Origin of the sequence: Bradyrhizobium erythrophlei (genome assembly GCF_900129505.1) — a bacterium.
Classification (GTDB): Bacteria; Pseudomonadota; Alphaproteobacteria; order Rhizobiales; family Xanthobacteraceae; genus Bradyrhizobium; species Bradyrhizobium erythrophlei_D.
The window spans coordinates 3,560,413-3,673,729 of record NZ_LT670818.1; the positions used below are offsets into that span (position 1 = coordinate 3,560,413).

Annotated in this window: 105 protein-coding genes, 1 tRNA gene and 1 pseudogene (2 of these 107 running past the window's edge); 54 read left to right on the forward strand and 53 right to left on the reverse strand. The window is 62.2% G+C overall.

What is annotated here, in order from left to right:
• The 4 genes from B5525_RS16415 to B5525_RS45355 form a co-directional block, all read left to right on the forward strand.
• On the forward strand, positions 1 to 903 hold the 3' portion of the coding sequence (locus B5525_RS16415) for an ABC transporter permease (protein WP_079566938.1). 24 nt of this gene lie to the left of the window's left edge; only the last 903 of its 927 coding nucleotides appear in the window; the start codon falls outside the window, past its left edge; its stop codon occupies positions 901 to 903.
• Positions 900 to 2,024: an ABC transporter permease gene (locus tag B5525_RS16420; protein WP_079566939.1), complete on the forward strand. Its 1,125-nt coding sequence runs from the start codon at positions 900 to 902 to the stop codon at positions 2,022 to 2,024. The genes B5525_RS16415 and B5525_RS16420 overlap by 4 nt, the downstream gene beginning before the upstream one ends.
• Before the next feature lie 33 nt (positions 2,025 to 2,057).
• Positions 2,058 to 3,044 (forward strand): ABC transporter substrate-binding protein, encoded by a 987-nt coding sequence (locus tag B5525_RS16425; protein WP_079566940.1) that lies wholly within the window; start codon positions 2,058 to 2,060, stop codon positions 3,042 to 3,044.
• A 145-nt stretch (positions 3,045 to 3,189) separates the two neighbouring features.
• Entirely contained in the window at positions 3,190 to 3,411 is a 222-nt protein-coding gene (locus B5525_RS45355; RefSeq protein ID WP_172899897.1) for a hypothetical protein, read from the forward strand.
• Between the two features lie 121 nt (positions 3,412 to 3,532).
• Here B5525_RS45355 and B5525_RS16435 read toward each other — a convergent pair whose 3' ends face one another.
• Positions 3,533 to 4,057 (reverse strand): AAA family ATPase, encoded by a 525-nt coding sequence (locus tag B5525_RS16435; protein WP_079566942.1) that lies wholly within the window; start codon positions 4,055 to 4,057, stop codon positions 3,533 to 3,535.
• 105 nt (positions 4,058 to 4,162) lie between these two features.
• The gene (locus B5525_RS16440; protein WP_079566943.1) at positions 4,163 to 5,146 is read right to left on the reverse strand and encodes a Bug family tripartite tricarboxylate transporter substrate binding protein; all 984 of its coding nucleotides are present in this window, start codon (positions 5,144 to 5,146) and stop codon (positions 4,163 to 4,165) included.
• Positions 5,147 to 5,413: 267 nt separating this feature from the next.
• Between B5525_RS16440 and B5525_RS16445 the strand changes: the two genes are divergently transcribed.
• From B5525_RS16445 to B5525_RS16480, 10 genes are all read left to right on the forward strand, one after another.
• Positions 5,414 to 7,237, forward strand: coding sequence for a long-chain-acyl-CoA synthetase (locus B5525_RS16445; protein WP_079566944.1), 1,824 nt, complete (start codon positions 5,414 to 5,416; stop codon positions 7,235 to 7,237).
• Positions 7,238 to 7,452: 215 nt separating this feature from the next.
• Positions 7,453 to 7,698 (forward strand): acyl carrier protein, encoded by a 246-nt coding sequence (locus B5525_RS16450; RefSeq protein ID WP_079566945.1) that lies wholly within the window; start codon positions 7,453 to 7,455, stop codon positions 7,696 to 7,698.
• Entirely contained in the window at positions 7,685 to 9,070 is a 1,386-nt protein-coding gene (locus tag B5525_RS16455) for a class I adenylate-forming enzyme family protein (protein ID WP_079566946.1), read from the forward strand. The genes B5525_RS16450 and B5525_RS16455 overlap by 14 nt, the downstream gene beginning before the upstream one ends.
• Positions 9,063 to 9,797, forward strand: a complete 735-nt coding sequence (locus B5525_RS16460) for an SDR family NAD(P)-dependent oxidoreductase (RefSeq protein WP_079566947.1) — start codon at positions 9,063 to 9,065, stop codon at positions 9,795 to 9,797. The genes B5525_RS16455 and B5525_RS16460 overlap by 8 nt, the downstream gene beginning before the upstream one ends.
• Before the next feature lie 123 nt (positions 9,798 to 9,920).
• Complete coding sequence (locus B5525_RS46330) at positions 9,921 to 10,070, forward strand: hypothetical protein (RefSeq protein WP_244567922.1); 150 nt, start codon at positions 9,921 to 9,923, stop codon at positions 10,068 to 10,070.
• A gap of 52 nt (positions 10,071 to 10,122) precedes the next feature.
• Positions 10,123 to 10,245, forward strand: coding sequence for a hypothetical protein (locus B5525_RS47825; protein ID WP_425305270.1), 123 nt, complete (start codon positions 10,123 to 10,125; stop codon positions 10,243 to 10,245).
• Positions 10,246 to 10,440: 195 nt separating this feature from the next.
• Positions 10,441 to 11,580 (forward strand): c-type cytochrome biogenesis protein CcmI, encoded by a 1,140-nt coding sequence (gene ccmI, locus B5525_RS16465; protein WP_079566948.1) that lies wholly within the window; start codon positions 10,441 to 10,443, stop codon positions 11,578 to 11,580.
• Positions 11,580 to 12,041: a cytochrome c maturation protein CcmE gene (gene ccmE / locus B5525_RS16470; RefSeq protein ID WP_079566949.1), complete on the forward strand. Its 462-nt coding sequence runs from the start codon at positions 11,580 to 11,582 to the stop codon at positions 12,039 to 12,041. The genes ccmI and ccmE overlap by 1 nt, the downstream gene beginning before the upstream one ends.
• Before the next feature lie 16 nt (positions 12,042 to 12,057).
• Positions 12,058 to 14,040 carry a heme lyase CcmF/NrfE family subunit gene (locus tag B5525_RS16475; RefSeq protein WP_079566950.1) on the forward strand — a complete coding sequence of 661 codons (1,983 nt, stop codon included), beginning with the start codon at positions 12,058 to 12,060 and terminating at the stop codon, positions 14,038 to 14,040.
• 75 nt (positions 14,041 to 14,115) lie between these two features.
• Complete coding sequence (locus B5525_RS16480) at positions 14,116 to 14,598, forward strand: cytochrome c-type biogenesis protein (protein ID WP_079566951.1); 483 nt, start codon at positions 14,116 to 14,118, stop codon at positions 14,596 to 14,598.
• A 151-nt stretch (positions 14,599 to 14,749) separates the two neighbouring features.
• Here B5525_RS16480 and B5525_RS16485 read toward each other — a convergent pair whose 3' ends face one another.
• Positions 14,750 to 15,121: a Crp/Fnr family transcriptional regulator gene (locus B5525_RS16485; protein ID WP_172899899.1), complete on the reverse strand. Its 372-nt coding sequence runs from the start codon at positions 15,119 to 15,121 to the stop codon at positions 14,750 to 14,752.
• Between the two features lie 376 nt (positions 15,122 to 15,497).
• On the opposite strand from B5525_RS16485, the gene B5525_RS16490 reads away from it, so the two are divergent.
• Positions 15,498 to 15,692 (forward strand): hypothetical protein, encoded by a 195-nt coding sequence (locus B5525_RS16490; RefSeq protein WP_079566953.1) that lies wholly within the window; start codon positions 15,498 to 15,500, stop codon positions 15,690 to 15,692.
• 37 nt (positions 15,693 to 15,729) lie between these two features.
• Here B5525_RS16490 and B5525_RS16495 read toward each other — a convergent pair whose 3' ends face one another.
• From B5525_RS16495 to B5525_RS16520, 6 genes are all read right to left on the reverse strand, one after another.
• Complete coding sequence (locus B5525_RS16495; RefSeq protein ID WP_079566954.1) at positions 15,730 to 15,927, reverse strand: hypothetical protein; 198 nt, start codon at positions 15,925 to 15,927, stop codon at positions 15,730 to 15,732.
• Between the two features lie 8 nt (positions 15,928 to 15,935).
• Positions 15,936 to 16,313 (reverse strand): hypothetical protein, encoded by a 378-nt coding sequence (locus tag B5525_RS16500; RefSeq protein WP_079566955.1) that lies wholly within the window; start codon positions 16,311 to 16,313, stop codon positions 15,936 to 15,938.
• Between the two features lie 117 nt (positions 16,314 to 16,430).
• Complete coding sequence (locus tag B5525_RS16505) at positions 16,431 to 17,234, reverse strand: RMD1 family protein (RefSeq protein WP_079566956.1); 804 nt, start codon at positions 17,232 to 17,234, stop codon at positions 16,431 to 16,433.
• Positions 17,235 to 17,387: 153 nt separating this feature from the next.
• Complete coding sequence (locus B5525_RS16510; RefSeq protein ID WP_079566957.1) at positions 17,388 to 19,652, reverse strand: xanthine dehydrogenase family protein molybdopterin-binding subunit; 2,265 nt, start codon at positions 19,650 to 19,652, stop codon at positions 17,388 to 17,390.
• On the reverse strand, positions 19,649 to 20,701 hold the full coding sequence (locus B5525_RS16515; RefSeq protein WP_079566958.1) for an FAD binding domain-containing protein: 1,053 nt from the start codon (positions 20,699 to 20,701) through the stop codon (positions 19,649 to 19,651). The genes B5525_RS16510 and B5525_RS16515 overlap by 4 nt, the downstream gene beginning before the upstream one ends.
• Entirely contained in the window at positions 20,698 to 21,195 is a 498-nt protein-coding gene (locus B5525_RS16520; protein ID WP_079566959.1) for a (2Fe-2S)-binding protein, read from the reverse strand. Before B5525_RS16520 ends, B5525_RS16515 begins: the two co-directional genes overlap by 4 nt.
• Between B5525_RS16520 and B5525_RS16525 the strand changes: the two genes are divergently transcribed.
• The 3 genes from B5525_RS16525 to B5525_RS16535 all read left to right on the forward strand — a co-directional run bounded on the left by B5525_RS16525 (position 21,194) and on the right by B5525_RS16535 (position 23,382).
• Complete coding sequence (locus tag B5525_RS16525) at positions 21,194 to 21,424, forward strand: hypothetical protein (RefSeq protein WP_154073263.1); 231 nt, start codon at positions 21,194 to 21,196, stop codon at positions 21,422 to 21,424. The genes B5525_RS16520 and B5525_RS16525 overlap by 2 nt on opposite strands.
• Before the next feature lie 15 nt (positions 21,425 to 21,439).
• A complete protein-coding gene (locus B5525_RS16530; RefSeq protein WP_079566961.1) occupies positions 21,440 to 22,120 on the forward strand; it encodes a TetR/AcrR family transcriptional regulator in 681 nt (226 codons plus the stop codon).
• Between the two features lie 107 nt (positions 22,121 to 22,227).
• On the forward strand, positions 22,228 to 23,382 hold the full coding sequence (locus tag B5525_RS16535; RefSeq protein ID WP_079573440.1) for a DUF3095 domain-containing protein: 1,155 nt from the start codon (positions 22,228 to 22,230) through the stop codon (positions 23,380 to 23,382).
• Positions 23,383 to 23,384: 2 nt separating this feature from the next.
• On the opposite strand, the gene B5525_RS16540 is transcribed toward B5525_RS16535, so the two are convergent.
• On the reverse strand, positions 23,385 to 23,828 hold the full coding sequence (locus B5525_RS16540) for a DUF2147 domain-containing protein (RefSeq protein WP_079566962.1): 444 nt from the start codon (positions 23,826 to 23,828) through the stop codon (positions 23,385 to 23,387).
• 143 nt (positions 23,829 to 23,971) lie between these two features.
• The gene (locus tag B5525_RS16545; protein ID WP_079566963.1) at positions 23,972 to 24,499 is read right to left on the reverse strand and encodes a GNAT family N-acetyltransferase; all 528 of its coding nucleotides are present in this window, start codon (positions 24,497 to 24,499) and stop codon (positions 23,972 to 23,974) included.
• A 299-nt stretch (positions 24,500 to 24,798) separates the two neighbouring features.
• Here B5525_RS16545 and B5525_RS16550 point away from each other — a divergent pair, with 299 nt between their 5' ends.
• From B5525_RS16550 to B5525_RS16605, 12 genes are all read left to right on the forward strand, one after another.
• The gene (locus B5525_RS16550; RefSeq protein ID WP_079566964.1) at positions 24,799 to 25,395 is read left to right on the forward strand and encodes a superoxide dismutase; all 597 of its coding nucleotides are present in this window, start codon (positions 24,799 to 24,801) and stop codon (positions 25,393 to 25,395) included.
• A gap of 149 nt (positions 25,396 to 25,544) precedes the next feature.
• Positions 25,545 to 25,919, forward strand: coding sequence for a fluoride efflux transporter CrcB (gene crcB / locus B5525_RS16555; protein WP_079566965.1), 375 nt, complete (start codon positions 25,545 to 25,547; stop codon positions 25,917 to 25,919).
• A gap of 173 nt (positions 25,920 to 26,092) precedes the next feature.
• Entirely contained in the window at positions 26,093 to 26,695 is a 603-nt protein-coding gene (locus B5525_RS16560; RefSeq protein ID WP_079566966.1) for a permease, read from the forward strand.
• On the forward strand, positions 26,692 to 27,192 hold the full coding sequence (locus tag B5525_RS16565) for a hypothetical protein (RefSeq protein WP_079566967.1): 501 nt from the start codon (positions 26,692 to 26,694) through the stop codon (positions 27,190 to 27,192). Before B5525_RS16560 ends, B5525_RS16565 begins: the two co-directional genes overlap by 4 nt.
• Before the next feature lie 68 nt (positions 27,193 to 27,260).
• Positions 27,261 to 27,452, forward strand: a complete 192-nt coding sequence (locus B5525_RS46335; protein ID WP_079566968.1) for a hypothetical protein — start codon at positions 27,261 to 27,263, stop codon at positions 27,450 to 27,452.
• Between the two features lie 2 nt (positions 27,453 to 27,454).
• Entirely contained in the window at positions 27,455 to 28,213 is a 759-nt protein-coding gene (locus tag B5525_RS16575; RefSeq protein WP_079566969.1) for a metal ABC transporter ATP-binding protein, read from the forward strand.
• The gene (locus tag B5525_RS16580; RefSeq protein WP_079566970.1) at positions 28,213 to 29,082 is read left to right on the forward strand and encodes a metal ABC transporter permease; all 870 of its coding nucleotides are present in this window, start codon (positions 28,213 to 28,215) and stop codon (positions 29,080 to 29,082) included. Before B5525_RS16575 ends, B5525_RS16580 begins: the two co-directional genes overlap by 1 nt.
• An 11-nt stretch (positions 29,083 to 29,093) precedes the next feature.
• Positions 29,094 to 29,969 carry a metal ABC transporter solute-binding protein, Zn/Mn family gene (locus B5525_RS16585; protein ID WP_079566971.1) on the forward strand — a complete coding sequence of 292 codons (876 nt, stop codon included), beginning with the start codon at positions 29,094 to 29,096 and terminating at the stop codon, positions 29,967 to 29,969.
• 58 nt (positions 29,970 to 30,027) lie between these two features.
• The gene (locus B5525_RS16590) at positions 30,028 to 31,062 is read left to right on the forward strand and encodes a CobW family GTP-binding protein (protein ID WP_079566972.1); all 1,035 of its coding nucleotides are present in this window, start codon (positions 30,028 to 30,030) and stop codon (positions 31,060 to 31,062) included.
• Positions 31,062 to 32,081, forward strand: coding sequence for a WD40 repeat domain-containing protein (locus B5525_RS16595; protein ID WP_079566973.1), 1,020 nt, complete (start codon positions 31,062 to 31,064; stop codon positions 32,079 to 32,081). Before B5525_RS16590 ends, B5525_RS16595 begins: the two co-directional genes overlap by 1 nt.
• 91 nt (positions 32,082 to 32,172) lie before the next feature.
• Positions 32,173 to 32,508, forward strand: a complete 336-nt coding sequence (locus B5525_RS16600; RefSeq protein WP_079566974.1) for a hypothetical protein — start codon at positions 32,173 to 32,175, stop codon at positions 32,506 to 32,508.
• Between the two features lie 302 nt (positions 32,509 to 32,810).
• Entirely contained in the window at positions 32,811 to 33,551 is a 741-nt protein-coding gene (locus tag B5525_RS16605; protein ID WP_079566975.1) for an acetoacetate decarboxylase, read from the forward strand.
• Between the two features lie 166 nt (positions 33,552 to 33,717).
• Here the strand turns inward: B5525_RS16605 and B5525_RS16610 are convergent, their stop codons facing one another.
• From B5525_RS16610 to B5525_RS16630, 6 genes are all read right to left on the reverse strand, one after another.
• The gene (locus B5525_RS16610; RefSeq protein ID WP_079566976.1) at positions 33,718 to 35,148 is read right to left on the reverse strand and encodes a homospermidine synthase; all 1,431 of its coding nucleotides are present in this window, start codon (positions 35,146 to 35,148) and stop codon (positions 33,718 to 33,720) included.
• A gap of 45 nt (positions 35,149 to 35,193) precedes the next feature.
• Entirely contained in the window at positions 35,194 to 35,583 is a 390-nt protein-coding gene (locus B5525_RS16615) for a RidA family protein (RefSeq protein WP_079566977.1), read from the reverse strand.
• Positions 35,584 to 35,648: 65 nt separating this feature from the next.
• Positions 35,649 to 35,816 (reverse strand): hypothetical protein, encoded by a 168-nt coding sequence (locus B5525_RS45360; RefSeq protein WP_172899900.1) that lies wholly within the window; start codon positions 35,814 to 35,816, stop codon positions 35,649 to 35,651.
• Between the two features lie 12 nt (positions 35,817 to 35,828).
• Positions 35,829 to 36,437 (reverse strand): GNAT family N-acetyltransferase, encoded by a 609-nt coding sequence (locus tag B5525_RS16620; protein WP_079566978.1) that lies wholly within the window; start codon positions 36,435 to 36,437, stop codon positions 35,829 to 35,831.
• 125 nt (positions 36,438 to 36,562) lie between these two features.
• Positions 36,563 to 37,705, reverse strand: coding sequence for a type III PLP-dependent enzyme (locus B5525_RS16625; RefSeq protein ID WP_079566979.1), 1,143 nt, complete (start codon positions 37,703 to 37,705; stop codon positions 36,563 to 36,565).
• Between the two features lie 672 nt (positions 37,706 to 38,377).
• Positions 38,378 to 38,638, reverse strand: a complete 261-nt coding sequence (locus tag B5525_RS16630; protein ID WP_079566980.1) for a hypothetical protein — start codon at positions 38,636 to 38,638, stop codon at positions 38,378 to 38,380.
• A 142-nt stretch (positions 38,639 to 38,780) separates the two neighbouring features.
• On the opposite strand from B5525_RS16630, the gene B5525_RS16635 reads away from it, so the two are divergent.
• The 3 genes from B5525_RS16635 (at position 38,781) to B5525_RS16645 (ending at position 41,837) form a co-directional block, all read left to right on the forward strand.
• Positions 38,781 to 40,871 (forward strand): M3 family metallopeptidase, encoded by a 2,091-nt coding sequence (locus B5525_RS16635; RefSeq protein WP_079566981.1) that lies wholly within the window; start codon positions 38,781 to 38,783, stop codon positions 40,869 to 40,871.
• A 1-nt stretch (position 40,872) separates the two neighbouring features.
• Complete coding sequence (locus B5525_RS16640; protein ID WP_425305271.1) at positions 40,873 to 41,520, forward strand: DUF1007 family protein; 648 nt, start codon at positions 40,873 to 40,875, stop codon at positions 41,518 to 41,520.
• Between the two features lie 65 nt (positions 41,521 to 41,585).
• Positions 41,586 to 41,837 carry a hypothetical protein gene (locus B5525_RS16645; RefSeq protein WP_079566983.1) on the forward strand — a complete coding sequence of 84 codons (252 nt, stop codon included), beginning with the start codon at positions 41,586 to 41,588 and terminating at the stop codon, positions 41,835 to 41,837.
• A gap of 71 nt (positions 41,838 to 41,908) precedes the next feature.
• On the opposite strand, the gene B5525_RS16650 is transcribed toward B5525_RS16645, so the two are convergent.
• Positions 41,909 to 42,307 carry an MAPEG family protein gene (locus tag B5525_RS16650; RefSeq protein WP_079566984.1) on the reverse strand — a complete coding sequence of 133 codons (399 nt, stop codon included), beginning with the start codon at positions 42,305 to 42,307 and terminating at the stop codon, positions 41,909 to 41,911.
• Between the two features lie 249 nt (positions 42,308 to 42,556).
• Between B5525_RS16650 and hemH the strand changes: the two genes are divergently transcribed.
• The 3 genes from hemH (at position 42,557) to B5525_RS16665 (ending at position 45,238) form a co-directional block, all read left to right on the forward strand.
• Positions 42,557 to 43,597 carry a ferrochelatase gene (gene hemH / locus B5525_RS16655; RefSeq protein ID WP_079566985.1) on the forward strand — a complete coding sequence of 347 codons (1,041 nt, stop codon included), beginning with the start codon at positions 42,557 to 42,559 and terminating at the stop codon, positions 43,595 to 43,597.
• Positions 43,598 to 43,776: 179 nt separating this feature from the next.
• Positions 43,777 to 44,775 carry an SPFH domain-containing protein gene (locus B5525_RS16660; protein WP_079566986.1) on the forward strand — a complete coding sequence of 333 codons (999 nt, stop codon included), beginning with the start codon at positions 43,777 to 43,779 and terminating at the stop codon, positions 44,773 to 44,775.
• 16 nt (positions 44,776 to 44,791) lie between these two features.
• A complete protein-coding gene (locus B5525_RS16665; protein WP_079566987.1) occupies positions 44,792 to 45,238 on the forward strand; it encodes an NfeD family protein in 447 nt (148 codons plus the stop codon).
• Between the two features lie 47 nt (positions 45,239 to 45,285).
• On the opposite strand, the pseudogene B5525_RS16670 reads toward B5525_RS16665, so the two are convergent.
• Positions 45,286 to 46,432 (reverse strand): annotated as a pseudogene (locus B5525_RS16670) (IS4 family transposase).
• Positions 46,433 to 46,585: 153 nt separating this feature from the next.
• On the reverse strand, positions 46,586 to 46,921 hold the full coding sequence (locus B5525_RS16675) for a winged helix-turn-helix transcriptional regulator (protein ID WP_079566988.1): 336 nt from the start codon (positions 46,919 to 46,921) through the stop codon (positions 46,586 to 46,588).
• Between the two features lie 93 nt (positions 46,922 to 47,014).
• Between B5525_RS16675 and B5525_RS16680 the strand changes: the two genes are divergently transcribed.
• Positions 47,015 to 47,563, forward strand: a complete 549-nt coding sequence (locus B5525_RS16680) for a carboxymuconolactone decarboxylase family protein (RefSeq protein WP_079566989.1) — start codon at positions 47,015 to 47,017, stop codon at positions 47,561 to 47,563.
• Between the two features lie 51 nt (positions 47,564 to 47,614).
• Here the strand turns inward: B5525_RS16680 and B5525_RS16685 are convergent, their stop codons facing one another.
• Positions 47,615 to 48,634 carry a KpsF/GutQ family sugar-phosphate isomerase gene (locus tag B5525_RS16685; protein ID WP_079566990.1) on the reverse strand — a complete coding sequence of 340 codons (1,020 nt, stop codon included), beginning with the start codon at positions 48,632 to 48,634 and terminating at the stop codon, positions 47,615 to 47,617.
• 198 nt (positions 48,635 to 48,832) lie between these two features.
• Between B5525_RS16685 and B5525_RS16690 the strand changes: the two genes are divergently transcribed.
• Positions 48,833 to 50,569, forward strand: a complete 1,737-nt coding sequence (locus B5525_RS16690) for an outer membrane beta-barrel protein (protein ID WP_079573442.1) — start codon at positions 48,833 to 48,835, stop codon at positions 50,567 to 50,569.
• Between the two features lie 125 nt (positions 50,570 to 50,694).
• On the opposite strand, the gene B5525_RS16695 is transcribed toward B5525_RS16690, so the two are convergent.
• The 3 genes from B5525_RS16695 to gltB all read right to left on the reverse strand — a co-directional run bounded on the left by B5525_RS16695 (position 50,695) and on the right by gltB (position 57,698).
• Positions 50,695 to 51,054 (reverse strand): endonuclease domain-containing protein, encoded by a 360-nt coding sequence (locus B5525_RS16695; protein ID WP_338075308.1) that lies wholly within the window; start codon positions 51,052 to 51,054, stop codon positions 50,695 to 50,697.
• A gap of 177 nt (positions 51,055 to 51,231) precedes the next feature.
• Positions 51,232 to 52,689, reverse strand: coding sequence for a glutamate synthase subunit beta (locus B5525_RS16700; protein ID WP_079566991.1), 1,458 nt, complete (start codon positions 52,687 to 52,689; stop codon positions 51,232 to 51,234).
• A 260-nt stretch (positions 52,690 to 52,949) separates the two neighbouring features.
• On the reverse strand, positions 52,950 to 57,698 hold the full coding sequence (gene gltB, locus B5525_RS16705; protein ID WP_079566992.1) for a glutamate synthase large subunit: 4,749 nt from the start codon (positions 57,696 to 57,698) through the stop codon (positions 52,950 to 52,952).
• Between the two features lie 459 nt (positions 57,699 to 58,157).
• Here gltB and B5525_RS16710 point away from each other — a divergent pair, with 459 nt between their 5' ends.
• Positions 58,158 to 58,865, forward strand: a complete 708-nt coding sequence (locus tag B5525_RS16710; RefSeq protein WP_079566993.1) for a hypothetical protein — start codon at positions 58,158 to 58,160, stop codon at positions 58,863 to 58,865.
• 111 nt (positions 58,866 to 58,976) lie between these two features.
• Here the strand turns inward: B5525_RS16710 and B5525_RS16715 are convergent, their stop codons facing one another.
• Entirely contained in the window at positions 58,977 to 59,453 is a 477-nt protein-coding gene (locus B5525_RS16715; RefSeq protein ID WP_079566994.1) for an Hsp20 family protein, read from the reverse strand.
• A gap of 226 nt (positions 59,454 to 59,679) precedes the next feature.
• Here B5525_RS16715 and B5525_RS16720 point away from each other — a divergent pair, with 226 nt between their 5' ends.
• Positions 59,680 to 60,627, forward strand: coding sequence for an alpha/beta fold hydrolase (locus B5525_RS16720; protein WP_079566995.1), 948 nt, complete (start codon positions 59,680 to 59,682; stop codon positions 60,625 to 60,627).
• Between the two features lie 137 nt (positions 60,628 to 60,764).
• Here B5525_RS16720 and B5525_RS16725 read toward each other — a convergent pair whose 3' ends face one another.
• Entirely contained in the window at positions 60,765 to 62,558 is a 1,794-nt protein-coding gene (locus B5525_RS16725) for an adenylate/guanylate cyclase domain-containing protein (protein WP_079566996.1), read from the reverse strand.
• Between the two features lie 184 nt (positions 62,559 to 62,742).
• Entirely contained in the window at positions 62,743 to 63,498 is a 756-nt protein-coding gene (locus B5525_RS16730) for a sulfite exporter TauE/SafE family protein (protein WP_079566997.1), read from the reverse strand.
• A 97-nt stretch (positions 63,499 to 63,595) separates the two neighbouring features.
• Here B5525_RS16730 and B5525_RS16735 point away from each other — a divergent pair, with 97 nt between their 5' ends.
• The gene (locus B5525_RS16735; RefSeq protein WP_079566998.1) at positions 63,596 to 64,486 is read left to right on the forward strand and encodes a LysR family transcriptional regulator; all 891 of its coding nucleotides are present in this window, start codon (positions 63,596 to 63,598) and stop codon (positions 64,484 to 64,486) included.
• A gap of 29 nt (positions 64,487 to 64,515) precedes the next feature.
• Here the strand turns inward: B5525_RS16735 and B5525_RS16740 are convergent, their stop codons facing one another.
• From B5525_RS16740 to B5525_RS16750, 3 genes are all read right to left on the reverse strand, one after another.
• Positions 64,516 to 65,484: a Bug family tripartite tricarboxylate transporter substrate binding protein gene (locus B5525_RS16740; protein WP_079573446.1), complete on the reverse strand. Its 969-nt coding sequence runs from the start codon at positions 65,482 to 65,484 to the stop codon at positions 64,516 to 64,518.
• Positions 65,485 to 65,635: 151 nt separating this feature from the next.
• Positions 65,636 to 66,418: a histidinol-phosphatase gene (gene hisN, locus B5525_RS16745; RefSeq protein ID WP_079566999.1), complete on the reverse strand. Its 783-nt coding sequence runs from the start codon at positions 66,416 to 66,418 to the stop codon at positions 65,636 to 65,638.
• A gap of 609 nt (positions 66,419 to 67,027) precedes the next feature.
• Positions 67,028 to 67,915, reverse strand: a complete 888-nt coding sequence (locus tag B5525_RS16750) for an N-formylglutamate amidohydrolase (RefSeq protein WP_079567000.1) — start codon at positions 67,913 to 67,915, stop codon at positions 67,028 to 67,030.
• Between the two features lie 302 nt (positions 67,916 to 68,217).
• Between B5525_RS16750 and cpdR the strand changes: the two genes are divergently transcribed.
• From cpdR to B5525_RS16770, 4 genes are all read left to right on the forward strand, one after another.
• On the forward strand, positions 68,218 to 68,577 hold the full coding sequence (gene cpdR / locus B5525_RS16755; protein ID WP_006610087.1) for a cell cycle two-component system response regulator CpdR: 360 nt from the start codon (positions 68,218 to 68,220) through the stop codon (positions 68,575 to 68,577).
• 81 nt (positions 68,578 to 68,658) lie between these two features.
• A tRNA-Val gene (locus B5525_RS16760) sits at positions 68,659 to 68,733 on the forward strand.
• Between the two features lie 220 nt (positions 68,734 to 68,953).
• On the forward strand, positions 68,954 to 69,832 hold the full coding sequence (locus B5525_RS16765) for a site-specific integrase (RefSeq protein ID WP_244567924.1): 879 nt from the start codon (positions 68,954 to 68,956) through the stop codon (positions 69,830 to 69,832).
• A 37-nt stretch (positions 69,833 to 69,869) separates the two neighbouring features.
• Positions 69,870 to 71,471 (forward strand): hypothetical protein, encoded by a 1,602-nt coding sequence (locus tag B5525_RS16770; RefSeq protein ID WP_079567002.1) that lies wholly within the window; start codon positions 69,870 to 69,872, stop codon positions 71,469 to 71,471.
• 281 nt (positions 71,472 to 71,752) lie between these two features.
• Here the strand turns inward: B5525_RS16770 and B5525_RS16775 are convergent, their stop codons facing one another.
• The 6 genes from B5525_RS16775 to B5525_RS16800 form a co-directional block, all read right to left on the reverse strand.
• Positions 71,753 to 72,934: a GIY-YIG nuclease family protein gene (locus B5525_RS16775; RefSeq protein ID WP_154073265.1), complete on the reverse strand. Its 1,182-nt coding sequence runs from the start codon at positions 72,932 to 72,934 to the stop codon at positions 71,753 to 71,755.
• Positions 72,927 to 74,978, reverse strand: coding sequence for a DEAD/DEAH box helicase (locus B5525_RS16780; RefSeq protein WP_079573448.1), 2,052 nt, complete (start codon positions 74,976 to 74,978; stop codon positions 72,927 to 72,929). The genes B5525_RS16775 and B5525_RS16780 overlap by 8 nt, the downstream gene beginning before the upstream one ends.
• A 94-nt stretch (positions 74,979 to 75,072) precedes the next feature.
• On the reverse strand, positions 75,073 to 75,357 hold the full coding sequence (locus B5525_RS16785) for a BrnT family toxin (RefSeq protein ID WP_079567004.1): 285 nt from the start codon (positions 75,355 to 75,357) through the stop codon (positions 75,073 to 75,075).
• 77 nt (positions 75,358 to 75,434) lie between these two features.
• Positions 75,435 to 78,188 carry a class I SAM-dependent DNA methyltransferase gene (locus B5525_RS16790; protein WP_079567005.1) on the reverse strand — a complete coding sequence of 918 codons (2,754 nt, stop codon included), beginning with the start codon at positions 78,186 to 78,188 and terminating at the stop codon, positions 75,435 to 75,437.
• A 183-nt stretch (positions 78,189 to 78,371) separates the two neighbouring features.
• Positions 78,372 to 79,250, reverse strand: coding sequence for a hypothetical protein (locus tag B5525_RS16795; RefSeq protein ID WP_079567006.1), 879 nt, complete (start codon positions 79,248 to 79,250; stop codon positions 78,372 to 78,374).
• 818 nt (positions 79,251 to 80,068) lie between these two features.
• The gene (locus B5525_RS16800) at positions 80,069 to 80,218 is read right to left on the reverse strand and encodes a helix-turn-helix domain-containing protein (protein WP_244567925.1); all 150 of its coding nucleotides are present in this window, start codon (positions 80,216 to 80,218) and stop codon (positions 80,069 to 80,071) included.
• 157 nt (positions 80,219 to 80,375) lie between these two features.
• Between B5525_RS16800 and B5525_RS47195 the strand changes: the two genes are divergently transcribed.
• The 3 genes from B5525_RS47195 to B5525_RS16810 all read left to right on the forward strand — a co-directional run bounded on the left by B5525_RS47195 (position 80,376) and on the right by B5525_RS16810 (position 82,293).
• Positions 80,376 to 80,510, forward strand: coding sequence for a hypothetical protein (locus B5525_RS47195; RefSeq protein ID WP_276328852.1), 135 nt, complete (start codon positions 80,376 to 80,378; stop codon positions 80,508 to 80,510).
• A 544-nt stretch (positions 80,511 to 81,054) separates the two neighbouring features.
• The gene (locus B5525_RS47830) at positions 81,055 to 81,636 is read left to right on the forward strand and encodes a M48 family metalloprotease (protein ID WP_079567008.1); all 582 of its coding nucleotides are present in this window, start codon (positions 81,055 to 81,057) and stop codon (positions 81,634 to 81,636) included.
• Positions 81,637 to 81,672: 36 nt separating this feature from the next.
• A complete protein-coding gene (locus B5525_RS16810; protein ID WP_154073266.1) occupies positions 81,673 to 82,293 on the forward strand; it encodes a hypothetical protein in 621 nt (206 codons plus the stop codon).
• A 398-nt stretch (positions 82,294 to 82,691) separates the two neighbouring features.
• Here B5525_RS16810 and B5525_RS16815 read toward each other — a convergent pair whose 3' ends face one another.
• The 5 genes from B5525_RS16815 to hydA all read right to left on the reverse strand — a co-directional run bounded on the left by B5525_RS16815 (position 82,692) and on the right by hydA (position 90,832).
• Positions 82,692 to 85,916: an adenylate/guanylate cyclase domain-containing protein gene (locus B5525_RS16815; RefSeq protein ID WP_079567010.1), complete on the reverse strand. Its 3,225-nt coding sequence runs from the start codon at positions 85,914 to 85,916 to the stop codon at positions 82,692 to 82,694.
• A 240-nt stretch (positions 85,917 to 86,156) separates the two neighbouring features.
• Complete coding sequence (locus tag B5525_RS16820) at positions 86,157 to 86,849, reverse strand: hypothetical protein (protein WP_079567011.1); 693 nt, start codon at positions 86,847 to 86,849, stop codon at positions 86,157 to 86,159.
• Between the two features lie 19 nt (positions 86,850 to 86,868).
• Positions 86,869 to 87,441 carry a hypothetical protein gene (locus B5525_RS43975; protein WP_154073267.1) on the reverse strand — a complete coding sequence of 191 codons (573 nt, stop codon included), beginning with the start codon at positions 87,439 to 87,441 and terminating at the stop codon, positions 86,869 to 86,871.
• A 1,066-nt stretch (positions 87,442 to 88,507) separates the two neighbouring features.
• Positions 88,508 to 88,861, reverse strand: a complete 354-nt coding sequence (locus B5525_RS16830; RefSeq protein ID WP_079567013.1) for an H-NS family nucleoid-associated regulatory protein — start codon at positions 88,859 to 88,861, stop codon at positions 88,508 to 88,510.
• Positions 88,862 to 89,374: 513 nt separating this feature from the next.
• Positions 89,375 to 90,832 (reverse strand): dihydropyrimidinase, encoded by a 1,458-nt coding sequence (gene hydA / locus B5525_RS16835; protein ID WP_079573450.1) that lies wholly within the window; start codon positions 90,830 to 90,832, stop codon positions 89,375 to 89,377.
• A 176-nt stretch (positions 90,833 to 91,008) separates the two neighbouring features.
• Between hydA and B5525_RS16840 the strand changes: the two genes are divergently transcribed.
• Positions 91,009 to 92,643 (forward strand): acetolactate synthase large subunit, encoded by a 1,635-nt coding sequence (locus tag B5525_RS16840; protein ID WP_079573452.1) that lies wholly within the window; start codon positions 91,009 to 91,011, stop codon positions 92,641 to 92,643.
• An 18-nt stretch (positions 92,644 to 92,661) separates the two neighbouring features.
• On the opposite strand, the gene B5525_RS16845 is transcribed toward B5525_RS16840, so the two are convergent.
• From B5525_RS16845 to B5525_RS16855, 3 genes are read right to left on the reverse strand one after another with little or no spacing between them, the layout of a single operon-like run.
• Positions 92,662 to 93,489, reverse strand: a complete 828-nt coding sequence (locus B5525_RS16845) for a carbohydrate ABC transporter permease (RefSeq protein WP_079567014.1) — start codon at positions 93,487 to 93,489, stop codon at positions 92,662 to 92,664.
• Positions 93,486 to 94,334: a carbohydrate ABC transporter permease gene (locus B5525_RS16850; protein WP_079567015.1), complete on the reverse strand. Its 849-nt coding sequence runs from the start codon at positions 94,332 to 94,334 to the stop codon at positions 93,486 to 93,488. Before B5525_RS16850 ends, B5525_RS16845 begins: the two co-directional genes overlap by 4 nt.
• A gap of 8 nt (positions 94,335 to 94,342) precedes the next feature.
• Positions 94,343 to 95,686 (reverse strand): ABC transporter substrate-binding protein, encoded by a 1,344-nt coding sequence (locus B5525_RS16855; protein ID WP_079567016.1) that lies wholly within the window; start codon positions 95,684 to 95,686, stop codon positions 94,343 to 94,345.
• Positions 95,687 to 95,763: 77 nt separating this feature from the next.
• Here B5525_RS16855 and B5525_RS16860 point away from each other — a divergent pair, with 77 nt between their 5' ends.
• Positions 95,764 to 96,819: a LacI family DNA-binding transcriptional regulator gene (locus B5525_RS16860; RefSeq protein WP_079567017.1), complete on the forward strand. Its 1,056-nt coding sequence runs from the start codon at positions 95,764 to 95,766 to the stop codon at positions 96,817 to 96,819.
• A 24-nt stretch (positions 96,820 to 96,843) separates the two neighbouring features.
• Positions 96,844 to 99,006: an ADP-ribosylglycohydrolase family protein gene (locus B5525_RS16865; protein WP_079567018.1), complete on the forward strand. Its 2,163-nt coding sequence runs from the start codon at positions 96,844 to 96,846 to the stop codon at positions 99,004 to 99,006.
• Here the strand turns inward: B5525_RS16865 and B5525_RS43980 are convergent.
• The 3 genes from B5525_RS43980 to B5525_RS16875 form a co-directional block, all read right to left on the reverse strand.
• On the reverse strand, positions 98,981 to 99,157 hold the full coding sequence (locus tag B5525_RS43980) for a hypothetical protein (protein ID WP_154073268.1): 177 nt from the start codon (positions 99,155 to 99,157) through the stop codon (positions 98,981 to 98,983). The two genes, B5525_RS16865 and B5525_RS43980, sit on opposite strands and share 26 nt — an antisense overlap.
• 55 nt (positions 99,158 to 99,212) lie before the next feature.
• Positions 99,213 to 99,740: an ester cyclase gene (locus B5525_RS16870; protein ID WP_079573454.1), complete on the reverse strand. Its 528-nt coding sequence runs from the start codon at positions 99,738 to 99,740 to the stop codon at positions 99,213 to 99,215.
• Between the two features lie 654 nt (positions 99,741 to 100,394).
• Positions 100,395 to 101,879: an MATE family efflux transporter gene (locus tag B5525_RS16875; protein WP_079567019.1), complete on the reverse strand. Its 1,485-nt coding sequence runs from the start codon at positions 101,877 to 101,879 to the stop codon at positions 100,395 to 100,397.
• Between the two features lie 143 nt (positions 101,880 to 102,022).
• Between B5525_RS16875 and B5525_RS16880 the strand changes: the two genes are divergently transcribed.
• A complete protein-coding gene (locus B5525_RS16880) occupies positions 102,023 to 102,604 on the forward strand; it encodes a TetR/AcrR family transcriptional regulator (RefSeq protein ID WP_079567020.1) in 582 nt (193 codons plus the stop codon).
• 24 nt (positions 102,605 to 102,628) lie between these two features.
• Here B5525_RS16880 and B5525_RS16885 read toward each other — a convergent pair whose 3' ends face one another.
• The 6 genes from B5525_RS16885 to B5525_RS16910 all read right to left on the reverse strand — a co-directional run bounded on the left by B5525_RS16885 (position 102,629) and on the right by B5525_RS16910 (position 110,825).
• Complete coding sequence (locus B5525_RS16885) at positions 102,629 to 103,594, reverse strand: alpha/beta hydrolase (RefSeq protein WP_244567926.1); 966 nt, start codon at positions 103,592 to 103,594, stop codon at positions 102,629 to 102,631.
• A 337-nt stretch (positions 103,595 to 103,931) separates the two neighbouring features.
• The gene (locus B5525_RS16890; protein WP_079567022.1) at positions 103,932 to 105,431 is read right to left on the reverse strand and encodes a sugar ABC transporter ATP-binding protein; all 1,500 of its coding nucleotides are present in this window, start codon (positions 105,429 to 105,431) and stop codon (positions 103,932 to 103,934) included.
• Positions 105,428 to 106,525: a hypothetical protein gene (locus B5525_RS16895; protein ID WP_079567023.1), complete on the reverse strand. Its 1,098-nt coding sequence runs from the start codon at positions 106,523 to 106,525 to the stop codon at positions 105,428 to 105,430. Before B5525_RS16895 ends, B5525_RS16890 begins: the two co-directional genes overlap by 4 nt.
• Complete coding sequence (locus B5525_RS16900; protein WP_079567024.1) at positions 106,522 to 108,642, reverse strand: ABC transporter permease; 2,121 nt, start codon at positions 108,640 to 108,642, stop codon at positions 106,522 to 106,524. The genes B5525_RS16895 and B5525_RS16900 overlap by 4 nt, the downstream gene beginning before the upstream one ends.
• 107 nt (positions 108,643 to 108,749) lie before the next feature.
• Positions 108,750 to 109,739 carry a substrate-binding domain-containing protein gene (locus tag B5525_RS16905; RefSeq protein ID WP_154073846.1) on the reverse strand — a complete coding sequence of 330 codons (990 nt, stop codon included), beginning with the start codon at positions 109,737 to 109,739 and terminating at the stop codon, positions 108,750 to 108,752.
• 114 nt (positions 109,740 to 109,853) lie between these two features.
• Positions 109,854 to 110,825: an ABC transporter permease gene (locus B5525_RS16910; RefSeq protein WP_079567026.1), complete on the reverse strand. Its 972-nt coding sequence runs from the start codon at positions 110,823 to 110,825 to the stop codon at positions 109,854 to 109,856.
• A 351-nt stretch (positions 110,826 to 111,176) separates the two neighbouring features.
• On the opposite strand from B5525_RS16910, the gene B5525_RS16915 reads away from it, so the two are divergent.
• Together B5525_RS16915 and B5525_RS16920 are read left to right on the forward strand one after the other, a co-directional pair.
• Positions 111,177 to 112,238, forward strand: a complete 1,062-nt coding sequence (locus B5525_RS16915; protein ID WP_079567027.1) for an amidohydrolase family protein — start codon at positions 111,177 to 111,179, stop codon at positions 112,236 to 112,238.
• A 17-nt stretch (positions 112,239 to 112,255) separates the two neighbouring features.
• On the forward strand, positions 112,256 to 113,317 hold the 5' portion of the coding sequence (locus B5525_RS16920) for an amidohydrolase family protein (RefSeq protein ID WP_079573456.1). Its footprint extends 45 nt past the window's final position; 1,062 of the gene's 1,107 nt are visible here — the first part of the coding sequence; it begins with the start codon at positions 112,256 to 112,258; its stop codon lies off the right edge, out of view.

Below are 113,317 nucleotides of genomic sequence, written 5' to 3' on the forward strand. Positions count from 1 at the left end.
CCGGTCTCGGGTGCCGGTGCATGGCGGCGCCATCCGCTGGTCGAGCGTTACGCACCCGTCGTCACAATCGTGCTGGCCCTGATCGCGATCTGGTACGTCGCCGCATTGCTGATGAACCTGTCGCTGGTGCGCGACGGCTTTGAGCGGGAGGAGGCGCCTTACACCGTCTCCGACCTGATCGCGGGCACGATGACGGCCGAGCGGCCGCGGCTGCCGGCACCGCACCAGGTGATCGCAGCCTTCGCCGATTCGGTGTTCGGCTATGCGCCCACCGCGCCACGCAGCCTCGTCTATCATTCCATGGTGACGCTGTCGGCGACGCTGCTTGGCTTCATGCTCGGCGCGGTGCTCGGCATCGCGCTCGCGCTGATGATCGTGCACAGCCGGGTATTGGAGAAGAGCCTGCTGCCATGGATCATCTGCTCGCAGATGGTGCCGATCCTGGCGCTGGCGCCGATCTTCGTCGTGGTGCTCGGCGCGATGGGGTTGCAGGGACTGCTGCCGAAGTCGATCATTTCGGCCTATCTGTGCTTCTTCCCGATCACGATCGGGATGGTGAAGGGCTTTACTGCGCCTGATCCGATGCAGCTTGATCTGATGCGGACCTGGTCGGCGACCTCGAGGCAGGTGCTATCCAAGCTGCGCTGGCCGTCGGCTGTCCCTTATCTCTTCGCCAGCCTCAAGGTCGCGATCTCGATTTCGCTGATCGGTGCCATCGTCGCCGAATTGCCGACCGGCGCCGAAGCCGGCATCGGCGCGCGGCTGCTGGCCGGCTCCTATTATGGCCAGACCGTCCAGATCTGGTCGGCGCTGCTGGCATCGGCGATTCTGGCCTCCGGCCTGATCGGGCTGGTGAGCCTGACCGAACGGATCGTTGCGCGGCGAATGGGGACGCGGCCATGAATCCGCGACGGCTCAGATTGGGATATATCCTGGCCGTGGCCGGCATGCTGCTTGCCCTGGTGTTGCCGCTCTCGACGCTGGGGGCCGCCCCCTTGCCGGCGCGGCCGATGCTGCTGGCATTGTCGCTTGCGGCGGCACTGCTGTTCGCCGTTGCCGCCTGGGCAGGTGGGTCGCGTTCCATCGCCTTCGGCTTCGCCGGCGTTTTCTGCGTCGCAGTGACCGCGCTTGTCCTGCTGCGCGACGCAAGCGTCAGCGGTTCGGCCGGCGCGGGTTTCTGGGCCATGGTGCTGGCGGTCTGGCTCGCCGCCGCGCTCGGCGTGATGCAACTTGCCTCGGCGCGTCCGCGCGACGAGCGCGCGCGGCGCGCGCTCAATCTTGCGGTTCCGCTGCTGTTCGGCGCGGCGGTGTTTTATCTCTGGGAAGTATGGGTACGCGGCTTCGGGGTATCCCCGGTGATCATGCCGGCGCCGAGCGCAGCGGCGGCGAGGTTCGCGTCGTCGCTGGCCGTGCTCGGCGGCGACTTCGTGCAGACCTTCATTCGCGGCGTGCTGATCGGATATGTGATCGGCTGCGGCGCGGGGCTCCTGGTTGCGATCGTTGCGCAGCGTTTTGCCTTTCTCGGTCGCGGCCTGCTTCCGCTCGGCAATTTCTTTTCGGCACTGCCGCTGGTCGGCGTGGCGCCGATCATGGTGATGTGGTTCGGTTTCGACTGGCCGTCGAAGGCCGCGGTGGTTGCGCTGGTGACGTTCTTCCCGATGCTGGTGAACACGCTCGCCGGCCTTTCCGCGTCCGGGCACATGGAACGCGATCTGATGCGATCCTATGGCGCGGATCATCGCCAGACCCTCGCAAAGCTCTATCTGCCCGCCGCGCTGCCGTTCATTTTCAATGCGCTGAAGATCAACGCCACACTGGCGCTGATCGGTGCGATCGTTGCCGAATTCTTTGGAACGCCGACGCAGGGCATCGGCTTTCGCATCTCCACGGAAGCGGGACGAATGGCGCTCGACATGGTGTGGGCGGAAATCGCGCTCGCCGCGATCGCGGGAATGGCTTTCTACGGACTTGTCGCGCTCGCCGAGCGCGCGACCACTTTCTGGCATCCATCCTATCGGACCTGACTCGGCGGGTCCTAACGAGCTTCGGAGTATCGAATGAAGAGAATAGCGGCAATCGCAGCAGGCATGACAATGGGTTTGTCGCTGGCGACAGCGCAAGCGGCGGACACGGTCACCATCCAGCTGAAATGGGTCGCGCAGGCCCAGTTCGCCGGGTACTTCGTGGCCAAGGAGAAGGGATTCTACAAGGACGCCGGCCTCGACGTCACGATCAAGCCGGGCGGCCCGGACGTGGCGCCGCCGCAGGTAATCGCCGGCGGCGGCGCCGACGTCGTGGTCGACTGGATGCCGTCGGCATTGGCGTCGCGCGAGAAGGGCGTGCCGCTGGTCAACATCTCGCAGACCTTCAAGAAGTCCGGCCTGGAGCTGACCTGCCGGGCCGACACCGGCATCAAGAAACCCGCCGACTTCAAGGGCAAGACCATCGGGATCTGGTACGGCGGCAACGAGTATCCGTTCCTGTCCTGGATGTCGAAGCTCGGCTACAAGACCGACAGCTCGCCGGGCGGCATCAAGATCATCAAGCAGGGCTTCAACGTCGATCCGATCCTGCAGAAGCAGGCCGATTGCGTTTCGACCATGACCTACAACGAATATTGGCAGGTCATCGATGGCGGCTTCAAGCCGAGCCAGCTGGTGGTCTTCAAATATGAGGACGAGGGCGTTGCCACGCTGGAGGACGGTCTGTGGGTGCTGGAAAAGAATCTCAAGGACCCGGCGTTCGTGACCAAGATGGCGAAATTCGTCAAGGCCTCGATGAAGGGCTGGGAATACGCCAAGGCCCATTCGGACGAAGCGGTGAAGATCATCCTGGCCGGCGACTCCACGGGCGCGAAAACCGAGAAGGACCAGAAGCGGATGATGGGCGAAATCGCCAAGCTGCTCGGTCCCGCCGACGGCAAGCTCGACGTCAAGGATTACGACCGTACGGTTGCGACCCTGATGTCCGGCGGATCGGATCCCGTCATCACCAAGAAGCCGGAAGGCGCCTATACCTTCGCCGTCTATGAGGCGATGAAATAATCGCAAGCCGGCATCCGACAAACAAGCGGGCGGCCGGCGCAGTTCGGCCCCCCAAGCAACCAGAACAGCCATCGACACTTGCCTGGACTTCGTAGCGATCGCGTATCGGGAGCCGACCGCCGCAGTATCGGCGGACAGGTTGAGCATGCATCCCGATAACAGGAACAGAACTTATTATGTTGTGGTGAGTCGCCGCGGTGACGGTACCGATCCCTTCTGCTGGGAGATCCGTCGCCGGCGCGAGGCCATGGGCGTCAAGGTTTCCGGCTCGGGCTATCGCTCCCATCGGGCAGCGCACGATGCCGGCAACCGGGCGCTGGACCGGTTGCTGGACGACCTTTCCAAAGAGAGCGAGACAAGCCGCTGACCAGGCGCGGTCAACGAACCTATAGCCTTTTCCGTTTCGATAAAATCGAAACGGGGCTCTAGATTCCTGATTTAACGCGTTTTCTTCACGCGAACCGGTATCCACTTCGCTTGAAAACGCCTTAGCGTAACTTCCCCGCACGCGGCGGAAATCCGCAGATGAACACTCGGCGCCGCGAGGTGATCGACAGGGGCAGTCTCGAACCGCTCGCAAGGACGACTATTCCATCATACGCCTCGATGCGTTGCAGGAGATCGTTGATTTCGATTTTCGAATAACGGTCGTGTGCATCCTTCACGCTCGTGCGCTTTCCGAACAGCGCTTCGGCCTCGTCGAAAAGCAGTAGAGCACCGTTGGCAGCGGCGTCGGAGAATACTCGGTCAAGATTCTTTTCAGTTTCGCCGATGTATTTGCTCACCACCGCGGAGAGGTCGACACGAAGGAGATCGCGCCCCAATCTCTTCGCCAGCGCCGCCGCCGCCGCGGCATTCGCGCCGCCGAACAGCAGCGCCCTGCGTCTGGAGCCGGTACGCAGATTCGCCGTTGCGGCAATCGCTCGGACTTGCGCCATCTCCCTGACGGTCAATCCGGCTCTCTGGCCCGACACGGCCCTGGCCAGCTTGCCAACTTCAGAAGGCTGTTTCATGCCATGCCTTCGGCCAGGCGCGGACGGTCGCTAATGCGCCCATGTCCGGCACCTTAACGGATCATCGGCGTTCGATCACCATGGATCGACGCGGCAAGCCGTCCCTCACTCCTTCTTCTGCCCCGACATTTCCACCACCTTGCGCCAGCGCTCGGTTTCGGTGGTGAGCATGGCGGTGAATTCCCTGGCGTTGCCGGCAATCGGAATCGCGCCGAGGTCGCCGAGCCGCTGCTTGATGTTGGGGTCGGCAAGCGCCGCGTTGATTTCCTTGTTGAGGAGATCGACGATCTCCTGCGGCATGCCGTGGGGAGCCCCGACGCCGTAGAACGAGCTGGTTTCATAGCCATGCAGGGTGTCGCCGATCGGCGGCACGTCCGGCATCGTGTCCGACCGCTCTTTCGTGGTCACGCCAAGTGCGCGCAGCTTTCCGGTTCGCACGAATTCGAACGAGGAGGTGACGTTGTCGAACATGCCCTGGATCTGCCCGCTCATCACGTCGGTGAGGCCCGGCGCCGAGCCGCGATAGGGCACGTGAACGAACTGGACGCCGGCCATCGCCTTGAACAATTCGCCGGACAGATGCAGCGAGGTGCCAATGCCGGAGGATGCGATGCTCATCTTGCCCGGATTGGCTTTGGCATAGGTGATGAATTCCGCGATGGTGTGGACGGGAAGGTCGTTGTTGATCACCAGCACCAGCGGAATGCGGGCGACGCCGGCAACCGGCGCAATGCCCTTGGCGAAGTCGAACGGCAGCGTCGGGTCGAACGAGGCGTTGATCGCGTTCGCGGTAGAGGTGAGCAGCAAGGTGTAGCCGTCGGGCGGCGAGGCGATTACCGCCTGGGTGCCGATATTGCTGCCGGCGCCCGGTTTGTTCTCGACGATGAAGGGCTGGCCCAGCCGCTCCGACAGGCGCTGGCAGACCAAACGCGACAGCACGTCGGTGGCGCCGCCCGCGGCGTAGGGGACGATCCAGCGCACGGGATGAGATGGGTAAGCCTGCTCAGCCCGCGCCGGCGCCGCCAGGCCGGCGACAAACGTCATTCCGAAGCCCGCGGCCGAGTGGAGGAAAGCTCGTTTGTTGATCATCGCGGCCTCTCATTTCTTGTCGAGGCCGATATTGCAAGATTCGTGCTGCGCCGCACGCCGTTCCCGTCATCGTGGTAAAATTCGGGTGCGGTCGACAGCGCCAAGAATGCGCGCCGCGCAGGCGATTGCCGGCGCTTTAATCAGCCTGCAAATTCCTGGCAACAGCAACGCGGTCTTTACTGTCCTGATTAACGCCTGGTCAGCCAAGTGCGGTCTATAGCTGTCCGGGATCGAATTATAGCCCGGGGAACAGCAGCCACTTTGGCCATGAGCGCAGAAACCACCGAACAATGGGCGCCACCTGAGAACACGTCGCCGCGCGCAAAACCGTCGGCCGCCAAGAGCTGGCTGAAGGCGATCGAGCTCACCTCGCGCATCGAGGCCAATCCGTCCCGATTATTTGCCGACGTGGTGGAGGATTGGTCGAACGAGCAGCCGGACCGTCCCGCGTTGATTTCGGAGACCGAGACCTTCAGTTACCGCACGCTGGCCGAGCGGATCAATCGTTATGCGCGCTGGGCGTTGTCGGCGGGAATTGAAGCCGGCGATACCGTGTGCCTGATCATGCCGAGCCGGCCGGATTACATCGCCGCCTGGCTCGGCATCACCAAAGTCGGCGGCGTGGTGGCACTGATCAACACCAGGCTGGTCGGGCTGTCGCTATCCCACTGCATCAACGTCGCGGATGCCGACCATGTCATCCTCGCGGACGAACTCGGCGGCGTCTTCGAAACCGCGCTGCCCTATCTGAACCGCGCGCCGAAAATCTGGATCCACGGCAGCCGCGGCAACGACGCCAGCATCGATGCCATGCTGGACGCCATGGACGCCATCCCGCTTCAGCCGTCCGAGCGGCGGGCCGTTACCATCAACGGTCGCGCGCTGTTGATCTACACTTCCGGCACCACCGGCCTGCCGAAGGCCGCCAGCATCAGCCATCGCCGCATCCTGAACTGGGGCGGCTGGTTTGCCGGACTTACGGGTGCTTCCATCGACGACCGGCTGTACGATTGCCTGCCGGTCTATCACAGCGTCGGCGGCATCGTCGCACCCTGCAGCATGCTCTGCGCGGGCGGCTCGGTGGTGCTGGCGGACAAATTTTCGGCGAGCGAGTTTTGGCACGACATCGTGCGCTGGGACTGCACGCTGTTCCAGTATATCGGCGAGCTCTGCCGCTATCTGCTGCGGGCGCCGCCGTCCGAATACGAAACCGGCCATCGGCTCCGGCTCGCCTGCGGCAACGGTCTGCGCGGCGATATCTGGGAGGCGTTTCAGGCACGCTTTGCGATTCCGCAGGTCCTTGAATTCTATGCCGCCACCGAGGGTAATTTCTCGCTCTACAATGTCGAGGGCAAGCCGGGCGCGATCGGCCGGATTCCGCCGTTGCTGGCGCATCGCTTTCCGGCCGCGATCGTCCGCGTCGACATGGATTCCGGCGCGCCGGTCCGCGGCGAAGACGGCCTTTGCATGGCCTGCGTCCGCGGCGAAGCCGGTGAAGCCGTCGGCCGCATCGGCGTGGCCGACGAGGGCGGTGGCCGCTTCGAGGGTTATACCGATGCCGAGGAGACCGAGAAGAAAGTGCTGCGCGATGTTTTCGCGAAAGGCGATGCCTGGTTTCGCACCGGCGACCTGATGAAGCTCGACGCCGCCGGCTTCTTCCACTTTGTCGACCGGGTCGGCGACACCTTCCGCTGGAAAGGCGAGAATGTCGCGACGTCGGAAGTGAACGCGGCGGTTACGGACAGCCCGGGCGTCGTCGATGCCGCCACCTATGGCGTCGCTGTCCCCGGCGCCGACGGCCGCGCCGGAATGGCCGCGATCGTGGTCGATGAGGGTTTTGATCTTGCGCAACTCGCAGATCATCTGTCGCGCCGGCTGCCGGTCTATGCCCACCCGGTCGTTATTCGACTTTGCGCTGCACTCGACACCACCGAAACCTTCAAGCAGAAGAAGCAGCAGCTGGCCCGCGAGGGATTCGATCCGCGGCTGGTGACGGATCCGCTGTTCTTCCGGGACCCGGCGTCGGGCGCCTATCGCGAACTCGCCGCCGCGAACTATGCGCGCATTCTGGATGGTTCGATCCGACTGTAGTCGCTGCCGGCTCTATGCATGTCGGTGACGAGCGTCGGGCCCGCGGTCGCGCGCCAACGATCTCGCCGGATTCGGTTCCATGTTCCGGCGAAATCGAAGCATTTTGTCAACCATCGCATTTACCAATGAACGCGAAAGATCGGCGCATGACCGGTTTGCTTCACGTTTTCGCACTATCATGACCGCTTCCAATCGATCGGAAGGCGAAAGAGACCATGTCGGTAAGGTTAAGGATTATCTCAGCGATGCAGCAGATCGCCACGGAACAGCAGGTGACCTTGCCGCCGCTTACCGACGAACTGTCGCTGCACGAAACCGGTTTCGATTCGCTCGGCTTTGCGATCCTGGTTGCGCGGCTCGAGGATGACCTCGGCATCGATCCGTTCACGATATCGGAGGACGTTGCGTTTCCGCTCACGGTAGGTGATTTCGTCAGGGCCTACGAAAATGTCCCCGCGTGAAATCTTCACGCTCCGCGACTATCTCGGTCCGGAGCTGAAGGGCCGCACCATTTCGGATGGGCGGCGGGTCGTGTCACTGACGGACATCCTTGAACAGACTTGCCTGGTCGGCCGCTTTGGCGAGCTCTCCGGCCGCTCGGTGCTGCTCGCCGTTTCCGATCAGCTGATATCGGCGCTAGCGATGACGGAACTCGACGGCGTGGCGCGGCGAATGCTGCTGTGTCCGCCGGATCTTAGGGCCGATCACGTTCAAACCCTGATCGACGAAGCCGAAATCGATGCCATCGTCACCGACCAGCCATCACGCTGGGCGGATGTCGGCGTTTATCTGGTGATGGCGGCCCGTGCGCCCGAGCGCCGCGGCACCAAGGCAAAGACCGAGCGCGCGACCGAATGGCTGATGCTGACGTCCGGCACTTCGGGCGTACCGAAGATCGTCGGCCATACGCTGGAGGCACTGACCGGCGCGATCGTCGCCGACGGTCCGGCCCGCGGCACCCCGCCGGTGTGGGCGACCTTCTACGACATCAGGCGCTATGGCGGCCTCCAGATTTTCCTGCGCGCCATCCTCAGCGGCGGCTCGATGGTGCTGACCGAGCCCGGCGAGGCGCTCGCCGATCACGTCGCCCGCCTCAATGCCATGGGCGTCACGCACATCTCCGGCACGCCGTCGCATTGGCGCAAGCTTCTGATGAGCGGCGCGGCTTCGGGCTTTTCTCCACGCTATGTCCGGCTGTCCGGTGAAATCGCCGACCAGGCGGTGCTCGATGGTCTGCGCAAGGCCTTTCCCGACGCCTCGATCGGGCACGCTTACGCTTCGACCGAGGCGGGCGTCGGCTTTGCCGTCAATGATGGCCTCGAGGGCTTTCCCGCCAGCATGATCGGGATCAACCGCGATGGCGTCGAAATGAGGGTCGTGGACGGAGCGCTGCGGATCCGCTCGACGCGGACAGCGCATGCCTATGTCGGTCGCGACGCGGCAGCGCTCACCGACGGCGACGGCTTCGTCGATACCGGCGACATGGTGGAACTGCGCGGCGACCGCTATCACTTCGCCGGAAGGCGTGGCGGCATCATCAATATCGGCGGCTTGAAGGTTCATCCCGAGGAGATCGAGGCCGTCATCAACCGCCATGATGAGGTGCGGATGTCGCGCGCCAGATCGCGCAAGAGCCCGATCACCGGTTCGATCGTGGTCGTCGATGTCATCCTGGCCGATGGCTGCGACGCCAGCCGCGGCGACGAGATCCGGAAGAAGATTCTGGCGGACTGCCGGGCCCAGCTGCCGTCGCACAAGGTGCCCGCGATGATCAAATTCGTGGACGCCCTGGACATCACGGCGGCCGGAAAGCTGGCGCGAACCGATGCATAATGTGGTGGTGACCGGCGGCAGCCGCGGCATTGGCCTTGCCATCGCGCGGCGGCTGGCTGCGGCCGGCTATAATGTGATCGCGGTGGCACGGCGCGAGAGCGAGGAGCTACGCGAAGTCAGCCACGGCGTGGTGCAGCAAGGCAGAGGCGGTCTTCATTTCAGGGCATTCGATCTCAGCGCGACCGACGCCATTCCGGTGTTCGTGAAGGGATTGCGCGACGAATTCGGCGCGATCTACGGCCTCGTCAACAATGCCGGCATCGGCAGCGAGGGCCTGCTCGCCACCATGCACAACACTGATATCGAGGCGCTGGTGCGTCTCAACGTGCTCTCGCCGGTGATACTGACGAAATATGTCGTGCGCCACATGATGGCCGACGGCGCCGGCCGCATCATCAACATGTCCTCGATCATCGCCTCCACAGGCTATAACGGCCTGTCGGTCTATGGCGCCACCAAGGCCGCCGCGACCGGCTTCACCCGGTCCCTGGCGCGCGAAGTCGGCAAGCTCGGGATCACCGTCAACGCGATCGCGCCCGGCTTCATCGATACCGAGCTGACGCAAACCCTCTCGGACGATCAGCGCAAGCGTATCGCCGGCCGCAGCGCCTTGCGCCGGCTGCCGGACACCGACGATGTCGCCCGTATGGTCGAATATCTCCTGGGCGATGGTGGCCGCAACATCACCGGCAGCGTGTTGACCATCGACGCCGGCAACACCGCCTGAACTGCACTTCATTTCTGCTTGCACATCGCTGCAATACGGTCCCTCGCGCTTGATTTCAATCAAGTGCTACGGGTGTGTTTTCGGCAAGAAGTCGGGCAAGGTTTCATCGGCATGGAATGAGCAATGGCATTTGAGCGCGTCCTGCGGTGGGCACTCGTCATCATCGCGGTTACCGGCCTGGCGGCCGGCATCGCCGCTCGTGCCGCAACGATGCGCCGGCGCTGGCCAGCGCCGATGTTGGGATCGCGCTCGGTGCCCGCGGCGCCAGCATAACGATGAACGTCTCGACTCGCGGGAATGCCGCAATCGCCATGCGGTCGAGTCGATGGATCCGCGCAAACCGCCTGCCGTTCAAATGACGGTGGCCGCGATGAAGGCAGGGGCGACGCGCATCGACTGCCACGGAGGCCTTCCTGCCGAGCCGGCGAACGAATCGGCAAAAAAGTAGACTTTTCCGGAGGTTCCCGGCGGAGGATGGGGCGATCTTTCTCGCTCCGAAGCTCTAGTCGGAGCGTCGTTCGATCAACATCTGACATAGGTCAAGATTGACCTCTGCCCATTTAGTATCCATGCGGCGGGGTTGTGCTAACAAGACCGCCCCGGGGGGCAGTCGAAGCCTTTCAGCGCTGGTTAAAGTGATTTAATGATCCTCTGGCCGATCCTTGCATTGATGACGCTTACGGCGATGGCCGCGGTCTGGTGGCCGCTCGCACGCCGTCAGAAGTCCGTCCGTTCGGGAAGCGACGTTGCTGTTTACCGCGACCAGCTCGACGAGATCGATCGCGACGAGACTGCCGGCCTGGTTGGCGGCGCGGAGGCCGAAGCCGCGCGGGTCGAAGTATCGCGCCGCCTGATCGCCGCCGCGGAAGTTGCCAGGGCGGCAAACGCCGCCGCTGCGCCTGTTCCGGCCAGCCGCGCTCGCTGGGCAACGATCGCCGCCGCCGTCCTGCTGCTGCCGCTCGGCGCAGGCCTCATTTATCTTTCGCTGGGCTCGCCGAATCTGGTCCCGGTTTCCATGAATGCAGAAGCCTCCGGACAGCAGCTCCCAAAGGGGATCGAGCAGACCGTCGCCGACGTCGAGAAATATCTCGAGGCCAACCCGAAAAACGGTCGGGGCTGGGAGTTGCTGGCCCCGGTCTATCTTCGTCTCGGACGCTTCGATGACGCCGTCAAGGCGCGGCGCAACGCGCTGGAGATCTTCGGCCCGGATGCCGCGCGGCTCGGGGATCTCGGCGAAGCCATCATCATGGCCTCCAACGGCGCGGTCACCCCGGAGGCCAGGGGCCTGTTCGAGCGTGCCAACGCCGCCGATCCCGAAGATGTGATGGCGCAATATTATCTCGGGCTCAACGCCAAGCAGGAAGGCCGCCTCGACGAGGCGGCGAAGCGATGGAACTCGCTGATCTCGAGCGCCCGTCAGGGCGCGGAGTGGTTGCCGATGGTCAAGGAGGCGCTGGCAGAGATCAGCGAGAAAGGCCCGCCGGGCGCGGTAAAGCTCGCGCCGGCGGGGCCGGACGCGAACCAGGTAGCCGCCGCCGCGCAGATGGCGCCGACCGAGCGCAACAACATGATAGAGGGTATGGTTGCGCGGCTTGCCCAGCGCATGGCCGAAAACGGCTCCGACGTCGATGGCTGGCTTCGCTTGATCAAGGCCTATTCGGTGCTGGGCGAGCGCGACAAGGCGCTGACCGCGGCCGCCAATGCCCGCACGGCGCTGGCCGCAAACAATGATAGTCTGCGCCGCATCGGCGAACTGACCAAAGAGCTCGGACTGGAAGGTTGATGACACGGAAACAGCGGCGCCTGATTTTGATCGGCTCGAGCCTCGGCGTCCTCGCCATCGCGGTGGGACTGGTGCTGAGCTCGCTGCGCGACTCGATCGTGTTCTTCAATTCTCCGACCGACATCGCCGACAACAAGGCCGCTCCGGGCAAGCGCATCCGCCTCGGCGGCATGGTGAAGATGGGCAGCCTCGAGCGCGGCGACAATCTGCAGATCCGCTTCGAGGTGACCGACGGCAACAGGGATATCCCGGTCAGCTACCGCGGCATCGTGCCGGACCTGTTCCGCGAAGGACAGGGCGTCGTCGCCGAGGGTCATGTCGAGCCGGGCGGCACCTTCACCGCCGATACGGTGCTCGCCAAGCACGACGAGAATTATATGCCGCGCGAAGTCGTCGATACCCTGAAAAAGCAGGGGCACTGGCAGGAGACCGCGGCGCCCGTCAAGCAGAGCGCGAGATGAACCGGGAGTCCTCGTCATGATCGCTGAATTCGGTCACTACGCGCTGGTACTGGCGCTGGCGCTGGCGCTGATCCAGTCGTGGTCGCCGGTCGTCGGCGCCCGCAACGGCGACGTGGCGCTGATGAAGCTCGCCGACTCGACCGCGCTGGCGCAATTCGCCTTCGTGGCCATCGCCTTCGGCGCGCTCACTTACTGCTACGTGATCTCGGATTTTTCCGTCGCCAATGTGTTCGAGAATTCGCATTCGCAGATGCCGCTGATCTACAAGTTCACCAGCGTCTGGGGCAACCATGAAGGCTCGATGCTGCTGTGGGTGTTGATCCTGTCCCTGTTCGGCGCGCTGGTCGCGTGGTTCGGAACCAATTTGCCGTCCACGCTCAAGGCCAACGTGCTGGCGGTGCAGTCCTGGATTGCGTGCGCCTTCTATCTGTTCATCCTCTTCACCTCGAATCCGTTCCGGCGGCTGGCCGAGGTGCCGGTCGAGGGCCGCGATCTCAACCCGATCCTGCAGGATTTCGGTCTCGCGGTGCATCCGCCGATGCTCTATCTCGGCTATGTCGGCTTCTCCATCGCCTTCTCCTTTGCGGTCGCGGCCCTGATTGAAGGCCGCATCGATGCAGCGTGGGCGCGCTGGGTGCGGCCGTGGACGCTGCTCGCCTGGATGTGCCTGACGCTCGGCATCGCGATGGGCTCTTACTGGGCCTATTACGAACTCGGCTGGGGCGGCTGGTGGTTCTGGGACCCGGTGGAGAACGCGTCGCTGATGCCGTGGATCGCCGGCACCGCGCTGTTGCATTCGGCCGTGGTGATGGAAAAGCGAAATTCGCTCAAGGTGTGGACCATCCTGCTGGCGATCCTCACCTTCTCGCTGTCGCTGATCGGCACCTTCCTGGTGCGCTCGGGGGTGTTGACCTCGGTCCATACCTTCTCGAACGATCCGGCGCGCGGCCTTTTCATCCTGGTGATCCTGATGGTGTTCATCGGCGGCAGCCTCGCGCTGTTCGCCTGGCGCGCGCCGCTGCTCAAGCAGGGCGGCCTGTTCGCGCCGATCTCGCGCGAAAGCGCGCTGGTGTTCAATAACCTGTTTCTGGCGACCGCTTGCGCCACCGTGTTCGTCGGCACGCTCTACCCGCTGGTGCTCGAGGCGCTCACCGGGGACAAGATCTCGGTCGGCGCGCCGTTCTTCAACCTCACCTTCGGGCCGCTGTTCATCCCGCTCCTGATCGCGGTGCCGTTCGGGCCCTTGCTGGCATGGAAGCGCGGCGATCTCTATGGGGTCGCGCAGCGCCTGCTCGCGGCATGCGCGGTCGCGATGGTCGGGCTCGCCGCGACCTTCGCCGTCGCGGGCACCAAAGCCGTGCTGGCGCCGTTCGGTATTGGCCTTGCCTTGTTCGTGATGGCCGGCGCTCTGACGGACGTCGCGGAACGCGTCGATCTGCGCAGCCTGTCGATCGAAAAGATCGGACGGCGCGCGGCCGGTCTGCCGCGCTCGGCCTGGGGCACGGCGGTGGCGCATTTTGCACTCGGCGTCACGATGATCGGAATTGTCTGCGCAAGCACCTGGGGAAGCGAACGCATCATCGCGCTGAAACCGACGCAGAGCGTTTCCATCAGTGGTTACGATTTGACTTTCGACGGCATGGTCAGCCGCGACGGCTCGAATTACCGCGAGACCGCCGCGCACTTCACGGTGCGCAAGGCAGACAGTGTGATCGGAATCATGGAGCCGTCGAAGCGGGTGTTCCCGTCGCGCGATGGCATGTCGACCACCGAGGCCGCGCTGCTGACGCGCGGTGTCAGCCAGCTGTATCTCTCGCTCGGCGACAGCAATGCCGACGGCTCGATCGCGCTGCGCCTCTATCACAAGCCGTTTGTGCTGCTGATCTGGCTCGGGGCGCTGGTGATGGCCTTCGGCGGCGCGCTGTCATTGTCGGACCGCAGGTTGCGGATCGGCGCGCCGAAGCCGGCGGCGAAGATCGTGGCGCAGCCCGCGGAATGAATTTCTTCATCTCGCGGGGCGGTCGCGCCGCGGCCAGTTCGGACAGGATCTTGGGCCCGGGTTAAAGGACGTCGAATGGTCCGGAGCGTTCGGTTTCTTCTGGTGGCGCTGGCGCTGTTCAGTGCGCCGCCGCTCTATGCCGTCCAGGTGGACGAAATTCTCCCCGATGCGAAGCTCGAGGCGCGCGCCCGGGCGATCTCGCACGATCTGCGTTGCATGGTGTGCCAGAACCAGTCGATCGACGATTCCGAAGCGCCGCTGGCGCGCGATCTGCGTCTGCTGGTGCGCGAGCGCCTCAAGGCCGGCGACAGCGACACCCAGGTGGTCGACTACATGGTGGCGCGCTATGGCGAGTTCGTGCTGCTGAGGCCCCGGATGAGCTGGCATACGGCGATCCTGTGGGCCGCGCCGCTCGCGATATTGATCATCGGCGTGTTTGCGATCGTCTTCTCGGTCCTGCGCCGGTCCGCGCGCCCGGGGCTTCCCGAGACTGAGGCGCTGACGGAAGGCGAGAAACTGAAGCTGAATGCCATCGCCTCGCAATTGGACGGCGCCTAGCCGGTCCTCAATTTCCTGATCTGGATCAAGGCCATGATTCCGGATGTCGGCTCTGATGCGTGAAATTGGCAGCGTGCAGTGTAAGGGGACCCCGGGGGGAAGAGGGCCTCATGGATTACAATGTGTTTTTCGATCGGGCTTTGGGCCAGCTTCATTCGATGATCAGCCGCATGATATTGGGGCTGGATTGAAAGAACCTGGTGAGGTCGTCGCGCGAATACCGGCGCAGCGCCACTTCGCCGATGGCGTCGGCCGAAAAATTATAACGGTCGGCGAACGGCATGCCGAGGAAATCGCCCGGCAACGCAAACGCCAGGACCTGGCGGCGTCCTTCCGGCAGCAGCTTGTAGAGGCGTACCACGCCTTGCGAAAGTCCGAAGACGGTATCGGCGACTGCCCGCTCTGAAGATATCGTCTTTCCCGAACGAAAATAAACCTGCGTCGCCAGCCGCTGAAGTTCGCGGAGTTCGGGCAACTCGGCGGCTTTTCCGCAGAACAGAGAGGGGAAATGAGCACGAGGCATTCGCCATCCCGTTATTGGTGTCCCGGACTGAGTTCTGGAGGAATCTGCCAGCATGGCATCATGTGCCCACCGCGGCCGCGAAGCGTCTTGACCCAAGTCAACCGATTGGCGATACGGCGAAAAAGCCTGCGCGGGTCGGTGCGCCGCCATGGCGCAAAGCGGTCCTTAAGCCAAAGCGTGCCGGCTCGAAGGCGGTCGGCGATCGCTGCTGCGCCCGGCAAGGTGCAGACAAAAGCAGATTTAGGAGCTAGATTGAACAGCCAGGGCGGGCGGCCGCTGAATTGATCCGGATCAATTCAGCGGGACCATTCGGCGTTATTGGCTAACCGCCAGGAACGAGTGCGTCGCGTCAATTCCAGGATGCGAGGAGCTGTCGATGATCACGTCCAACCTGAGCCGGGTACCCGCCGAACTTCAGCAAAAGAAAGATCCGATCGCAGAGGGCGGCGCGCAGGGTCCGATGTCACAGCAAGACGCTGCCGACTGCCACGGCCATGACATGCATCCGCAAAAATTTGTCCGGCTGGTCGGCTGTCATGAAACAAACGCAACCCAGCGGCACGCGGCCTAGGCGCTGGCGCTAGCAAACCAATCGAACCTGCCGCCGCTCAGCCCAGCTGGCTGATTTGCTCCCCGGTCACCACGCGCTCGACCTTCTCGGTCTCGCTCTTGATGCGATAGCACGCGCGTCCGTCCGCCTCAGTCGGCAGGCGCGCGGTAATCGAATAGACGTTGTGCTGCTTGGGGACATCGCGCCCCTGCGGCCGCAGCAAGACGCTGTCATTGATGGCGTCGTGGTAGGTCATGTTTCAGTTCATTCCCTGGGTTTTCGCAGGTCGATGCGTTCGTCGGCGAATTCCGGTGGACCCTCCGTGAGCCGCCGGATGCGGCGTTCGCGTTCCGCGGCGGGAATCGACGGATCGAGCAATTGGTCAATCTGACGGACCGCCAGACTTTCGATATCGACGGGATCGCGCCGGGCCGAAACCGGCGGAACCGCCGAGGTCGACGCGTTCAGGCCAAGCTGCACCAATTGCCTGATCGCCTCGGAGCGGGCCATGTCATGCGCTTCCGCCCAGGCATCGACCGCGGCCGTCATGCCTTCCGACATTTCTACCGCGCTGACGGCATCACGATCCGCGCTCGGACGGCGGATCGGGTGGTCGGAGTTCTTCCCCCTGGAGTCGGTCACGTTTCAAATCCGCCGATCGACGAGACGGCGATTAAGCGCCTTTATTCCGCCGACGGTTTGACTTCGATCAATGTGGCTTCGGCGAAATGCGGCAGGCGCTTCCTTGCCAATCGGCGCTCAATGCCCATTGCGGGCATAGATCTCGTAGAACGTGACCACGATTTCGAACGCGATCAGGAATATCACGATCATCTCCAGCCGCAGCGAGCGCTTGGTATCGACGATGTCGGCGAGCCGGCTGGCGGTGTCTGCAATGACCTCCAGCTTCCGATTCAAGGTCTCCGCGCGTTCGCTCAACTCATATTCGTCCTCCAGCCGCGCATAGAGCCGCTCGAGATCGGGCCGGTCCCACAGCACGTCCGGCTTCTCGCCGACGGCGACCCGGCCTGACAGGCGATGCTGAACCAGCAAGGCGTTACCCATCAGCTTGAGAAGGTCGGTCCGGTTTCTCGACGTCTTCCCGAAATTGGCGAGTTCGCGCGCGAATGGCTCGATCGTATCGAATACGTTGGTCACCTCCCTTTCGTCGCGCCCGAGCACGACGCTCTTGGCCAGCGCGTCGGACACGACGAGCAGCCGTTCCAGGGAGAATTCCCGCACCTGAATCGGTCCGCCGACCGGGATCGGTTCTTCGGCCTCCTTTGCGACCTGGATCTTTGCCCACTCTTCCTCGCGAGGCGTGATCTTGCCGAAGGTGCGAGCCTGCAAACGCTCGAGAAATTCCGTCTCCTCGGCGACCGACAGACCGATGAACACCACAACGCCGTAGCGAAACAGCACGGCCATGCCGTTTGAGCCGACCCGTACCGCCAGGGGCGCGCTCGACAGGACCTGGCCCTCGAAGCCTGCCGTATTGATGCGGTCGCCGAGCAGAATGGCGTGTGCGGTCAGTTGCTGGACATTTGGACCCGGGTTCGTCATCCCCGGAGCGTATCAGACGCGAGCCGATTTTCGATGACGCCCATCAGGCCCATCGCGGGAATCTGCCCGAGGATTGGACCCACTTTCCCAAACAAAATGCCGCCAAGTCGAAGACCTCGCGGCATTCTCTTCGAAGTTCCTCGGTTGCGAGCCTTAACCCGTCGTCACGAGGTCGTCGATCCCGATCGGGAAGCGACGCACCCGCGTGCCCGTGGCGTGCCAGACAGCGTTGGCGACCGCGCCGGCCGAGCCGGTGATACCGATTTCACCGACGCCCTTGATGCCCAGCGCATTCACGTGGGGATCGTATTCGTCGATCATCAGGGCCTCCATCGGCGGCACGTCGGCGTTGACCGGGACGTGGTACTCGGCGAAGTCGGCGTTGAGGATCCGGCCGGAGCGGCGGTCGGTGACGGCCTGTTCGTGCAGGGCAAAGGACATGCCCCAGATCATGCCGCCGAAAATCTGGCTCTGCACCATTCGGGGATTGATGATCCGTCCCACGGCGAACGCGCCGACCATGCGGGTGACGCGAATCTGGCCCAGATCAGGATCCACCTTGACCTCGGCGAACACGGCGCCGTGGGCATGCATCGCGTAGGTCGATTGCGCCGCGGGGTCGGGGCCGCCCTTGCCGCTGGCCTCGATCTGCGCAAGGCCGGCGCGCGTGAGAATATCGACATAGCTCTCGCTGCGCATTTCATCGTCGCGGCGGAACAGCCGTCCGTCGCGCGCGGTCACGCCTGCATTGCCCGCGCCGAACAGAGGTGAGCGCTCGTCGCCGGTGGCGAGATCGGCGAGTTTGGCGATTACCGCTGCGCCTGCATTGTGGATCGCCATGCCGGCGGTCGCGGTGTGGGCCGAGCCGCCGGCGATGCCGGCGTCCGGCAGATCCGAGGTGCCCGACCTGAACTCCACTTGATCGATGTCGAGCCCGAGCCCATCGGCCGCGATCTGCGCGAGCGCGGTCCAGGCGCCCTGGCCCATGTCGTGGGCTCCGATCTCCATCAGCCCCGAGCCGTCGCTGCGCACCGCCGCGCGCGCCTCGGCCGCAAACATCAGTGCGGGAAAGGTCGCCGTGCCCATGCCCCAGCCGACGAGCAGGCCGGCGTCGTCACGCATCTGGCGTGGGTCGAGCGGACGCCTGGCCCAGCCGAAGCGCTCGGCGCCCTGCGCGTAGCATTGACGCAGCGCCTTCGACGAAAACGGCTTGCCGGAGATCGGCTCGACCTCGGCATAGTTCTTGAGGCGGATGGTGAGAGGGTCGATTCGGCAGGCCCATGCCGCCTCGTCGATCGCGCTCTCCAGCGCAATCGATCCGGTGGCCTCGCCGGGAGCGCGCATGAACAGCGGCGTGCCGGTGTCGAGGCGAACCGCCTCGTGCGACGTGGCGATGGCGGGGCTCGCGTAGAGCGTATGCGAGGCGTCGGCGGCCGGCTCGTAGAAATCATCGAAGCTGCTGGTTGCGACCCTGGCGTGATGGTCGATCGCGGTCAGCAAGCCGTCGCCGTCGAGGCCGATGCGAAGCCGTTGGCGGGAGGCCGAGCGATGGCCCACCGGCCCGTACATGTGTTCACGGCGCAGCACGAGTTTCACCGGCTTATTGACCAGCCGCGCCGCCAGGATGCCGAGCACCTGCGGCCCGGATATCAGGCCCTTGGAGCCGAAGCCGCCGCCGAGGAAGGGGCTGCGGATATGGATATTGTCCGGCGAGATGCCGAATATTCCCGCGAGCCGCCCCTGGGCGATGGCGAGACCCTGGCTCGGCGTATCGATCGAGAGCTTATCGCCGTCCCACACAGCGACGATGGCGTGCGGCTCCATGGCATTGTGGTACTGGGCCGGCGTCTCGTAGGTCGCATCGATGCGCTTCGACGCCGTGGCCAAACCCGCTTCCACATCGCCGCGCCGCATTTCGGAAGGATTGCCGACGCCCACGACAGGCGGAACGAAACTTTCGCCGCTGTCCAGCCCGATGCGGGCCGGCAGCACGTCGTATCGCGGCGCGAGCAGGGCGGCACCTTCGGTCGCGGCCTCCAGTGTTTCGGCGATCACGACCGCGATCGGCTGGTTGGCGTAGCGAACCTGATCGTTCTGCAGGAGATCGAGCCGGAACATGAAGGGGTTGGTCTTGGCGTCGGGATCCTCGGCGAGCGCTGGCCGGTTGGCGGAGGTCATGACTTCGACGACGCCGGCGTGGGCCTTGGCTGCCCGGACGTCGAGAGAAGTCACGCGCCCGCGGGCGATGCTGCTGACCGCGAGAACGGCATAGAGCATTCCGGGCGCATGGTTGTCGGCGGCGTAACGCGCTTCTCCCTTGACCTTCAGAATGCCTTCACGGCGGGTCAGCGGCTGACCGATATTCGAGCCATGCCGCGCATGGGCAGGGGTTTCAGCAAGTCTGATGTCAGGCGTCATGCGGGCACTCCGGATACGGATGCGAAGGGGGAAGCGGGGAGGGCGGGAATTCGCGCCGGCGTTCCGGCGGCGGCGAGCGTGAGCGTCCGCACGATGATGCGTTTTGCCAGCTCGATCTTGAATAGATTCTCGCCGGAAGGTTTTGCTTCCGTCAGTGCCGCTTCGGCCGCGGGGCGGAAACTGGCCGTATCGGCGCTAGCCCCGACAAGGATCTTTTCCGCCGCATGGGCGCGCCAGGGTTTGGCGGCGACGCCGCCGAGTGCGAGCCGCGCATCGCTGATTTTGCCCGCTTCGATCCGCAGGCAAGCAGCGGCCGAGACGATGGCGAAAGCATAGGAGGTGCGTTCGCGGATTTTGAGATAGCGGGCATGCGCCGAGAACGCACGGGCCGCGGCCGGCAGCCGCAGCGCGACGATCAAATCGCCGGGCTCGAGCAGACTTTCCCGCGCAGGCGTATCGCCGGGCAGACAATGAAGTGCCTCGAGCGCGACTTCGCGCCGGCCGCTTCTGCCTTCGATCTCGACGACCGCGTCGAGTGCGACCAGCGGCACGCAGAAATCCGATGGGTGGGTGGCGATGCAGGCCTCGCTCCAGCCGAGCACGGCGTGCAGCCGGTTCTCGCCGTTGCGGGCATCGCAGCCGGTGCCTGGTTCGCGTTTGTTGCAGGCGCTGGCAGTATCGTAGAAATACCCGCAACGCGTTCGCTGCAACAGATTGCCGCCGACGGTCGCGGCGTTGCGAAGTTGGGCGGAAGCGCCCGACAACAACGCCTCGGCCACCGCCGGATACGATCTTGCAAAATCCGGATCGTGTGCGAGATCGGCGTTGCGAACCAGCGCACCGATGCGGATGCCGCCGTCGGTCGTCCGTTCGATGCGGTCGAGCCCGGGCAGCCGCGTGACGTCGACCAGGCGGTCCGGACGGGTGACGCCGCCCTTCATCAAGTCGAGCAGGTTGGTGCCGGAGGCGAGATAGGCAGCACCTGGTGCGGCCGCGGCGGCGATGGCGTCCGGAACGGTCGCGGGCCGGACATATTCGAAGTTTTTCATGCGGAGCGCCTCTGGTTGGCGGTGGCGAGCGTTTGCTGGGCGTCGAGCACCGCTTTGGTGATGCCCGCATAGGCGCCGCACCGGCACAGGTTTCCGCTCATGCATTCGCGGATACGCTCGGGGTCGTTGCCGGCCTGGGCTTCCTCGATCAGGCCGATCGCGCTCATGATCTGGCCGGGCGTGCAAAAGCCGCACTGAAAGCCGTCATGCGCGATGAAGGCGGCCTGCACCGGATGCAGCTGGTCGCCGCGCGCGACGCCTTCGATGGTGAGGATATCGGCGCCGTCGTGACTCACCGCCAAAGCGAGGCACGAGTTGATACGACGACCGTCGACCAGAATTGTGCAGGCTCCGCATTGACCGCGGTCGCATCCCTTTTTGGTGCCGGTGAGATCGAGGCGCTCTCGCAGGAGGTCGAGCAGCGTGACGCGCGGGTCTGAAAGCTCGACGTCCCGCCGTACACCATTCACGGTGAGGCCGATGGAGAGGTTCATGCAGGGCTCCGATCAATGCTATGGTGAAAATCAGTTCGCAACCGCCGAAGGGGATCGGCGGGTATGTCCCGGTCTGGCGTTGATTTTCATATACGGAGGCATCCTCCGCTTTTCAAGGGCGGGACGCAGCCGTATCTTGATCTGGAAAAGTGCCGCGGTGTTTTCAAAAAAGGGTATGCTCGAACAAAGAGATGAGATGATGATCCGGCCGCAAGTAATCGGATTGTGATCCGGAAATATTTTGATGGAAACGCCCTCCGCAGCAATTGCTCGAAAGCCGCGCGCCGATGCGATCCGCAACCGCGAGCGCGTGCTGGAGGCTGCCAAGGCCGTGTTCAGTGCCGGCGGCCCGGACGCGAGCCTCGAGGCGGTGGCGCGGCGGGCCGGAGTCGGCATCGGGACGCTCTATCGCCACTTCCCGACGCGCGAGGCCCTGTTCGAGGCCGTCTATCGGCGCGAAGTGCAGCAGCTCTCGGAACTGGCGGAATCGTTGAAGAGCGAGGCGGACCCGGTCGACGCCTTGCGTCGCTGGCTGCGGTCCAATGTCGAATTCGTCGCCACCAAGAAGGGCATGTCGGCGGCGCTGGCGCTCGCGGTGCAAAGCTCGTCGGAACTCACCGCCTTTTCGTTCGAGCGCCTGACCAAGGCGGTCGGCGCCTTGCTGGACCGGGCCGTCGCCGCCGGCGAGATCCGCTCCGACATCAGCCCGGAAGACATTCTGCGGGCGCTCGTCGGCATGTGCTACCTGCACGACCAGCCAGGCTGGCAGAAGAGCGTGGTGCGACTGCTCGATGTCTTCGTCGATGGCCTGCGGCTGCGTACCAATGCGGGCAAAAAGACGACGCGGGTGTCGCCCCGCAACGAAGCGACAAAGACCGTGAAGCACAGGCCACCGCCGCGTGGATCACGCAACAGCCGCAAATAAAGATCAGGCTTTGGTGTTATGACGCCCAGGTCGCACCATTTGATTGAACCCGAAATCCAATCCACCCGTATTTGTTTGACATCAAGAATCCGGATCATCCCGCGCCCATGAGCACAAAAGGCGGCAGCGACGGTTTCTACGGCAGCATTCCGGTCTTTCGCGGCTTTGCCAGCCTGATGGACCCGGCGCTCTATTCGCCGCTGCCGGACGACTGGCGCATCGGCGTCGCCGATATCGTGGAATCGACCAAGGCGATCGCGGAGGCGCGTTACAAGGCGGTCAACATGGCCGGCGCCGCCGTGATCGCGGCGATCACCAACGCGCTGGGGGGACGCGAATTTCCGTTCGTGTTCGGCGGTGATGGCGCCAGTTTTGCCGTATCGCCGGAGGATTTCGAGGCTGCCCGCGAAGCGCTGGCGGCGACCGCGACCTGGGTCAAGGACGATCTCAATCTGGCGATGCGGGTGGCGCTGGTGCCGGTCGCAGCCGTTCGCGCGCAAGGCCTCGATGTTCGCGTCGCCCGGTTCGGGCCGTCGCCAAATTTGTCCTACGCGATGTTCTCCGGCGGCGGTCTCGGCTGGGCGGAAGCGGCGATGAAGCGCGGCGAGTTCAAAGTCGAGGTCGCGCCATCGGGCACGCAGCCCGATCTCACCGGCCTGTCGTGCCGGTTCGAGGAAATTCCTTCCGCACGCGGGATCATCCTCTCGGTGCTGGTAGTGCCCGCGCGGAATGCCGACGACGGCGCCTTTCGCAAAGTGATCGAGGACGTCATTGCGCTGGTCGAGCGCAGTCCGGATGCGGGGCGGCCGGTGCCCCCCGGCGGCCCGCCGCTGCGATGGCCACCGGCCGGCGTCGATTACGAGGCGCGCGCGCAGCGCGGAGGGTCGTTATTGAAGCGACGCGCCGGCGTGCTCGCGCATACGCTGTTTGTCTATCTCATCATGCGCTACGGCATCAAGGTTGGCGGCTTCGTCCCGAAGACCTATGTGCGGCAGGTGGTGGAGAATTCCGACTTCCGCAAATATGACGACGGATTGCGGATGATCCTCGACTGCACCGGCGAATTGGAAAGCGCGCTGACCAGGCGGCTCTTGCAAGCGGCTTCCGCAGGCGTCGCGCGCTATGGCCTGCACCGGCAGGACGCCGCGATGATGACCTGCTTTACGCCCTCGGCGCTGCGCAGTGACCACGTGCATTTCATCGACGGCGCCCGCGGCGGCTACGCCTCGGCGGCGACGGCACTAAAGGCGACGCCAGCCTGAAATCAGCGCGCCGAGCGCGTCCAGGTCTCGCCGCCGCACAGCGCGCCGACGCAGCCTTCGACCTTCAGCGCATCCGGGCCCGCCACCGAAATGTTGCTGGCATAGCTGTTGCCGTCGTCGGCGTTGTAGATCGGCCCCGACCATTTGTCCGGACCGGACGGGCGCATGCCGCTGAACAGCGGCAGCCCGATCATCGGGCGCCTGGCCAGCGCTGGATTGGGATTCTTGTCATCGACCTGGCGCTTTCCGGTCGCAGGATTGATGGGATCCTTCAGCCAGATCACGACCCCGCAAATGCCGCCGCTGCATTTGCTGACGCGCACCTTGGCGTCGCCCGCCTGTGTCAGCCAAATTCCGCTGACTTCCCCGCCAGACTGCGCCCTTGCAATCGGCGCCGCGAGCAACAGCGCCAAGGTCGTAACGATAAAGCTAAATCTGCACGCCATCGGGCCCCCCAAAAAAGCAGGCCTGCTTAGCAGTAAATCCGGCGCGTGCAATGGCATATTCGCTGCTGATCACAGCGTTGACAGGGCTTTGATCGGATTGGCAGGTATGCACGCCGGTGCGTGCCCATGGCCGCGCGCAGGGCTCACCAGGGCAGACCGCATAAGTCGATCGTGCCACGCAGTGGCGCGCGCTTGAGCTGATGGACATAGGGCGCGATAGCTTCGAAACGGACGCGCCCTGTCGGCTGTTCGCACCAGATCTCGCCGTCGAACGGCTTGAAGCCGCGCCCCACGTAGAACGGCGCGTTGTGCGGTTCGCAGAACAGCAGCGCGAAATCGGTCGCGCCTTCATCCTTCAGGGTTTGAACGGCGGCATTGAGCGCGATGCTGGCATAGCCCTTGCGGCGGCTGTCCTCGCGGCTGATCACGCCGCCGATGCCGCCGGCCCGCATTTTGCGCCCGTTCCATGTGACCTCGCGGCGGTAGATGCCGACATGGCAGACGACGTCGCCCGCCTCGTTCTGGACCAGCACCCGCAAGTCGGCATGGGCAAACGCGATGTCAGCCCAGGGCAGCGTCTTGACGACCTCAGGCGGCCAGACCGCGTTGTACAGCGGTTCCGCCATCGGCCAGGAGGCGTCTCCATTCAGGATGTCGATCTCAAGGCTCATTCAATTCTCTAATTCGACGCGTGCGGTCTTGACGTTGATGTGAATGCTGCTGCCTTTTTTGGGCGACGGTCATATTGCAGTACCACAGCGGCGCGCCCGCCGCGACCAGCGGGAAGCCACGAATTTCATGACGTTATTTCCCCCCAAATTTCCAAATTGAAATCCGCGCCACGGTGTTTGGCAATCTTGCGGCGCGGGAAGGGGCGCCCGTCCACTTTAAATGGGTGTCTAAGACCGATGGAACCTTCTATAAGGGTTCCCGTTAAGCCACGTCTCCCATCATTTTCGGACATCAGCCCATGACCTTTACGCTTCCCAATCTTCCCTATGCCTATGACGCCCTTGCACCCCACATGTCCAAGGAAACGCTGGAATACCATCACGACAAGCATCACCAGGCTTACGTGACCAATGGAAACAACGCGATCAAGGGCACCGAATTCGAGGGCAAGTCCCTCGAGGAGATCGTGAAGGCTTCGTTCGGCAAGAACCCCGCGGTCTTCAACAATGCCGGCCAGCACTACAACCATCTGCATTTCTGGAACTGGATGAAGCCCAATGGCGGCGGCTCCAAGCTGCCCGGCCGCCTGGAAAAGAAGATCACCGAGGACCTCGGCGGTCTCGAGAAATTCAAGACCGATTTCGCCGCCGCCGGCGTCGGCCAGTTCGGCTCGGGCTGGTGCTGGCTGACCGTGAAGAACGGCAAGCTGGAAATCACCAAGACCGCCAACGGCGAAAGCCCGCTGGTGCATGGCGGAACGCCGATCCTCGGTTGCGACGTCTGGGAGCACTCCTACTACATCGACTATCGCAACCGCCGTCCGGACTATCTGAAGGCGTTTTGCGATCATTTGATCAACTGGGAATATGTCGACCAGTTGTTCTCGAAGGTCTGAGGCTCTTCAAGGTACGAATCCAGGGGGCGGTGGCATCGAGCTGCCGCCCTTTTCGTTGGTGGGGTTGTTTCGGCGATCCTTGTGGGGATCCCGCGGTTGCGGCAAAACCGGACGCGCCGGTGGTCCTGTCCTTGGGGAAAAAGCGTCAGATGAGTTATCTTCTGGTTTTTATCGGCGGCGGGCTGGGCGCGTCGCTGCGTCATGCCGTCAACATGTTATGCGCGCGAGGCCTCGGCACGGCGTTTCCCTACGGCACCTTCATCATCAACATTACGGGCTCGATCGTGATGGGCCTGATCGCGGGCTATCTCGCGTTCAAGGGCGAGGCGTCGCAGCCCTGGCGGCTGTTCCTGATGACCGGCATTCTCGGCGGCTACACCACGTTTTCGGCATTCTCGCTCGATACCGCGCTGCTCTATGAACGCGGCGAGGTCGGGCTTGCCGTGTTCTACGTGGTCGGTTCGGTGGTGATTTCGATCGTCGGCCTGTTTGCCGGCCTCGCGCTGGTTCGCCACCTCGCATAGCGTTTTCGAGCGAAGTGGATGCCGGTTCGCGTGAAGAAAACGCCTCAAGACAAAGGCCACCAAAGCCGCATAGGCCTCCTTCAGCCGTGCATGGATGTTGTCACGCTTCCGTTTGCATCGACTGGCCGGCGAGACTAAGCAGGGTCAGCCCCACCCCGCGACAGACCCCAGCCTTGTCAGAACATCCCCTGAAAGACCCGGCGCCCGCCGACGACGCCGCGGATGCCGAGCCGCGCCCCGGACACATTCGGAAACCGATCGGCTGGTCGATGATCGTGATCGCGGCGCTTGTCGCGGTCAGCGCGACGCTGGTGTGGCGGCGCGACGGCATCAGCGGCGTCACCGACATCCTGACCCACGATCTCTCGCTGTTCGGCGGCATCCTGCCGCGCGTGCTGGCGGGCTGTCTGCTCGGCGCCTTCATCGCCGAGGTCCTTCCGCATGAGAAGGTGTCGCGGTCGCTCGGGCCCAAATCCGGACTGAAGGGATTGCTGATCGGGGCCGCGTTCGGGGCGATCCTGCCGGGCGGGCCGTTCACCGCCTATCCGGTGGCGAGCGCGCTGCTCGCGGTCGGCGCCGATTTCGGCGCCACCATCGCCATGGTGGTGAGCTGGACCCTGATCGGCTACGGCCGGGCCATCGCCTGGGAATTGCCGATCATGGGCACCGAGTTCACGCTGTGGCGCATCGTGATCTCGCTGCCGCTGCCGGTGCTAGCGGGCGCGCTCGGCCGTTTTGTCTATGTCCGGATCTATCCGAAGGGCGAGCCGGAATGAGCTCGGCCCTGATCATCGACGTCATTCTGTGGGCGTCGGTTGCCGCGGTCGGGTTTATCGCGTTCCGCCGCGGCCCGACGGTGCTCAAGGCTTCGCTGCGCGAAGGCACCATGGACTTCATCAACATCGTGCCGCGCATCGCGCTCGGCGTGATCGGCTCGGGCTATATCGCCGCCGTGATCCCGCAGGAGATCATCACCGGCTGGCTGGGGCCGGATTCCGGCTGGCTCGGCGTGCTGACCGCCACCATCGCCGGCGCTGCCACCCCGGGCGGACCGGTGATCGGCTTTTCCATCGGCGCCGTGGCGATGAAGGCCGGCGGCGGCCCGCCGCAGGTGATCGCCTATGTGATCGCCTGGGCGCTGTTCGCCTTCCAGCGCCTGCTGTTGTGGGAAATCCCGTTCATGCCGGCCCGCTTCGTCTGGTTCCGCGCGGCGGTGTCGCTGCCGTTTCCGTTCCTGGCCGCGGCCATCGCGATGGCGATCGGGAAGCCGTAAGGCCTGCCAAAATCGTCGGAAACCGGGGTCGGTGGACACCCGTAATGTTATAATATAACATTTTTTCGATGACAGGTTCCCACGACCACAGCCACTACGCGCACGGGCATGTGCCCGTCCACCGCCATGGGCCGGCCTCGCCGCATCCGGCGCAGGCAGCACCCTGGTCGATCCTGCGCATGACGGTGCTGTCCCGCCTTGCCGCCGCGGTCGTCGTGAGCGCCGTGTTGTGGGCGGTCGTGTGGTTGGCGATGAGGTGAGCATGACCGCGCAAATCAAATTCAGCGATGTCACGCTCGGCTACGACCGGCATCCGGCGGTGCATCATCTCGACGGCGAGGTCGCGCCCGGCGCGCTGCTCGCGGTGATCGGCCCCAACGGCGCCGGCAAGTCGACGCTGTTTCGCGGGCTGGTCGGCATCCTTAAACCCCTGGCGGGCTCGATCGCGACCGGCGGCCTCGACGCCCGGGATATCGCCTATCTGCCACAGACGGTGGACATCGACCGCAGTTTTCCGATCTCGGTGTATGATTTCGTCGGCACCGGACTGTGGCGCGCGACCGGCTTCTTCGGCGGCATCGGCAAGGCCGCGCGCGAGAAGATCGTGCATGCGCTCGCAGCCGTAGGCCTCAACGGCTTTGAAAATCGCCCGATCGGCACGCTGTCGGGCGGCCAGATGCAGCGCATGCTGTTTGCGCGCGTGCTGCTGCAGGACGCCCGCCTGATCGTGCTGGATGAGCCTTTCAACGCCATCGACGCCAGGACCTCGGCCGACCTGCTTGATCTTGTCAGGCGCTGGCACGCCGAGAAGCGCACGGTGCTGGCGGCGCTGCACGACATGGAGCTGGTGCGCGCCAATTTCCCCGAAACCCTGCTGCTGGCGCGTGGGCCGGTCGCCTGGGGCGCAACGGCCGAGGTGCTGACCCCGGAAAACCTGCTGGAAGCCCGTCGCATGTGCGAGGCGTTCGACGATTCGGCCCCCGCCTGCGCCGTGGACGATCTGCCGTCGCGGGCCGCCTGATGATTTACGACGCGCTGATCGCGCCCTTCACCGAATTCGAGTTCATGCGCCGGGCGCTTGCGGCGGTGATCGCGCTGTCGCTCGGCGGGGCGCCGATCGGCGTATTCTTGATGCTGCGGCGGATGAGCCTGGTCGGCGACGCCATGGCGCATGCGATCCTGCCGGGAGCGGCGATCGGCTTTTTGCTATCGGGCCTCAATCTGTTTGCGATGACCACGGGCGGGCTGGTCGCGGGGTTTACCGTGGCCATTCTCGCCGGCATGGTCTCCCGCTCGACCGGGCTCAAGGAGGACGCTTCGCTGGCCACCTTCTATCTGGTGTCGCTGGCGCTCGGCGTGACCATCGTTTCGATCAAGGGCACCAATATCGATCTGTTGCACGTGCTGTTCGGCAATATCCTGGCGATGGACGACCCGACCTTGCTGGTGATTGCGTCCAACGCCACCATCACGCTGTTGGTGCTGGCGATGATCTACCGCCCGCTGGTGATCGAGAGCGTCGATCCCATATTCCTGCGTACGGTGAGCCGCGCCGGCGCGCCGTCGCATCTGGCGTTCCTCGCGCTGGTCGTCATCAACCTCGTCAACGGCTTTCAGGCGCTCGGCACGCTGCTGGCGGTCGGGCTGATGATCCTGCCGGCGGGCATCGCGCGGTTCTGGTCGCGCGACATCACCGGCATGATCTGCATCGCGGTTTTAAGCGCGATCCTGTCTGGCTATGCGGGGCTGGTGCTGTCGTTCGAGACCAAAGTGCCGTCGGGCCCGGCGATCATCCTGACGGCGGCGGCGCTCTATGTCGGCTCGGTGTTTTTCGGCAGCGTCGGCGGCCTGTTCCGGCAGATGTTTCCCGGCCGCCACCTCGAAGCGTAGCGGGAGGAGCGATGCGGCGTTTTCGACTTTGGCTGATCTGTGTGGTGATCGCCGCGGCGGTTGCGCCGGTGCATGGGCAGGAGCGTGTCAAGGTCGTCGCGAGTTTTTCCATCCTTGGTGATTTCGTGAAGAATGTCGGCGGCGATCGCGTCGACGTCACCACCCTGGTGGGTCCCAATGGCGATGTCCATGTCTATGACCCGGCGCCATCGGATGCGAAGACGATTGCGGGTGCAAGGCTTCTGGTGATCAACGGCCTTGGTCTCGAAGGCTGGCTGCCGCGGCTGCTACAATCCTCCGGCGGCAAGGCGGCGATTATCACCGCCACCAGGGGCATCGCGCCGCTCAAGGTCGGCTCCGACGCCGATCCGCACGCCTGGCAGTCGGTTGTCGATGCGAAGATTTATGTGACGAATATCAGCGATGCACTTGCCGCCGCCGACCCCGCCGATGCCGGGGTCTTTCGCGCCAACGCGCGAGATTATCTGACAAAGCTCGACGCGCTCGACGGCGAGGTGCGCGAGGCCGTGGCCAAGATCCCGCCCAGCCGGCGCAAGGTGATCTCGACCCATGACGCCTTCGGCTATTTTGCCGCCGCCTATGGCATCGAGTTCGTCGCGCCGCTCGGCGTTTCCACGGAATCCGAGGCCAGCGCCCGCGATATCGCCGGGATCATCACAGAGATCAAAAGGCAAAAAATTCCAGCTGTGTTTCTTGAAAATATCAGCGATCCCCGGCTGATCCGGCGGATATCGGCCGAGACCGGCGCCAGGGTCGGCGGGACGCTGTATTCCGACAGTTTGACGGGCGAAAAGGGCGATGCCCCCACTTACATTGAACTGGTCAGGCACAATATAAAGGCTCTGACCGCCACGCTGGCCGATTAGGGCAGGGGCCCTCCCTGCTGCCGGCGCAGCTCACCAAATTACCGCTTGCGGAGATAGTATGTCCGATTTGACCTCCCAGAAAATTCCCGTGACCGTGCTGACCGGCTATCTCGGCGCCGGCAAGACCACCCTCTTGAACCGGATCCTGTCGGAAAACCACGGCAAGAAATACGCCGTGATCGTCAACGAATTCGGCGAGATCGGCATCGACAATGATTTGATCATCGGCGCCGACGAGGAAGTGTTCGAGATGAACAATGGCTGCGTGTGCTGCACCGTGCGCGGCGATCTGGTGCGCATCCTCGAGGGCCTGATGAAGCGCAAGGGCAAGTTCGACGCCATCATCGTTGAGACCACGGGGCTGGCCGATCCGGCGCCGGTGGCACAGACTTTCTTCGTCGACGAGGACGTGCAGAAGAACGCTCGGCTCGACGCGGTCGTCACCGTGGCCGACGCCAAATGGCTGAGCGACCGGCTCAAGGATGCTCCGGAAGCCAAGAACCAGATCGCCTTTGCCGACGTCATCGTGCTCAACAAAACCGATCTCGTGAGCAAAGCCGAACTGGCCGAGGTCGAGGCCCGGATCCGCGCCATCAACCCCTATGCAAAACTGCATCGCACCGAGCGTTGCCAAGTGGCGCTAACGGACGTGCTGGAGCGCGGCGCGTTCGATCTCGACCGCATCCTCGAGCTAGAGCCGGAGTTTCTCGAGGAGGGCTCCGACCACGATCATCACCACGACCACCATCATCACGATTATGACCACGGTCACGGCCTGAACCACTACCATGACGAGGACATGCAATCGCTGTCGCTGCGGTCGGACAAGCCGCTTGACGCGACCAAATTCATGCCCTGGCTGCAGAACTTGGTCGCCAGCGAAGGCCAAAAGATCCTGCGCTCGAAGGGCATCCTTGCCTTCAGCGACGATGACGACCGCTATGTCTTCCAGGGCGTGCACATGATGCTGGAGGGCGATCACCAGCGGGCCTGGAAGGAGGGTGAGCCGCGCGAGAGCCGTCTCGTCTTCATCGGCCGCGAATTGCCCGAACAGACGATCCGGGACGGCTTCGAGCGCTGCATCACCACGTGATGACACAGTTCGATCCCGGCGAACATTCCGCCTCCATCGCGTCGGTCACCGACCGGGTGCGCACCGTCGAGATCGGGGCGCCCGTCACCGCGGTGCACTTTCTGGGCGAGAACGCGGCCTTTGTCGGCGCCGAGGAAAACGTTTTCCTCGTGAGCGCGCAAGGCGAGGTGACGCCAGTGGCGGCCCACGGCGGCGGCATCTTGTGCGCGGCTTCCGACGGGACGCGTCTCGTCACCGGCGGCGACGACGGCAAACTGGTTTCGCTCGACAGCAAAGGCGAGGTGACGCTGCTCGCGACTGACCCAAAGCGGCGCTGGATCGACAATGTCGCGCTGCATCCCGATGGCGCGTTCGCGTGGTCGGCGGGGAAGACCGCCTTTGTCCGCAGCAGCAAGAGCGAGGATAAATCGTTCGACGCGCCCTCGACGGTCGGCGGGCTGGCGTTTGCGCCAAAGGGCCTGCGCCTTGCGGTCGCGCATTATAACGGCGTGAGCCTGTGGTTTCCCAACATGGCGGCCAAGCCCGAAATTCTGGAATGGGCGGGCTCGCATCTGGCCGTCACCTTCAGCCCCGACAACAAGTTCCTGGTCACGGCGATGCATGAGCCGGCGCTGCATGGCTGGCGGCTCGCCGACAACCGGCACATGCGCATGACCGGCTATCCCGGCCGGGTCCGCTCGATGTCCTGGAGCGCGGGCGGCAAGGCGCTGGCGACCTCCGGTGCCGACACCGTGATCCTGTGGCCCTTCGCCAGCAAGGACGGCCCGATGGGCAAGGAGCCGGCGATGCTGGCGCCGCTACAGGCGCGCGTCTCCGCGGTCGCCTGCAATCCGAAGCAGGACATCTTCGCCGCCGGCTACAGCGACGGCACCGTCCTGATGGTCCGGATGGAAGACGGTGCGGAAATTCTGGTGCGCCGAAACGGCCCGGCGGCAGTGGCAGCGCTGGCGTGGAACGCCAAGGGCACGCAGCTCGCCTTTGCCGCCGAGGATGGCGATTCCGGCCTGCTGGAGTTTTAGGCGCCATTGTTCGGCGTTCCCAGGGTCATTGGTTCCCCGGGGAACAATGCCCTTTTGCATCCGTTGATTCCGCAACAATGGCGGTGACCAGATGTCTGCGGACGACAGGAAACGTACTCTGGCGAGGGATCTGCTGCTCGCGGCCGTGATGGTCACCGCGGGCTTGGCGGTATCCGGGTTGGCTCTGACCAAGCTTCGGGCCAGCCACACCGCCGAGATGGCGCAGGCCACCCAGCCGTTGCAGTCGTCCCCGCCTGCCGATCAGGACAAGACGCCGCCCGCGGAGTCGAAGCCCGGCGGCGAGCGCCCGACCACGCCGGCCCCCGAGCCGGCCCGCCCCAACGCGGAGGCGCAGAAGGAAGGCGCCAAGCCGGTGCTGCCGCCCGCGCCGGCGGAGAAGATGGCGCCGCCGATCCAGCAGAAATAGCTGGGTCATTCCGAGCCCCCGAGTACGGAACGCCGGTTCATATTCAACTGTCATGCCCCGCGAAGGCGGGGCATCCAGTATTCCGCGGCAGCTGAAGGGACTCGAGACGCCGGCGTTTACTGGATCATCCGCCTCCGCGGATGATGACAGCGAATTCTTGGCGTGCGCCCCCGAATGACGGGCGAGTCGCGGCCGCTGACGTTGTTTTGACTGAAGCTGCCGGTTCTACAGTCTCGCTTGTGTCACCTTGCCGCCCCATAATCGGGCCCCGCGACAAGCGCAAATGACAGAAGGGGCCGACGATGAAAATCGACGATGTCAGGCGAAACGCCTATTCGATGCCGTTGACCAATCCGGCGTTTCCGCCGGGACCTTACCGGTTCTACAACCGCGAATATTTCGTCATCACCTATCGCACCGACCCCGAGGCGCTGGCCGCCGTGGTGCCGGAGCCGCTCGAAATCATGGATTCAGTGGTCAAATACGAATTCATTCGGATGCCCGACTCGACCGGCTTCGGCGATTACACCGAAACCGGACAGGTGATCCCGGTGCGCTTCAACGGCGAGGAGGGGGCCTATACGCATGCGATGTATCTCGACGACGAAGGGCCGATCGCCGGCGGCCGCGAGCTCTGGGGATTTCCGAAGAAATTGGCAAGACCGAAGATTGAAGTCGAAAGCGATGTTCTGGTGGGAACGCTGCATTATGGCTCGGTGCTCTGCGCCTCCGCCACGATGGGCTACAAGCACCGCCCGGCCGATCATGACGCCGTGCTCAAAAGCATGAAGGCGCCGAATTTTATCCTGAAGATCATTCCGCATGTCGATGGCAGTCCGCGGATCTGCGAATTGGTGCGTTTTTCGCTCGAAGAGATCACCTTGAAAGAGTCCTGGATCGGCCCCGCCGCGCTCGGCCTGTTCCCGCACGCGCTTTGCGATGTAGCAAAACTGCCGGTGCGCGAGGTGGTCTCGGCCCTGCATTTCAAGGCGGATCTGACCTTGGGGCTGGGATCGGTGGCGTTCGATTATCTGAAGAAATAGAACCGCGCTCGGCCGTCGCGCTTCAACTGTGATGCCCGCGCACGCGGGCATCCAGTACGCCGGTACGTTCGTGAGACTCGAGATGTCGGTGTCTGCTGGGCACCCGCCTTCGCGGGTGACGACAATCGGGGGTGAAACGGCGCGGCAGATCTCGCCGTCGTCACGTTCACCGCACCAGCACGTTCCTGAACTGCCAGGGATCGCTCGTGTCGATATCTTCCGGAAACAGTCCCGGGCGATCGGTCAGCGGCGTCCAGTCGGTATAGAAACCCTTTACCGGCCCGAGATACGGCGTCTGGATTTCCAGGCAGCGGCGGAAATCCATTTCGTCGGCCTCGACGATTCCTTCGGTCGGGTTTTCCAGCGCCCACACCATGCCGGCGAGCACCGCCGACGACACCTGCATGCCGGTGGCGTTCTGGTAGGGCGCGATCTGGCGGGTTTCCTCGATCGAGAGCTGCGAACCGTACCAGTAGGCGTTCTTGCCGTGGCCATAGAGCAGCACGCCGAGTTCGTCGATGCCGTCCTCGATCTCGTCCTCGGTGAGGATTCGCCAGGACGGCTGCATCTTGCCGGCGGCGCCGAACATCTCGTGCACCGACAGTACCGCGTCGTTGGTTGGATGATAGGCATAGTGGCAGGTCGGGCGGTAGATCACATTGCCGCCGTCACGCACGGTGAAGTAATCGGCGATCGAGATCGACTCGTTATGGGTGACGAGAAAGCCGTATTGCGCGCCCGGCGTCGGGCACCAGGAACGCACCCGGGTGTTGGCGCCGGCCTGCAGCAGATAGATCGCCGCACCGCAGCCATCATGGTGGGTGCGGCCATTGTCCGGCATCCACGTCTCATGGGTACCCCAGCCGAGTTCGGCCGGCTGCATGCCCTCGGACACGAAGCCTTCGACCGACCAGGTGTTGACGAACACGTTGATCGGTTTCGGCTTCTTGGCGCGCTGGGTGTCGCGCTCGGCGATATGGATGCCTTTGACGCCGAGCTTGTGGGCGAGTTGGCCCCAGCCCTCCCGGCTCTTCGGCTCGTTGAAAGGCGTGTTGGTGTCGCGGGCGATGTCGAGCAGCGCCTGCTTGACGAACCACGACACCATGCCGGGATTGGCGCCACAGGTGGAAACTGCGGTGGTGCCGCCCGGATTCCTGTGCTTGGCCGCCAGCAGCGTCTCGCGCAGCGCGTAATTCGAGCGCTTGTCGGTGCCAATACTCTTGTCGAAATAGAAGCCGAGCCACGGTTCCACGACGGTGTCGATATAGAGCGCGCCGATCTCCCGGCACATGCTCATGATATCGACTGAGGAAGTGTCGACCGACAGGTTGACGCAAAAGCCCTGGCCGCCGCCGGCGGTGAGCAAGGGCACCAGCACCTCGCGGTAATTGTCTTTTGTGATGGCCTGCTTGATGAAGCGCACGCCGTGCTGTTTTGCCAGTTCGCCATCCTCGTGCGGGTCGATGATGACGAAGCGGGATTTGTCGTAGGCAAAGTGCCGCTCGATCAGCGGCATGGTGCCTTTGCCGATCGAACCGAAACCGATCATGACTATGGGGCCGGAAATTTTCGCATGGATTTGCGCGGGCGGGCTCATCAATCTGTCTCCGAAAATATGGATGTGTTTGGCAGCGAAGGGGGATCAGGCAGTGCGCCGCTTTGCGGTGACTTCGATTTCGATCTTCATCTCGGGCTTGTAGAGGCCCACGACCACCAGCAGCGTCGCGGCCGGTCGGATGTCGCCAAGAACCTCGCCGCAGACCGCGAAATGGGCGTCGGCATCCCCAGCGTCGGTGATGTAATAGGTCGCGCGGACGATGTCGGCCATCGCGAAGCCGCCCTCTTTCAAGGCAGCCTCGATGGTCTTGAAGCAGTTGCGTGACTGGCTCGTGACATCGGGCGGCATGGTCATGGTGGCGTAGTCGTAGCCGGTGGTGCCGGCGACGAACGCGAAATCGCCATCGATGACGGCGCGGCTGTAGCCGGCGGTCTTCTCAAAGGGGGAGCCGGTGGAGATGAGACGGCGTGACATCTGGACCTCGAGTTAAGTATTTTGGGCGGTTTACGGGCTTTTTGCCGGTGCGCGCAACCGCTAACTCACCGGGAACGTTGCGTCACGTCGCTGGCCGGGGGCGTGGCAGGCCCCCATCGGCGCACGAAGATATCCCGGACGATCATGACCGCGATCAGGATCACGAGGATCGTGGTGATGGTCCGCCCGCGCGGGTTCGGCGTGTCGCGCGTCGTGGGCTGGTCTTGTGCCATGACATTGGGCAATCAGGCGGCGCGCCGGGCCGGCCGCGCCGCCCTGGCACGGCGAGGCTTGGCTTCCACCGATGCGCCGGTCGGTGCGATCATCCCGCTGGCGCCGTGGAGCGCGCCCTCGCGCAGTTCGAGAGCGAGCAGGCGGTCGCGCTCGAACGGGCCGGGCAGCGACAGTTCGCCGGTCTTCTGCGCGGAGAAGCCGAAGCGGGTGTAATAGGGCGCGTCGCCGAGCAGGAGCACCGTGCCATGGCCGGCCGCTTCGGCGGCCGCCAGCGCCTGACGCATCAGCGCGGCCCCAACACCGAACTCCCGGCACGACGGATCGACCGCCAGCGGGCCCAGCACCAACGCCGGCACGCCCCCGGCGCTGACGTGCCACAACCGCAGCGTCCCGACCAGCCGACCTTTCTCTCCATCCTGGCGCACCGCCGAGAAGGCGAGGCCTTCGGCGGGCGCGCGTCCGTCGCGCAGGCGCTGGCAGGTGCGCAGATGGCGATTTAAGCCAAAGCAGGCATCGAGCAGCGCTTCACGGGCAGCGACGTCCGAGGCACGCTCCGCACGGATCGCGAACGGAGCTGCGTCGGAAGAGAGGGTGATCCGGGTCTTGCGCAAAGCAGTCATGGCACGTCAGTCCCCGCTTCCCGACGGCAGCAAGCCGCGCGGGAGCGTTGTCAGTAAATTCGCATGTGAAGGGAGGGGAGCCGGCGGACCGGCTCCCGGGTTATTCTGGCCTCTGGGAGGCTACCTCAGATGTGGTAGGTCCGCAGCGGCGGGAAACCGTTGAAGGCCACCGACGAGTAGGTCGACGTATAGGCGCCGGTGCCCTCGATCAGCAGCTTGTCGCCGATCTCGAGCGTCACCGGCAGCGGGTACGGCATCTTCTCGTACAGCACGTCGGCGGAATCGCAGGTGGGCCCTGCGAGCACGCACGGCGTCATGTCCGCGCCGTCATGGGGGGTGCGGATGGCGTAGCGGATCGACTCGTCCATCGTCTCGGCGAGACCGCCGAACTTGCCGATGTCGAGATAGACCCAGCGCACCTCGTCCTCGTCGCTCTTCTTGGAGATCAGAACGACTTCGGTCTCGATGATGCCGGCATTGCCGACCATGCCGCGTCCCGGCTCGATGATGGTCTCCGGGATCTGGTTGCCGAAATGCTTGCGCAGCGCGCGGAAGATCGAGCGGCCGTACTGCACGACCGGCGGCACGTCCTTGAGGTACTTGGTCGGGAATCCGCCGCCCATGTTGACCATGGACAGGTTGATGCCGCGTTCGGCGCAGTCGCGGAACACGGTGGAGGCCATCGCCAACGCGCGGTCCCACGCCTTCACCTTGCGCTGCTGCGAGCCGACATGGAACGAGATGCCGTACGGCTCCAGCCCGAGACGCTTGGCGAGGTCGAGCACCTCGACCGCCATCTCCGGATCGCAGCCGAACTTGCGCGACAGCGGCCATTCGGCGCCGGCGCAGTCATAGAGGATGCGGCAGAACACCTTGGCGCCGGGGGCGGCACGGGCGATCTTCTCGACCTCGGCGCTGCAATCGACCGAAAACAGGCGAATGCCGAGCGCGAAGGCGCGCGCAATGTCGCGCTCCTTCTTGATCGTGTTGCCATAGGAGACCCGCTCCGGCGACGCACCGGCGGCCAGCGCCATCTGGATTTCGACGACCGAGGCGCAGTCGAAGCACGAGCCCACCGAGGCCAGCAGCGACAGCACTTCCGGCGCCGGATTGGCCTTCACCGCGTAGAACACGCGGCTGTCCGGCAGCGCCTTGGCGAAGCTCTGATAGTTGTCGCGCACGACTTCGAGGTCGACGACGAGGCACGGCTCGACGTCCTGGCCCTCGTTACGGCGGTTGCGCAGGAATTCCTGGATACGTTCGGTCATAGTAGCACCCTCCCAAACGGCCCCAGCGACGGGGACACGTTCAAAAATGATCTCGGATCAAAGCATCCCGGCCACTTCGCGCGATGGAGGCGCGACGGGGCCAAAAAGCTCAGACCGAATTGTGCTGCCGTGGATTGGTTGGGAATGATCCCGCCCGCACACCTGGCAATGAAGGACAAGCCTCTTCGGTATTCGCGCCGGCTGGTGGAAAGCCGGCAGAGACCAAAAAAGCCCGATCCGTCGTTGCTTTAAGTCGCGTCCCCCGTTGAGAACGAGGTGCGCCGGTTCGCCTCCGGCTGCCAGTCACGGTTGCAAGGGGTGAAGGGACCTTCAACGGCATCTCTTGAGAGAGATGCTGGCCTCTCAAGTCTCGCGACTTGGTTGACCCTCGGTTCTTCATCCCTTGGCGGCTGTCCGGCCTCTTGTCCGGATACCTACCGACTGACACACGACCACAGGCACGTGCGAAATTGGGCAAGTCCGCACATAAGGGTTTTGACTCTGCTTCGCAAGATTTTTTTTAGGCTGAGGAGAAATTTCCCTAACAGCTGCTTTCACTGTGGCTGTGGGAGCGCGCCCGCGGCGCTGAAAATGAACAGGCATTAAGTTTTGCCAGCGAAGCGTGAGCATCCGACGCTGGCGCGGGCCGCGGCTCGCTCGTGCGAGGCCTGCTTACGCGCGGCGCGTGAACGGCTCGACACGCTGGGCGGCGCGGATGAATGCCGCCATCACGAAGACGCCGAGTGCGAACAGCACGGCCTGCAGGATGTGCGCGCCGGTGTCGTCCAGACCGAACAGGATCGCCAGCGCCCAGCCGCCGGCGAACGCCGCGCCGAACACTTCGGCGCCGATCAGGATCGCCGCGGAGATGACGGTGATGACGCTTTGCCAGATGATCTGGCGGGGCGCGGTCGGAGAGGGCTGAACGTTCATGAATTCTCGTCCTGTTTTCGAGCCGCAATCTCTATGAAAAGGCCCGCTGTATCAAGCGTAAAAGGCCCAAAAAAGCCCGATCGCGTGATATAACGGGCAGCGCAGATTTGGCACGCAAACGGGCAAGCAAACGGGATTAACGATGTCGGAAACCCAGCAAACGACGGCCGCCGCACAGGCCCAGGCAAACCCGCTTCTGAAGGCGTGGCAGACGCCGTTCGAGACCCCGCCGTTCGCGGAGATCGCGCCGGAACATTTCCTCCCGGCCTTCGAGCGGGCCTTCGCCGATCACGCAGCCGAGATCGCGGCCATCGAGCACGACCCGGCGGCGCCGGACTTCGCCAACACCATCACGGCGCTGGAGCGCTCCGGGAAACTGCTCTCCAGGGTGTCGGGAGTGTTCTACGATCTGGTATCGGCGCACTCCAATCCGGCGCTGCTCGAGATCGACAAGGAGGTGTCGCTGCGAATGGCGCGGCACTGGAACCCGATCATGATGAACGCGGTGCTGTTCGGCCGGATCGCCATGCTGCACGACAACCGCGCCAGGCTGGGTCTGACCGGCGAGGAGCTGCGGCTCTTGGAGCGCACCTATACCCGCTTCCACCGCGCCGGCGCCGGCCTCGACGAGGTGGCCAAGAAGCGGATGGCCGAGATCAACGAGCGGCTGGCCCATCTCGGCACCGCCTTCAGCCATCATCTGCTCGGCGACGAGCAGGACTGGTTTATGGAGCTTGCGGAGACCGATTTCGCCGGCCTTTCCGACAGTTTTGTCGCAGCTGCCAGAGCCGCCGCCACCGAGCGCGACATGCCGGGCAAGGCGATCGTGACGCTGTCGCGTTCCTCGGTCGAGCCGTTCCTGAAGAGCTCGAGCCGGCGCGAGCTGCGCGAGAAGGCCTACAAGGCCTTCACCGCGCGCGGCGACAACGGCAACGCCAACGACAACAACGAAACCATCCTGGAGATCCTGAAGCTGCGCGAGGAGAGCGCCAAGCTCCTGGGCTTCCCGACCTTTGCCGCCTACCGGCTTGAGGATTCCATGGCCAAGACCCCGGAAGCCGTCCGCGGCCTGCTCGAGCGGGTCTGGAAGCCCGCCCGGGCCCGGGCGATGCGGGATCGCGACGACCTGCAGGCGCTGGTCGCGCAGGAAGGCGGCAACTTTGCCCTCGCCCCATGGGACTGGCGCTATTACGCCGAAAAGCTGCGCCAGGTCAGAGCCAATTTCGACGACGCCGCCATCAAGCCGTACCTCGCGCTCGACCACATGATCGAGGCGGCGTTCGACTGCGCCACGCGGCTGTTCGGCGTCAGCTTCACCGAGCGCAGGGATGTCCCGGTCTGGCACCCGGACGTGCGGGTCTGGGAGGTCAAGGACAGTGCCGGCCGCTACAAGGCGCTGTTCTATGGCGACTATTTTGCCCGGCCCTCGAAACGCTCGGGCGCCTGGATGACGTCCTTGCGCGACCAGCAGAAGCTCGACGGCGAGGTCGCACCCCTGGTCATCAATGTCTGCAACTTCTCCAAGGGCGCCGACGGCGAACCGTCGCTGCTGTCGCCCGACGACGCGCGCACGCTGTTCCACGAATTCGGCCACGGCCTGCACGGCATGCTGTCGAACGTGACTTATCCCTCGCTGTCCGGCACGAGCGTGTTCACCGATTTCGTCGAACTGCCCTCGCAGCTCTACGAGCACTGGCAGGAGCAGCCGCAGGTGCTGCGGCAGTTCGCCCGGCACTACCAGACCGGCGAGCCGCTGCCGGACGACCTCTTGCAGCGCTTCCTTGCCGCGCGCAAGTTCAACCAGGGCTTTGCCACCGTGGAATTCGTCTCCTCGGCGCTGGTCGATCTCGAATTCCACTCCCAGCCGGCGTCGGCAATTTCCGATGTGCGGGCGTTCGAACGGCAGGAGCTGGCAAAGATCGGCATGCCCGCGGAGATCTCGCTGCGGCACCGGCCGACCCAGTTCGGTCATATCTTTTCCGGCGATCATTATGCGGCGGGCTATTACAGCTACATGTGGTCGGAGGTGATGGACGCCGACGCGTTCGGCGCCTTCGAGGAGGCCGGCAATATCTTCGATCCGCCGACCGCGAAACGCCTGCTCGACGACATCTATTCCTCCGGCGGCTCGCGCGATCCCGAAGATGCCTACGTCGCCTTCCGCGGCCGGGAGCCGGAACCCGACGCGCTGCTGCGCCGGCGCGGCCTTCTGGAAACGCCCGAGGCCGCCTGAGGTGAAGGGCGCGCTGCGCGGGTTCGTCGCGTTGCTGGTGCTGGCCGGCGCCGTCGCACTTTGCGGGCGGGCCGCGCAGGCGCATCCCCATGTCTGGATCACCGCGACCAGCGAGCTGATCTACGCCCCCGACGGCGCGATCACGGGCGTGCGCCATGCCTGGACCTTCGACGACATGTTTTCGACCTATGCCCTGCAGGGCATCGAGGCCAGGACCAAGGGCGTCTATAGCCACGAGGAGCTGGCGCCCCTGGCGCAGACCAATGTCGAGTCGCTGAAGGAATATGGCTTCTTCACATTTGCCAAGGCCGACGGCAAGAAGGAAAAATTCCAGGAACCGGTCGACTACTATCTTGAATACAGGGATAGCCTGCTGACCCTGCATTTCACGCTGCCGCTGAAGGCGCCTGTGAAATCGAAGGAGCTGGTGCTGGAAGTGTTCGATCGCGAGTTCTTCATCGACTTCAAATACGCCGAGAAGGATCCGATAAAACTGGTCGGGGCGCCCGCCGCCTGCCAGATCAGCTTCCAGCGGCCAAACGACGGCTCCGCCAGTGCCCAGAAGCTCGGCGAACAGTCTTTCGCCAGCGGCGATAATTCCAATTTCGGCATGATGTTCGCCAACAAGATCACGGTGCAATGCCCGTGATGAACCCATAGTCGAGCCCGCGCGACAAACCCACGACCAGTGTCGGCAAGGGTTGCTATCGCATCGTGATCAAGATAAATCCGCACATCTGGTACGTGTCGATCTACATTCCACACCAGGAGAACACCGGACACTACTCGCGTCGCTCCCGGACCTTTGCCAGCGAATCCGCGGCCAAACAGTTTGCCGCGGCCCAGATCGCCGCAGGCGCCGACGTGAGCGCGGGAACAATCAATCCCTTTCTGCCAAAGCGAGTTGTCGGGCCGTCCGGAATTGAAAGCTGGCTTTCGGAAGAGACCGGCAATCGCGCAAGCTGAGTCGCCGGCAGCCGGCGCAGACTGCTTGTCCCGCGATATCGCCGCGCGACGCGCGTCACCTGTTTATAAGCTTAGCCCGGCCAGAAGCCGTGTATCAGCGGCATGAAGAAGATCGCCAGGTTGATCGCAAAGCCGAGGCTCCACAGGATCGAGCGCAGCGTCGGGCGGTTGCCGAGATAGGTGAGGACATAGGCGATCCGCACGATCAGGAACAGCACCGCCAGCTCGTCGATCGGCCGTTGCGGTCCGGCGCGGAATTCCGCCAGCAGCACCGCGATGGCAAAGAACGGAAACGCCTCGATGCCGTTCTGATGGGCGCCCAGCGCGCGCGCACGGATCGGGTCGGCATAGAAGGCGGGATCGCGCGGTTTTGAATTGTCAAAGCGGCGAAACCCGATCCATTTCACGGATGCGATCGTCAGCAGATAGAGCATCAGCGTTCCGAAAACGCACCATTCGGCGACCGTCATGGCTTCCCCCGACCCGCACAAGGCTTTGATAGCAAGGCTTGGATAGCAAGGCTTGGATAGTAAGGCTTGGACAGTACCGAACGGGCCATTATCTTGACAAGGATAGTCCAACGCGCGTAGCCACCGGCGTCATGCCGGCGAAGGCGGGCATCCAGTAATCGCCGGCGTCAGTTATTGAGCCGAATTGGCACGCAGTACTGGATCGTCCGCCCACGGGGACGATGACGGCGGGGTGATAGAAGGGAAATCATGACTGCGGTTGTTCCCATCGAGCAAGCAAAGCTTGCGGCTGCCGAAAACAGGGCGGAGCGCGTCGGCGTGCTGCTGGTCAATCTCGGCACCCCCGACACCGCCGACGCCAAGGGCGTGCGCATTTATCTGAAGGAATTTCTCAGCGACGCCCGGGTGATCGAGGACCAGGGGCTGCGGTGGAAACTGATACTTAACGGCATCATCCTGCGCGTCCGCCCCGCCCGCAAGGCGCGCGACTATTTGAAGATCTGGAATACCGAGAAGAACGAATCTCCGCTGAAAACCATCACCCGCTCGCAATCCGACAAGCTGGCTCGCAGCATCGCCGACCACGACCACATTGAGGTGGATTGGGCGATGCGCTACGGCAACCCGTCGATTCGCGCGGGGATCGAGGCGTTGATCGCGCGGGGCTGTGATCGCCTGCTGGTGGTGCCGCTCTATCCGCAGTATTCCGCGGCGACGTCGGCGACCGTGTGCGACGAAGTGTTCCGGGTGCTCGCTCGTATGCGCGCGCAGCCGACCTTGCGGGTGACGCCGCCCTATTACGACGATCCTGATTATATCGAGGCGCTGGCGGTTTCGATCGACGCGCATCTCAAGACGCTGCCGTTTCAGCCGGAGCTGATCGTGGCCTCGTTCCACGGCATGCCGCAGAAATATGTCGACAAGGGCGACCCCTATCAGGCGCAATGCATCGCCACCACGGAAGCGCTGCGCAAGCGCATGGGCCTCGATGCCTCAAAACTGCTTTTGACCTTCCAGTCGCGTTTCGGCTTCGACGAGTGGCTAAAACCCTACACCGACAAGACCATGGAGCGACTGGCGAAGGAAGGCCTGCGCCGCATCGCGGTGATTACCCCCGGCTTCTCCGCCGATTGCCTGGAAACGCTGGAAGAGATCGCGCAGGAAAACGCCGAGATCTTCAAGCACAATGGCGGCGAGCAGTTTGCCTTCATCCCCTGCCTGAACGACAGCGATCCCGGCATGGACGTCATCCGGCAACTGGTCTTGCGCGAGTTGCAGGGCTGGATTTGACGGCTGGATTTAAGTTAACGATACGGGATTCACTGCCCGGATTCAGCCGCCATACATCTGGCGGCCTGCAAACTCGCCCCTACCTGTATTTGAAAAGCGCGAACTGAACCGGCGCCGCCGGTATACAGACAAACAAGCGCGCGCCCCGGGCGCGATTCGTGCCGGGCAGTGGAGGGTTTATGACCGGGTTTGATATTTTCGCCATTGCGCTGGTGCTGCTGGTTATTTTCACGCTGATCGCCGGCGTCAAGACGGTGCCGCAGGGCTACGACTGGACCATCGAGCGGTTCGGCAAATACACCCGCACCCTGGCGCCGGGGCTCAACATTATCGTTCCCTATTTCGACCAGGTCGGCCGCAAGATGAACATGATGGAGCAAGTCATCAACATCCCCGAGCAGGAGGTGATCACCAAGGACAACGCCACCGTGACGGTGGACGGCGTCGCTTTCTTCCAGGTGTTTGACGCCGCCAAGGCAAGCTACGAGGTCTCCAACCTCAACCAGGCGATCATCGTCTTGACCATGACCAATATCCGCTCGGTGATGGGCGCGATGGACCTCGACCAGGTGCTGTCGCATCGCGACGAGATCAACGAGCGGCTGTTGCGCGTCGTCGACGCCGCGGTGTCGCCGTGGGGGCTCAAGGTCAACCGCATCGAGATCAAGGACATCGTGCCGCCCGCCGACCTCGTGGAAGCGATGGGACGGCAGATGAAGGCCGAGCGCGTCAAGCGCGCCGACATCCTGCAGGCGGAGGGCCAACGCCAATCGGAAATCCTGCGCGCCGAGGGCGCCAAGCAGGGCCAGATCCTGCAGGCCGAAGGCCGCAAGGAGGCCGCGTTCCGCGACGCCGAGGCGCGCGAACGCTCCGCGGAAGCCGAGGCCAAGGCGACGCAGATGGTCTCTGAGGCCATTGCAAAAGGCGACGTCGCCGCGCTGAACTATTTTATCGCCGACAAATACATCAAGGCATTCGGGCAGCTTGCGGATTCGCCGAACCAGAAGATCATCATGCTGCCGATCGAGGCGATGAGCATATTGGGATCGCTCGCCGGTATCGGCGAGATTGCCAAGGCGACGTTCGGGGAAAGTACCGCATCGGCGCAGGCCGCCGCAAGACGCGCCTCGGTGCCGCCGGCAGGTCCTACACCGCCACCCGTGACGCCGCGGCCATGACCGGAAAGTTGATCCCATGACCGACATGTTCTCTACACTGGGTACCTGGAACTGGCTGATCTTCGGCGTCGTGCTGATGGCGCTGGAGTTGCTCGCGCCCGGGGTGTTTCTGTTCTGGCTCGGGCTTGCCGCGCTGTTGGTCGGGCTGTTGTCGTTCCTGATCACTCCGTCCTGGCAGACGCAGATCCTGATGTTTGCGATCTTTGCCGCCTGCGCGGTGCCGCTGTGGCGGCGCATCGCGCGTTCCGGCAAGGCGGTCAGCGCCAGCAATCCGTTCCTCAACAAGCGCGCCGGCGCGCTGGTCGGGCGGGTATTCACGCTGGAAAAGCCGATCATCGACGGCGCCGGCACGGTGCGGATCGACGATACGATCTGGCGCGTCGCCGGCCCCGACGCGCCCGCCGGCAGCCGCGTCCGAATCGTGCAGGCCGACGGCGCCAGCCTGACGGTGGCGGCGGCGTGACTCGCTTTAACCTCGCCCCGCAAGAGCGCAGGGCTGTCCGGGGAAACTCAGACATAGCAGAACTCCAGCTGGTTGGGGGAGTTTCTGAGTTTGGGGCGACTGGGGTTGACGGGCGGCGGTTTGTCGATGGTGGCAATTGATCGACGCGTGAACAGGAGCTGGCTGACGAGTTCAGCCAGCCTAATCGGAAGCATGGCGATGCAGTTTTGTCCGTGCGGCGATGCGCAACAGCAGGTAGGCAATCATCGCAGCGAGAACTTGCAGGCGGATCGCATTGTCGTTGTTGCCCAGGAACTTGCGAATATCTAGATGCTGCTTGATCCAGCGGAATAGCAGTTCGATTTGCCAACGGCTCTTGTAGAGGGCTGCGATCTCGACGGCCGTGCGAGCCAGATCGTTAGTGAGAAGCGTAATCACGCCACCTCTTTCGCGCCTGACCTTGATGCGGCGCAACGGTATCGGTAATCGCGAATCACCCTTGCTCGTGAGTTTGACCTCGTCATCGGCGACGATCTCGAAGCCGTCCCCCTTCCGCTTGCGGATGGTGCGATGCTTGACCGCCCTGAAACGGATCCGCGTCTTCGTCCGGGTGACGAAGAAAGCCTTGCTGTCGTTGATCTTCTGCCACCAGTCGAAGCGGCAATATCCCTTGTCGAATACGTAGGTCGTGCCAGCCTGGATTGGGATTTGACGGCCGATCTCGACGTCATTGACGTTCGCTGGCGTCACCTCCACACAACTCGGGACATCATCCAGGGGGTCATAGACGACGTGCAGCTTCATGCCGCGGATGCGGCCGTTCCACTTCGCCCAGGAGCAGACCTTGCCGAGCGGGATCGGGCTGGCGTCGATTAGGCGCACCATCTCCTTGCCTTCACAGCGCAGCTGCCGGCTTGCCATCGCCGTCAGGTTCGCAAAGGTTTGCGCAAAAATGCCGACCGGACGGCGGATATTAGCATCCGACAACGTCGAGCGGGACAGCTGCCCGGTCCCCAAATGATAGTGGTGCTGCGGATTGGCGTTGAACCCTGCCACCACCCCGCGCAGACTGTCGTTACCGCTCAGCTGCGCGTAGATCAGCGCCACCAAATGATCCCAACTCTTGAACGACTTGTCGTAGGCGTCCCCATCCAGACTATCCACAGCCGCCTGGAACTGCCGTCGATTGATCGGTTCACTATCACGAAACCGCATGCTCGGTCCTTCTGTGTCTCGACAACCAGAAAAGACCGATTTGCCTCGGTCCAACCGAGCATGCACCGTGACATAGTGAATCATTCCCCGGACAGCCCTGCGCAAGAGCGGGGCGAGGGAGAAGTAGCCGGCATCACCACAAACACTCGCTTGCTAGCCTTTGCTCCATCGTTCCGCAAAGCGGTGCAGCGGTAGGAAGTTTTCCTCCAGCTCCTTGCCCGACGGCGTGAGGCCATAACCCTCCGCCGGCAGCAGCTCGACAAAACCCGCTTCCCGCAGCTCCGACAGCCGCGCCTGCAGCACGGTGGGGGAAGCTTCATCGCAGGCGGTCCGCAGCGCGCGCGACGTCAGCGGCCCGTCGCGCAGTTCCCAGAGGATCCGCAAGGTCCAGCGCCGGCCCAACAGGTCGAGCAGCGCCATGATCGGCCGGCCCGTCCTCGAGCCGCGCACGCCGCGTTTTTTCTCTGGTTTCTTCCCTGCTTTTTTCATGGCTGAGGCTCGTTTCGGCATCAGGGGCGCTCTTGCGGACCGCTACATATAATGTAGCATGTCGCTACGTCTATTGTAGCACGGGAGCCTGCCATGTCACGCATTGCGCCGCTTGAGCCGCCGTATGATCCGGCAATCCAGGGCCAGTTCGACCGCATCATGCGCGGCGCGCCGCCGCTGGTGCTGTTCCGGGTCGTCGCCGGCCAGCCGCGGGCCTGGGAAAAATTCCGTGCCGGCAGCCTGCTGGATCGCGGGCCGCTCTCGTTGCGCGAGCGCGAGATCGTCATCGACCGCACCTGCGCACTGACAGCTTGCGAATATGAATGGGGCGTCCATGTCGCGACCTTCGCGGGACTTGCGCAGCTGACCGACGCGCAGGTCCGCGCCACCGTGCACGGGGCTGCCGATGCGCCGTGCTGGTCCGAAGGTGAAAAAAGCCTGATCGCCGCGGTCGACGCGCTGCATGTCAGCGCCACGCTGAACGACGCCGAATTCACGGCGTTGTCGGCGCATTACGACGACGCGCAGATTTTCGAGATCATCCTGCTCTGCGGCTTCTATCGCACCGTGTCGTATCTAGCGAACGCGCTCGACCTTCCGCTGGAGGAAAAGGCGGCGCGGTTTCCGACGAGCGCGAAGTAGCGGCTACAACCTTCTTTGTCCCGGCGAACGCCGGGACGACGTAAGAAAGAGTTACGCCACGCCCGCCTTCAGCACGTCGTGGACGTGGACGATGCCGATCGGCTTTTTGCCTTCGGCGACGATCAGCACCGACACCGCGGGCCGCGAGGCATCGACGCTCTCGCGCATGATTTCGCTGGCGAGCATGCCGGGGGCGATGGTCTTGGGATTTTTCGTCATCACCTCGTCGACCAGGGCGGTCATCAGGTCAGGCCGCATGTGACGGCGCAAATCGCCGTCGGTGATGATGCCGGTGATATCGCCGGAATTGTCCACGATACAGACGCAGCCGAATCCCTTGGCCGACATTTCCACCAGCGCGTCCGACATCTTCGTGCCGAGCGGTTTCAAAGGGATCGCCTCGCCGGTATGCATGATGTCGCGGACGAATTTCAGCATCGCGCCGAGCTTGCCGCCGGGATGGAAATTGGCGAACTCCAGCGCGGTGAAGCCGCGGCCTTCGAGCAGCGCGATCGCGAGCGCGTCGCCGATCGCGGCCTGCATCAGCGACGAGGTGGTCGGCGCCAGATTGTGCGGGCAGGCTTCGCGCGCCTTCGGCAGTTCCAGCACGATCTGCGCGGCTTCGCCGAGCGGAGAGGCCGCATTCGACGTCACGGCGATCATCGGAATGGCAAAGCGTCTGGAATAATTGACGAGGTTTTTCATTTCCGGCTGCTCGCCGGACCACGACAGCGCGATGATGACGTCGTCCTGGGTGATCATGCCGAGATCGCCATGGCTGGCCTCGGCGGCGTGGACGAAAAAGGCGGGGGTGCCGGTGGAGGCCAGCGTCGCCGCGATCTTGCGCGCCACATGGCCCGACTTGCCGAGCCCGGTGACGATGACGCGGCCCTTGGCCTTGCGAATGAGGTCGACGGCGGCGGCAAAGGCCGGCCCGAGCGGGCCCTGCAGGGCGGCAGCGATGGCGCTGACGCCACTGACCCCGGCATCGAGCGTGCGCAGGGCCGATTGAACGGCGGCGTTCGCGTCTGTCCCGGATGATTGTGCCATCAGCGGTTTCGAATGAGCCATGTCGGGTTCCGAAGGGGGCGGGGAAGGTGATGTTCGCCGCGGGCCTCTCCTTAGCACAGCCGATTCCGCGATGCGACGCGCGAGGGCAGCTCTCAACGGCTCATTAACCATAATTGTTTTAACTCCATTAACGACGTTTTCCGCACAGGCGTGGAACCGTGTCGGGAAGCGTATGATTTCGCTGGGGTATTTTTCATCGTGATATCGGGTCCAGCAAGGGGCCGCCGCAGGCGAGCAACGCTTTTGCGCGCGCTTTTGCCATGCCTTGCGCTGATCGCTCTGGACGCGCCTCCGGCGCAGGCCCAGACGGTCACCTCGGACCTGTTCCGCCCGGAGCGCGACGGCTTTGTCCGGCCGCAGGATTCGCCGCTGCGCCGGGTCGCCGACAAGACCGGTGACAGCACTGGCGATCCCGCTAATCCCGATGCGGGACTGCGCGACAAGGACAAGCCCGCGCCGTCGCGGATCGGCCAGGTTCCGACCTATGGCCTGCCAGCCGCCAATGGTGCCTCCGCGACCGGATTCGATTCGCTCAATCGCACGCGCAAGAAGCCGGCCCTCTATCCCGGCCAGCCCAAGCCGAAACCCGCTGCCGGCCCCGGCAGCCCGGCGCCGGCGGCGTCGAGCGCACTGCCGATCACCAACGGCAGGATCCGGCTGTCGATCCCGCCGTCGGAGACCGCGAACAAGACGCCAATCCCGCCCGCGATGGCCGGCACGGTGGCGGGCCAGCCCGCGCGCACGCGGCTGAAAGTCGACGACGATCCGTTCGGCGTGGTCGGCGACTACGCCGGCAGTTTTCTGATCAAGTCGGCGGTCGAGTTTTCCGGCGGCTACGACACCAATCCCGGCCGCACCTTCGTGCCCAAGGGATCGCCGCTCTATGTCGTGGCGCCGGAATTTCTCGCCGTCTCCAACTGGGAGCGCCACGCGCTTGTCGCGGATCTCAGGGGCTCATTCACCGGCTATGGCAACACCTTCCCGCCGCCGACCGACGGCACCATCTCCTCGGCGCCGACCGATCTCGACCGGCCGGATTTCACCGGCCATATCGACGGCCGCCTCGACGTCAGCCGGGACACTCGCCTGATGGGGGAAGTGCGGCTGCGCGTCTCTACCGACAATCCCGGCAGCCCCAACATCCAGGCGGGCCTCGCGAAATATCCGATCTATACGACGCTGGGCGGCACCTTCGGCATCGACCAGAGTTTCAATCGGCTCGATGTCGCCGCCGGCGGCACCATCGACCGCACCGTCTATGCCAATTCAAAGCTCACCGACGGCGAGGTGACCACCAATGACGACCGCAATTTCAACGAGTATGGCGGGGTGGGGCGCGTCAGCTACGATCTGTTGCCCGGGGTAAAACCGTTCGGCGAGATCGAGGGCGACAGCCGCGTGCACGATTTGCAGTTTGATCGCAACGGCTATCAACGCGATTCCTCCGGCGGCTATGTCAGGGCCGGCACCTCCCTCGAATTCACCCGGCTTCTGACCGGCGAAATCTCGCTCGGCTATGCCGCGCGCAATTATGTCGATCCGCGGCTCAATCGTCTGCAGGGCCTGCTGGTTGGGTCGTCGCTGACCTGGAGCGCGACGCCTTTGACGACAGCGCGATTCTATTCGACCACCTCGATCGACGAGACCACCGTGCCCGGCGTCTCCGGCGTGCTGACGCACACCTACACCTTCGAGGTCGACCACGACTTCCGCCGCTGGCTGACCGCGATCGGCAAGTTCACCTACGGCACCTACGACTATCAGGGCGACGGCCGCAGCGACAAAACCTACTCGATCGAGGGCGACCTCGTTTACAAGATGACCCGCAACCTCTGGCTCAAGGGCACGCTCCGCCGCGACATCCTCGACTCCAACGCTCCGCTGTCGAGTTCGGCCTCGACGGTGGTGATGCTGGGCGTGAGGCTGCAGAATTGATTTTCTTCATCCCTCCCCCTCGTGGGGAGGGTGGCCGGCCGTAGGCCGGTCGGGTGGGGGGCTGCGTCAGCGAAGTGAATGTACGAGTACCTGCGTGCGCTAACGCAGCATGCGTCGCACACATGTTAGCCTGCGGGCGGGGATTGGTTCAGCGCGCCAAGGATGCTTTCCATGACCCCGGCGAGATTGGCATCGATATCCGAATTCCAGAATCGCAGAACGCTGAAGCCTTGCGATTGCAAGAAGGCGTCGCGAACCTGATCTGATCGATCGCCCTCGGGCATGCCGTGCTGACCGCCGTCAGCCTCAATAATGAGTTGGGATCGGAACGAAACGAAGTCGACGATGTAACGCCCGATCGGCGCTTGTCTCCGGAAATGAAAACCAAGGGGTTTCAGTTCGCGGAGCTTCACCCACAGTTTGACTTCCTGCGGGGTGAGACTCTTGCGAAGTGTGCGAGCGTTTTCGTTTGCCAAGGCAGTCACCACGATCGGCAGCACAGTTTTCTACGCGACTATATTCCCGGCAAGCGGCACGACGAGTAGGGGTAGCGCACGGTTGTGCGCTGACATCTCGCTAGCTGAGGCAGCCCCCCACCCGTCACATCGTTCGCTGCGCTCACGATGCGCCACCCTCCCCACAAGGGGGAGGGATGAAGAACCTCACCGCGGCAGGTTCGTTGTCCCCATCAAAAACTGGTCGATCGAGCGCGCGCACAGCCGGCCCTCGCGGATGGCCCAGACCACCAGCGACTGGCCGCGGCGCATGTCGCCGGCGGAGAACACGTTGGGGCGCGAGGTCTGGTAGTCGGTCGTGTTGGCGCGGACATTGCCGCGCTGGTCGAGATCGATGCCGAGCGTCTTCAAGAGGCCCTCATGCACCGGATGGACGAATCCCATAGCGAGCAGCACGAGCTGCGCGTCGAGTTCGAATTCGCTGCCCGGGACCGGCTTGAACTTGTCGTCGACATGAACGCAATGCAGCTTTGCCACCTTGCCGTCAGTCCCTGAGAAGCTCTGCGTCAGCACGGCGTAGTCGCGCTTGGCACCTTCGGCCTGGCTCGACGAGGTGCGCATCTTCAGCGGCCAGTTCGGCCAGGTCAGGCCCTTGTTCTCGTGCTCGGGCGGGGCCGGCATGATTTCGAGCTGCGTTACCGACTTGGCGCCCTGCCGGAACGAGGTGCCGATACAGTCGGAGCCGGTGTCGCCGCCGCCGATCACCACGACATGCTTGCCGCCGGCGAGGATTTCCGGCACGCCGCCGAGCGGCTCGTTGCCGACGCGGCGGTTCTGCTGCGGCAGGAAATCCATCGCGAAATGAATGCCCGCGAGGTCGCGGCCGGGGATCGGCAAATCGCGCGGGGCTTCCGCGCCGCCGGTCAGCGCCAGCGCGTCATACTCGTTGAGCATCTCGCGCGGGTCGAGCGCGCCCGCCGACGCGCCGCCGACCGGAGAGCCGTAATGGAACGTCACGCCTTCACCCTCCATCTGCGCGATGCGGCGGTCGATGACGTGCTTCTCCATCTTGAAATCGGGAATGCCGTAGCGCAAAAGGCCGCCGGCCTTGGCGTATCTCTCGAACACATGCACGTCATGGCCTGCGCGCGCGAGCTGCTGCGCGCAGGCGAGCCCCGCCGGTCCGGAGCCGACGACCGCGACCTTCTTGCCGGTCTTGTTCGCCGCGATTTCCGGCTCGAGCCAGCCATTGTCCCAGGCGCGGTCGACGATGGCGCATTCGATGGTCTTGATGGTGACCGGATTGTTGTCGATGTTGAGCGTGCAGGAGGCTTCGCACGGCGCCGGGCAGATGCGCCCGGTGAATTCCGGGAAATTGTTGGTCGAGTGCAGGTTGCGCGAGGCTTCTTCCCAGTCGCCCTGGTAGACCAGATCGTTGAAATCCGGAATCTGGTTGTTGACCGGGCAGCCCGGCGTACCAGGCGCGACCGAGCCGGTGCCGTGGCAATAGGGAATGCCGCAGTTCATGCAGCGCGCGGCCTGATCGCGGGTATCCTTCTCGTTCAGGGGAATGACGAACTCGCGATAATGCTTCACGCGCTCGGCGGCCGGCGCGTATTTGCGGTCGTGCCGCTCGATCTCCAGAAAACCCGTAATCTTTCCCATTAAAGAACCTTACGCCCCCGCAGTATCATCCGGTCTGTCATCCTTCGAGGCTCGCCTTCGGCTCGCACCGCAGGATGACGCTTCTCTCCTCCGTCGTCCCGAGGTGCGCGCTCTTGCACGCCTCGAAGGATGACCTGTTACTCTCGAATCCATCCCGTCATTGCGAGGAGCGAAGCGACGAAGCAATCCATTGGCTGCAGCATCAAGTCCATGGATTGTTTCGCTGCGCTCGCAATGACGATTTTGGATCCCCTGTCGTTCTACGCCCCGATCGCGATCTTCGGCTCGGCGTCGGCGTTGACCTTCAATTCCTTCAGCGCGCGGCGGTACTCCACCGGGATCACCTTGCGGAATTTCGGCAAATACTTCTTCCAGTTGGCGAGAATATCGGCCGCCCGTGCCGATCCCGTCAGCTTGGCGTGGCGGGAGATCAGGATGTGCAGCCGCTCGATGTCGGACTCCAGCAAGTTGGCGAACACGTCGACCCGGCCATGGGCTTCGAGATCGCCCGTGGAGTGATAGGCGTTCTCGTTGATCATCTCTTCCGACAGCACCGGCTCGAGTTCGACCATCGCCATGTTGCAGAGCTTCGGGAAATCGCCGCTCTGGTCCAGCACATAGGCGACGCCGCCGGACATGCCGGCCGCGAAATTACGCCCGGTCTTGCCGAGTACCACCACGATGCCGCCGGTCATGTATTCGCAGCAATGGTCGCCGGCGCCCTCGACGACCGCGACCGCACCGGAGTTGCGCACCGCGAAGCGCTCGCCGGCGATGCCGCGGAAATAGCATTCGCCCTCGATCGCGCCGTACATCACGGTGTTGCCGACGATGATGGATTCTTCCGGCACGATGGCGGAGTTGCGCGGCGGCTTGATGATGATGCGGCCGCCGGACAGGCCCTTGCCGACATAGTCATTGCCTTCGCCTTCGAGTTCGAAGGTGATGCCGTGCGTCAGCCAGGCGCCGAAGGCCTGGCCCGAGGTGCCCTTGAAGTTCACACTTATCGTGTCGTGCGGCAGCCCGGCATGGCCGTAGATCTTCGCCACCTTGCCGGACAGCATCGCGCCGGCGCTGCGGTCGGTGTTGTTGATCTCCATCTCGAACTTGACCGGCGCGCCGCGGTCGAGGGCGGCTTGCGCCTTCTCGATCAGCCGGCGGTCGAGCACGGCCTCCAGATGGTGGTTCTGCGCCTCGGCGCGATAGATCTTCTGGCCCTTCTCTTCCTTCTGGCGCACGAACAGCTTCGAGAAATCGAGCCCCTTGGCCTTCCAGTGCGCCACCAGCGTCGACTGGTCGAGCATCTGGGTCTGGCCCACCATCTCGTTGAAGGTGCGGTAGCCGAGCGAAGCCATGATCTCGCGCACTTCCTCGGCAACGAAGAAGAAGTAGTTGATGACGTGCTCGGGCTGGCCGGTGAAGCGCTTGCGCAGCACCGGGTCCTGCGTCGCAACGCCCACGGGGCAGGTGTTGAGATGGCATTTGCGCATCATGATGCAGCCCGCCGCGATCAGCGGCGCGGTGGCAAAACCGAACTCATCGGCGCCGAGCAGCGCGCCGATCACGACGTCGCGTCCAGTGCGGAAGCCGCCGTCGACCTGCACCACGATGCGGCTGCGCAGCCGCTCGCGCACCAGCGTCTGGTGGGTTTCGGCAAGCCCGATTTCCCACGGCGAGCCGGCATGCTTGATCGAGGTGAGGGGCGAGGCGCCGGTGCCGCCCTCGAAGCCGGCGATGGTGACATGGTCGGCGCGCGCCTTGGCAACGCCAGCAGCGACCGTGCCGACGCCGATTTCGGAGACGAGTTTTACGGACACCAGTCCATCGGGGTTGACGTTTTTCAGATCGTAGATCAGCTGCGCCAGATCCTCGATCGAATAGATGTCGTGATGCGGCGGTGGCGAGATCAGGCCGACGCCGGGCGTCGAATGCCTCACCTTGGCGATGGTGGCGTCAACCTTGTGGCCGGGCAATTGACCGCCTTCGCCGGGCTTTGCGCCCTGCGCCATCTTGATCTGCATCATGTCGGAATTGACGAGATATTCCGTGGTGACGCCGAACCGGCCCGAGGCGACCTGCTTGATCGCCGAACGCATGGAATCGCCGTTCGGCAACGGCTTGAAGCGATCGCTCTCCTCGCCGCCCTCGCCGGTGTTGGACTTGCCGCCGATCCGGTTCATCGCGATCGCGAGCGTGGTATGCGCCTCGCGCGAGATCGAGCCGAACGACATCGCGCCGGTGGCGAAGCGCCTGACGATGTCCTTGGCCGGCTCGACCTGGTCGAGGGCGACAGGCTTGCGCTTCTCATCCTCGGCGCTCTTGAGCTTGAACAGGCCGCGCAACGTCAACAGCCGCTCGGACTGCTCGTTGAGGATTTTTGCGAACGCGTTGTAGCGCTCCAGCGAATTGCCGCGCACGGCATGCTGCAGCGTCGAGACGGACTCGGCGGTCCAGGCGTGGTCCTCGCCGCGGGTGCGGTAGGCGTATTCGCCGCCGACATCGAGCGCGGTCTTGTAGACCGGGGCGTCGCCGAACGCGTCGGAATGGCGGCGCGCGGTCTCCTCGGCGATTTCGGCCAAGCCGACGCCCTCGATCCGGGTGTGAGTGCCGACGAAATATTTCGAGACGAAATCCGCCTTCAATCCGACGGCGTCGAAGATCTGCGCGCCGCAATAGGATTGATAGGTCGAGATGCCCATCTTCGACATCACCTTCAGCAGGCCCTTGCCGATCGACTTGATGTAGCGCTTGACGATCTCGTAATCGTCCAGCGCCGCCGGCAGCCGGTCCTTCATCGCGACGATGGTCTCGAAGGCGAGATAGGGGTTGATCGCTTCGGCACCGTAGCCGGCGAGGCAGGCGAAGTGGTGGACCTCGCGCGGCTCGCCGGATTCGACCACAAGGCCGACCGAGGTGCGCAGGCCGGTGCGGATCAGATGATGGTGCACGGCGGCGCAGGCGAGCAGCGAGGGTATCGGAATCCGGTCCGAGCCCGCCATGCGGTCGGATAGGATGATGATGTTGACGCCTTCGCGCACCGCGGCTTCGGCGCGCGCACACAATTCGTCGAGCACCTGCTCGAGCCCCGCAGCACCCAGGCCGGCATGGAAGGTGGTGTCGAGCGTGCGCGACATGAACTGGCTATCGGCGATATCGGAAATCGACCGGATCTTTTCCAGATCGGCGTCGGTCAGGATCGGCTGGCGCACTTCGAGGCGCTTGTTGCCCGCCACGCCCTGCAGGTCGAACAGGTTCGGCCGCGGCCCGATGATCGAGACCAGGCTCATCACCAGCTCCTCGCGGATCGGATCGATCGGCGGGTTGGTGACCTGCGCGAAATTCTGCTTGAAGTAGGTGAACAGCGGCTTCGGCTTGTCCGACAGCGCCGAGATCGGCGTGTCGTTGCCCATCGAGCCGTTGGCCTCTTCGCCGGTCGATGCCATCGGCGTCATCAGGATATTGATGTCTTCCTGGCTGTAGCCGAACGCCTGCTGCCGATCGAGCAGCGGCAGGTTGGAGCGCATGCCCTTGGTCGGTGCGTCCGGGAGTTCTTCCAGCACGATCTGGGTGCGGTCGAGCCACGCGCGATAGGGGTGGCTCTTGGCGAGCTGCGCCTTGATCTCGTCGTCGGGAATGAGGCGGCCCTGTTCGAGGTCGACCAGCAGCATCTTGCCGGGCTGCAGCCGCCACTTGGTGACGATGTGCTCCTCCGGGATCTTCAGCACGCCCATTTCCGAGGCCATGACGATGCGGTCGTCCGACGTCACGAGGTAGCGCGCCGGACGCAGGCCGTTGCGGTCCAGCGTGGCGCCGATCTGGCGGCCGTCGGTGAAGGCGATCGCGGCGGGACCGTCCCACGGCTCCATCAGGGCTGCGTGATATTCGTAGAACGAGCGGCGCTCCTCATCCATCAGGGGATTGCCGGCCCAGGCTTCCGGAATCATCATCATCACGGCGTGCGGCAGCGAGTAGCCGCCCTGCACCAGGAATTCGAGCGCGTTGTCGAAGCAGGCAGTGTCGCTTTGTCCTTCATAGGAGATCGGCCACAGCCTGGAGATGTCCTTGCCGTAGAGTTCCGAATGCACCGAGGCCTGGCGCGCCGCCATCCAGTTGGTGTTGCCGCGCAACGTGTTGATCTCGCCATTATGGGCGATCATCCGGTACGGATGCGCCAGCGACCAGGTCGGGAAGGTGTTGGTCGAGAACCGCTGATGGACCAGCGCCAGCGCGCTCTCGAAATCGGGCTCGCTCAGGTCGGGATAGTATTTGCCGAGCTGGTCGGCGAGGAACATGCCCTTGTACACCACCGTGCGGCACGACATCGACACCGGGTAATAGCCGGCCAGCCCGCGGTCGCGGCGCTGATAGATCGCCTGCGAGATCGACTTGCGCAGGATGTAGAGCTTGCGCTCGAATTCGTCCTCGGTCTTGGCCGCGCCGTTGCGGCCGATGAACACCTGCATGTGCGCGGGCTCGGTCGGCTTGACGGTTTCGCCGAGCGAGGAGTTGTCGGTCGGCACGTCGCGCCAGCCGAGCAGCATCAGGCCTTCGGCCTTGATCTGGTCGGCGATGATGCTCTTGATGACTTTGCGCCACGCCGCTTCCTTCGGCATGAACAGCGCGCCGACGGCATAGTCGCCTTGCTTCGGCAGCTGGAAGCCGATCTCGGTCGCCTTGCGAACGAAGAAGTCGTGCGGAATCTGCACCAGGATGCCGGCGCCGTCACCGGCGCGCGGATCGGCGCCGACCGCGCCGCGGTGCTCGAGGTTGCAGAGAATGTTGAGCGCGTCGGAGACGATCTGATGCGACTTCTTGCCCTTGATGTTGGCGATGAAGCCGACGCCGCAGGAATCCTTCTCCAGCGCGGGATCGTACATGCCCACGGCCGGCGGGCGCCAGTCGTGCTCGCGCGCGGGATTTTCAAGCGCTTGCGCTTCCGGTTTCGAATCCGGGGTCGCCGACAGCGCATCTGCGTTGATGATTTCGCGCTCGAATTCCGACCCGCTCATCTCAAATCCTCTCAATAAGGCTAAGGGCCTCACCGCCTGTCGTCGGCGCACCTTGGGCGTTCTGCGGCACCCACCGGGCCACCGCTCGTCCTCCGCGAGCCGCAATTTCATAAATTCAGGCCTGGGCGTTCAGCGTCCCCGACGAACGGCCTTGCCTGCACCTTCTCGGCGGCCGAAGCGCCGAACTTTCGTTGCAATCCCCGTGCCGGGTTTGCTCCGCAATTGAGACAGCGTTGCTGTCCTAACTCCGACCATGCCAAACTTTTTTCTATCACACAAGCGCTTGAAAGTCGCCGGTTGCATGACGCGCCGGCGGTTACGGCATGGCGGGCCGCGTGCCCCGGATTTGAGGCAAACGCGCCGCGATCCGGCCAAAGCTCCGCCGAATTCGGCGCTGAGTTTAGCGGGTGGGAAAAGGAGCGAAAAGCTCCGGGCGACACGCATTTGCAGGAGCGATCGATGAAGCTGTTCACCGGATGGGTCGTGTCGGCCGGGCTGGTTGTTACCGCCGCGGCCGCCAATGCGCAGGTTTTGGTGCCCAATCATATCGGTCGGCCGGGTTACGCCGCCGTCTCCGACTTCGAGGGGCCGTATGCGGCGATGCCGCCGGACGCACCGGTGCCACGTTACGGCTACGGGCCGGCCCTGCTGCCGCCGCAGGAGGTCTATTTGGTCGTGCGCGAGAACGGATTTTCCCCGCTCGGCGCGCTGCAGCAGCGCGGCTTCATCTACACAATCGCGGTGATCGATCGCCGCGGTGACGATGGGCGGCTGGTGATCGACGGCCGCACCGGACGCATCCTCCGCTTCATACCTGCCTACTACCGGATGGGCGACAACCCACGTGAGGATATGCCGGCAGCCTATGGCCTGCCCGGGCCGCCGCCGGTCAGCCCGATCCGGGGCGGGCCGCGGCCGCCAGCCTCGATCCCGCATCTTGCCAGCCGCACTCCCCCGGCGGTGCCGCTGCCGAGAGGCACGCCGCCGCACGGCGACGTGAAGCCTCTGGCCGCCGAACCAGCGCCGCAGCAAGCGGCGGTGCAGGCGAAACCGGTGGATACGCCAACGGCCGCGCCAGCCGCGGCCCCAGCCGCCGTCGCCGCAAAACCCGCAGCCCCACCGATCCTGCCGACGCAGGAGATGCCGAAGGCGCAGGGGCTGGATTGAAACTCTTAATCCCTCCCCCTCGCGGCCCCAACGGGGAGGGATGAAGCAACACAAAAAACGCCCCGGTTTCCCGGGGCGTTTTCGCATTCGGGGTTTGCAGCGAATACCGGGTTACGCGGCGGCCTTCTCGGCCGAACCGTCGACCACCTGCGGCGCTGGCGCGGTGGTGGTGATCGGAATGCTGCGGGGCTTCTTGGCCTCGGGAATCTCGCGGACGAGATCGACGTGGAGCAGGCCGTTCTCGAGCGAGGCGTTCTTCACCACCACGAAGTCGGCGAGTTGGAAGGCGCGTTCGAAGGCGCGCGCGGCGATGCCGCGATACAGCACCTCGGCCTTGTCCTGGCCGTTCACTTTGGCGGTCTTTTCGCCCTTGATCGTCAGCGTATTCTCCTTAGCGACGATCGAGAGTTCGTTCTGCGCGAAGCCGGAAACCGCGACCGTGACGCGGTAGCTGTTGTCGCCGGTGCGCTCGATATTGTAGGGCGGATAGCCGGTGCCGCCGTCGGGCGTGGCGCGATCAAGCAGCGAAAACAGCCGGTCGAAGCCGACGGTGGAACGATAGAACGGGGTGAGATCATAAGTACGCATGGTTAGTCCTCCATTGAGCGACTGCTGGGTTAACCCGCCCGCCAATCGGGCCGGGCTTTTCGCGATGTGCAGCCTCGGTGATCCGGTTGTTCCGAAACACTGGTAGCGGCCTGCACGAAGGTGATATGGGAGGGGTCAGACGGCGTTCAAGAAGCGGGGATTTGCCGCTTTTTTCGCGCTCCCGCCCTTGATTTCCAGCGCCTTTTACCTAGCCGGTCAAAAGCCCATGACGCTCGTCTCGATTCCCGCCAATCCCGTTCCGGAGAACGTCGTCGCCGGCACCATCAAGACCCCCGACGGCGCCGAACTGCGCTTCGCGCGCTGGGCGCCGCCGGTGGGCCGAAAAGGTACGGTCTGCGTCTTCACCGGCCGCAGCGAGCAGATCGAAAAATATTTCGAGACTGTGCGCGATTTGCGCGACCGCGGCTTCGCCGTGGCAATGATCGACTGGCGCGGGCAGGGCCATTCGTCGCGGCGGCTGCGCGATCCGCGCAAGGGCTATGTCCGCGATTTCTCCGACTACGAAGTCGATGTCGAGACCTTCGTGCAGCAGGTGGTGCTGCCGGATTGCCCGCCGCCGCATTTCGCGCTGGCGCATTCGATGGGCGGCGCGGTGATGCTGCGGGTCGCGCACGCCGGAAAGCGCTGGTTCGACCGCATGGTGCTGTCGGCGCCGATGATCGACCTGCCGGGACGCCGCACGTCGTTTCCGGTGCGCGCGTTCCTGCGCGCGCTACGGCTCGCCGGCCAGGGCGGCCGCTACATTCCCGGCGGCAGCGATATGCTGATCGGCTCTGAATCCTTCGTCAACAATCCCCTGACCAGCGATCCCGTACGCTTCGCCCGCAACGCCGCGATCCTCGAGGAAGACCCCACGCTGGGGCTCGGCTCGCCGACGGTGGCCTGGGCCGATACCGCGTTCCGGGCGATGCACGGTTTTCGCGCCGCCGATTACCCCTCGCAGATCCGCCAGCCGATCCTGATGCTGGCCGCCAGCAACGACAGCGTCGTGTCGACGGCTGCGATCGAGGAGTTCGCCTATCATTTGCGCGCGGGCTCGCATCTGGTGATCGCCGGTGCCAAGCACGAAATCCTGCAGGAACAGGACCGCTACCGCGCCCAGTTCTGGGCCGCTTTCGACGCCTTCGTCCCGGGCACGCCGCTGTTCAAGTGACGAGAGAACCGCCTAGCCTGATCGGTTCAAATTGAATTAGAACCGGGCGCTAGCTCTTTGTTTTGACGCGTTTTCTTCACGCGAACCGGTATCCACCCCGCATCAAGTGCGGGGCAGGCTTTCGCTCGAAAACGCTCTCAAGCTGTACGCTTTGGGGCAGTTTGAACGAGCGTCAGTCTGGTCGACGGTATACCGGCTTTCAGAAGGCCCTCGCGATAATGGGCGATGTCGGCGGGATTTTTCCAGCGGAAATTCCGCAAATGCCGTTCGACGGTGAGGCCTGGAAAGCTGGTCAGCAAGACCTCGGCCGCCTTTGCCGTTTCATCGCTTCTTCCCAATTGTGCCAGCGCCGCGGCCCGCACCGCCAGCACCTGAAGATGATTGGGGTTCAGATACAAGGCTTCGCGCGCCCAGGACAGCGATGCATCATATTGTCCCAGAAGGTAATGGCTGAACGCGTTCAACGCCGCCCATTTATACCGGGGGTCGCTGTTGCCGCGCTGTACGGCCGTGGAAAACAGCTCGATGGCCTGTCGATGTTCGCCGATCACGAGATGACATATTCCAAGCACGCCGCGGGCACCCATGTCGTACGGGTTCACCTTGACCGCCCTGTTGGCGGCCCCCAGTGCCGCGTCGTAATTGCCTTCCATCGCATGCATATAGGACAGAATCGAAAATGCGAAGGAGGAACGCGGATCGAGCCGGACACTGGCTTCCGCCAGGCTCATCGCCTCGGACCACAATTGACGCGTGCTCTTGATCCAACCGTACTGCACGCCCTGCACCAGCACGGTGGCGAGATAGGCGCGTGCAATGGCAAGCGCCGGATCGAACGCGATGGCCTCCCTGAACAGCGCGATCGAGGTTTCGAAATCCGCTTTGGTGTGAAGGTAATAATGTGAAAGCCCCCTCAGGAACCGGTCCCATGCGGTCAGATCGGTGGACGATGACCGCGCGGGAGCCGACGCTTCCGCCCGAAAGATCTCCGGGGCCAGGGCTGCGGACAGGCTGGTGGTGATTTCATCCTGCATCGCGAACAGATCGCCGATGTCCCGGTCATACCGGCCGGCCCACAAATGCTCGCCATTTTCGGGAGCGATCAGTTCGGCAGTGACACGAATTTTGCTTCCACCACGCCGGACCGACCCCTGGATCAGGTAGGTCGCGTCAATCTCGCGCGCGATCAGGCGGGTGCTCAGATTCTTGCCCTTGAACGAAAACGTCGAATTCCGGCTTAGCACCCGATAGAGCGATTGCAGGGAGAGCGCGTGAATGAGGTCCTCGGTGAGGCCGTCGGAAAAATATTCGTCGGCGCCGTCGCTGAGATTCGTGAAGGGCAGTACGCCGACGATCGCGGTCCGATATTGCGCCGGCAGGTTTGTCGCGCTTCGCGGCTCGCGGGTACGGTCGTCCAGCCCGCCGGGTGCCCAGGTCCAGACGTTGACCGGCTCGTCGATATTCTTGAAGCGGTGAGCGCCGGTGTCGACAAGGCTCACGCCGAGATGCTTGCCGGCCTCATGGTAGGCCTTTTCCGATACGGCGACGCCGCCGGGAGCGGCCACCGATTCGAGCCGGACGGCGATGTTCACGCCGTCGCCGAAGACCTCGTCCTCGTCGGCGATCACATCTCCCATGTGGACGCCCAGACGGAACTGCATGACGCGATCCGCGGGAAGCTGGTTATTCCGCTCCACCATCAGCGTTTGCACGGCGATAGCGGACTCGATGGCGCCGACGATGCTCGGGAATTCCAGCAGGAAGCCGTCGCCGGTGTTCTTCACCACCCGGCCGCCATGATTGAGAATGATCGGATAGATCGCGCTGCGGTGGGCCTTGAAGGCGGCGTGCGTGCCTTCCTCGTCGGCACCCATCATTCGGGAGTAGCCGGCAACGTCAGCGCAAACTATGGCCGCCAGACGTCTCTCCATTCATCCTGCTCCCGAACCGGCGCATACTAGTACGTCGCCGGCCGATCGAAGCCAATGGTTTTAAGCGCATGATTTCCGGTGGAACCAAGACTTGGGGAGCGGCGCGATGCAAAGCCCTCCAAATTCGGCGCAGGCTGGATGTGGCGCTCATTTTGGCACCCTTCGCGAGTGAGGAGGAGTCTCGTCAACCCGCCAGTGTGTTGTAGATCGCGCTGGCCGCGAGATAGAGTCCGAGAAAGATCATCGCGATCAGGAACCAGCGGCGGAACACCTCGGGCTGCATCCGCGAGCGTACCGCCTGCCCGACAAACATGCCGGCAAAAGCGGCGGCCATGGCGATCGCGCCGGGCAGCGCGGTCGCAGCGCTCAACAGGCCGGCGCTGGTGAGATTGAAGGCCAGCGCCAGCGTCGCCACGGTGAAGAAGACCCCGAGCGCCTGCACCAGCTCGTCCTTCTCCATGCCGATCGCCTGCATGAACGGCATCGACGGGATCACCTGCACGCCGGTCGCGGCGGAAATCATGCCCGTCGTGACGCCGACGATGCCGCCGATCCATTTTTCGTTCCGGCGCGCGACCTTCAAGCTGAACGTGCTCAAGCCCACGATCGCATAGATCACCAGCAGCACGCCGAGCACGATGGTGCCGTAGCGCGCATAGGGGCCGGTCAGCATGCCGGCGTTCAGCCAGATGCCGATTACGGTGCCCGCCATCAGCGGCCACAGCCGCCGGACGATGTCGCGCAGATAGGGGCCGACGAAGGTCTGCCAGATATTGGTGACGATGGCGGGCACGATCACGATCGCGAGCGCGTGCGCCGGCGGCATGGTGACCGCGAGCAGGCCCATCGACACTGTCGGCAGGCCGAGCCCGATCACGCCCTTGACGAAACCCGCCAGCAGGAAGGCGGCAGCGACCAGAATCAGCAGAGGTTCGGACATGCGCAATAGATTGACCGATCGGCGGCGGCGGCACAATCTGGAGCTTACGGAGCTAGCCTTCGGCTACAACGAAGGCAGATAGCCCAGGGAGACTGCCATGCGTTTCGATCTGGTCGACCTGCAACTGTTCGTCGCCGTCGCGGAGACCCGCAGCATCACCAATGGCGCGCAGCGCGTCCATCTGGCGCTGGCGTCCGCCAGCGCGCGGATCAAGGGGCTGGAGGCGGCGCTCGGCGTGTCGCTGCTGCGGCGCGGCCGCCGCGGCGTCGAGCTGACCGCGGCCGGCGAAACCCTGCTCGATCATGCCAGGGTCGTGCTGCATAATGTGGAGACGATGCGCGGCGATCTCGCCGCCTTTGCGCGCGGGGTGAAGGCGACCGTCCGCTTCCTCGCCAATACATCGGGGCTGTCGGAATATCTGCCGAAGACGCTGGCCGCTTTTCTCGCCGAGCATCCGCACATCTCGATCGACGTCGAGGAACACGAAAGCGGCGAGATCGCGCGCGCGATCGCCGCCGGCGCCGCCGATCTCGGGCTGGCGGCGGAGCATGCGCTGCCCGACAATATCGAGCGGATCGCCTTCAGCGAGGACCGCCTGGTGCTGGTCGCCACGCGCCATGACGAACTGGCGAACCGGCGGCAGGTCGAGTTTCGCGAGGTGGTGGAGCGGGATTTCGTCGGCCTGATCACCTCCAGCGCCTTGCACACGCATATCGCCGGACACGCCGCCCGCCTCGGGACCCGCCTGCGCTTTCGCGCCCGGCTCAACAATTTCGATGCGATCGGCCAGATGGTGGCCGCGGGCATCGGTGTTGCCGTGATGCCGGAGATCGCCGCGCGACGCTGCGCGCGGTCGATGAAGATCAATGTGATCCGGATCAGGGATCCCTGGGCCAACCGCCGGCTCGCGATCTGCGCCCGCAGTTTCAAGACCCTGCCGCGGCCGGCGAAGCTGTTGGTGGAGCATCTGCGCAAGGTGGCGCAGTAGATGGTCATGGCGAGGACGGCCTCAACTGCTCACTTCTCCGGCGCAATCCCTGCATCCCGGATCACCTTCGCCCATTTCGCGATTTCCGCCGCAATAAACCCGCGAAAATGTTCCGGGGTGTCGCCAACCAGTTCGGCGCCCTGGCTGGCGAGCTTTTGCCTTACGGTCGGATCGCGCATCGCTTCGGTCGCGATCCCGTTCAACGCGGCGATGATGGCCGACGGGGTGCCGGCGGGCGCCACCATGCCGTACCAGTTCTCCACCCTTAACTCCGGCATCCCGGCTTCGGCGGTGGTGGGCACCTCCATCGCGGTCGGCGCGCGCTGCGGCGAGCCGACCACGATGGCGCGCAAGGTGCCGGCCCTGATCTGCGGCAGCACCGCCGGCAGATCGAGAAACGCCATTTGCACCTGCTGGCCCAGCAGGTCGTTCACCGCGGGCGCAGCACCCCGATACGGCACGTGAACGATGTCGATCCTTGCGGTGAGCTTGAGGAGTTCGCCCGCCAGATGCGGCAAGCTGCCGGGGCCGGAGGAGGTAAAATTGAGCTTGCCGGGCTGCGCCCTGGCGAGGGCGATCAGTTCGCTCATGTCGTGAGCGGGAACGTTGCCCGCGACCACCAGCATTTCCGGCACCGCGGCGACCAGGGTGACCGGCGCCAGATCCCTCAGTGTGTCATAGGCGATCTTTTCCATGCCCGGGCTGATGGCGAGCGCGCCCGCACTCGAGATCGCGATGGTATAGCCATCGGGTGCGGCCTTCGCCACAGCGTCGGTTCCGAGTACACCGCCTTGGCCGCCGCGATTGTCGATCACGACCGGCTGCTTCGTCAGTTCCGACATGCGCTGGCCGATCACGCGCGCGATGATGTCGTTGGGGCCGCCCGGCGGAAACGGCACGATTAGCCGGATCGGTTTTGCGGGATAATCCTGCGCCGAGGCGAACCTCGGAAACAGTAGGATGGAAAACCCGATCAGCAGCGCCCGCAGAATTTTCATGCAAGCCTCGGAGCGTTCGTCATGTTCGGCCAAAGCTTCCTGCCGGTGCACGGCGCGAATGGTCTGCGTTGCGGGGCATGGCGTCGTGGCAGCATGGCAGTATGGAGGACGTGGATGGCCGGGACGAAGCCGGCCATGACGGAAAATCCGATTAGCTATTGAGCAGTTTCATCGCCGCTTCGTGTACGCGCGGATCGCCGGCCGCGATGATGCGGCCACCGCCCTGGGCGGGCTTGCCTTCCCAGGTGGTGACGATGCCGCCGGCGCCGGTGATGATCGGGATCAATGCCGCGATATCGTAGGGTTTCAGTTCGGTCTCGATGACGAGATCGAGATGGCCGGCGGCGAGCATGCAGTAGGAATAGCAATCGCCGCCATAGCGCGTCAGCCGCACCGCGTCCTCGACGCGGCCGAAGGCGGTGCGGTCGGCGGCGTTCATCAGCAGTGGGCTGGTCGTGAACGAGGTTGCCTCGGCGAGCGAGGCGCAGCGCCGCACCGCCAGCTTCCGCGTCCCCGACGGCCCATGGTAATGCGCCGAACCGCTGTCGCCGGAAAAGCGCTCGCCGATAAAGGGCTGGTGCATCATTCCGAACACCGGCGTGCCCCGGTGCAATAGCGCGATCAGCGTGCCCCAGATCGGAAAGCCCGCGATGAAGGACTTGGTGCCATCGATCGGGTCCAGCACCCAGACATATTCGGCATCTTCGCGCTCGCTGCCGAATTCCTCGCCGACGATGCCGTGCTGGGGGAAGTTCGCCTTGATCAGCCGCCGCATCACCGCTTCCGCGGCGCGGTCGGCCTCGGTCACCGGATCGAAATCGTGGCTGCTGCTCTTGTTCTCGACGGATAGCGTGGTCCGAAAGAACGGCAGGATGGTTTCCCCGGACGAGGTCGCAAGCCGGCCGATGAAGGCTGTAAAATCGATAACCGTCACGGCTGTTCCTTTGGGGATGGCGCGGGATAGAGCATTGCGCGACTCTTGCCTGGCGCATTTTCGAGCGAAGTGGACACCGGCTCGCGTGACGAAAGCGCGTCAAAACAGGAATCTGGAGCTTCGGTTCTGACTCGATCAGAACCGATCATGCTCTAGCCCAATCCTTCTCATCGCGCACGAGGGGCCGAGGCCTATCGCCGGCTACGTTGGAGCTTTTTCGTCTGCTCGAATCGGCCCCGGCAATAGTGTATTTTCAGACACCGCAGCCGTTCACGAATTAGAGAGATTAATAGCAAGCGTTGCGCAGCAGGGCCAATGCGGTCGCGCTTTATCCCCTAAATATTTGAAATTATTGTAAAAAAATGGAGGTAGTGGTTTTCTTGTCACGCCGTCCAGCTCTGTGAATTTTGCATGGGAAAAGAGTCAAAAACCCTTGCACTTTGTGCAGCGCGGTCGCATATTGTTGCGGTGCGGTAGCGCCTCGCGCTATCGCTGCCCTCCTTGGGCGTTTCCTCCCTAGACTTGGGCCGCTTGTTCATTCAAGCGGCCCTTTTTTCTTGCGCTATGTTTTTCTGATGCGCTTTCTGGATGCAGCCGGGAAACGCTCGCCTATTCAGCCGCCGCCTGGAACGGTCCGAGTTCGCCGAGCGGAACCGTGGCCAGCGCATCCGCCAGCACATTGAAATCGGCGGCGACCCGCGAAAAGCCCGGGCTGCGTTCGCGCCGGCGCTCGTCCATGTAGATCGCGCGGTTGAGCTCGAGCTGGATGGCGTGCAGGCCGGAGGCCGGATTGCCGTAATGCTCGGTGATGAAGCCGCCCGCATAGGGCTTGTTGCGCCCGACCGAATAACCCAGCCCTCGCATGGTTTCCTCGACCATGTCGGGCAGCAGCGACGCACAGCTCGTTCCGTAGCGGTCGCCGATCACCACGTCGGGCCGCCGCGGCTCGTCGCGCGATACGCCGACCGAGGGCATCGAATGGCAGTCCACCACCACGACGGCGCCGAACGCCTGGTGCGCCTTGTTGATCAGCCGCCGCAGCGCGCGGTGATAGGGCTTGTAGAGTGCCTCGATCCGCGCCAGCGCGTCGTCGACCGAAAGCCGCTCGCGATAGATTTCCTGACCATCGCCGACCACGCGCGGGATGGTGCCGAGCCCGCCGGCCACCCGCATCGATCTCGTATTGGCGAAACTCGGCAATCTGCCAGAGAACATCCGCGGATCGAGCTCGTAGGGCTCCCGGTTGACGTCGACATAGGAGCGCGGGAAGTGGACCCGGACGGTCGGAAAACCCTGGCCGCTGAGGCCTGCGATCAACTCGTCCATGAAGGAATCTTCGGAGCGGCGCAGCGCCGGCAGATCGATCCGCGAGGCGTCGAGGAATTCGGCCGGGTAGACCGAGCCGGAATGCGGCGAGTTGAAAATGATCGGCGCCCGCCAGTTGGCCGGCTCCACGATTTCGAACGGAGGCGACAGTTCGCCATCATGCTGGGTCATCGTCGGGCGCCGTCCCTGGAATCCGCGGCTCTGGCGATTGATTCTGCCAGAAAAGCGGAGCTTTTATGAGCGCGCATTGTCTGTAATCACAACCATTCTGCCAAGCGAAAAAACCCTTCAACCCGCTGGAATGTCTCTCGACAACCGCAAAACGCCCGTCTTCATTGCATTGGGCCGCATTCCGGTCCAGAAATAAGATAGCAAGCCTCCGGCCGTTCACCGGAGCCCTTCACCCGAAATTTACCCTCTGTCGGGCTAAGTGAGCGGACTGATCCTCCCATCGGGAATCAACGATCCACGCCATGCACAAAATCCTCCTCGCCGAAGACGACAACGACATGCGCCGTTTCCTGGTCAAGGCGCTGGAAAACGCCGGTTTTCAGGTTTCGCCCCACGACAACGGCATGTCGGCCTATCAGCGGCTGCGCGAGGAGCCGTTCGAGATGCTGCTGACCGATATCGTGATGCCCGAAATGGACGGCATCGAGCTGGCGCGGCGGGCCTCGGAACTCGACCCCGATATCAAGATCATGTTCATCACCGGCTTTGCCGCGGTCGCGCTGAACTCGGATTCCGAGGCGCCCAAAAACGCGAAAGTCCTCTCCAAGCCGGTCCATCTTCGCGAATTGGTCAGCGAAGTGAACAAGATGCTGGCGGCCTAATTCGGCCCCAATAGCCTTGCGGCATCCTTGCCTGACCGCTTTGGAGCCGATATACGGACCCCACCCGTGAAGTCAGGTTAAGGGCGCGTAGCTCAGCGGGAGAGCACCTCGTTGACATCGAGGGGGTCACAGGTTCGATCCCTGTCGCGCCCACCATCTCCAGGCAGTTGATGTCATTGGGTTTCCCGTCCGTCTAAGGCTTCATCGCTAAATCGAGAACTCAGCTTGGTCCCACTCTGGTCCCAGTTGGAGAAAATCGATGGCGAGCATCCGCAAACATAGAGACAAATGGCAAGTCCGTATTAGACGGGCAGGCCTCCAACCCTTGTCCAAGTCGTTCTCCCTTAGGAAAGACGGGGCAGAATGGGCAAGACAGATGGAGGTGAAAGCCGATCGAGCCGAGCTTCCAACCGACCTGAAGGCCCTGCAGCGGATCACCCTGGCTGACTTGGTTGTTCGCTACCGAGACACGGTGAGCGTGAAGAAACGAGGGTACGAGAATGAACGTATTTCTCTCACCGCATTCCTCCATCACCCGATATGCTCCAAGCGACTCTCAGATCTTCGTACGGAAGACTTTGCAGCGTACCGGGACCAGATGCTGCAGACGGTCAAACCCACCTCACTGAAGCGCTACCTCGACCCCATCCATAATCTATTCGAAGTCGCAAGACACGAGTGGGGAGTGCCACTCAGAGACAATCCCCTCGGCAGGCTGAAACTGAAGGCTCCCTCTCAGCGGCGAGAACGACGACTGCTGAGTGGAGAATGGGAACGTATCCTTGAGGCGGCTCGCCTCTGCCGCAACCCTTGGATCGAACCTATCATTCGGCTCGCGCTGGCAACGGGAATGAGGAGAGGGGAGGTCCTGGCTCTTGAAGACAACCAGATCGATCTAGAGCGACGATCACTCCTCATCAGAAAGACGAAGAACGGTCATGCACGGACTATTCCGCTGACCGTCGAAGCAGTGAGAATTCTGGGACAATTGCTGAGGGGACGGCTAGGACCTCTATTTCCTATCACGAGGAATGCCTTCCGCTTGGCGTGGGAGCGCCTCCGGGAGAGAGCGGATCTTGGGGACTTTCATTTTCACGACCTGCGCCACGAAGCTATCAGTCGATTCTTTGAACTCGGATTGAATCCGCCCGAGGTTGCTCTCATCAGCGGCCACCGGGATATGCGACAACTCTTTCGCTACACGCATCCTCTTCGAGAAGGCATCATCGACAAGATGGACAGGTCCACTTCATGATCGACGCCAGATCGGCTTTACTGCAAGGTCTCCACTGATGTCCGATACTTACATGTTCGAAGACAATCTCGACAAATCGATACCGATCGATTGGAGCGCCAGACTTCCTGACTTCCAAGACGTTGTGGCGGAGCTGACGACCAAGACTATCGCTTTCCACCGCCTTGAAGCAGTTAGGCCGGTCAAGCCAACGACACGAGAGAAGATAAGAAAGACGATCGATTGCCTGCTGGCTAATCTTGTCAAGGCAGCCGTAGCCAGCCCCGAGTGCTTCCTGGCAATTCCGCAGAGTTCCGGTGCCTTCACACAATCGCGGTACAACAATCATGGGATTGGGTACGACAATACGAAGAGAGTGGTCGACTACCTGAAGGGGTGCTCACCCCAACTCGTATCCTACAATATCGGCTTCAATGACCGAAGCAGGTCTGGTGCCAGAACATACGTGACCAGAATAAGAGCCCTTCCGGCCCTGCTGGGTCGTCAGACGTCTCCTTCCCAGTCAGGAAATGACCAGAATGGACAGTCATTGGCTGAGCTTATCCTTAATATCCCCCTACCCATTACTAGTAGGAAACCTCTGACTGGGATGTCTGTGGTTCATACCCTTTCCGAGACCATTCGACTCAAGGACACTCAGAAGAAGCTTGTCTCGTACCAGGGCGACGAAACCACGGAGGGAATGAGGGCCAGACTGAAACGATGGAATGACTACGCGGGTCATCAATGCATTGATCTATTTCTTACGGACGACCAATTGCTACACATGTACGATCAGCCATCTGAGGAGGAAGAGGCCGAGGATGAACCGTTCAGGGAAGAAGAAGATCGTCCTCGCTTCGTCGACCTCACTAGGAATCGCCTTTACCGCGTCTTTAACAACGGCAGCTTCGACCAGGGTGGACGGTTCTACGGAGGCTGGTGGCAGAGGGTCCCGAGCAAATATCGCAGGTCCATAGTCATCAATTGGACACCCACCAGAGAACTCGACTATTCGGGCCTACATGCCGCGATGCTGTATGCCTTGGGTGGGCTTCACCTTGAGCAATATCCCTACTCACTCGACGGGGTCAATCCAGATTACAAAAAGCTAATCAAGTCGACCTTCTTCAAGCTAATCAATGCTCAGGAGGGACAAGCGATAAGAGCCCCGCGTCCGGGAAGGCTTCCGCCCAGGCTAACATGGCCCCAACTTCAGGAGGCAATCAAGGACAAGCACCATAGGATCGCTCAACACTTCAATTCTGGGGTAGGACTAAAACTTCAGAAAAAAGACTCGGAGATCGCAGAAGACGTAATGTTTAGGATGGGCGAGCAAGATTGCCCCGCTCTACCAATACACGACAGTTTCATCACCTATTGGGCCGCGTACAATAATCTGAAGCGGGCAATGATGGAGACCTATCACCGGCACATGAATTCAGAGATTTCAGTGACGATCGACGACTCCTTCTTTGATACGATTTTAGGACAGGACAACCCAACCGACCCAAATGACACTGACGTTGAGCAGGCCCACTGGGAAGATGTTGCACAAAATGCTCCGGGGTATGAAGGCTATCGTGCAAGGAAGGCTGATTTCCTCGCTCGGCAAACTCCCGAGCGAAGGGACTATCTCGAAGACAGGCGTATTGGGTAGCAGCGCTTGCGTCGGGTCGGCGATCGCAGGACATTCTCGGCATCCCAGTCGACAGAGGGGCGTCCTGTGTTGAAGCGAGATCGCGAGACTGCGGGCCGAATAGGGAGAGGCTAGGCAGATGATTTTTAGGCAACAATGAGGTGGCCCAACACCTATGGCCAACCTTCATTGCGAAGGGCTTTGATATCACTAAGATTTTCAGATTTCGGATCTTAAATTAAGATATTTTTCTGACCCCTAGTTATGGGTCATTTTATCCCCCGACATTACCCCCAACCTTCCTATGATCTTAGGGACTCTACTAAGGAAGCCGACTTCGGATCGTACACAAAATTCGAAATAGTGCCGGCTCTGATCTTCTGAACTACCTCGTCGATTACGAAGAGCGGAACGAGAAACCATTCGCGCGGTACTATTGGTTGCCCGAAGCGGTCCTTAATCTCAATATCGAGACGCGCCGACTCAAATACCCGGTGGATCAGTTTTTCCAGTTTCGTGCGACTGATGTTGTAAAGCTCATAGTTAGCAACGACATCCACATCTGCCATGAGAAATGTCGGCTGGAGTCTCGCACCAGCGATACGCTGATCGACGCTCATACTTGTCACGCCGATTTTATGGATCAGGTCACGATTCGCCGCGACCACCGGATGTTCGGACTTGCTTCGCAGCACGTAGATAGTGCCCGTTGCCTGATCATCCTCTGCGTACTGGTCAGAGAAGAGCGGACCCGCAACCGGATCGGTAATTCGTCGGCCCGCTTCGTCTTTGTGCAACGCCCGTTGAAGCGAGCGCATGAGCATGTTGCTTTCGGTCCTATTATCGAAGATCACGCGGAGACGCGCGTCCGTACGGCCTTGGGTGTTTGTAAATACCTTACCCATCTTGGCGACATACGCCTTCTGCCCTCCGACAATAAACATTGTGCCGGGCGCAATCTCCGCCTTTAATTCAAATGGTCGAGTCCCTCTGATGCCGGATTCGATCTCTTTCTGAACCTGCTGAAAGATTGGCTTGAACCGATCAAAATCCTCGCATTTCTGACGGTTAGCAATTTCTTCAGCCGCGCGTTTCTCCGTGCTGGTACGGACATGGCGGAGTTGGGTGATATCAGACGAACCTGCTGCGCCCTCCAATTCGGCGAGCAACTCGTCCTCACTCATCAACCCTTCATACACGGCAGGGGCAGCTTCTGATTTGGTTAGTAGGCCCTGATGATCAAGAGGCTTGAGAAGGAATCGACATTCCTCAAGCGCGCAAAGCCGGTCAAGACGGACGGCGTAAAGCCTTTCGAAGATGTCGCGGTCCTCGCCGTGTTGGGGCGCACGTCCATGCTCTTGGGCAAAACGCTGGATGTCCTCAAAGCCCGCGAGGATACGCTCGTGGCGCAGGGAGTGCCCACCCTTCTTATCCGGCTGTGCGAAATCATCAAGTTCGGAGCGCAGATCGTCGAGGTCAGTCATAGCGACCCTCATCCTTGAACCGGACGAAAGCGGCAGCGCCCTCAGCCATCCGCTTCTCCCAGGCATCTGATGAGCTGATCGAGGGGAGACGACCCCGTTCCTTTTTGAATTTAACAGCCCGGAACGCTAGGTCTTTAGCCTCCTCCGGTGTCAGGCTTGTACGCTTAGCCGCAATTGCCGCCGCTACCTGCTTCAAGCTATCCTCGCTCATCGACTTAGCGAGGATCGCATAGGCTTCTCCGAACGGGTTGACACGGTCGATTAAGTCAATGTCCAGTTCGCGCACATCCATCGCAAACTTGCGTACGCCGTCAATCAAGGCAGTATTGGAATTCTGTTCCGCGTCACGTTCTCCGATCGCAAGCTGCTTGGCTTGTTGCGTCAGGTTGAGGGCAGCGATGGCGTGCTGACGAACCGCCTCCTGATCCCCCTCATCGAGTCCGGGGTATTTGTCCTTGATTATCTTGCCCATCCGGACCCTGGTCAGTTCCTCGGGCACAAGCTCATCATCAAATATACCGCGTTCGATAGCGGTCTTGTCCTGAACGAAAGCAGCAATCACCTCGGTCAGGTCCTCCTGGCATATCCGCGCGGCTTCCTTGCTCTTGGGTTCGGTCAGACCTTTGATCTCGATCTGGAATTGACCGGTCTGGTGATTGAAGCCTACGTTACATTTCTTTGGATCGTATCCCTGATCGCCGTAGTCGAAACCGTCGATCGGCCCGCTAGTAGGATTCTTCGGCGTGAAGTTGAAACGCGGTGCAAGGACCTGCTCCATAAGAAGGCTGGCCGCGATGGCTTTGAGTGTATCGTTAACCGCCTCTCTAACGGCCTCCTCGGTGGCGTCGGGTTCCGCGATCAGGTTGGTAAAGCGCGCACGGGTCTTGCCAGGCGCATCTCTGGTAGCGCGGCCGATGATCTGCACAATCTCTGTTAGACTCGATCGATAGCCAACCGTCAGCGCATGCTCACACCAAATCCAGTCAAAACCTTCCTTCGCCATGCCAAGTGCGATGATGAAGTCTACATACTCGCGATTGTTCTTCTGTGCTGAGTCCTTCAGCGATGCTGAAACGCGGTCGCGCTTTGCGGTGTCGTCATCGACCAAGTCGGCGATCTTGAGCACACGGCCATCGGGCCTCTTGACCAACTGAAAGCCGGTGACCGGATCAGTTCCCTGCCATTCGCCCAACTCCTCGATGATATGCTCGACCTCCCTGATTTTGTCTTTCGTGCTTTCTCGCGAATTGACACTCGGAATGTGGACGATCGTCTTCTCGGTCGGGTCGAGCACTTTTAGGATGTCGTCGGCATAGGAGCCCGAGTAGAAGAAATAGCCGATGTCGAGTTGTTTCAGATATTCGTAGCCATTCAGCTGCTCGTAGTAGGTGTACGTGACCGTATCGAACTTCTCCTCGTCCTCCGGTGAAAGCACCGCCACAGCATCGCCCCGGAAATAGGAGCCTGTCATTGCGACGATGTGCACCTTGTCGCGGGCAATGAACTGGCCGAGATGTAGGCCGAGCTTATTGTCGGGGCTGACCGAAACGTGGTGAAACTCGTCAACGGCAATCAACCGGTCGTCGAATTTCTCAACACCAAACTTGTCCACGGCGAAACGAAAGGTCGCATGGGTGCAGACGAGCACCTTGTCCTCGCTTTCGAGGAAGGCTCCAACTGAACTAACCTTGCCGCCTTCGGATCCTGGCGCGTTGCAGAGGTTCCATTTTGGCTGAACGGTCCAGTCGGCCCAAAAGCCTAACTTGGTTAGCGGCTCGTCGCTGAAGCTCGCGCCGATGGATCTTTCCGGCACAACGATGATCGCCTGCTTGAGACCCTGATTATAAAGTTTGTCGAGAGCAATGAACATGAGCGCGCGGCTCTTACCCGAAGCGGGGGGCGACTTGATTAGAAGGTATTGCTCACCGCGGCGTTCGTAGGCGCGCTCCTGCATTGGTCGCATTCCAAACGCATTTGCGCGCGTTGATGCCCCAGTCCTGGCGTAGGTAACGGAAACAGAAGGCACGTGGCCTGAAGAAATCATCGTCGGCCGACGAAGTTTGGCCGCTCGAAAGAACGCCTCGTCCGCCTCCGAAATGTCGGAAGTGTCGATCGCTCCATCTGGCAACGCAGCCAACTCAGATAAGCGCTTTTTTGAGATAGGCATCGAAGTGCTTTCTTTCATTCGCTGTCGCCTTGCGGGCGCTAATGATGCGGATTTTTCCACACTGTTCGGTGTGAATCAGACAGACAACGACAACGCCGCCCAAGAGGCCAAAGCTCTTTTCGCGGTACTCGCCATCGCTGTCATCCGGACCTGTCAGCACTGGCCCATTGAAAATAGAAGCAGCCTCCTCGAAAGACAGACCATGTTTATGCTTATTCGCAGCGTTCTTCGCTGGGTCCCAGTCAAACCCATCCATTCAAGCCCCCCGGCGATCCCAGTACCTTCAATGTATGTTTCCATTCACACTCCGTCCAGAGCCACTAAGCCTCTCACTTAAGGATTTGGTGCCACTTTAGCGTCCGCTCTTACCTTTACCGCCCGTAATTTGATGTAGAGGTCGAACAGCTTTTCGAGCCGCTCCGTATCGTTCTTGAAGCGACGGCCGATATATATGCGCTCGAGTATCTCGTCGTTGCGCTCGTGGGCCTCGCGCAGGTCGGCAGGCATATTGTCGGGATCGTAAAGATCGGCGAGCGTCGCGGGAAAATGCGCCTCGCGCGCCAACAAAATATCCTCGGCGCAGCGAGTCAGGTCGATCTTATTCTTTTCAGTCAGAGTTGGAACTGGGAAGGTGTTATAGCAAAGAGCTGAGGAATAGCGCAGACGCATTTCCAACCTACCTGCTAAGGTGCGAACCCACGACATGTGAACTAGGCTTAGCAAGATGGACAAGTGCCATAATGAAGCATCATAAATCACTTGAGCTGAATCACTGACGATGCAGTTTTCGGAAAGAACGCCGAAAGGAATGTATAGTCTCCGTTCTGAAGAGACTCGCGGAGCGATGATCAGATGAGAGCTCGCTTGGTGTGTGTAGCGAAACTGATGCGGGCGTGAGACAAGACCGCTCGCGACCTGCCCACCGCCCGACCGAAATTGGCGTACTTTTTCGATCCTGTCTCGAATTTCGGGGATTGCGCTTGCCGCCGAAAGACTTTGATCGTCAATCCACAGGCAATACCGCTGCTCGTTGTTGAGGTATTCGTTTGATCCATACAGCCGCTTGATCAAGTTAGCGGCATCCGGATGGTCGCTTAGCAGCTTGGACCGTTCGTTGGCCGAGAGAATTAGATTGCCGCCATCGTAAGGGCTGTTGCCGGTAATAATCGGCATTAACTTGGAAAGTGGAGCCAAGGACTGAGAAACGACTATTTCATTTCCAGGCACCAAGTATGGGCCAATGCAACCCACCTCCCTCGCAAGTCCATCTTCAAACAGCATCTTCTGCTTTCGCCCACGCCTTTCAAGCCCAATGATTGAGCAAGCGACCGCTGCATTGTTCGCGGCGTTGTTGGTCCATCGAAAATCCTTATGCGCGAAAGAAATCTCGATCCCAAGGTTGAAAATTCGAGGCCAGAGTTGATGGACTTGCGCTCCCTGATTTACTGAGTTTGTTGCCACAAAAGCTACTTTGGCTGCCTCACGGGCTACATACGCGGCGCCCTTTAGCAGCCAGGCCGAGACGTAGTCGAGTTCGCCAATCTTCTCACGCGTCCCGAAGACACTCGTTAGCTCAGCCTTTTGTTCTGCTGACTGGCCCTTCCCGCCTAAGTACGGGGGATTACCGCAGATATAGGTTTCGCCTTCTTCGCTCTCAAAATCGATCTGCGCCTGATCCAGCGGCGTATTAAACAGATCGTCCGAAGTGTGCTTCACGCTCGTCCCTGTCGGCGGACAGATGCTTAGCCAATCTAGCCGCAGCGCGTTGCCGCAGGTGATCCAGCTTTGCGCATCGAGTGGCAGGAACTCGGCTAGGGCTTCCTTCTGGCCGAGATAGAGCACGTCGCACTGATATTCGGCGATTATGAGCGCCAAGCGCGCAATCTCGGCTGGAAAGTCGCGCAGCTCGATTCCTCGGAAGCTGGTGAGCGGAATTTCGGTGTGCCTGTCAGTCTCGCCGCGTAACCGGTTGATCTCGGCTTCGATCGCCCTCATCTCCTTGTATGCGATGACTAAGAAGTTGCCTGATCCGCAGGCTGGATCGAACACCCTGATCTTCGACAGCCGTTTGCGCAGATTTAACAGTGTGCGAGGATTTTCACGTGCTTCCTCAAGCCGTGCGCGCAGGTCGTCGAGAAAGAGCGGATTGAGTACCCTCAGAATGTTCGGCACGCTGGTGTAGTGCATGCCGAGTGCACCGCGCTCTTCGTCTTCTGCGACCGCTTGGATCATCGATCCGAAGATGTCTGGGTTGATCTTCGTCCAGTCGAGATTGCCGATATGGAGCAGATAGGAGCGCGCAATTCGGCTGAAACGCGGCGCGTCCATATTGCCCGAGAACAAGCCACCGTTCACGTAGGGAAACGTTTCGGCCCATCGAGGTATATTGGCACTCGCCCTATCCTCAATCCTCGTGTTCATCGCGCGGAACAGCTCGCCAATTACCTCATGGGTGTTGGACGAGTCCCTCGCGCTCATCCGCTCGGTGGTGGCCGTGAAAAGGATCGTGCCGTTGAAAATGCCTGTGTCCTCGGCGAAGAAGCAAAAGATCAATCGCGCCATGAAATGGTTCATATCGCGGCGGCGTTCGGTTGTTCCCCACTCGGGATTGTCCTTCAGAAGCTCGATGTAGAGCCGGTTCAGACGGCTGGTCGCCCTGATGTCGAAAGAGCTCTCGCGGACCTGCTTGACGGTCGCGATTCCTGCCAGCGGTAGGAAGAAACCAAAGTGGTCCGGGAAGTCCTGATAAGCGCAGGCGACCGTCTCGCCGATCGTCAAATCCTCGGCCTCAAAGTCCAACCCATCCGTCGCAAGAATAAACCTCGCCTTAGCTTTGGTCGTGGCCGAACTTGCCCTTAGCGCGACAAGGGTCTTCGTTACCTCACCGGTTGGACAGACGGCGAGATGGATGTTGTTTGTCTGAAGAACGCCGCCCAGGTCAGACTTGTTTGATGCGCCCGAGCGTAGCCGCTTGATTGTCGTCGGCTTGTTTCCGAAGGCTTCAAGGAAGGCAAACGGGAATTCTTGAGCGTCGAAGGCCTGCTCAGCCAACGCGGAAATCGCTTCTTCAATCTCAACGGCGTTCAACTTCTTGCTCTTCTTTCTTAGGATGTTGCAGCATTTTCTTCGCGTCCCTTAGCAGGCTTTTTGTCCAACTCAGAGTATCTGGAATTTCTGCGCGAATTTGTCCAGGTTGGATTCGCAAAGCAAAGGACGCTGCGCCCCCCCGGTACCCCTACCTATCACGAAGGCCTCTATCGTCACAAATGCCTAAAAGAGGGTCTGCTGCTTCGGACCCCTAGAATGCTTATGCACTTTTGTTATGTAGAACGTTTTAGTCTCATAGGCTCCGACAAAATCATTGATTTCTTGCTCTGCAACGAGATCGACCGTCAGGGTGTCGCCCTGCCCAAACTCATATTCATGGTTTGCCAGCTTCTCAAAGAAACTGTCGTCGCGTATGTCGGCTGAGATTTTTTGACCCCGCCAGAGGAACTGCCACTTCCGTTTTGATTTTTCCAATACTGCCGTCAAGACGACAACGGGTGCTCGACTGTGGTATTCTTCTCTCTTCTTTGGGAGTGCGGGTAATTCAACTTCGGGAAGATCGCGAAGAGTGGCGAATTGATTTTTTTCAATGGGCATGACCGGTTGGTTAGGTGCAATCGGCCGACGAAAATCAACAGCGGTCACGTTGGAGTCACTTTCGACAATGCTGAAGAACTTACGAACCGTGCGCCGGACGGCTGCATCATGGTCCACTCGTTCGACGGTCTTAGCCGCGTCCTTCGGCAAAATGATCTTTTCACTTCCGTATTCAACAACGTAAGAATTCTCATCAACGACAATTGTCACCGTATCAGACATGAGTTTTGTGACGACGACGGCAATCAAAATTGGAAGGATCAACAGCGTAACTGGAGCATGTAGTAGTGTTTGAGTATCCTTTTGGAAGATCCGAATTATCGTTCTGATGCTACCTTGGTCAGAACTTATAAATTCGACTTCAATCTCTCGCCCGGGATTTGCGGAGGCATTGATGGCGCGATAAAGCTCGTCGAACGCCAGCAACGCATTCGCGAATGTTTGTGCATCGATTCCCGGACCCGCTATCTTGAAATACAGAAGGATCTCTTCGTCAGGGGACATTGTGTGGGACACCCTTAAATCGACGACCAAGCGGCAAACCGCGACACCAAACTATGACATGCGCGCCTTGGTCGAGGGAACCAGGAATTTCAACCGGATCACAAGCTGCGCTCTCAGGGCTGGAGTTGAGTTTGCGGTGCGACAAAGAGCGCGGCCACGGCAACGGCTCTTTTCAAGGCCTCTGACCAGGGTCGATTCCTGGACTCTGGAGAACCGCTGAGAGGCCTCCTGGTAGGCAGGGAAAGAGGGACGACGGCCACGACAAAACGAATCTAGGACTCGCTTTGAATCATGAGGTCCGGTGTGATGTGCAGGAGCTACTCGTAGGCATCAGGTGCTCTGAAGGAGAGTCCTACCTATGCCGGGGCGCTTTGGCATTCCAAGACTAAGGTATGAGGAGATTTCTGACAAGTGTGTACCCTCTATCGAGTTACCCAACCACTTCTTCCCAGGGGGCGAATCCACGACACACACTCTCTCTCGGTCATCTAGAGACAATGGGGTGAAAGATAATTTCTGTGAGAAAATGGGACGGTCAGATTCACCAAGAGAAGGCAAGGTCACCCCCCTCCTCCCCCCTTCAAGCACAGGTGGCCTGACCCTCCGACAAGCAAGCGGGGGGAGTAAGGTGGGAGTACGCCTAGGGCGTACGGCGAGTCTCACTACCTATCACAGCTCTAGCTGAAGACCCGTTGCTAGACTCTCGAAAGCCGCTGAGGGGGCTTGCGGGCAGATAGGGGAAGGGTAGCGGCCACAAGATAAACGAATCCACGAGTCTCCCTGAGTCTTAGAGGGCTATCCACGTCCTGAGCTGGCAATCATCCTTCCAGCAACTTCGGCGGAGGTACGCCTAGCGCCTTGGCTATTCTAACGAGAACCATCAGGCTTGGGTTGCGACGACCACGCTCTATCCCGCCGACATAGGTAAGATCGATCTCTGCCTCAAATGCCAATTCTTCCTGCGTCATGCCCTTCTGAAGTCGAAGGCGACGAACGTTCTTGCCGACGAGGACGCACCAATTCTGCATTGCAGGATCGGGCCTTGTCGGGCATATAGTCTCTAGGGATTATAGTCATTATTTGAGATTTATGTTTTGCCTCGCTCGAACGAAGGAGGAGAAGAAGATGATCTCCACTATCGGCGTTGCTTCTCTCTTCCTTGCAGCCATCTCTCATTTTCAAGAGTGGAAAGCCGCTAGCTGGTTCTTTGGAGGAGCCGGTGCTCTCGTCATGCTGCTCGAACTGATGGGTCGGAATTAATGAACAACCTCTCCCTGCGCTATGTCTGGATTATCCTGACAGTTTCAGTCCTTCTCTTCACCGCATGGATGTTCCGGTACGATGTACAGACCAGTACGTACCGTCCCTGCATCCTTCATGATCGGTGGACTAATACCGTCCAGGATTGCTGATAACTAAGGCCGGTGATCGAAACTCTGTTCTCCGAGTCAGCCACAATGATTGACGCAGGCCGGCTCCCTTACAAACCTTCCCACACTTCGGCGTCATGCTCGTGGTCGCCATGCCAGGGGTATCCCTCATCGGATGCCCGACAAATTTGAAAGCGGAATTCATAGCCACCAATGGTCGGCACTGAGGGTGCCTCAGAAAGAATCCTGCTCCAACTACCTATCACAATTCTAACGGAAGCCATTTGCTGAACTCTCGCCCTGCCAAGCCGAGAAAAGGGGCCTCCCTGAATCAACCCCGCTCAATCGGACGGCATGTTGCCAGATAGCGGACCGGTACTGGACGCGCTAAGATTCAGGGGATCATTCCAAAGAAGTGCACAAATGTTGATCACATGAGCTTCTTAAACTGGCCTGCGGAGGAGGTGCTTCCCAGCCGACGCGCTCAGCAACAGCGGCGCCGCGTGGTGTTAGACTTGCTCAAAAAGTTTGGTATCGCATTTCCTGAGATCACCTACGAACTCTTTTGGGAGTCTCCAACGATCAATGCCCAAGCTTGGCGGCTAGGATCGGATCGGTATGTTCGAGTATACGGCGGTTTGGTGAGATATCGCGCGATCAGCAAATGCGGATTGGCCCTAATGCTAGCGCATGAGACGGGACATCATTTAGGTGGTCTGCCGCGTGACCCTCACATGACTTGGATGACTTGGCAGGGCCAGGCTGATTATTGGGCTGCGCAAACGGCGATGCCGCTCGTCTTCGGTTCGAGAGCCAAGGAGATAACTCTGCGGGCAGCGAGAGAGCTTTTCATTCTGCAGCGAGACCTTAGCCGCATGATGGGTGGGGACGAACCTGACCTATCCGCCGCTTGTCGCGATCGCATTTTCCGCGCTGGAGTTTACAACCGTGAAATGCCATGCTGCGCAAAGCAGGAATTTCGAAAATGCTTTGGTTGCGACTTTCCAACCGCTTGATTTGCAAAAAAAAACTATCAATCAATGGAGGTTAGTATGGGGAGTTTGGTCCTGACGAAAGGTACTCGACATTTGATTAAACACTTCCAAAAGGAGTTTAGCCCGCCTCGTTTAGCCGATCTCAGAAACGATAATATTCTCGGAACCGCAACCGCAATTAAAACAGCGTTTGCTGACCCAAACAATGATCTTTTGGCGCTGACTCTCAACGTCAAACACAAACACTCGCCGAGAGGTGACAACAAGTGTTTGCTTCCAGACGACAGCTCCGGTGGGCAACCTCATCTGGAGGCAAGGTGGATCTATTTTTTGTCTAACAACTCGAACGTGCTCACCCCAAACAATCATCAGATCATTAGGGGGCTCATTTCGACGGTCCTAAATGATACTTCCTATGGCTATATCGATTTCGATTGTATCGAAGGTCCTACTCAGACAGTGCTTCCTTCAGATGAGTTCGACAACTCGGGCGCAAATCCGGTTAAGTATTTGCGGATTGTGTTGGTAACTCCTCCGATGAGTAAACTCTCCGGGACGAATTTAGAGTTGGACCCCCAGGGCGGTTATACTTTCAATCTTGTCCCTATCGACGGTAACGATGGTGCGGCGGCACAGGGCCAAAATCCCGATGCTGCGCCTAAGCCGGCCCAAGACTGACACTGTGGGGCACAATTTGGTTTACCTAACTGGGCCCAATCTGGTCCCACTTGGCTCCAATTTTCGGTCTATTGCGTAGCTCACGACAAAATCGTAAGCTGCGTAAGCAGCTGATCTTCTACGATTTTTCGGTCGAGCCGTAGGCGAGACAAGGGAGAGCACCTCGTTGACATCGAGGGGGTCACAGGTTCGATCCCTGTCGCGCCCACCATCTCCAGGCAGTTGATGCCACTTGGATTTCCTGACCTTCCGAGACCTCATCGCAAGATCGAGAACTACTGCCGGCGGGGGAGACAACTCACCGATCGGCGATGTTGATCGCACTACGTTTGATGCCTTGGCCAAGCCTTCCAACAGATTGCCTTCCAACAGATTGCCATCCAACAGATTGCCCGCGGTCAGTTTGCCTTGATGGAGGCCTGAGCGCCGGGGAGCTCATCCATCGAAGGCGCGATCATCGCCTTGAATATCATGGCGCCCGTTTCCTGCATCAGCGCCTGCGCGCGCTCCAGTTCCTGGCCTCCGGCAATCTTTTGATCGCTGGTTCCCGATAACAGAAGTTTTGCGTGTACAATTCGAGCCAGGCATTCCGGCACGCGGGCGTTGCGATCGATGGCAACCTTTATTGCCTCGTTGACGACAGAGAAGCTGTTCTGGATGTCGCCGTTCAGTCTGTAGGCATTTGCCAGATCGGCCAGGATGCGCGGTTCGTTTTCCAGGCCGGCCTTTCGACATCGGGCGAAGCGCAGAGCTTCGGATAAATCCTCGATAGCCGAAGTAAGCCTTCCCGAAACGATGTGGGAAAGACCCCGGCTGGCTTGGGCATAAACTCGCAGATAGGGGTTCCCGCTCTTGATCGCGATGGCGAATGCCCGGTCAGCATGTTCGCGAGCCAGCCCGAGGTTTTCCTGTGCCCAGGCTGTGTCCACATACGCCATGCTTGGCATGACATGATGAACGGGATCGACCTGACTGCTTTCCAGCTCGAGGATCCGGTCGAGAAACGGGCGGGCTTCTTCCTGCCGATCGAGCATCACCAGCGTTCGACCACGCAAGGCAATCAGCCAGATCTCGATATCAAAACCCAGCATTTGACGGTCGAATTGCGCGATCTCGTGAGCACGGTCCATTGCCCCGATGTTCATCTGGAGCGCTTCTCTCAAAAGACCCGACAGCCACAGCGCGTGACACAGTACCGCCTTGAGCGTTATTTGAACGCTGGGATCGTCACCTTCATCGGCGATCGCTTTGGCTTCGCGGATCTTTTCCACATACTCATCCGCCGAACCGCCATTCGCCAGAATTCGACCGTACGCCGCGTGGATCAGTGCATTGGCTCTCATGTCCCCCAAAGCCAGCGCCAGTTGTTTGGCTTCCTCGAAGTAGATCAGGGCGTCCTCCGCCGAAATCCCTTCTCGCCATCCAAAATTGACAATCTGCCCACAAGCCATCATTCGCAAATAGTCGATTGGTTTCGACGGAGGTTGGTCCGACAGCAGTTCACGGACCTTCATCCAGCTTCTCAAGGCCTGGCTGGGATCGTTCGCGCCAATCCAGACGGCGGCGCGCATATTCTGTTGAGCCGCTTTTAGATTTTCGCCAGCCTGCTCGAAATGATAGGCCAGGAGAGAAGCCCGTTCTTCGGCGCGATCCTTGAAGAGACTTTCGATCGCCTGAGCGACCATTGAATGAAGCTCCCGTCCACGGGCATGCAGCAATGACCGATAGGCCACCTCCTGAATTAGCGGGTGACGAAAAGCGAGGAGCCTCTGCTCGAAGGGTGGGACATCATAAAGCAGCTCGGAGCGCCGCAAATGTTGCACCGCCTGCGAAAGTTCTGATGGGTCGAAGCCACAAACGCGCTCCAGGATCGATATGGAAATCTCTCGGCCTATCACCGAGGCAACCTCGAGTACTTGTTTCGCATCCTCTTCGAGGCGATCGATTCTGGCTGCTACGACCGCTTGCACGGTGGTGGGTAGCGGAATTGCATCAATCCCGCCCTTGAGCCGATATGCCCCTTTCTCCCCTTCGAAGTCGCCGCGTTCGACCAGCGCGTTGATCAACTCCTCGATAAAGAAGGGATTGCCCTGGGCGCGCTCGACAATGTTTCTGGTCAACAACGCCAGCGAGGCATCGTTGCCAAGATGATCCTGCAACAGCGAGGTCGCTTGTACCGGCGCCAGGGGAGGCATGGTGATCTGTCGATAGTGCGATCGCTGCATCAACGGGGCGACAAAGCCCGGCCTGAAGTTGACGACCAGGAGGGTCCCGGTGCCGACAACCGCATCGGCGAGTGCCTCGACGAACTCCACGCTCGCGGAATCGATCCAGTGCAGATCTTCTATGATTACAACCGTGCTCGTCTCCTGCGGGCCCGAACGAGGCAACGTCCTCACAAAATCGAGCAGTTGTGCTTTTCTGGCCTTTGGATCGAGCTTGGGGGCCAGGTGATGCGGATCCGCAAGTCCGAGGAATTCCAATAATACGAGCGCAAAATGCTCTTCGACCGGCAGCGTTGCTAACCTGTCGAGGACCCGGCTGCGGGAGATACCAATCGCTTCCTTGGTTCGAAGACCGAAATAGTCGCGTAACAGTTCGAGCACCGGCTGAAATGGCGTGGCCTTGCCGTGCGCCAGGACACGGGCTTCGAAGACACGGATATCCCTCCCGCGACAATGTTCGGCAAACTCGAAGCAGAGCCGACTTTTCCCGATTCCGGCCTCGCCGACAACGCCTACGACACGACCGTCACGGTTGATCGTGCTTTCGAGTTCGAGCAAGAGAGCGGAGAACTGGGCATCGCGACCGGTCAACGGACTGAGCCGTCTGCCGCTTCGAAAGACCCCGCTGGAGGGAGCGTTTTGAAGTCCCCTGAGCTTGAAGACGTCCAGCGGGGCCGCTATCCCTCGAATGGTTTGCGTGCCCAAAGGCTCGATTTCGATAAATTGCTTGGCGGCGGCATAGCTCTCGTTGGAGATTAGGATGCTGCCGGGGTCCGCCAGCTGCTCCATGCGGTTCGCGAGGTGCACATTTGCGCCGGCGGCATCATAGGTCTGATAAATCCCGTGCTCAATCGCTTGAACAACCACCTCTCCGGTATGAACGCCAACCCGGACTCGCAGATCGGGATCGCCAATGCGGATCATTCCATCCTGCATCGCAAGCGCCGCAAGACAGCCGCGGATAGCGTGATCCTCATGAGGTTGTGGAGCGCCAAATAGCGCCATCACTCCATCGCCCTGGGATTTGTTGACGACCCCATCGTAGCGAACGACTGCTTCGTTCATCAAATCCAGAATGGGCTGCAAGCGTCTCATCCCAAGTTCGGGGTCTCCCAACTTGTCGATAAGACTCGTCGAATTGCAGATGTCGGCAAATAGAATGGTAAGGCGCTTGCGCTCCCCACCCTTGGCATGAAGTGACCGGAGAACCTTTTGCCAAGCCTGATTGCTCGCCGCGACGGGGGTGTGCCTCAGTGCCGTACTGCATTGCCCACAAAACCGGGCTGCCGGTCCGTTGACGTGTCCACAAGCCGCACACTCGATACCGAGAGCAGACCCGCATCCCTCGCAATATTCATTGGTTGCCTTGTTCGGGCAACCGCAATGTAAACACTGCATCCAACGTCCCTCAGGCCGTCGCGGCGCGCTGCTGCGTCTAAGCGAGAACTATAGCGCTTCACGCCGATCAATTCTATGCGGCGTTGCAAAAACAGATTTCGTAGGTTCTCAAATTAGCCGAGCAAGCCCCGCTTTGCAGGCCCAAAGTATGAGCATACATCGCCGTTCTCAGTCTGAATCCTGGGGCTCAATCGAAACGATCTTGTCGCCGAGCCCTTCAGGCTCCAAAAATAAGCGCTTCTATTTTCGCTTTCCTGCCTTCTTCGCCTTGCCTTTCTTGGTGATTATCTTCTTTTTCTTTGCCGAGGATTTTTTTACCGACTTCCTTGCTTTCTTTCCGCCCTTTTGAGGGCGTCTTCGAACTGCAAAGGTCGTTTCGCCGGGATCCGCAGTGGGAGGATCAGTCTCGTTCGGGGCATCGGGGAGCGGGGCATCGACGTTGCATTGAAGCACCACTGAACAATAGGCTTTCTGGTTCGCATCCGTAAGGACCTGTGGCGCCGGGCTGTTTTGATCGAACAACTCAAAAGTGCCCGAGCGCGTCGGAACGTGTTGCGTCGAAAAGACGACGTAGTTGACAGATCCAGCCGGGTTAGCCGCGCTTGCCTGCGTCAATATGGCTGTCAGTTGGTTTCTTATTGCCTGCATCACCGCAGCCGGCAGGGTGCCGCGAAGAAGAGCGAGCCACCGATGTCGACTTTGTTTGTTCCTCGGAACACTCGCGCCGCCAGTGACGCTCTTGGCCAAGCGATGAAATACGCGGTTCAAGTGGTGGGCGCCGTCGAGAAAATTTTCTCGATTTTGAAAATGGTCGCGAAGCACCGTGATGTAGGTTCGATTTTGCGCGTCACTCGGGTCGACGTCGTCTGAAAATCTCTTGTTAAGCGCTTCGCAAATTTCGTTGTCTGCCTGCGAATTGATGAAAGAGCCCATATTCGCCTCCGCTTCAAAATTAAATATGACTGATGCAACATCCTGTCGTTTGTGGCGACCGATCCCTCGCCAGAAGAGCGCTTCTTCGGGATGGCCAACCTCCGGCCCAACAGCCGGAAGATTTATTTGTTTTAGTGTACTTGCCTTTTGAGGGTTGTCTAGGACTCAGCACTGCATCCAATTCCTCAACCGCCACTTGCATCCGAAGTGACCGATCGGTTCTCAGCCGGAGATCTGCCATACCGGTCGTTACCGCCCAATAATCGGCGGCACATTCGCACGCCAGCGAAGGGTCACGTTTCGACCGGCAGCCCTCAGCCAGATGGTGGCCGACTTCATGGAGAACGATGAACGTCAGCCCATCTGGTCCGAGCCTGGGATGCAGTGCAAGGCCTCCGTAGATCGTCACCAGTTGCTGGTTTGCGAGCCTGAGGGCCTGGGCATTGATGATCGAGAAATCCAGCTGCAGTTCGAACGTCAAATCCGGGAATGTCTTGCGAAAATCAGCGACCAACCCCGCCAGTAGATCCTCGCGGTTGGTCTGCTTTGCTTCAAGCACTTCCTGAGGAGACAGATGGTCACAAAACAGCATGACCGCTCCAAACTTTGCCCGCTTATCCGAAGCTCAGAGCCTTGCCGCCTAATGGGGCGGCATCTTGATACTGCGCAGCAATTAGCACATTTTCAATCAACAGTCCCCGGGCAGCCTGATCTTCTCCCTGGCCGGACACGGAGAACGGTCCCACTTCCGTCCACTCGCGGTGACTGCCGGACAGATTGCCGCTACGAAAATCTTGTGCCGTCTAAGCAGCTGATCTTCTAGGATTTTTCGGTCGAGCCCGAAGGCAAGAAGGAATCCTCGTTGACATCGAGGGGCACGGGTTCGATCCCTGTCGCGCCCCCAATTCCCAAAGCCACGGCTCAGCGCGCCCATCCTGTCCGGGACGATTTGCCGCGCCGTAAGTCCCCGACGCTCGTCAGCGTGACCGGATCAATATGGGCCAATCGACGAAAGGTACATCATTTTTGGGCCTTCCAGCTCGGAGAGCCGATCAATGGCCGAGGATGACGGCCGCCAAAACCGCTTCACCGATAGACCTCCCGGGCGGCCTCGCACGTAGGGTCCATACAACACGTCCATGCGACGTCGGTAGGTGACCGTTGCCGCGGCGATAGCCGCCGACGCAAAAACAAGAAGTCCGAGTATTTCGATGTTCATGTGAAGTCCCCGCCCGCTTCTTCAACAGAGCCTCTAATACAGCTAAATTTTTAAAGTTCGGATTTCGCGCGTGCCTGCAATTAAGGGATCGCGTTAGCAATCCCTTAACTGTGACAAGTCGCTCGGTTGATCGGTTTCGAGCTAACCTTGCGGGCCCTAGGGGCAGACACGCGCGCCACGGGCCAGCGCGCCGCGGCGCTTGTGTTCACTAGTGCGCTGACCGGCTGCCGCAATCTCGTTAAAGAACTGGTTTTTCAGGGCGGGAGGCGTCAGATGAAAAGTGGCTCAACGGTTGCGAACAGCGGGCGGCGAGATTTGCCTCGGCCGCGCTCCACATTTCAGAATGAGCTCAAGCACATCCGTCGACGGATCGAGGTTCTCGAACACCGATTATTGTTGTTACGGATTGGGCCGCAGCCTGAAGGCGGGAAGGATGTATCTAAGACCGCGCACCCGAGCGCCGCACGCGACTGGACGACGCGTGGATCAGGAAATCCTCGAGCTTTTTTTTACCGGACTTGAGCTGCGCGGTCAGCCAGCGTGGCTGCTTCCCGCGGCCCGCCCAGGTCTCCGCCGGTTTGGCGGGATTTCGATATTTTGGAAACACCTGAGGATAAGGGCGTCGTTTCCGTTCGAACGTCCTGCTTGATGCACCATTGGACCGGAGCTTCCGCAGCCGCTTTTCGAGCTCGGCCTTCTCCGCGGCTATCTTGCGCTCAAGAGCGGAATTTATTTCCAGGTGCAGAGCCCAAAGCTCGTCGACGGACATCAACTTGAGATCGGCTGGTTTCATATGAAATCTACGGTCCATAGAGGTGATTTTCCAGCATTGGCCCTGCGTTGGGGGTCCAGGTTTCGACTATCGAAGCGGAAAGTTTATTCCTGACCGCTGGTGACGGCAGCTTCGATGGCTGCGACACAAAAGCACGGTCAATGAGGCAACGATTGGGCGCACAGTCATCGGGCTGCGGCAATCTCGTCCTTGCACCGTGCCAAATTAAATAGGGTGATTTCCCGGCCCATTCAATAGGCAATGACGTAAAATCTGATTCGCTCAACCCAAGGCGGCGTCGAGCCGACATTTAATCCGCAACGCCGGCGTCGGGATTAATTCGCGGGTTTAACTCGGGCGCCATGCACGCACTGTCGTCATGGAACCAGACAATTTCTCCAAAAGTCCGCGCCCCGCCAGGCGATCATATTCCGCTACGGTTCGGTTTTCTGGGAATAGGGAGCGGACAAGCGTAGAAAAGCTGCAGTCGAGGCTTTTGAACAGATCGCGCCCATCAACCTCACTTCTCCGTGCTCACGGCGTTACATCGGCCCGCCGCACCCCTTGCGGCGCGGTCTGCGCTTTCCAGGTCGAATTGGCGATGTGGCTGGGGGAGAAGGCGGGCCGCTCGATATAGTGCCCGTCACCCTTTTCGGCGCGCAGCTCGCCGTTGGCCCAGGCGATCTTGCCGCGCGAGAACGTGACGACCGGCGCGCCGAGGCACGCAAAACCCTCGAACACATTGTAGTCGATGCGGCTGAACTGGCTCTTGGCCGTGATGGTCTTGCTGGCGGCCGGATCCCACACCACGATGTCGGCGTCGGAGCCCGCGGCGAGCCGGCCTTTTCGCGGATAGATATTGAGGATGCGCGCGATATTGGCGGACGTCACCGCGACGAATTCCTCCTTTGTCAGCCGGCCGGTGTTGACGCCCGCGGTCCACAACAGCGGCATGCGGTCTTCCAATCCGCTGGTGCCGTTGGGGATCTTGCGGAAATCGCCGAGGCCGAGCCGCTTCTGCGTGGTCGTGAACGCGCAGTGGTCGGTCGCCACCACCTGCAGCGAGCCGGATTGCAGCCCGGCCCACAGACTGTCCTGATGCGCCTTGGCGCGGAACGGCGGCGACATCACGCGGCGCGCGGCGTGGTTCCAGTCGCGGCTTTCATATTCACTCGAGTCGAGCAACAGATGCTGGATCAGCGGCTCGCCATAGACGCGCTTGCCGGCGGCCCGGGCGCGGGCGATCGCCTCATGGGCCTCGCGGCAGCTGGTATGCACGACATAGAGCGGCGCGCCGGTCATGTCGGCGATCATGATGGCGCGGTTGGTGGCCTCGCCCTCGACTTCCGGCGGGCGCGAATAAGCGTGGCCCTCGGGGCCGCTGACGCCGCGATCGAGCAGGGCTTCCTGCATGCGCGCTACCACGTCGCCGTTCTCGGCGTGCACCAGCGGCAGCGCGCCGAGATGCGCGCAGCGCGCGAACGAGTTGTAGAGCTCGTCGTCGTTCACCATCAGCGCGCCCTTGTAGGCCATGAAATGCTTGAAGCTGTTGATGCCGTAGGTCTTGACCACGATCTCCATCTCGTCGAACACCTGCTTCGACCACGACGTCACCGCCATGTGGAAGCCATAGTCGGACGCCGCCTTCTCGGATTTGCGCCGCCAGTCCTGGTACGCCGCCAGCATCGACTGCCCGGGATCGGGAATGCAGAAATCGACCACCATGGTGGTGCCGCCGGTCAGCGCCGCCTTGGTGCCCGATTCGAAATCGTCCGCAGTGACCGTCCCCATGAACGGCATTTCGAGATGGGTGTGCGGATCGATGCCGCCCGGCATCACATAACAGCCGCCGGCGTCGATCACTTGCGTGCCGGCGGGCGCGTCGAGGCCGGCGCCGACCGCGGCGATCTTGCCGCCGTCAACAAGAATATCGGCGGGTTTCGAATAATCATGGTTCACGACCGTGCCGCCGCGGATCAGGAGGGTCGTCATGGCAACTCCGTGCAATTTGGCAAGGATGGCATCGCGCGATGTCATCCTGCCCCACAGCCTAGCTTGCAATTTCCGTGCAAACAGCGAAAATTTCTCGGGCAACTTTCCTGGGCAAATTTGTTGGGCGGAAGATACGGAACTTCCCGGGGCTCTTGGACCACAGCGAGGACCGAAAGATGAAGGGATCGGATCTTCTTGTCGCGGCGCTCGAGAACGAGGGCGTCGATCGAATCTTCGGCGTGCCCGGGGAGGAGAATCTCGACGTCGTCGAAAGCCTGCGGCGCTCGTCCATTGAGCTCGTGGTGACACGCCACGAGCAGCCGGCCGCTTTCCTCGCCGCCACCTATGGCCGGCTGACGGGAAAACCGGGGGTCGCGCTCTCCACGCTCGGCCCCGGCGCGCTCAACCTCGTCACCGGTGCGGCCTACGGGCTGCTCGGCGGCATGCCGATGGTCTTGATCACGGGCCAGAAGGCCATTCGTCAAAGCCGGCAGGCGCATTTTCAGATCGTCGACGTGGTGGGCACGATGCGGCCACTGACAAAACAGTCGCAGCAGATCGTGAGCGCCTCAGCGATTCCAACCCTGGTCCGCAATGCCTTCCGCATCGCCGCCGAGGAGCGTCCGGGCCCGGTGCATCTCGAACTGCCCGAAGACGTTGCCGCGGAAGAAGCCGGCGATGTGCCGCTGGTGCCGGCGCATGCCGCGGAGCTGCCGGTTCCGTCGCCGGAAGCGATCGCGCGCGCAGCCGAACTGATCCTGGCCGCGAAATGTCCGCTTCTGATGTTCGGCGCCGGCGCCAGCCGCCCGCAGCTCGCGCCGGCGCTGTCCGATTTCGTGCGCCGCGTCCGCATCCCCTTCTTCAACACCCAGATGGGCAAGGGCGCCGTCGGCGGCGCGTCGGATTTTTATCTGGGTACCGCCGCCTTGAGCGAACGCGATTACGTTCACCAGGCGATCGATCGCGCCGATCTCATCGTGACCATCGGCCACGAGACGGTCGAGAAGCCGCCGTTCCTGATGGCGCGCGGGCGGCACCAGGTCATTCATATCGGCTTCGTGCCGGCGACCGTCGAGGAGGTATATTTCCCCCAGGCCGAAGTCATCGGCGACATCGCCAGGGGACTGGATCTGCTCGGCGCCCGGCTCGAAGGCAAACTGCAGATGAGCCCGGACTGGGTCGCCTTGCGCAAGGAGATCCTGGATCACATCACCGATCGCGCGGAAGAGGATCGCTTCCCCCTGACGCCGCAGCGCGTCGTGCACGACGTCCGGCAGGTGATGCCGCCCGACGGCATCGTCGCGCTCGACAACGGCATGTACAAGATCTGGTTCGCGCGCAACTACCGCACCGACGTCGCCAACACGCTGCTGCTCGACAACGCGCTGGCGACGATGGGCGCGGGCCTGCCCTCCGGAATGATGGCGGCGCTGCTCTACCCGAAGCGCCGGGTGCTGGTGGTGGCGGGCGACGGCGGCTTCATGATGAACAGCCAGGAGCTCGAAACCGCGCGGCGGCTGAAACTCAATCTCGTGGTGCTGATCATCGAGGATCACGCCTACGGCATGATCCGCTGGAAGCAGGCCGTCGACGGTTTTGCCGATTTTGGTCTTACCTTCGGCAATCCCGATTTTGTCGCCTACGCCGCTTCCTACGGCGCCAGGGGCCGGCGGGTCACTGCGTCATCGGGGCTGGTGCCGGCGCTGGAGCAAGCGTTTTCCGAAGGCGGCGTGCAGCTGGTCGCCGTCCCCATCGACTACAGCGAAAACGTGCGCGTGCTGGTCGACGAACTCCGGCACATGCAGGATTAGGCGCGAGGCTGCGCTGCTTTACGATTTCACCGCGCCGGCGGTCATGCCGTCGATGAACCGGCGCTGCAGGAACACGAAGACCAGTACCACGGGCAGCACGATGGTTATCGCGGCCGCGAGCATTTCACCCCAGTCGGTGGAATACTGGCCCGTCAGATTATAGAATTTCACGATCGCGGTGATGTTGCTGTCGTTCTGCAGGAAGGTGACCGCGATCACGAATTCGTTCCAGGCGTTCAGTCCGACGATGATGGCCACCGTCAGCAATCCCGGCCGCATCATCGGCAGGATGACATGGAAGAACATCTGCCAGGGCGTGGCGCCGTCGACCTGGGCGGCTTCCTCGAGCGCGAACGGAATCGAAAGCACGTAGGTCCGCAACAGGAAGATCGCGAACGGCGAGAACATCGCGGTATAGATCAGGGCCACGGCGGGAATCGAGTTCACCATCCCGAGCTTCGCATACATGAAGTAGAGCGGGTACAGATAGAGCTGAACGGGCACCGTGATCGATGCCATGAAATAGAAGGTCAGGATGCGCCAGCCGCGGCCCTGCTGACGCGCCAGCACATAGGCGCAGGGCGCAGCCGTGGCGCAGACCATCAGGATCGTCAGCGATGCGACTTCGGCGCTGTGAAGAAGGCTTGGACCGAGGGCCGCGTTCTGCCACGCCGAGGTGAAATTCTCCCAGTGAGGCCGGGTGGGCGGTGCCAACGGATTGCCGCTGATCTCGGCGGTGGTCTTCAGCGCATTCATCACCGCAAGCACGATCGGCAGCAGCGAAGCGAACGATGCGACGCCGATCAGCGCGAGGCTGAACGTCTTGCTCCAGCGTTCCCCGGTCATGTCGAGCGCGAGCTCTCGCTCGTCTGAAGCCGGAGGTAGGCGGCTGTTGCGCACAGGCCGAACAGGCTCATGACGCATGCAACCGCTGCGGCCTGCCCGACATCACCTTCGAAGAAGGCGTGGCGATAGGCCAGCGTCGCGAGCACCTCTGAGCCATAGGCCGGGCCGCCGCGCGTGACGATGAAAATGAATTCGAACACCTGAAACGACCAGATCACGGTCAGGATCAGCATCAGCGCCAGTGTCGGGCGAATACCCGGCAGCAGCACGTAGCGCAGCAGGGTGAAGAAGCCCGCGCCGTCCAGCCGCGCCGCCTCGATCTGATCGATGCTGATCTGGCGCATCGCGGCCAGGAACACCACCGCGAGAAAACCCCACCAGTGCCATATGTCGACGGCGGCGACCGCATACAGCGAGCGATCGGGGTCGGCCAGCGGATCGGAGATCGAAAATCCGCGCTCGTTCAGCCAGGCAACGACGCCGGTCGCCGGGCTGAAGATCATGCCCTGAAAAATCCGCCCGGTCACCGCGACCGCGAGGATCCGCGGCAGAAAGATGATGATCTGCACGACGACGCGCGAGGCCGGCGCCATCAGCAGCGCCGCGGCCATCACCAGCGCGATGCAGACCGGCACCGTCAGGAAGATCGCGGTCCAGATGAAATTATTCGTCAGCGCCGACCAGAACACGGGATCGTCGACCATGTGCTGGAAGTTCGCCAGCCCCGCCCACACCGGCGTGCCGACGCCGTCCCACACGACGAACGCCGCGGCGAAGGTCAGCGTGGCCGGGATCAGAATGATGAAGACGTTGATCAGAAGCGCCGGAAGCGCGAACAGCCACATCTCACCTCTCAGGCGGTGCGCGGCGGAAGCGGCGGCACCTTGCCTTCCTTTGCTTCCTGGCTGAAGAGCGTCTGCATGCGGCCGAGATAGGCATCCGTCGTGATCTTGTTGAGCCAAACCTGCTCGATGCCCTCGATCAGGTAGCTGTTGGTGGCGCCGGGCCAGAACGTCCAGGTCGTGAAGCCGTATTGTCCCTTTCCGAATGCGTCATGCAGGCCCGCGATCGTTTTCTCGAACAGCGGATAGCCGATGCCCTTGAGCATGTCGGGCGGAAGATCCTTGACCGGCAAGGCCCACTTGCCCGGCCAGTCGCGATTCATGGTCTCATAGAATCTCCGCGACAGCATGAAGTCGAACACGGCGGCAGCCCCTTCCGGGTTCTGCGAGTTCTTTGCGATCGAGAGCGTTGCGCCGCAGGCGAGATGAACCAGTGGCCCGGTGACAGCCGCTCCGAGGGAGGGCACCGGCGCGACGTCCATCACCGTGTCGGGCTTCGACATCCCATAGGATTTGGTCCCAAACGACCACGTGCCGCTCAGCGCCATCGCGGCCTTGCCGTTCACGACCTGCAGAAAGCTCTGCTCGATCGTCAGCGAGAAATAATTCTTGCCGAAATATCCCTTGTTGAACCATGCCTTCGACAGATCGACGGCCTCGACGAAGGGCGGTGCGGTCCAGGGTAGCTCGCCCGCCAGCGCCTTGCGGACGTTGTCGGGGCCGGCAACGTTATTGATGAAGACCGTCATCAGCCATTCGTTGACGCCTTTCCAGTCGGCGTTGCCGGCGCCGAACGGAATGATGCCCTTCGCCAGTGCTGCGTCCGAGACCTGTTCGAATTCGGCGCGGTTGGTCGGCAGCTTCCAGCCGTTCTGGCTGAACAATTCCTTGTTGTAGAACAGGTGCATCGACTCGTAATCGCGCGGCAGCGCGTAGAGTTTTCCACCGTAGACGCTGGTGTTCAGCAGCGCCGGCAGGAAGCGCTCCCTCCATTTGTATTTTTCGGCAAAGTCGTCGAGCGCAAGCACTTGGCCGGCATTGGCGATCGCGGTGAGATAGGCGGGGCCGGCGGTCTGCACGATGTCGGGACCATTGCCCGCCACCAGCGCGACCTTCAGGAGGTTGTTGACCGCGGCACCCTTGACCTCGAGCTGCAGCAGATACTTGTCCTGCGAGGCGTTGAAGGCCTCGACCAGATCGTTGCGCAGCGCGGCCTGACCGTCCGAATTCGCCTGTCCGAACCAGAACGTCACCACCTTGCGCCCGTCCTCGGCGATCGCGCGGTCGCGCGGCAGGCCGGCTGCGAGCGCGGCGGCGGGAATGGCGGCAACGATTTGGCGTCGGGACAATGACATGACGGCGTCCTCTCTGCCCGGCAACTGACGATCCGGGGATGTTGATTTTCCTTTAATAATACGTATAACTAAGCCAAATGAAGGCGTCAACAACAAGGAGACCGCGGGGAGGCGGGCGCGGCAAGCGCGCGCCGGTACGCCCAACGCAGAAGGACATCGCCGCCGCCGCCGGCGTTTCGCAGGCAGCAGTTTCGCTGGTGCTCAACAAGGCGGAAACGCCGTCCGTTCCAGCGGCGACACGCGAGCGAATTCTCAAACTGGCGGGAGAACTCGGCTATCAGCCGAACCATCCGGCCAGGATGTTTCGCAGCGCCCGCACCATGGCGCTGGCCTGCGTCATCCCCGATATCACCAACCCGTTTTATCCCGGCCTCGTCCGGGGCCTGCAGTCGGTCGCCGCGCCCGCGGGCTACGACGTGCTGATCTTCGATACCGACGGCACGCCCGAAGGCGAGGCACGGGCGGTCAACTGGCTGCTTCAGGGCCGTGCCGACGGCGTCGTCGCCACCTTCTTTCATCTGCGCATTCCGGAATTGACGATGCTGGCGCGCACGGGGATTCCGCTCGTCCGCCTGGAGAGCCAGCACAAAGCGGAAGGGCCGCTGCCGATCGACAGCGTCTACATCGACAATATGGAAGCCGCCGCATCGATGACGCGATTTCTGATCGCGCGCGGCCATCGGCGCATTGCGATGATCCTGGCCGAGTTCGGCCCCGGCAAGCGGCGCGCGCTGGGCTACACGACCGTGATGCGTGAGGCAGGGCTGGCGCCGGAATTCGTCACCGACCGTGCCTATTCGGAGGAATCCGGCGCCCGCGCCATGCAGAGCCTGCTTGCGACGAAGCGTGACCGCCCCACCGCCGTATTCGGCGCCAGCGATGTGCTGGCGCTGGGAGCGATGGAAGCCGCACGGAGCGCCGGGCTTGCCGTCCCGGACGATATCGCCATCGTGGGGTTCGACGACATCCCGGCCGCGAGGCTGCTCGGCCTGACCACCGTGCGTCAGCCGGAATTCGATCTGGGGGCGCTCGCCGCCAAGACGCTCGTCAAGCGGCTGCAGCCGGGCGGGCTGGAAGCCCCCGGCAAAAGCCACGAACTCAAATTTGAAATCATCAAGCGGATGTCGGCCTGAACGACGCGCCAAAGGAACAATCAAGTGCCAGCGATTCCCAACGACTATTCCGAACGTGTCTACGCCGGTGTGCTCGGCAAACTGATCGGCGTCTATCTGGGGCGGCCTTTCGAAGGCTGGACCTATGAACGCATCATGGAAGAACTGGGGCCCATTAATTTTTACGTCAATGAGCGCCATGACGTGGCCCTTCGCTCCCACCATCTCGTCGTGACCGACGACGACGTTTCCGGCACCTTCGCCTTTCCGCGCGCGCTGGCCGATCACGGTTTCCCGAAGCGCCTGACCTCGGAGCAGGTCGGAAATACCTGGCTGAATTATCTCGTCGAGGACCGCTCGATCCTGTGGTGGGGCGGGATCGGCAATTCCACCGAACACACCGCCTATCTGCGGCTGAAGTCCGGGGTGCCGGCGCCGCGCAGCGGGTCGAGCGAATTGAACGGCAAGACCGTCGCCGAGCAGATCGGCGCGCAGATTTTCATCGATGGATGGGCGATGGTCAGCCCGGGAAATCCCGACCAGGCAGTCTGGCTTGCCGAGCAGGCCGCGCGCGTCAGCCATGACGGTGAGGCCGTCCATGCGGCGAAGCTGCTGGCGGCGATGGAAGCGCAGGCCTTTGTCGAGCGTGACGTTCAGAAGCTGCTGGATGTCGGGCTGGGATTTGTGCCCAGGGATGCCCTGATCAGGCGCGTCGTCGAGGACGTGCGCGAATGGCACGCCGGCGACAACGGCCACGATTGGGAGCGCACGCGAGCTTTGATCGCGCAGCGATACGGCTACGACAAATTCCCGGGCAATTGCCACGTCATTCCCAACCACGCGCTGGTCATTCTCGCCACGCTTTACGGCGAGGGGAGTTTTCAGGAAGCGATGCGCATCGCCAACACCGCGGGCTGGGACACCGACTGCAACGCCGGCAATGTCGGATGCCTGTTCGGCATCAGGACCGGGCTCGCCGGCCTCGACGCCGGACCGGATTTCCGCGCCCCCATCGCCGACCGCATGTACATCTCCTCGGCGGATGGCGGCGGATCGATCACCGACGCCGTGATCGAGGCGCAGTCATTGATCGGCTCGGGCTACACGCTGGCGGAAGCGCCGCCGCCCGCGCCTGCCAAGAACGGCGCGCGTTTCAATTTCAATTTTCCCGGCAGCCTGCAGGGATTTTGTTCGAAGGCTGGATCGCCAGCGGAGCTTCATCAGGTCGAGATCAGGAATGTCCCTGGTCACAGCCGGACCGGGGAACGCAGCCTGGCGATCGGCTACCGGCGGCTGGCGCCGGGCCGGGTCGCGCGCGTCGCGACGCCGACGTTCTTCGACAAGGACGTCTTCACGATGCCGATCTATCAGCTCCTGGCATGCCCAACGCTGTATTCGGGCCAGACCGTCGAATGCCGGCTGGAAGCCGATGGCAGCAGTGGCACTGTCGCGGTGCGGCTCTACGCCAGCGTCTACGACGAACGCGACGAACTGAAGCAGATCTACGGCGAAACTCGCGAGATCGTACCCGGAGGTCAAGCCGTTCTGACCTGGCGCGTGCCCGATACCGGCGGATATCCGGTTTTCGGGATCGGACTCCAGATCGAGGCGCGCGACCCGCTGGGTGTCGATGGCACCATCTATCTGGATTATCTGACATGGCACGGCGCGCCCGAGATGGTTCTCAAGCGGCCCGACAACAATCTCAGCACGATGTGGAAGCACGCCTGGGTCAATAATGTCAGCCAGTTTCAAACCCGTTGGGAAGGGCTTCGTATCACCAGCGGCGAGAGCACGGGCTTCATCGCGCAAGGCACGCGCGACTGGAAAGACTATCGCGCGACGTCGGAAATCGTGCCCTTGCTCGCGGATCAATGGGGCCTTGCGGCGCGCCTGCAGGGCTGCGAGCGCTACTATGCGCTGATGTTCGACCGGACCGACGGCGGCCGCGTCAGGCTGATCAAGAAGATCCACGACGAGACCATTCTGGCCACCGATCGCTTCGCCTGGCAATTCGACCAGAAATATGAAGTCGCATTGCAGGTCGACGGCGACAAGATCGAAGCCTATGTCGCGGGCAAGAAACTATTCGCTGTCCGGGACACGGGCGAACTTTTGCTGTCGGGTGGCGGCGTCGGGCTGATCGTGGACACAGGATCCATCTCGACGCAGGCCGTTCACGTCACCGCGCCGATATCGGCCTCATGATATCTTGCTGCGCGCGCCACATCGTCCTTGAGCCCGTCACGATCAGGCAGATCAACGCGTAGGACACCGGCGAGGCGCATACCATGGCGGCAAGCGCGGTCATGCCGCCGCCGAAATAGCTGGCCGCAAGCCAGCCGCCAGCAGCCTGCACCTGATCGCCGTTCCCATCGACTAATGCGAAAGCGTTCGCGTTAGAGCGAGGAAATTCAGCCGGCGGCCTTCGGAAATCCCGACAAATTGTTCCACCCGGGTGGCAGCGCGCCGCCGGGCCTCGCCGGAGGCACATCCGGTTCGGGCATACGAATTAGACCGAGCTGAAGCATGGCGCTCAACGCATCTTCTTGCCCCAACTCCTCGGCAATCCGCCCTTGTTCCAGGCGAAGCACTGTTGTCCCCGCGAACTTCATCTTCCGACCCGAAGCAGCGGGGAGCGAGCCCATGCGGAAGTCACTGAAGGCCGGGCCCGTGTGGGTGCCACCGCCTTCCCACCGCCCTACGACGTAGTCGCGTTCTGCGATGAGATCGCCAACACCCCGGAAGTTCAGATCGGGAAAGGCGTTGCGAAATTCCGTCATGAAATTCGTGACGGCTGCGCGTCCTTTCTTTGGCTCATGCATCGGGTAGTGCACGAATATGTCGGATGTGGCGAGTTCGTTTACGATTCTCGAATTCCAGGGATTTCCCCAAAATTCCTTGAACCACCGGGTTACGACATTCTTGTTATCCTGTGACATCGCGCCGTCTCCGTTCGCTTGTTGCCGGTTTTGCACGAAGCAAAACCAGCCGCGCCTCGATGCGCGAAGTAAGCAGCCGCGACATACTCAGCGCCACCCGATTTCCGTGTCGGTTGGCCCAGTTTCAGATTCTGCTGGAGATCGTCGCTCGGTAATCGGGTGGTTCGCCGGGCCAAAACTCCTATCGTGCCCGCAAACACACAGGAGCACACCATGCGAAAATTCCACTCGATCGCCGCCTTGTGCGGCGATGGACTTCGGCCGGAGTTGCAAGCGCTGTTCGATCGCCTTGCCATCGACCCACACTCCGAACTCTTCGTAAGAGGTGATGGCACGGTCCAGGCCGGTCCGAACCCCGCTACCGAGACAACACCCGCAACGCTGTACCCCTTGCGGAAAGAGCCCAATTCGAAAAGAGGCCGCCAACTGAGACGGCCGAACGGAACAACACCGCCAGAGCGGAGTATGATCGCTCGGCGGTGTCGGTATTTTCCGTGGTCGGCTCCCTCAAATGCCGGCGGGGCTAAAACTGCCATAGATTGATGAACCTTCGATTACATGCGCGGCTCTGCTGCGTCTCCCGTCGAGTGCGCGTCGGGCTTGGCGTGTTTCAGCAATTCGGCGATCATGGATCAATGGCGCTCGCACCCGGCGCTATGCTTTTTGACTACGCCAGACGGTTTTGGAACCCATCACGATCAGGCAGATCAGCGCGTAGGACACCAGCGAGGCGCATACCATGGCCGCCAGCGCCGTCATGCCGCCGCCGAAATAGCTGACCGCGAGCCAGCCGCCGCCGGCGGCGAATACGAGCCGCGAAGCCGCGCCGACGAACGGCCACAGCACGTGGCCCGCGCCTTGCGCCGCGAACGCGATCACGAAGCCAAAGCCCAGCGCGGCATAGGACGGCGCCACGATCCGAAGATAGACGGCGCCGGGACCGAGCACGTGCGGATCGTGGCTGAACAGATGCAGCCACAGCATCGGAAAGATCGCGACGATCACGCCGATGGTGCCGGCGACGCCGGCGCCCACCAAACTCGAGGCCCATGCGATATGCTTGGCGCGGGCGGTCTGGCCGGCGCCCATGTTGACGCCGACCATGGTCAGCACCGCGGTGCAGAGCCCGAACAGGATCGGGATCATGATGTAGTCGAGCCGCGAGGCGATGCCGTAGGCGGCGAGCGCATTGGTGCCGAACAGCCCGACCGCGCCGGTCACCAGGATCACCGTCAGATTGGTCAGCGTCGTTGAGATCGCCGTCGGCAGGCCGACCTTCAGGATGTCCTTGAACAGCCGCCCCTGCAGCGGGGCGAGCTTCAGAGTGAGGCCGGCGCGCCCGGTCATCATGTAGCGCAAGAGCACCAGCATGGCGGCGACATAATAGAGCGCGAACGCGATGCCGGCGCCGGCGATGCCGAGTTTTGGGACCGGTCCAAAGCCGAAAATCAGCAGCGGCGAAAAGGGGATCAGCACCATGGCGCCGATCAGCGTCACCATCGCCGGCACCCGGACATTGCCCGAGCCGCGCAGCGCCGCCGCCTGAAAATTGACGATCCACACCGGGATCGCGCCGGCAAACAGATAATTGGAATATTTTACGGCGGCGTCGAGGGCGCCTTCGCGGCCGCCGAGGGTCCGGTACAGCGCCGGGCCGCCCCAATGGGTGCCGATGGTGAAGATCGCGCCGACGATGACCGCCAGCACCATCGCATGCAGCAGCAGCGCATTCGCGTCGTCCTTGCGGCCGGCGCCGGTCGCCCGCGCCACCGCCGAAGCGACGCCGCTGCCCAGTCCGCCATTCGACATCATCGTCATCAGCATGAACACCGGAAACACCAGCGCGACGCCGGCGAGCGCATCGGTGCCGAGAAAGCCGACATAATAGGCCTCGGCAATGTTCACCGCGGTCTGCGCGATCAGCACCGTCATGGTCGGCAGCGCCAGCCGGAGCAGGGTCGGCAGCACCGGTCCGGTCAAAATGCTGGAGCGCGTCTCGATCGCCTTGGCCGGCGCCGTCGGGGCGGTGGGCCTTGCGACCGCTGCCGGCCTGTCGGCGGCAGTTTCGGAAGCCGCCGGGATCAGCTCTAGATCGTCCGCATAGGCTTCGCCTGTTGGCGTGGGGGTTTGCAGGCTCATCGGTCTGATTTCCTGGCCGTTTGCGGGCTCTTGCGAGCGCTGCCGTGATGTGAGATTATGATCATAATATAGAATTACAATCGTAATGCAATGGGGCGGCGCCGGGGAACTCCCGGCCGCCGCGCCCTCCTGAGGAACGGCCGATGCGGTACGAAAAGGGACACAAGGATCTGACCCGCCGGCGCATCATCGAGGTGGCGTCGAAGCAGTTTCGCGAGCAGGGCGTTGCCGCCGTCGGGCTGGCCGGCATCATGTCGGATGCGGGCCTGACCAACGGCGCATTTTATGCGCATTTCGATTCCAAGGAGGATCTGGTTCGCGAGGTGCTTTCCCATGCCGGCTTCCGCAACAAATTGTCGCGGGCGGCGGAAAAAGGCACCGGCCTTTCAGGGGCGATCCGCGATTACCTCTCGCCAAACCATCGCGACAATCCCGGGCAGGGCTGTCCGACGTCGGCGCTGGTCGCCGAAATCGCCCGCCACCCGAAGGCGACCCGCGATGCCTTCACCGGCAAGGTCGGCGATGTCATCGCACTGATCGCGGCCGGGCTGGAGCAGGGCAACGACGCCGAACGTCGGCGAAAGGCGGTCGCGATCTACGCCGTGATGGTGGGCGCGCTGCAGCTGGCCCGAGCCGTCAACGACAAGTGGCTGTCCCAGGAGATTTTGCAGAGCGGCGCCGACGAGGCTATCGCGCTTGCCAGTCAGATCGGGAAAAAGGAATAGCGCCCGCGGACGTACCAGCCCGCGTCAGGGCAGGCCCCGCGACTCGATCTCGCGGACCAGTTCGAGCGTCGGTTGACCAAGGCCTCCGCCGGACGGATCGGGCCCGAACACGGATGCGACATTCGCCCGATCCCTCAGCACTGTCGTGTGCGGACAGTGGGTCGCGGAGTTGCACAGCATCTCCTTGAGCTTTTCGCCCTCGATGACCAGCCGTGGGGGATCGAGCGCCGACCAGGCCAATAGCAGCGGCGTCTCGATGTTCAATATGCCGGGAAATGCCGAGCGCGCATTGTATTGGCTGGCGTCGCTGCCGAAATAGGATTTTTCCGCAGCACTGCCATCGGTGCTCGGGCGGTAGATACCGGACACCAGGACGGCGCCGGCGACATTGGAATCGCTGTCCTGGAATTCCGGATGGGCCAACAGGCTCGCGACATGAAAGGCGCCGACGGAATAGCCGATGGCGACGATCTCGTCGCGGCTGCCCCCGAACAGGTCGATGTTCTGGTGGATCCACGAGGCCGCCGCCGCGACGTCCCTGGCGCCCGATGGCCACGGGTGCGCCGGCGCCAGCCGGTAGTTCACCTTCACGCCGACCATGCCGTTGCGCGCGGCAAAGCACATCGCGGCATCCTGCAGCGGGTCGGTGGCGGCGGGTGCGGCGGCATTGTCGCCGGAAAAACTTTCGCCGGCGACCAGCAACAGCACCGGACGCGGCGATGCCGGTGCCGTGTCGGAGCCGCCGGTCGCCACGTCGAGCACATTCTGCTCGCTCTCGCCGTATCTCAGGCTTCGCGTGAAAGACACCTGCTCGCACGCTTTTGTAAGCTCCGGCGCGGGGTCGGCAGACGACGGGTTGGAGTCTTCGCTGGCAAGCCCGACCTTGACCAAATAGCCGGCGAACTCCGGCGCGAGCCCGGCGCCGCTAACCGGTGCGCCCGGGATCGCCATGAGCAGAAGACAAAGGACGAGGTATCGATATCTTGTCATAAAGGACCACCCACACACTGGCCGGAACCCTCATGCCTATCAAAGCCCAGCGACCAACCAAGCATCGACCCGCGATTTGGCGATTTAACGGCATGTTGGCCCTCGCGATCTTGCGAAAATGCACGGCCGGGAGGTGGTATCGTTGGTCGCCCGGTGGCTTCATCCTTCGAGACGGCGCGGAACCTGTCATCGGGCGCGCATTCGCGCGACCCGTTGGCGCTTCCTCGGGCTAAGGCCTTAAACCACGATTGTTCGGACGAAATGTCCGATCCTTATGGTGAGGAGCGCGGCAGCGCCGCGCGTCTCGAACCTGCGCGCCGCCATCATTCGGCGTCCCTCAATGCACCGCCGCGTACATGATCTTCTCTTCGGTCGCGTCCAGTGCCGAAAACTCCTCTACCACCTTGCCCTGCCGCGATACCAAAATCCGGTCCGACAGCGCCATGATCTCGGGCAGATAGGACGAGATCATCACCACCGCCTTGCCCTCGTCGGCCAGCCGCTGGATCAGTTCGTGGATCTCGACGATCGCGCCGACATCGACGCCGCGCGTCGGCTCATCGAAGATGATCAGGTCCGGCTCCTGCACCAGCGACTTGGCGATCACGACCTTCTGCTGGTTGCCGCCCGACAGCTCCACGACCTTGATGTCGTTGCCGGTGGCGCGGACCTTCAGGCGCTCGACCCAGCTCTTGCCGGCCTTGTCGGCCTCGCGGCTGGACAGGAAGAAGCGGCCGCCCGGCATCTTGGCGAGCAGCCCGAGATAGATGTTGCGGGCGACCGACATGGTCTCGAAGAAACCCTCGACCTTGCGGTCTTCGGTGACATAGGCGATGCCCGCGCGCACCGCCGGCGCCGGCACCCGGTAGCGCACCGGCTTGCCGTGCAGGATCACTTCGCCACCGTGGAAGAAATCGCGCTTCAGTACGCCGGCGACGACCTTGAAGGTCTCGGTGCGGCCGGCACCGACCAGCCCGAATACGCCTGTGATCTGGCCCGCGAATACCGACAGCGAGTTGTTCTTGACCATCGGCGCCATCTTGAGGTTCTGCACGGTCAACACCCGCGCGCCGGCCGGCCGCACGCTGTTCTTGCGCGCACCATAGAGGGTGTTGGACAGATCGCGTCCGACCATGGCCTGCACGATCCGGGCGCGGTCGAATTTGGCGGCGTCGTCGGTCACGACATGCCTGCCGTCGCGCAGGATGGTGATGCGGTCGGCCAGGATCAGCGCCTCCTCGAGCGCGTGCGAGATGAACACGATCGACACGCCGCGACGCTTGAGGTCACGCACGAGGTCGAAGAAGTATTTCTTCTCTTCCGGCGTCAGCGTCGCGGTCGGCTCGTCGAAGATGATGACCTTGGCCTCGTGCAGCACCGCGCGGGCGATCTCGACCATCTGCTTCTTGGCGGCGCCGAGCAGGCCGACGGTCGCGGTCGGCGTCACGTCGAAATTGAGCGATTGCAGGAATTGCTGGGCGGCGATGTAGATGCCGCGCAAACGGTTGTAGAACTTCTCCTGGCCCAGGAACAAATTCTGCGCGACCGTCATGGTCGGCACCAGGCTGTTCTCCTGGAACACCATGGCGATGCCGAGATGGCGCGCCTCCAGCGGCGTGCGCGGCGTCGCCTCGACGCCGTCGACCTCCATCTTTCCGGAGGTGAGCGCGACGACGCCGGCCATCACTTTCGTCAGTGTCGATTTGCCGGCGCCGTTTTCGCCGACCAGCGCATGGATCTCGCCGCGCCGCAGTTCGAAATCGACGTTCTCGATCGCGGGAACGCCGGCATAGAGCTTCGTCGCCTTGCGAAGCGCGAGAATGATGTCGTCGCTCATGCGCGCAGCTCCTGCTCGATGCCGGCAAGCGGCATCCGCAACAGTCGGCCCGGTCCCTTGGCGATGGCGAACAGCGCGCCGTCCAGTTCCACCGCCGCCGCCACGCCATGGTTGACGCCGTCGACCCTGGAATGCACCGCGTAGAGCGGCACGCCATCGGCATCGAGCCGGATGACGAGGCCGTAGGAGCGCGGCGGCGCCCACGGCTTGACCACGCCCATGGTCTTGATGTGTGCGCCCTGCATCGGCTCGAGAAAGGACTGGCCGGATTTCAGTTTCGGCGCGATCCAGTATTCCGGATCGATCTCCGTCATCATGCGGCGACGGTAGGCATTTTCGCGCAGCACGAATTCGACCAATTGGGTGCGTGCCGCGAATGCGGTCAGCCAGAACCCGCCGGAAGCGGCCGGCGACAGCCGCGACGGATAGACCGGCAGATGCTCCAGCACGGTGCGCTGGATTCCGTCGGCGCCGAGCGCGATCACCCGGTGCCGCCAGCTTTCGCTGACGAAGAGGTCGCTGCCGCCGGCGCAGACGCCGAACGCATAACGCAGCCCGGAGGCCAGCGTGCGGATGCTGCGGCTTTCGAGATCGAGCACAAGCACGCGTCCGCTGCGGCCGCGTTCCATCAGATCGTGCACCCATTGGCTGTAAGGACGCGCCGTCGAGCCATCGGTCGCGACCAGCGTTTTGCCCGGCCCCGGCGCCAGCGCGTTGACTGCATGCATCGACGGATCGTTGAATGTCACGGCGGCGGACGGCGCGGACGGCGACGCGAACACCTGCACCTCGCGCCCGTCGAGCGCGACCGCGATGCCGCCATCCGGCAGGCAGCACAGCGCGGTGATGGGGCGATCGAAACGCCGGACCTCGGTGCGGGCGGCGCCGTCGAGGCGCAGGATCGCCGTGCCGTCGGCGATATAGAGCGCCTTGCCGTCGGTGGCGAGGTCTTCGGGCGCGTCGAACTGCCCGACGATCTCGGCCTTTTCCAGCATCTGGTTCGGCTTCAGCGCGCCGTCGAAGGACGGCACGGTGATGGTCGCGTCGCCCCGCCCCAGCAGGCGGTCGGTGAAATTTTTCAGGGCCGCGATCACTTGCTCTTCCCCCAGCGCCGGTCGTACTGGACGAAACCGGGGTCGGCGCCTTCGAGCTTGTAGCGGCCGATCCGGTTGTTGGCGATGCCGCCGAGATAGAGATAGCCGCGGTGCTCGCGCATCGAGGTGATCATCGGATGGTTGACGCCGCGCAGGTCCCAGTAGGATTCGAGCACTTCGCCGCGTTCGTTGAACTTGATCACGCATCCGGTGTTGATGTTCGGGAACAGCCATTCGTCGATCGGAACCCGCTTGCCCATGCGCAGGCGGAAGCCCGGCATCTTCCAGGCGAGATCGAGCGCGGGGCTGCGCATGCCGACCATGGCCAGCCAGTAATTGCCGTCGGAGGCGAGATTGATGTTGTCGGGATAGCCCGGCAGATTGTCGATGACGGTCTCGACCGTTCCGCTCTTCGGGCCGTCGAACCAGTAGCGCTTGATGCAGCAGCCGAAGGTTTCCGCGAACAGGATCGACTGGCCGTCGCTGGCAATGCAGATGCCGTTGGGGAATTTCAGGCCGCGCAGCACGGTGCGCGTGGTGTTGGTGTTCGGGTCGTAGCAGATGATGCGGCCGTTGCCGCGCGCTTCCAGCCCGTCGACCGGCCATTCGTCCATCTCATAGCGGACGGTGGCCTCGGAAAAGAAGATCCGGCCGTCGTCGGCGATATCGAGATCGTCCGCCAGCCGCAGCCGGCTGTCGTCGTTGACCGAATAGAGGCTGCGGTTGGTCTCGTCGGTGACCTTCTCGACCTTGCGGTCGGGCGTGATGCGATAGAGCCCCATGCCGCCGATGCAGACATAGAGATTGTCCTTGCGATCGAAGGCCATGCCGAGCGGCTGGCCGCCAATATGCGCCCACACCTCCATCTCCTGATAGTCGGGGGCCTTGAAGCGCATGATGTCGCCATGGCGCGAACCTGCGAACAGATTGTCGTGGCGGTCGAGGATGACGTCTTCCGGCGCCTCGATGCGGCCGAGCCCGATCAGCGTGACGCCGCGCAGCTTGTCGTTCTGCGCGAACGGCCCGCTGCCGGGCGCGGTGGAGGCCGCCGGCGCCAGCGCGTGATAGGTCGGGCTGACATAGACCTTCGAAATGATGCGGTTGCGGTTCTTCAGCCAGCGGATGTCGATGGTGGCCGCAACCAGCAGCACGCCGGCCAGCACCATGCGGTTGACGCCGCCCGAGACCGACAGCGTGGTCAGGCCGTTGATCACGAACAGCACGATCAGCGTGCCGACCAGGGCCTTGGCGACCGAGCCCTTGCCGCCGCCGAGGCTGATGCCGCCGAGCACGGTTGCGGTCAGGACCGTGACCTCGAGGCCGACGCCGACGTCGCCGCCGACGGTGCCGAGACGCGCCGCGAAAAACAGCGCGCCGATCGAGGTCATGACGCCGCTCGCGGTGTAGCACAGCGCGATCGTGCGGCGCACCGGAATGCCGGAATTGTAGGCCGAGCGGCGCGAGCCGCCGATCGCGGTGACATGCCATCCCGGCCGCAGACGCGTCAGGAAGACATGGCCGAATATCGCGACCACGATATAGACCAGCACGACGCTGGGGACGCCCGCGACCACCCCGCCGCCGAGAAAATCCCAGGACGGAAAGTCGGGAAAGGCGGCGGCGATCTTGTTCGAATAGTCGAACAGCAGGAGGTCATAGGCGGAGCGATAGATAATGAGCGTGATCAGCGTGGTGATGAAGGCACGCAGCCGCAAATAACCGATCAACAGGCCGTTGACCGCGCCGAGCGCCGCACCGCACACCAGGGTTGCAACGATCACCGCCGGCACCGGCCAGCCCAAAACGTTGAGGCAGAACAGCGCGCAGAAATCGCACAGCGCGAACATCGATCCGACCGACAGGTCGATGCCGCCGACGATGACGACCAGCGCCATCCCGAGCACGATGAAGCCGATCTCGCCGGCCTGCCGTCCGGTATCGGCGAGGCCGCCGACCGACAGGAAGCCGGGGATCGCCCGGCTAAGCAAGACAGTGATGATCAAGAGCACGATCACCGGGATCGCGGTTTCGGTCCAGCGCTTGGAGAGAATTTCGCCGAGCAGATGATCCGGCCAGTAGCGGTATCGCAAACGAAGCAGCGCATCTTGCATTGGCATTCCGGATCGAAGGAGGAAATTTTGTCAGTCTGGCCGGCGGATATTTGGAAAACTTGTGACGAGCGGCCATGCGCAACGCATGGCCGCCCGGCAGGGTGTGCGGTGGTCTACTTCTTCAGGTCGCTGAGATTCCAGCAGGCGGTATCGCTGCCGGCGTTCTCCTTGGTGATCGGGATCAGGGTCGTGTACATCGATCCCTTCACCGATCCCGGCTTGACGCCGGAGGAGACCAGCCACTTGATCATGCCGGCCATCTGCTCGGCCTGGGTCGGCACGTCGTAGCTGAGGTCGAGGTCGAAGGCGCCCGATTTGACGAGTTCGCAGGCGCCCCGGCGCTCGCCGCCGCCGGAGGTCGAGACCCAGACCTTTCCGGTGAGGCCGGCTTCCTTCACCGCCGCGGCGGTGCCGATATCCATGCCGTCCCAGAAGCCGACGATGCCGCAGAGATCGGGATTCTGCTTCAGCACGGTCTGGGTGATCGCCTTGGCCTTCGCCGCATCCCAATCGGCGGCCTGGCTGGAGACCACCTTGATATCGGGATTTTTCGCCAGCACGTTTTCAACGCCTTTGAGCGTGTAGGCGCTCGCCGCCGCCGACAGCGCGCCCTGGACCACTGCGATCTTGTTGGACTTGCCCTTGCAGAAATTGACCACGGCCTCGGTGTCACGTTCGCCGATCTCGATCCAGTTGGCGCCGACAAAGGCCGAGCTGCGATAGTTCGAGCCCATGTTGATCTGGATGATGTAGATGCCCTCGTTCTCGGCGCGCTGCAGCAGCTTGGCGTAGGTCTGCACGTCGGGATTGTGGATGATGATCGCCGCCGGCTTTTCGGAGATCAGCGTCGTCACCGCCTGCGCGCCGGCATTGGTGCTCCAGTTCGGGTCGCGCACGATCACCTTCATGCCATAGGGCTCGAGCTCCTTCTTGACGCCGGCGAACCAGCCCTCGGTGAGATCGAAGTTCATCGCCACCGGCACGTAGGCCACGGTCTTGCCGGCCAGCGCCTCCTTGAACGCGCCCTGGAACGGCTCGTCGAGGCCCTTCTGCGCCAGCGCGGGCGAAGCCACGGCCGCGGTCAGGCCAAGCCCGAACAGCATGGTCTTGAGTGTTGTCTTGCCGGATTTTATCTTGCCAGAAAGTGTCATGTCGTCCTCCCTCTGATTGATTGATCGATCTTTTGTTCGAGCATGATCGCTTTGCCGGATCCTGCCCTATATATCGCCTTGTTGCGCCGTCTCCTCGTTGCGCGGGTTCAGGAAGGAATCCGCGATCACGGCGGCAAGCAGCACCACGCCCTTGACGAGGTTCTGGCCGGAATAGGAGACGTCCATGATGGTCATGCCGTTGAGCATGGTACCGATCAGGAGTGTGCCGATGATGACATTGAGCACGCCGCCGCGCCCGCCCGACAATCCGATGCCGCCGAGCACGACCACTAGGATCACATCGTAGATCAGCGTCGAATTGAAGATGCGCGTCGGCATGCTGTTGACCGAGGCGGCCATGATCAGGCCGGCGCCGAAGCCGATCAGCGCCGCCAGCACATATTGCAGCACGATGATGGGCCGGGTCGGGATCCCCGTGACCCGCGCGCCGTTGGGATTGTCGCCGATGGCGTAGATATAGGCGCCGAGCCGCGTCCGCCGCAGGAAGAAGGCGACGGCGATACAAAACAGCGCGAACATCACGATCGGCATCGGGATGCCCAACAGATTGCCCTGTCCGAGCTTTTCGAATCCGTCGAGCCCCGGGCTCCACTGCACCACGTCGAGCTTGAACAAGGCCGCCTGGCCGAGCCCGGCGAGAAACAATCCCGACGCCAGCGTGGTGAACAGCGAGGGCACCTCGGCATAGGCGATCAGCCAGCCGTTCACGAGCCCGAACAACGCGGTCAGGACGAAGGCCGCGGCCAATGCGGTCGGCAGCGAGTGGCCGTCCTGCACCATCTGCAGCACGAGCCCCGGCGGCACCGCCAGCGCCGCGATCAATGAAATGTCGATGCCGCGCCCGATTACGACGATCGCCATCGCGAGGCCGAGAATGCCGAGCACCGCCACGTTCTGCAGCAAGGTCAGCATATTCGCGGTTGATAAAAAGCCGGGGAGGGCGATCGCGAACACGGCAAACAGCGCCGCAAAAACCGCAAATACGATGCCTTGCTGGCCGATACTCCTGATTCCCATCCCGACGTCTCTTCTTGGTTTGTTGCCGCAGATGTTGGCGCGCTTTGGGAACCAATGCAAGCGATCACAGGTTATCCCGGCGGGCCGTTGCATTGCTGTCGATGCGCAAGCGATCGCTGCAAATATTCCGTGCAGAGAAACACGCAAATCTGCAGACGCCTGTGTCAAATGGCCCGCGCCGCGAGCCGGGTTGTACGAATTTGATCCCAGGTTGCGCCGGAAACGCGCTTCGCTTTTTTGACCGGTCCGGCCGCCGCACTCTTGCGTTGACGCGCTGTCGGCTGCACATTCGCCGTTGCGGCCGCAAAGAGCCGCCAAAAGATATCAAGAACGCTGCCTCAGGAAACGCGCATGGCCGCCACGCGGATCGACTGCGATATCCATCCCGCCGTGGGCGGAACGCGCACGACGCTATTGCCCTATCTCGACGATCACTGGAAGGAACAGGTGGTGAGCCGGGCCATCGACGGGCTCGATCTGACCAGCTATCCGCCCGACATGCCGCTATCCGGCCGTGCCGACTGGCGGCCGGCCAAGGGCAAGCCCGGCAGCGATCTTGAGATGGTCCGGCGCGGGGCGTTTGACCAGCTCGGCGCGAGCCACGCGATCTGCAACGTGCTGTACGGGGCGCAGGCGGTCTACGATCCCTATATGGCCGCCGCCTTCTGCAAAGCGATCAACGACTGGATCGCGGCCGAATGGCTTTCGCGGGACAAGCGCCTGCGGGCCTCGATCGTGGTGCCCCTGCAGGCGCCGGATCTGGCGATCGAGGAAATCGAGCGCCGCGCCGGCGACGACAGGTTCGTCTCGGTGCTGGTGCTGGCGCAGGGCGAGACGCTGCTGGGGCGCCGCCATTTCTGGCCGGTGTGGCAGGCCGCCGAGAAACACCAACTGCCGATCGCGATCCACGCCGGCAGCGAATATCGCGCCGCGCCGAGTTCGGTCGGCTGGCCGTCCTATCGCTACGAATATTATCTGGCCGAGGCGCAGGCGTTTCAGGCCCAGGTGCTCAGCCTGATCTACGAGGGCGTGTTCGTGAAGTTTCCCGGCCTCAAGGTGGTGCTGATGGAATCCGGCGTGAGCTGGCTGCCGGCCTTCATGTGGCGCGCCAACAAGACCTGGCGCGGCGTCCGCGTCGAGGTGCCGTGGGTCGACCGCGAGCCGGCCGCCATCATGCGCGACCACATCCGCCTGACCACGCAGCCCTTCGACAGTCCGCCGGACGCCAAGGGCGTCGCCGACATCATCGATATGATCGGCTCCGACAAGATGTTCCTCTTTTCGTCGGATTACCCGCACTGGCAATTCGACGGCGACGACGCGATCCCGCCGCATCTGCCCGCCAGTCTCGTGGCGCGCATGTGTGAAGACAATCCGCTCGAAACCTTTCCGCGGCTGAAGCTCGCCGCTTGATCTCCAAGGAGGTTCGCATGAGTGATGTCATCGACCGCCCCGTGTTCGAACAGGAGGCGAAAAGCCGGCTGCGCATCATCGACTGCGACGTGCATCCGAGCCTGCATTCGCGCGCCGACCTCAATCCGTTCCTGTCGAAGCGCTGGCAGGAACACTTGAAGACCTACGGCGATCATTTGCGCACGCCCTATATCGGCACCACGCCCTATCCGCGCTCCTCGCCGCTGATCGCGCGGCGCGATGCCTGGCCGCCGACCGGCGGGCCGCCCGGATCCGATCTCGCCTTCATGCGCAAGCAGCACCTCGATCCGCTCGACATCGAGTTCGGCCTGCTGCAGGTGCTCGACCTCTTCATCTTCTCGCAACAGAATCTCGATTTCGGCGCCGCGATCCAGCGCGCCGTCAATGAGTGGCAGCTCGCCAACTGGTGCAGCCGCGAGCCGCGGCTGAAGGCCTCCATTCTGGTCGGCCAGGACGACACCGAAGCGGCGATCGCCGAGATCGAGCGCTGCGCCAAGATCGGCCAATATGTCCAGATCAATGTCTCGCCGCGCGCCAACGAGCCGCTCGGCCGCCACCGCTACTGGCCGATCTATGCGCGCTGCGAGGAGCTCGGCCTGCCGCTCGGCATTCACGTCGGCGGTTATGGCGGCCACGCGCCGACAGCGAGCGGCTGGCCGTCTTATTACGCCGAGGAGCACCAGTCGAATGCGCATTCGATGGCGGCGACGCTGACGAGCTTTGTCATCGAAGGCGTGCCCGAGCGGTTTCCGAAACTCAAGATCGTGTTCATCGAGGGCGGCTTCGGCTGGATCTCCTCGACGATGTGGCGGATGGACCAGCATTTTGAAAAATTCCGCAGCGAGGTGCCGCATCTCAAGCGCCGCCCGTCGGAATATGTCCGCGAGCATTTCTGGTTCACGACGCAACCGATCGACGAGCCGGACGAAGCGCGGCATCTGCGCTCGCTGATCGAATGGGTCGGCGTCGACCGCCTGCTGTTCTCCTCGGATTATCCGCATTGGGATTTCGACGATCCGCGTTTTGCCTTCAAGACGCCGTTGACGGAGGCCGAACGG

Excerpts from the sequence above, each read along its gene's own strand:
- B5525_RS16600 (WP_079566974.1), top strand. The coding sequence starts at position 32,173 with ATGTCTGCGGACGACAGGAAACGTACTCTGGCGAGGGATCTGCTGCTC.
- B5525_RS16495 (WP_079566954.1), bottom strand. The coding sequence starts at position 15,927 with ATGACCTACCACGACGCCATCAATGACAGCGTCTTGCTGCGGCCGCAG.
- B5525_RS16540 (WP_079566962.1), bottom strand. The coding sequence starts at position 23,828 with ATGGCGTGCAGATTTAGCTTTATCGTTACGACCTTGGCGCTGTTGCTC.
- B5525_RS16770 (WP_079567002.1), top strand. The coding sequence starts at position 69,870 with ATGTCCGATACTTACATGTTCGAAGACAATCTCGACAAATCGATACCG.
- B5525_RS16625 (WP_079566979.1), bottom strand. The coding sequence starts at position 37,705 with ATGACCGAACGTATCCAGGAATTCCTGCGCAACCGCCGTAACGAGGGC.
- B5525_RS16780 (WP_079573448.1), bottom strand. The coding sequence starts at position 74,978 with ATGATTTCTTCAGGCCACGTGCCTTCTGTTTCCGTTACCTACGCCAGG.
- B5525_RS16455 (WP_079566946.1), top strand. The coding sequence starts at position 7,685 with ATGTCCCCGCGTGAAATCTTCACGCTCCGCGACTATCTCGGTCCGGAG.
- B5525_RS16475 (WP_079566950.1), top strand. The coding sequence starts at position 12,058 with ATGATCGCTGAATTCGGTCACTACGCGCTGGTACTGGCGCTGGCGCTG.
- B5525_RS16750 (WP_079567000.1), bottom strand. The coding sequence starts at position 67,915 with ATGACCCAGCATGATGGCGAACTGTCGCCTCCGTTCGAAATCGTGGAG.
- B5525_RS16675 (WP_079566988.1), bottom strand. The coding sequence starts at position 46,921 with ATGAAAAAAGCAGGGAAGAAACCAGAGAAAAAACGCGGCGTGCGCGGC.
- B5525_RS16420 (WP_079566939.1), top strand. The coding sequence starts at position 900 with ATGAATCCGCGACGGCTCAGATTGGGATATATCCTGGCCGTGGCCGGC.
- B5525_RS16445 (WP_079566944.1), top strand. The coding sequence starts at position 5,414 with ATGAGCGCAGAAACCACCGAACAATGGGCGCCACCTGAGAACACGTCG.
- B5525_RS16535 (WP_079573440.1), top strand. The coding sequence starts at position 22,228 with ATGAGCACAAAAGGCGGCAGCGACGGTTTCTACGGCAGCATTCCGGTC.
- B5525_RS47195 (WP_276328852.1), top strand. The coding sequence starts at position 80,376 with ATGATCTCCACTATCGGCGTTGCTTCTCTCTTCCTTGCAGCCATCTCT.
- B5525_RS46335 (WP_079566968.1), top strand. The coding sequence starts at position 27,261 with ATGACAGGTTCCCACGACCACAGCCACTACGCGCACGGGCATGTGCCC.
- B5525_RS16515 (WP_079566958.1), bottom strand. The coding sequence starts at position 20,701 with ATGAAAAACTTCGAATATGTCCGGCCCGCGACCGTTCCGGACGCCATC.
- B5525_RS16725 (WP_079566996.1), bottom strand. The coding sequence starts at position 62,558 with ATGGAGAGACGTCTGGCGGCCATAGTTTGCGCTGACGTTGCCGGCTAC.
- B5525_RS16435 (WP_079566942.1), bottom strand. The coding sequence starts at position 4,057 with ATGAAACAGCCTTCTGAAGTTGGCAAGCTGGCCAGGGCCGTGTCGGGC.
- crcB (WP_079566965.1), top strand. The coding sequence starts at position 25,545 with ATGAGTTATCTTCTGGTTTTTATCGGCGGCGGGCTGGGCGCGTCGCTG.
- B5525_RS16800 (WP_244567925.1), bottom strand. The coding sequence starts at position 80,218 with ATGACGCAGGAAGAATTGGCATTTGAGGCAGAGATCGATCTTACCTAT.
- ccmI (WP_079566948.1), top strand. The coding sequence starts at position 10,441 with ATGATCCTCTGGCCGATCCTTGCATTGATGACGCTTACGGCGATGGCC.
- B5525_RS16710 (WP_079566993.1), top strand. The coding sequence starts at position 58,158 with ATGAAGCTGTTCACCGGATGGGTCGTGTCGGCCGGGCTGGTTGTTACC.
- B5525_RS16910 (WP_079567026.1), bottom strand. The coding sequence starts at position 110,825 with ATGGGAATCAGGAGTATCGGCCAGCAAGGCATCGTATTTGCGGTTTTT.
- B5525_RS46330 (WP_244567922.1), top strand. The coding sequence starts at position 9,921 with ATGGCATTTGAGCGCGTCCTGCGGTGGGCACTCGTCATCATCGCGGTT.
- B5525_RS16620 (WP_079566978.1), bottom strand. The coding sequence starts at position 36,437 with ATGACTGCTTTGCGCAAGACCCGGATCACCCTCTCTTCCGACGCAGCT.
- B5525_RS16700 (WP_079566991.1), bottom strand. The coding sequence starts at position 52,689 with ATGGGAAAGATTACGGGTTTTCTGGAGATCGAGCGGCACGACCGCAAA.
- B5525_RS16575 (WP_079566969.1), top strand. The coding sequence starts at position 27,455 with ATGACCGCGCAAATCAAATTCAGCGATGTCACGCTCGGCTACGACCGG.
- B5525_RS16565 (WP_079566967.1), top strand. The coding sequence starts at position 26,692 with ATGAGCTCGGCCCTGATCATCGACGTCATTCTGTGGGCGTCGGTTGCC.
- B5525_RS16820 (WP_079567011.1), bottom strand. The coding sequence starts at position 86,849 with ATGGGCTCTTTCATCAATTCGCAGGCAGACAACGAAATTTGCGAAGCG.
- hemH (WP_079566985.1), top strand. The coding sequence starts at position 42,557 with ATGACTGCGGTTGTTCCCATCGAGCAAGCAAAGCTTGCGGCTGCCGAA.
- B5525_RS16590 (WP_079566972.1), top strand. The coding sequence starts at position 30,028 with ATGTCCGATTTGACCTCCCAGAAAATTCCCGTGACCGTGCTGACCGGC.
- B5525_RS16785 (WP_079567004.1), bottom strand. The coding sequence starts at position 75,357 with ATGGATGGGTTTGACTGGGACCCAGCGAAGAACGCTGCGAATAAGCAT.
- B5525_RS16905 (WP_154073846.1), bottom strand. The coding sequence starts at position 109,739 with ATGCTGTTCGGGCTTGGCCTGACCGCGGCCGTGGCTTCGCCCGCGCTG.
- B5525_RS16630 (WP_079566980.1), bottom strand. The coding sequence starts at position 38,638 with ATGAACGTTCAGCCCTCTCCGACCGCGCCCCGCCAGATCATCTGGCAA.
- B5525_RS16480 (WP_079566951.1), top strand. The coding sequence starts at position 14,116 with ATGGTCCGGAGCGTTCGGTTTCTTCTGGTGGCGCTGGCGCTGTTCAGT.
- gltB (WP_079566992.1), bottom strand. The coding sequence starts at position 57,698 with ATGAGCGGGTCGGAATTCGAGCGCGAAATCATCAACGCAGATGCGCTG.
- B5525_RS16730 (WP_079566997.1), bottom strand. The coding sequence starts at position 63,498 with ATGTCCGAACCTCTGCTGATTCTGGTCGCTGCCGCCTTCCTGCTGGCG.
- B5525_RS16485 (WP_172899899.1), bottom strand. The coding sequence starts at position 15,121 with ATGCCTCGTGCTCATTTCCCCTCTCTGTTCTGCGGAAAAGCCGCCGAG.
- B5525_RS16665 (WP_079566987.1), top strand. The coding sequence starts at position 44,792 with ATGACCGACATGTTCTCTACACTGGGTACCTGGAACTGGCTGATCTTC.
- B5525_RS16890 (WP_079567022.1), bottom strand. The coding sequence starts at position 105,431 with ATGAGCGACGACATCATTCTCGCGCTTCGCAAGGCGACGAAGCTCTAT.
- B5525_RS16685 (WP_079566990.1), bottom strand. The coding sequence starts at position 48,634 with ATGGCTCATTCGAAACCGCTGATGGCACAATCATCCGGGACAGACGCG.
- B5525_RS16635 (WP_079566981.1), top strand. The coding sequence starts at position 38,781 with ATGTCGGAAACCCAGCAAACGACGGCCGCCGCACAGGCCCAGGCAAAC.
- B5525_RS16550 (WP_079566964.1), top strand. The coding sequence starts at position 24,799 with ATGACCTTTACGCTTCCCAATCTTCCCTATGCCTATGACGCCCTTGCA.
- B5525_RS16525 (WP_154073263.1), top strand. The coding sequence starts at position 21,194 with ATGCAGGGCTCCGATCAATGCTATGGTGAAAATCAGTTCGCAACCGCC.
- B5525_RS16885 (WP_244567926.1), bottom strand. The coding sequence starts at position 103,594 with ATGACAAGATATCGATACCTCGTCCTTTGTCTTCTGCTCATGGCGATC.
- B5525_RS16610 (WP_079566976.1), bottom strand. The coding sequence starts at position 35,148 with ATGAGCCCGCCCGCGCAAATCCATGCGAAAATTTCCGGCCCCATAGTC.
- B5525_RS16605 (WP_079566975.1), top strand. The coding sequence starts at position 32,811 with ATGAAAATCGACGATGTCAGGCGAAACGCCTATTCGATGCCGTTGACC.
- B5525_RS45360 (WP_172899900.1), bottom strand. The coding sequence starts at position 35,816 with ATGGCACAAGACCAGCCCACGACGCGCGACACGCCGAACCCGCGCGGG.
- B5525_RS16585 (WP_079566971.1), top strand. The coding sequence starts at position 29,094 with ATGCGGCGTTTTCGACTTTGGCTGATCTGTGTGGTGATCGCCGCGGCG.
- B5525_RS16855 (WP_079567016.1), bottom strand. The coding sequence starts at position 95,686 with ATGTCATTGTCCCGACGCCAAATCGTTGCCGCCATTCCCGCCGCCGCG.
- B5525_RS47825 (WP_425305270.1), top strand. The coding sequence starts at position 10,123 with ATGGATCCGCGCAAACCGCCTGCCGTTCAAATGACGGTGGCCGCGATG.
- B5525_RS16660 (WP_079566986.1), top strand. The coding sequence starts at position 43,777 with ATGACCGGGTTTGATATTTTCGCCATTGCGCTGGTGCTGCTGGTTATT.
- B5525_RS16545 (WP_079566963.1), bottom strand. The coding sequence starts at position 24,499 with ATGAGCCTTGAGATCGACATCCTGAATGGAGACGCCTCCTGGCCGATG.
- B5525_RS16900 (WP_079567024.1), bottom strand. The coding sequence starts at position 108,642 with ATGCCAATGCAAGATGCGCTGCTTCGTTTGCGATACCGCTACTGGCCG.
- B5525_RS16720 (WP_079566995.1), top strand. The coding sequence starts at position 59,680 with ATGACGCTCGTCTCGATTCCCGCCAATCCCGTTCCGGAGAACGTCGTC.
- B5525_RS16490 (WP_079566953.1), top strand. The coding sequence starts at position 15,498 with ATGATCACGTCCAACCTGAGCCGGGTACCCGCCGAACTTCAGCAAAAG.
- B5525_RS47830 (WP_079567008.1), top strand. The coding sequence starts at position 81,055 with ATGAGCTTCTTAAACTGGCCTGCGGAGGAGGTGCTTCCCAGCCGACGC.
- B5525_RS16850 (WP_079567015.1), bottom strand. The coding sequence starts at position 94,334 with ATGTGGCTGTTCGCGCTTCCGGCGCTTCTGATCAACGTCTTCATCATT.
- B5525_RS16840 (WP_079573452.1), top strand. The coding sequence starts at position 91,009 with ATGAAGGGATCGGATCTTCTTGTCGCGGCGCTCGAGAACGAGGGCGTC.
- B5525_RS16450 (WP_079566945.1), top strand. The coding sequence starts at position 7,453 with ATGTCGGTAAGGTTAAGGATTATCTCAGCGATGCAGCAGATCGCCACG.
- B5525_RS16520 (WP_079566959.1), bottom strand. The coding sequence starts at position 21,195 with ATGAACCTCTCCATCGGCCTCACCGTGAATGGTGTACGGCGGGACGTC.
- B5525_RS16505 (WP_079566956.1), bottom strand. The coding sequence starts at position 17,234 with ATGACGAACCCGGGTCCAAATGTCCAGCAACTGACCGCACACGCCATT.
- B5525_RS16875 (WP_079567019.1), bottom strand. The coding sequence starts at position 101,879 with ATGAGCCTGCAAACCCCCACGCCAACAGGCGAAGCCTATGCGGACGAT.
- B5525_RS16880 (WP_079567020.1), top strand. The coding sequence starts at position 102,023 with ATGCGGTACGAAAAGGGACACAAGGATCTGACCCGCCGGCGCATCATC.
- B5525_RS43975 (WP_154073267.1), bottom strand. The coding sequence starts at position 87,441 with ATGCTGTTTTGTGACCATCTGTCTCCTCAGGAAGTGCTTGAAGCAAAG.
- B5525_RS16440 (WP_079566943.1), bottom strand. The coding sequence starts at position 5,146 with ATGATCAACAAACGAGCTTTCCTCCACTCGGCCGCGGGCTTCGGAATG.
- B5525_RS16510 (WP_079566957.1), bottom strand. The coding sequence starts at position 19,652 with ATGACGCCTGACATCAGACTTGCTGAAACCCCTGCCCATGCGCGGCAT.
- B5525_RS16810 (WP_154073266.1), top strand. The coding sequence starts at position 81,673 with ATGGGGAGTTTGGTCCTGACGAAAGGTACTCGACATTTGATTAAACAC.
- B5525_RS16715 (WP_079566994.1), bottom strand. The coding sequence starts at position 59,453 with ATGCGTACTTATGATCTCACCCCGTTCTATCGTTCCACCGTCGGCTTC.
- B5525_RS16795 (WP_079567006.1), bottom strand. The coding sequence starts at position 79,250 with ATGTCCCCTGACGAAGAGATCCTTCTGTATTTCAAGATAGCGGGTCCG.
- B5525_RS16860 (WP_079567017.1), top strand. The coding sequence starts at position 95,764 with ATGAAGGCGTCAACAACAAGGAGACCGCGGGGAGGCGGGCGCGGCAAG.
- B5525_RS16615 (WP_079566977.1), bottom strand. The coding sequence starts at position 35,583 with ATGTCACGCCGTCTCATCTCCACCGGCTCCCCCTTTGAGAAGACCGCC.
- B5525_RS45355 (WP_172899897.1), top strand. The coding sequence starts at position 3,190 with ATGCATCCCGATAACAGGAACAGAACTTATTATGTTGTGGTGAGTCGC.
- B5525_RS16425 (WP_079566940.1), top strand. The coding sequence starts at position 2,058 with ATGAAGAGAATAGCGGCAATCGCAGCAGGCATGACAATGGGTTTGTCG.
- B5525_RS16815 (WP_079567010.1), bottom strand. The coding sequence starts at position 85,916 with ATGCAGTGTTTACATTGCGGTTGCCCGAACAAGGCAACCAATGAATAT.
- B5525_RS16680 (WP_079566989.1), top strand. The coding sequence starts at position 47,015 with ATGTCACGCATTGCGCCGCTTGAGCCGCCGTATGATCCGGCAATCCAG.
- B5525_RS16530 (WP_079566961.1), top strand. The coding sequence starts at position 21,440 with ATGGAAACGCCCTCCGCAGCAATTGCTCGAAAGCCGCGCGCCGATGCG.
- B5525_RS16845 (WP_079567014.1), bottom strand. The coding sequence starts at position 93,489 with ATGACCGGGGAACGCTGGAGCAAGACGTTCAGCCTCGCGCTGATCGGC.
- B5525_RS16740 (WP_079573446.1), bottom strand. The coding sequence starts at position 65,484 with ATGAAAATTCTGCGGGCGCTGCTGATCGGGTTTTCCATCCTACTGTTT.
- B5525_RS16460 (WP_079566947.1), top strand. The coding sequence starts at position 9,063 with ATGCATAATGTGGTGGTGACCGGCGGCAGCCGCGGCATTGGCCTTGCC.
- B5525_RS16650 (WP_079566984.1), bottom strand. The coding sequence starts at position 42,307 with ATGACGGTCGCCGAATGGTGCGTTTTCGGAACGCTGATGCTCTATCTG.
- B5525_RS16870 (WP_079573454.1), bottom strand. The coding sequence starts at position 99,740 with ATGTCACAGGATAACAAGAATGTCGTAACCCGGTGGTTCAAGGAATTT.
- cpdR (WP_006610087.1), top strand. The coding sequence starts at position 68,218 with ATGCACAAAATCCTCCTCGCCGAAGACGACAACGACATGCGCCGTTTC.
- ccmE (WP_079566949.1), top strand. The coding sequence starts at position 11,580 with ATGACACGGAAACAGCGGCGCCTGATTTTGATCGGCTCGAGCCTCGGC.
- B5525_RS16915 (WP_079567027.1), top strand. The coding sequence starts at position 111,177 with ATGGCCGCCACGCGGATCGACTGCGATATCCATCCCGCCGTGGGCGGA.
- B5525_RS16580 (WP_079566970.1), top strand. The coding sequence starts at position 28,213 with ATGATTTACGACGCGCTGATCGCGCCCTTCACCGAATTCGAGTTCATG.
- hydA (WP_079573450.1), bottom strand. The coding sequence starts at position 90,832 with ATGACGACCCTCCTGATCCGCGGCGGCACGGTCGTGAACCATGATTAT.
- B5525_RS16735 (WP_079566998.1), top strand. The coding sequence starts at position 63,596 with ATGCGTTTCGATCTGGTCGACCTGCAACTGTTCGTCGCCGTCGCGGAG.
- B5525_RS16595 (WP_079566973.1), top strand. The coding sequence starts at position 31,062 with ATGACACAGTTCGATCCCGGCGAACATTCCGCCTCCATCGCGTCGGTC.
- B5525_RS16775 (WP_154073265.1), bottom strand. The coding sequence starts at position 72,934 with ATGACTGACCTCGACGATCTGCGCTCCGAACTTGATGATTTCGCACAG.
- B5525_RS16830 (WP_079567013.1), bottom strand. The coding sequence starts at position 88,861 with ATGAAACCAGCCGATCTCAAGTTGATGTCCGTCGACGAGCTTTGGGCT.
- B5525_RS16765 (WP_244567924.1), top strand. The coding sequence starts at position 68,954 with ATGGAGGTGAAAGCCGATCGAGCCGAGCTTCCAACCGACCTGAAGGCC.